Source organism: Frigoribacterium sp. SL97 (genome assembly GCF_026625765.1).
Lineage (GTDB): Bacteria > Actinomycetota > Actinomycetes > Actinomycetales > Microbacteriaceae > Frigoribacterium.
Window position 1 is genome coordinate 395385 of the sequence record NZ_CP113062.1, and the last position, 112333, is coordinate 507717.

The window sequence follows — 112333 nt, forward strand, 5'->3', positions numbered from 1 at the left end:
CGTGCTTGATCTGGGGGACGACCTTCTTGTTCGCGATCTTGACGGCGTCGTCGCGGTAGCCGCCGATGACCTTGCCGGCGTGGTCGATCACGCCGCGCTGCTCACCCCACACCGCCACAGCGTGCTTCTTGAACTTCTTGAGTTCTTTCTTCTGCTTGCGTGACAGGGCCATGAACGTTCCTCCAACGAGTAGGCAGTGGAGCCAGAGTTGCTGGCCCGTCCCAGTGTGGCACGGAGGTTCCTGACAGGTCACGGAACGGTGCCTGGGGAGTCGCTGGTGCGTCGAGGTGGCTGTGGAAGAATGACGACATGTCAACGCACACCGCTGTCGCCACCCTCACCACCAACCACGGCACCATCAAGGTGAACCTCTTCGGCGACCACGCCCCGAAGACCGTCGCCAACTTCGTCGGTCTCGCCACCGGCACCAAAGAGTGGACCCACCCGGCCACCGGCAAGGTCAGCACCGACAAGCTCTACGACGGCGTCGTCTTCCACCGCATCATCAAGGACTTCATGCTGCAGGGCGGCGACCCGCTCGGCCAGGGCGTCGGCGGGCCCGGCTACCAGTTCGACGACGAGATCCACCCCGAGCTGAACTTCAACGCCCCCTTCATCTTCGCGATGGCCAACGCCGGCTCGCGCGGCGGCAAGGGCACCAACGGTTCGCAGTTCTTCATCACGACGGTTCCGACCCCGTGGCTGCAGGGCAAGCACACCATCTTCGGCGAGGTCGCCGACGACGAGTCCAAGAAGGTCGTCGACGCGATCGAGGCCGTCAAGACCGACGCGCGCGACAAGCCCCTCGAGGACGTGGTGCTCGAGAGCGTCACCATCGACGAGGTCTAGGTGACCGATCCGCACGACCGCTCGAACTTCTGCTATCGGCACCCCGACCGGCAGAGCTTCGTCCTCTGCCAGAGGTGCGGTCGCACCATCTGTGGCGAGTGCCAGACGCCCGCCGCGGTGGGGGTCCACTGCCCGGAGTGCGTGAAGGAGGCGCGGGGCAACGCACCGCGCCTCCAACCGCAGGTGGTCGGTCGGGTCCGTAGCGCGTCTCGGCGAGGCGCCCCCGTCGTCACCTACGGCATCATCGGCGTGACCGTAGCGGTGTTCCTCTTGCAGCTCGTGACCGGTACGGGCAACGGCGTGGTCACGCGGGCCCTGGCGTTCTACCCGCCGCTCGAGATCGTGCAGCCCTGGCGCGCCGTCACGACGATGTTCGTGCACGGGAGCATCCTGCACATCCTCTTCAACATGTACTCGCTGTACATCTTCGGGGCAGAACTCGAACGTCAGTTGGGGCGAGGTCGGTTCGCCGCCCTCTACTTCCTCTCGGGGATCGGCGGTTCGGCCGCTGTCGCCCTCCTGGCACCCGGAAGCTTCGTGGTCGGTGCCTCCGGGGCCATCTTCGGCCTCATGGCGGCGTTCTTCGTCATCGCCCGCAGCCTCGGTGGTCGCAGCATCCAACTCCTGGTGCTGGTCGGCATCAACCTCGCGATCGGGTTCATCGTGCCCGGCATCGCGTGGCAGGCCCACCTCGGGGGCATCGTCGTGGGCGGGGCGATCGCGTTCCTGTTCTCGAAGACCCGTCACCGCTCGAAGCACGCCGTGCAGATCGCCGTGCTCGTCGCGATCGGCGTGGTCGTCGTCGCGGTGCTCCTGGCCAGATCGGCCCAGCTGGTCGGGCTGTTCTAGACCACCCGGACGGTGAACGACGAGAGGCGGCTCCCCATCGGGGAGCCGCCTCTTCTCGTCGGCCGACGCGATCTCACCCGCCCGAGTTATCCACAGGAAAGTTATCCACAGGGTTTCCCACAATGGGGATAGTTACAGGCGTGTAAGTTCGAAGGTGCGTTCTAGCGCCACCGGGTGGTCATCAAGAACCCGATGAACATGATCCCGAAGCCGACCAAGATGTTCCACGAGCCGAGCGAAGCCACCGGGAGGGTGCTCTGGCTGACGTAGAACACCACGATCCAGGCGAGACCGACGAGCATGAAGCCGAACATGACCGGCTTGAACCACACGGGGTTCGGCGCGTCCTCTGCGGTGCGGGCGGGCTTCGTGCTGCGGTTCGTGTCTTTGGCCATGGCGCACAGTGTACCGTGAGGCCCTTTTCGGTCCTGGGAGGGTCGCCACGTCCGTCCCCGGGTACGCCCGCGTTCTCCACATGCTCTCCACACGTTGTCCACCGGTGGTCCCCACAGTCTCCGCGGGAGCGGAGCCCGCCTAGAATCGAGTCATGACGGACCACGGGGGCGAGGCCCAGCTCTCGAGACGCATGAAGCGTCGCCGTCGATCCCGCGCCTCCTTCGTCAGCGTCCTCGGAGAACTGCTCATCACGGCCGGCGTCCTGGTGCTGCTCTTCATCGGGTGGCAGCAATGGTTCAACGACCTCGTCGTCGCCGACGCCCACAAGGGCGAGGCGGCACGGCTGAGCGAGCAGTTCGATCAGGCGGCGACTGCGGCCCCCGAGCCGTCGTCCGACGGCTCGTACGGTGAGCCGCCCGTGGGGGCGGCGCCCGGCGAGGCCGAGGAGTTCGCCAACTTCTACGTCCCACGGTTCGGAGCCGACTACGCGGTCCCGATCGCCGGGGGGACGAGCACCGTGCGAACCCTCAACAAGATCGGCATCGGCCACTACGACGAGACGCAGATGCCCGGCCAGGTCGGCAACTTCGGGATCGCCGCCCACCGGACCACCTACGGGGCGCCGTTCAACGAGATCGCCGACCTGCAAGAGGGCGACAAGATGTACGTCCAGACACAGGACGGCTGGTTCACGTACTCGTTCCGCAACCTGCAGTACGTCCAGGCCACGCAGGTCTCGGTGCTGCAGCAGGTGCCCGACGCTCCCGACGTGTCGGCGACCTCGGGCGACCGCCTGATCACCCTGACCAGCTGCAATCCGATGTTCACCGCCCAAGAACGCATCGTCGCCTACGGTGTGTTCGACTCGTGGCAGCCACTGTCGGCCGGCGCACCCGCCGAGCTCGCCGCTGCCGGAATCGGAGGCTGACCGTGTACGCCGCCCTCTGGCGCATCCTGCCCGGACCCTGGTGGGTCAGGCTCGTGCTCGTGCTCGTCCTGATCGCGGCCGTGCTGTTCGCCCTCGTCGAGTGGGTCTTCCCCTACGTCAACGAACTCCTGCCCACCCCCGACGTCACCGTGGAGCAACCATGACGCGCATCCTCGTCCTCGACAATTACGACAGCTTCGTCTACACGCTGAACGGGTACCTCCAACAGTTGGGCGCCGAGACGGACGTCGTCCGCAACGACGCGTTCGACGCGGCCGACACCGCCGACCGCATCGCCGAGTACGACGCCGTGCTGCTGTCGCCCGGCCCGGGGACCCCCGCTGCCGCCGGCGTCTCCATCGACGTCGTGCACGCCGCCCTGGCGGCCGACAAGCCGCTGCTGGGCGTCTGCCTCGGGCACCAGGCCATCGCCGAGGCGCTGGGGGCCACCGTGACGCACGCCGACGAACTGATGCACGGCAAGACGTCGAAGGTCGAACACGACGACAGCGCGTTCTACGACGGTGTCCCGCAGCCGTTCACCGCGACGCGGTACCACTCGCTCGCCGTGGTGGACGAGACGGTGCCCGAGACGCTCGAGGTGACCTCGCGCACCACGGGCGGCGTCATCATGGGCCTGCAGCACCGTTCCGCGCCGGTCTACGGCGTGCAGTTCCACCCCGAGTCGGTGCTGACCCAGGGCGGTTACCAGATGATCGGCAACTGGTTGTCGGTCGCCGGCTTGCCGGGGGCAGCCGTGACGGCGCGGGGGCTCGACCCGCTCGTCGACCTGGGCTGAACGTCCGAGCCCGTCGTCCGGACGTCGAAGTCCGAGCGTCGTGCTCTCGGCGTCTCGCTCCGAGCGTCTAACTGGCTTCGTCGGACCTCGGCGTCGCTCCGTGGCTTCTGCGAGGGCTCAGCCGGTGCAGATGCGCAGGGTGACCGCCGAGCCCTGAGCCACGTCGCCGGGCGGGACGCTCATGCCCGACACCGTCTCACCGGTGCAGCCGGGGTCGGCCTGCGGGGTGACCGCCAGACCGAGCTGGTCGCGCAGGGTCGTGATGGCTTCTTCTGAGGGCTGGCGGGTGACGTCGGGAAGCTGCACGAGACCGTTGGACACCACGATGTCGACACCAGAGCCGAGGGCGACCTGCGCAGCCGCTGCCGGATCGGACGAGAGGACGGACCCCTCGGGAACGGTGGGCGAGTAGTCGGAGCTCTGCTGGCCCCGTTCGAGACCAGCATCGGTGATGGCCTGCCAAGCGGCGTCGACGGTCTGACCGGTGACCGACGGCATGGCGACGAGTTGGGGCCCCGACGAGACGGTCACCGTGACGGCGAACTCTTTCGGGACGGACGTGCCGGGCTCCGGATCGGTCGACACGATGTCGCCGGCGTCGATCGTCGGGCTGGTGGCGTCGGCACGGACGACCGTCAGGCCCAGGTCGTCGAGGCGGGCGGATCCGGTCTCGAAGCTGACCCCGACGAGGTCGGGGATGCGGGACGACTGGGCGTTGTCGACGGTGGGAGGCGTCAGGTTGACCACCCAGAAGACGACGGCGACGATGACGACGGCCACGAGCACGATGCCCGCCCAGATCCAGGCGACGGGCGGCCGGGTCTGCGTTCGTTGGGGCCGTCCGGTGTCGTCCGACTGCAGCTCTTTCAGCGCGGCCTCGCTGCCCGCATTCGCGTGCGGGTTGACGCCGAAGAGCGTGGAGCCGGCGTCGACCGCGTGCGGCCGGCGGGCCGGAGCACGACCGGCGCCCGCGGCTTCGAGGTCGTCGCGGAACTCGGCGGCGCTCTGGAAGCGGTCGAAGCGGTCTTTGGTGAGCGCGTGCAGGACGACGGCGTCGAGCGCCGGACTGACCTGTCGCTCGAGCGTGCTCGGGGGGACGGGAGGCTCGCTGACGTGACGGTAGGCGACCGCGACGGCGCTGTCGCCGGTGAAGGGCGGCTTGCCCGTGAGCAACTCGAAGAGCATGACGCCGGTCGAGTAGAGGTCGGTGCGGGCGTCGACGGTCTCGCCGCGCGCCTGCTCGGGGCTGAAGTACTGCGCGGTGCCGAGGATGGCCGTCGTCTGCGCGACGGTGGCCGCCGAGTCGCTGATGGCGCGGGCGATGCCGAAGTCCATCACCTTGACCTGGCCCGAGTTGGTCAACATGACGTTGCCGGGCTTGATGTCGCGGTGGACCACGCCCGCCCGGTGCGAGTACTCGAGGGCCGTCAGCACGCCCGAGGTGACCCGCACGGCCTCGTCTGGGTCGAGTGGGCCTTCGGCGACGATGTCCTTGAGCAGACGCCCCTCGACGTACTCCATGACGATGAACGGGACGACCACGTCGAGCCCACGGCGGTCACGGACGACCTCTTCGCCGGCGTCGAAGACCCGGACGATGGTCGGGTGGGCCATGCGGGCGGCGGCCTGGGCCTCTTGGCGGAACCTCGACCGGAAGGCTGGATCGGTCGCGAGGCTGGGCTTCATCAGCTTGACGGCGATCTTGCGGCCGAGTCGGGCGTCGGTGCCGACGTGGACGTCGGCCATGCCACCGCGGCCGATCAGGTCACCGATCTGGTACCGGTTGGCGAGGAGATGGATGCTCTCTCTCACACCTTCAGCCACGCCTGTTGCTCCCAACGACCCACCCCTGTCTGGCGACACGGTCGGAGCCAGTGTACCGGGGCGGTAGCCCCCGGACTGGGTACGGACCTAGGCCGAAGGGATGATTGTCAGGGCTTCGTGACCCCGGTCGTCTGCACGACCGGGGTCACGATCGGACCTACTGAGGGTCGGTGCCCTCCGAGGGGCTCGGGGCCGGTGACGTGGCCGGGGCCGTCACCGTGATGGTGACTCCCGGCGACGGCTCGGACGCGATCTGACCGCAGTTGGCCACGTAGCTGACCGTGAGGTTGCCGGCGGCCGAGGCGGTCACCGTGAGGGACGTCGCGTTGGCACCGAGGCCCCCGGCCGACTGACCCGAGGTGTCGGTCCCGCCGGTGATCGTGTACGAGTAGCCCGTCAGCGAGTAACCGGTCGGGCACCCCGTGTAGGCGGGCCAGTTGATGGTGGCGGTGTCGCCGGCCTCGATCTGGCCCGGGGTGGCGGTGGGCGTCGAGGGCTGGGCAGGGGTCGGGGCCGCGCGGTAGATGTAGATCGTCACCGACGAGCCCTTCTCGAGGGCACCCGTCGGGTCGATGCTGGCGACGGTGCCGACCTGGTCGGGGCTCGGAGCGCTCGACCCGGCGTCGGCCGAGTCGACCTGCAGGCCGAGTTCTTCGAGGGAGGCGCGGGCAGCGGCCTCGGTCAGCCCCACGTAGTCGCCCGAGGACACCGTCACGGACGTCGGGGTCGGGGTGGGCGTCGGAGTCGTCCGGGTCGGCGTCGGCGTGCTGCTCGAGGTCGTCGGCGCGGGCGCAGGATCGTCGGTGTTGCCGACCGCGAAGACGATGCCGACGACGAGGGCGATGACGGCCAGGACGGCGAGGACGATCAGCGGCCAGAACCACGGACTGCGCTTCTTCTCGTCGGGTTCGTCGTCGCCGTCGCGCAGGGCGTCGGGATCGGCCGAACCGGCCACGTAGCCCGCGGCAGCACCGCCGGCGGCGCTCTGGGCACGGGTGGCCATCGGATCGAACAGTTGCGTCGTGGCGTCCTGGGCGTTGAAGGCCTGGGTCGCCGTGTCGGCGGGCGTGGCGGCGACGGCGCCGATCGCCGGGACGGCGACGGTCGCGGCGGCCACGTCGCCGCGTCGGAGGGCCCGGGCGGCCTGGGCGAGGGCCGAGGCCGTCGCCGGCCGTTCGCCCGGCTTCTTGGCGATGCAGGACAGGACGAGACGACGAACGGGTTCGGAGACCGTCGACGGGAGGTCGGGCGGCTGTTCGTTGATCTGTGCCATCGCGATGGCGACCTGGGACTCGCCCGTGAACGGTCGACGACCGGCCAGGGCCTCGTAGGCGACGATGCCGAGCGAGTAGATGTCGGTGCTGGGGGACGCCGGGTGGCCGCTCGCCTGCTCGGGCGAGAGGTACTGCACGGTGCCCATGACCTGGCCCGTGGCCGTCAGCGGAACCTGGTCGGCGATGCGTGCGATGCCGAAGTCGGTGATCTTCACCCGGCCGTCCGGGGTGACGAGCAGGTTGCCGGGCTTGATGTCGCGGTGCACGAGACCTGCGGCGTGGGCGGCCTGGAGGGCCGAGGCGGTTTGCGCGACGATGTCGAGGACCTTGTCGGTCGGCAGGACGCGGTCGCGCTCGAGGACCGTCGACATGGCCTCGCCGGGGACGAGCTCCATCACCAGGTAGGCGCTGCCCTCTTCTTCGCCGTAGTCGAAGACGTTCGCGATGCCCTCGTGGTTGACCAGGGCCGCGTGTCGGGCCTCGGCACGGAAGCGCTCGAGGAATCCGGGATCGCCCAGGTACTCGTCCTTGAGGATCTTGATGGCGACCGTGCGGCCGATGACGAGGTCGGTGGCTTCCCAGACCTCGCCCATGCCGCCGATGGCGACTCGGGTCGACAGCTGGTAACGCCCACCGAAGGTGACTCCGCCGGATGGTCTCATTTGTTCAGCACCGCCTCTAGTACTTTCTTCGCGATCGGTGACGCGACACTGTTGCCGAATGCGGACTGGCCCTGTCCGCCGCCGTTCTCGACGACGACCGCGACCGCGACCTCGGGGTCAGCAGCAGGCGCGAACCCGGTGAACCAGAGGGTGTACGGCTCGCCGGGGCCGTTCTCGGCCGTTCCTGTCTTGCCGGCGACGTCGACGACGTCAATTCTTGCATTGCTCGCCGCACCGTTCGCGACGTCCTGCACCATCATGTCGGTCATCGTGGCCGCAGTCTGGGAGCTGATGGGCTTGCCGTACTCCGAGGGCGAGAAATCCTCGACCGGGCTCAGGTCGGGGTTCAGGACGCTCTCGATCAAGGTCGGGTTCATCTCGGTGCCGCCGTTGGCGATGGCGGACGAGACCATGGCCATCTGCAGGGGCGTCACGCGGTCGGAGCCCTGCCCGAAGGACTGCAGCATGAGGGTGGCGTCGTTGATGGCCTGGCCCTTGGAGTCCTCGATGGGGAACTGGCTCGGCGTGACGGCCTGGGGGACGCCGATGGAGTCGTCGCCGAAGCCGAACTTCTCGGCCTGCTCTTGCAGGGCCTTCGCACCGAGGGCCTGGCCGAGCTGCGCCATGGGGATGTTGCACGACAGGCGGAGGGCGGTTGCGATGGTGGCCGTCTCGCCGCCGCCGCAGCTACCGCCCTCGGCGTTGTTGATGTTCGTGCTGGTGCCCGGCAGCGTCAGGGTCGACGGGTTGGGGAAGGCGCTGTCGGGCGTGTAGTCGCCGCTCTCGAGCGCAGCCGCCGTCGTGATCAGCTTGAAGGTCGACCCCGGTGCGTACAGGTCGCCCTGGATCGCCCGGTTCTGCAGCGGAGCCGAGGGGTCGGCGATCAGCGAGTCGTAGGCGTCGGTGACGGTCTGACGGTCGTGGCTGGCGAGCGGGTTGGGGTCATAGCTGGGCTTCGAGACCATCGCGAGGATCTTGCCGGTCTTCGGGTCCATCGCGACGACCGAGCCCGAGTTCGAGCCGAGGGCGTCGTAGGCCGCCTGCTGGACGGTGGGGTCGAGGGTGAGGTTGACCGTGGCCCCCTCGGGGTCCTGACCCGTGAGCAGCGAGTTGACCTGGTCGAAGAACTGCGAGTTCGCGTTGCCCGTGAGGTACCGGTTCATGGCGTCCTCGATGCCTCGGGATCCCTGACCCAGCGTGTAGTAGCCGGCGACGGGTGCGTAGAGGTCGGGCTGCGAGTAGGTGCGCTGGAACTCGTACTGGTCGTCGACGGGGGTCGACTGCGCGATCGCCTGGCCGCCGACCAGGATGGGACCGCGCTGCGCCGAGTAGCTGGCGAGCAGGGCCCGCGAGTTGCGGGCGTCGGCGTTCAGCGCGTCGGCCTGGAACGCCGTGATGTAGGTCGTCGAGAGGAAGAGCGCGACGAACATGGCGAGCACCACGTAGCTCACGCGTCGGAGTTCTTTGTTCATCAGCCGATCACCAGCCTCGGTTGGTTGCGCACGGAGTCGGACAGTCGCAGCAGCAGGGCCACGATGATCCAGTTGGCCACGAGCGACGAGCCGCCCGCGGCGAGGAAGGGAGCGGTGAGGCCCGTGAGCGGGATCACCCTCGTCACGCCACCCATGACCACGAAGACCTGCAGGGCCACGACGAAGGCGACGCCGACCCCGAGCATGCGACCGAAGTCGTCCTGACCCACGAAGCCGATGCGGAACCCGCGGGAGACGAGCAGGAGGTAGAGCGCCAAGATGGCGAAGAGCCCGGTGAGGCCGAGTTCTTCGCCGAGCGACGCGAAGATGTAGTCGCTCTCGGCGAGCGGGGTGGTCTGCGGACGGCCCTGACCCAGCCCCGTGCCGATCAGTCCGCCGTTCGCCAGGCCGAACAGGCCTTGGACGAGCTGGAACGACCCGCCGACGGCGTCGTACTCGGACTGGGCGAAGGGGTTGAGCCAGGCGGCGAAACGGCCCTGCACGTACCCCAGGAAGGTGCTGGCGATCAGGGCCCCTCCGAGGAACAGGCCGACGCCGAGCACGATCCAGCTCGCGCGCCCCGTGCCCACGTAGATCATGACGAGGAACAACCCGAAGTAGAGCAACGAGGTGCCGAGGTCGCGCTGGAAGATCAGGACGCCCATGGCGACGAGCCAGACGATGAGGATCGGCCCGAGGTCGCGCGGCCGGGGGAACCGCATGCCCAGGATCTTCGGCCCCATGAGCGAGAGGTTGTCGCGGGCGGTGACGAGGTAGCCGGCGAAGAAGATGGCCAGCGTGATCTTGGCGATCTCGCCCGGCTGGAACGAGAACGGTCCGATGTCGATCCAGACGCGGGCGTTCAACCCCTCGCGGCCGATGCCCGGCAGGAGGGGCAGCAGCAGCAGCACGATCGACACGAACATCGCGATGTAGCGGTACCGCGACAGCACCCGGTAGTTGCGGATCACGAGCAGCACGGCGAGGGCGATCACCATCGCGAGGACGGTCCAGACCATCTGCTTGATGCCCAGCGCGCCCCAGCCCTCACGCCCCTCGGCCAGGTCGAGGCGGTAGATCATCGCGATGCCGATGCCGTTCAGGGTGACGGCGATCGGCATGACGAACGGGTCGGCCTCGCGGGCGACGACCCGCAGGACGACGTGGAAGATCAGGGCCAGGCCCAGCACCATCGAGCCGGCCATCAGCACGGTCGGGTCGACCTCGCCGGTCGCACCGAGCTGGACCAGCACCATCGCTCCGGCGGCGACGCCGCAGGCGATCAGCAGCATGAGCAGTTCGAGGTTGCGGAGGCGCGCGGGTTCGCGCAGGCGCAGCGAGATCGCCTGCGTCATGTTCGTGGGACGCGAGGCCTTCGCGGACGGCTTGCGCGCGCCTCCTACGCGACCGATGACCTCGGTCGCGTCACCACCGGGTGCGTCAGGGGTTGCTGGCATCGGCCAACCTCTCGACGATGGCCCTGGCGTCCGCGAGGGAACCGGCGTTGATGGTGTCCTCCACGGTGGTCTGCGTGTAGTTCGGCAGGTCGTCGACCTGAACGTCGGTGGTCTCGTAGACGCTCGAGAGGCCGATGGGCCCGAGGCTCTGTTGCACGCCCTTGTAGATGACGACCGTGCCCCGCTCTTCGCCCACGTAGTAGTGGTCTTGCGTCCACTGGTAGGTCAGGACGAGCCCGGCGACGAGCGCGGCGATCGCCACGACGAGGGCGGTCAGCCAGGTGATGCGGCGACGGCGACGGCGACGTTTGTCTTCGGCGATGAGCTCGGCGAGGTACTCGTCGCTCTCGGGCTCGAAGTGGCTGTCTTCCGGCGTCGTGGCGACCTTGAGCGGGTGCAGCAGGATCGTCGGCAGGCGGAGCTGCTTGCGCCCGGCGTCGCTGTCGAAGCTGAGGGGTGCGGCGGCCGACCCGACCGTGACGGGTTCGTCGAGTGCCGAGTCGCCCGACTCGTCGACGTCGACGATGACGACGGTCACGTTGTCGGGGGCGCCGTGGTCGAGGGTCTCCTTCACGAGGCGCCGAGCCGTCTGCTCGGCGTCGAGGCCCATGGCCATGGCCTTCTTGATGCGCTCCTCGGCGAGGTAGCTGCTGAGGCCGTCCGAGCAGATCAGCCAGCGGTCGCCGGGCTGCGTGCCGAGGGTCGCCGTGTCGATCTCGGGTGCCGCGTCGACGTCGCCGAGCACGCGCATCAGCACGCTGCGTCGCGGGTGCACCGCCGCTTCTTCTGGCGTGATGCGACCGCTGTCGACCAGGCGCTGCACGAAGGTGTGGTCGGCGGTGATCTGGCTGAGCTCGCCCTGGCGGAACAGGTAGATGCGCGAGTCGCCTATGTGGGCGATCGCCATGCTGTCACCGACGCGCAGCATGGCGCTGACGGTGGTGCCCATGCCGGTGAGCTCTTGGTGTTCGAAGACGGTCTCGGCCAGCAACTGGTTCGCGGCGATCAACGACGACTGCAGCGCGAACTCGGCGTCACCCGGCGAGGTGTAGACGCGGTCGGTCTCGCGGATCCGTCGGATCGCGATGGCCGAGGCGACGTCGCCGCCCGCGTGCCCGCCCATGCCGTCGGCGACGACGAAGAGCTGCGTGCCGGCGTAGCCGCTGTCTTGGTTGTTGGACCGGATCTTGCCCACGTTGGACAGAGCGGCACTCTTGGCGTGCGTCGTCATGAGGGCCTACCGCCGGAGCTCGAAGCTCGTCTGCCCGATCGTCACGGTCGCGCCCGTGGGCACGGGGGTGGGGACCGACACGCGCTCACCGGCGAGGAACGTGCCGTTGGTGGAGTCGAGGTCTTGCACGACCCAGCGGCCGTTCCAGAGCATGAGGCGCGCGTGGTGGGTCGAGGTGTAGTCGTCGCGGATCACGAGGTTGCTCTCTTGGGACCGCCCGATGGTGAGCGGCCCGTCGCCGAGGGGCATCTCGAGGCCGGCCTTGGCGCCCTTGGTGATGACCAGGCGCGTGGCGCGCCCGTCACCCTGAGGCGTCGGTGCCGGCGCGGCGGGCGCGGGACGCGGGGCGGGGGCAGGAGGCGCGGTGGCGGTCGAGCTCGCCTTGCCGGGTGAGGGGTCGGCGGGCATCTTGCGCGCCCGCTGCCCGAAGAGGTCGCTCCGCAGCGCGAACACGATCACGAAGACGAACAGCCACAGGACGGCCAGGAAGCCGAAGTGGAGCACCAGCAGGGTGAGGGCTGAGGTCATCGTCGGCCACCCGTGGAGTCGGGCCCGTCGAAGGGGTCGGGCGTCGATGACTGGGGGAGCACGCGGAACACGATACGCGTACGACCGATCTGGATCACCGAATCGGGCTGCAGCGGCGCCTTGGTGAGGGGGTTGCCGTTGAGCTTCGAGCCGTTCGTCGAGCCGAGGTCGCGGACCTGGGCACGTGACCCGTCCCACAAGATCTCGACGTGCTGACGGGAGGTACCGGTGTCTTGAACGGTGATGTCGGCGTCGCTGCCGCGGCCGATGATCGTGCGGGCACCGCTGAGCTCACGGCGCTTGCCGTCGATCTCGACGAACGGCTTCCACTGCACCTCGCCGCGCAGGTTGCGCGAGTCGACCGACATGATGCCGACGCTCAGCGAGTCGTCCTCGCGGAGGCGGATGCCGAGGGGCCCGGCGAACTGGTACCCCTGGGCGGTGGCGTGCCGCTGGGTGAGCTGCGTGAGCTCGTCGATCAGGGCCGGACCGATGCCGGACATCTTCTCGTAGTCGATGGGGGCGAGGCGCACCTGGAGCTCGTTGGGCACGAGGATGCGGTCACGCGAGACCACCGCGGCCTTGGTGTCGAGCTCACGGCGCAGCGCGTTCGTGATCTCGAGTGGTTGCACGCCCGAACGGAACGTCTTGGCGAAGGCGCCGTTGACGGCGCGCTCCAGCCCGCGTTCGAAGTTGTCGAGCAGTCCCATGGGTCTCCAGGTTCGGGGTCTCTGGTCGCCCGATCTTAGCCCGAACGAGTGAAAGGGACTCACCGGTGCTCTTTCGGACGTCCCACGCATGCTAAAGTCTACGAGTTCGCGCGAGTGGCGGAATTGGCAGACGCGCTGGCTTCAGGTGCCAGTGCTCGAAAGGGCGTGGGGGTTCAAGTCCCCCCTCGCGCACGAACGTGAAGGCTCACCTCCGGGTGGGCCTTCTCTCTTTCCCGGCTCTCGTCCCACCCGTCGCCGTCGGCCCGTGCAGTGGTTGTCTGGTGCGATGAGCCAGCAGAGCGCGGTCGTGTTCGAGTTCGCCGAGGTGCTCTTCGACGAGTTCCCGAAGGCCCCGTGGGTGCCCCGCAACCAGCGCATCGTCGTCGACTCCGACCGCCGCGTCGTGGGTAGCCGCGACGGCATCGTCGTCAGCGTCACCGACCTGCCCCCGGTGTACGCGCATGCCGACATCGGGCCGAGGATCAGCAGCATGCAGTCCTTCGTCACCGTCGGTGACCAGGTCGCGTGGATCGTCCGGACCGTCGAGGGCACGCGGTTCACCTCGTCCGCCGACGACCTCGACGAGGAGGCGCGGCTCGAGATCGCGAGGGACGCCACCCTCCACGGGTTCCTCGACGACCTCGAGTGCATGGTCATCGCCGACCTGTCGGACATGCGATTCGGACAGGACCGCGAACTGACGCGCTGCCGTCTCGAGGTGACCCGCGCCTCCGGGGGGCCGGTCACCTGGGCGCTCGTCGTCGAGGGCACGGGGCACCGGATCGAGACGGACACGGTCGAGGCCGCGGAGTTCGTCGGCCGGCAGCTCAACGACATCGCGATCGACGGCGACCCGCTCGCCCTCGAAGCCGTGCTGCCGCTCTGAGGCGTCTCGGCCCGATCAGCCCGTGAGGCCGGTCACGGAGAGCCTCCGGCCGATCGCGAGGCGACGACGGCGGCGAGCCAGTTAGGGATCGCCTCGGCGGGCCGTGGGTACGACTCGAGATCGTCGAGGTAGGCCTGGTCGTCGATCCAGGTGTGAGGAGCGCGGTGGTCGAAGTCGAACGAGGTGCCGAGCTTGCCGGCGGCGGTGACCCGGAAGCGGGCGCTGAACCACGATCCGACGTCGGCTCGGTACATGAGCCGTCGGAGGTCGGAGGCGGCGGCGCCCGCCTCGTCCGTGTCGGGAGTGGACGACTCGTGGCCGGCTTCGTCGAAGAAACCCACGGATGCCACCCGGACGCCTCCGACCTCGGAGAAGTCGAACTCCGCCCGGACGGAGCCTCGAGGCATCATGCGGTGGACGGCGAGACCCACCCGACGGAGGGCATCACGTTCGGTCGGCACGCGGCCACCGCCGTCGTCGTGTTCGCTCATCGCTCGGCCCCGCCGCCACCGTCGGCTCGGCCGGCCAGGTCGTGGCGGGTCGGGGCGCCGGCGAGGATGGCGGCGAGCCAGTCGGGGGTGTTCTCGGGGGTGCGGGGGAACTCGTCGAAGTCGGCTCGGTAGGCCTCGGCGGCGAAGTGGCCCAGCTCGGGTTCGTTGTCGTAGTCGTACGACGCGCTCATCTTGCCGGTCGCCGTGACCGTGAACACCGCGGTGAACCAGGTACCCGAACCGGGTCGGTACATCGCCTTCCGGAGGTCGCGTGCCGCCCGGAAGGTCGTCTCGTCGGCGCAGCGCGTGGTCCTCGCTCCCGTCGATGCGGGGCAGGACCGTCTCACCGGCCATGACGCCCCCAGCGATGCTGGTCTTCATGACGATCCGGTCGAAGCCGGTCGGGAGCAGGCCGTACAGCTGCCGGCCGATGTCTCGGAGGATCGTGCGCTCGGCCTCGATGCCGGTCGTCGGTGGGCCGTCGGACATGCGTGTATCCCTTCGGTCATCGATCACTTGCGGTCGTGGCGGGTCGGGGCGCCGGCGAGGATGGCAGCCAGCCAATGCGGGGTGTTCTCGGGGGTGCGGGGAAATCGAGCCAGATCGGCCCTGTAGGCATCCGCGGAGAAGTGGCCCAACTCGGGTTCGTGGTCGTAGTCGTACGACGCGCTCATCTTGCCGGCCGCCGTGACCGTGAACACCGCGGTGAACCAGGTCCCCGCATCTCGACGGTGCATGGCGCCGCGGAGGACTTCGGCCGCCTCGAACGCATCGACAGGCCCGATGATCGATTCGAGCGAACCGTCGAGTCGATGGACACGGGTCCGGCCGGCGAGGACGCCGCCCGCCACGCTGACCTGCATCTCGACACGATCGTGTTCTGAGTTCAGAGTCGGATACAGCAGACGACCGATGGCGCGCAGTTGGACGCGTTCGGCTTCGAGTCCCGCCGGCTGCCCGTCACGTGAAGCAGAGCGGCTCTCCTCAGCGCCGGTCATCGTGTCCGAGGCGAACGAGGTCGTGGCGGGTCGGGGCGCCGGCGAGGATGGCGGCGAGCCAGTCGGGGGTGTTCTCGGGGGTGCGGGGGAACTCATCGAAGTCGGCTCGGTAGGCCTCGGCGGCGAAGTGGCCCAGTTCGGGTTCGTTGTCGTAGTCGAATCGCGTGCGGAGCTTCCCTTCCGCCGTGACCGTGAACCAGGCGGTGAACCATGTTCCGGCCCTCGGCCTGTACATGGCCTCTCTGAGTTCACGAGCACGGAGGGTGGAGTCCCTCGTGCCCATGATGGAGTCGTCCGTCCCGTCCGGGCGGTAGAGGCGCTTCTTTCCGGAGGAGACACCACCGACGATGCTGATCTCGGCCTCGATGCGATCGAAGCCCGCTGCGATCTCGCCATGAAGAGCCAGACCGACCCCTCTCAGCGCAGAGCGCCCTTGCTCGAGTCCGGGTGGGTTCTCATGTCGTGTCATGACTCGGGTTCTCCCTTCGGCTCATGTGTGCCACCCCTGCCGACGAGGTCGTGGCGGGTCGGGGCACCGGCGAGGATGGCGGCCAGCCAGTCGGGGGTGTTCTTCGGCGTGCGGGGGAACTCGTCGAAGTCGGCGCGGTACGCCTCGGCGGCGAAAGACCCGAGCTCGGGCTCGTGGTCGTAGTCGTACCTCGCACTGAGCTTCCCCCCGGCGGTGACGGTGAACACGCCCGTGAACCACGTCCCGGCTTCGGGTTCGTTCATGACCCTCCGGAGATCGCGGGCCGCCTGGAAGACGCCACGACCGGACGAGAGAGAGGTCGAGCTGCCGTTTGCGGCATGCAGCTCGATCGTGCCGGCTGTCACTCCGCCGACCACGCTGATCCGGGCGATCACTCGATCGTGGTCGCGCGGGATGACGGCATGGAGCGCTTTGCCGAGGATGCGGAGTGCGTCCCTCTCGGCAGGCATGCCGTGGGGCTCCGAGTCGTGAGCGGACGGCACGGGCCCGAGTACTCCTGAGTCCGCCAGTTCTCTCGAGGTCGTGAGGCATGCCTCGAGGTAGGCATCGGGCGATGTGCCGCCTCCGACGAGGATCAGGGTCCCGCCCGTCGTCGACTGCGCGGTCGCGACCGACAGCCCCACCTCACGTGCAAGTGGATGCGAGCATGCGGCGTCTGTGCCGCTGGCGTGAGTCACGGCAGTGGGCCCGCGACGGAGGAGATCAGGAGGACGTGCTCGCGCATGTCGACGACCTCGAGGGACGCAGCAGATCGTCGGCCTCCGAGGGCGAGCAGCGGGCTGAAACCGAAGCATTCGTCGGAGCGGGGCACACCCCGAGACGCTCCCGCGCCTCCGGGAAGGGGCTCCAGTCGAAGTAGTCGGGGTCGGCCAGGAACGACTCGTAGCCGAGGATGACGAGGAGCGTCGAGAGCCTGTTGGCGATGATCCGGCTCGTGCCCCGTCGAAATTCGAGGAGGTGCGCTCGGCCGTCGAGCCAGACGACCAGGTCTCCGAGGGCGGACGACATCAGGGGCGTGGCCGCCGCGAATCGAGGTGCGACCTCGGCGAGGACGTCCTGCCACGCGGTGGGGTCGACGATGCGCAGGTACCCGTCAGCCGTCGCGCCCAGCCCGTGGTCACGCCACAGGGCCACGACGTCGTCGGGAAGACGCTCGACAGCGGCGTCGAGGCTGGCGGAGGACAGTGGAGGCCCTGGCATCAACGGCTGCGTCACGTGACTCCAGCCCTGTTGCGCGAGTCCATGTCTCGACTCTCAGACGGGACCCTCGTCACGGCCGACGAGGTCGTGCCGGGTGGGCGCACCCGCGAGGATCGCGGCGAGCCACTCGGGCGTGTTCTCGGCAGTCCGGGGAAAATCCTCGAAGTCGGCACGATATTCCTCGGCACCGAAGTGACCTAGTTCGGGTTCGTTGTCGTAGTCGTACTGTGCGCTGAGTTTTCCGGCGGCCGTCACGGTGAAGACGGCGGTGAACCACGTGCCTGCCCCTGGCTTGTACATCAGGCGCCTCAGTCGACGAGCCGCTTCGAACGTGCGTCGCGCGGGAGCAGCCGACTCCTGGGAGCCGTCGGCTGCGAAGAGCAACGTCTCGCCGGCCATCACACCCCGAGCCATGCTTGTCTGCATGCGGATGCGGTCGGAACCCGAAGGAATCAGTGCAAGGAGCTGCGAACCCAGTTCTCTCAGTGCATCACGTTCTGCTTCGAGACCCGACTTCACCTTGTCGTCACCGGACATTGTCGTAGAACTCCTGTCGTAGCGGTTGACCGTGAGCCTGGATCTTGACTTGGACACCGGTCGGGACTGTGTTCGTGCCCTCGTACTCCGGAAGCACTTTGAGGTCGGCGGCGCCTCCGTCGGACGCGGTCAGGGCTTGCCGGAGTTCGCGTTCGAGGTTACCGAAGGAGTGGCCCCGGCCGCGATTGACCTCTCGGAGCATCGGCACGATGTTGATCTTCTCGCCGCCGCCGCCGAACATGTTGGCCAGGAGGTGGCCTCCCTCGTACCCGACACCGCCCTCCTTGCCGATGCGCTTCTGCACCGACTCGGACCGGTCGGCATCGCCGAGTTGGAGGTCGTCGAACTCGGCGAGCACCGTGCGGCTGGCGTGGTCCGTGACGTAGACGTGCTTGCCACCGACGACGTAGGTCGTGTCCGCGGCGGGCTGCATGAGGTCGTAGTTCAGGTTGCCCTTGCCGCCGTACTCGGTCTCGACGTGGACGATGCGACCTGTCGCGTCGGTCGAGAACACACCCCGGCCAGGCACCGTGTACGCCGTGTCCGGGGCGAGGACCTGACCGTGGGCGAACGGCTTCTCCTTCGTCGGCAGGTCGGAGCCCGAGACCGTCACGTGGTGCTCGACGGCCGGTGTGGCGTGCGGCGTCGGTTCGGTCGGGGTGGGCGTCCGGTCAGGGCCCGACAGGTCGAGCTCCCCGATGTCCGTGTCATGGCCGCCACCGGCTGACCGGTCAGGGGTTGCACCCGCGCCGTCGACGGGACCGTCGGCCCGACCGGGCTCGTCCGTCCCAGGGCCGTCCGCGCGACCTGCGTCGCTCGTCCCAGGGCCGTCGGCCCGACCTGCATCGCTCGATCCGGCACCGTCGGCCCGACCGGCATCGGACGCCCCGCCGCCGTCGCCACGTTCGAGCAGCGTCGTGCCGCCTGATCCGGGGTCGGCGGCGCGGGCGGCACCGGCGGCCGGGTCGGAGCCGGTGCCACCACCCGCGTGAGCGGACGCGTCGGCGTGCGTGGCGGACGCGGCTCGCGCCTCCTCGGCTGTTCGACCGAGGTCGCCGTAGTCGGCGAAGTCCTCGAGCTTCGACAGCGAGCCGAAGTCGACGGTCTCGCCCGCCTTCAGGGCGCCGGTGAGACCGGAGAACTCGACGTCGGTCATGCGCTCGAGGGCGGCCATCGTGTCGGTCAGACCGTCGAGGTCGTCGAGTTTCGACAGGCCGCCGGCGTGCTCGCCGAACTCCGCGACGAGGTCCTCGACCCGTGACAGGCCCTTCGGCAGGTGCGACGCGTCCTCCGCCACCTCGGCCAGCCGGCCGGTGAGGGTCGCCGCCCGGGCCGCGCCCGACCCGACCTTGAGGCCCGCTCCGACCTGGCCCGCACCCGGGATGAAGAACGAGGCGACGTTCGCCACCGCGAAGGTGCCGGCGGCGACCGGGTCCTCTTCCCACTGCTCGGGCGTGCCGACGATTCCGCCGACCATGCCGTCCATCGTCTGCTTGTAGTTGTCGCGGAGGCCGCGCAGCGATTCCGGTACGGCCGAGTCGGGCAGGTTCGCGAGGGCGGGCGCCACCGGGAAGGCCACCGTGATGGCGAGGGCGCCGAGACCGGTCAGCATGCCGGTCCACGCCTCGCCGGCGAACGACCAGTCGTGCTTCCAGCCGTTCGCGGCGTCGAAGCCGACGAGCGACACGGTGCCCTCGACGAAGCTGGTGCCGAACTCGACGAGTCCGTCGCCGACCGACTCCTGGCACGACCGCTCGCCCTTGCCCTGGGCACCCCACGGGTTGTCCTCGGCGAGGTCGAGCTGCTCACCCGTCACGGCGGTCTGCGGAGCCACGCAGAGGTCGTCACGCAGGGCGTTGACGCCGTTCTCGAACTCGATCCGGGCCGCGTCGATCTTCGCGATCTCGGCGTTGTACTGCGACTGCAGCTCGTTGTTGCGCTCGACCGACGGTGTGTGCTCGTTCCACGGGATGGTCGTCTCGCCCTGGCCCTCGGGCACGATCGGCACCCCGCCGCCGCTCATCTGGCTGGCCTGGAAGAGCGGGTTGTCGGGGTCGTAGAAGTCGAGGGTCACGCCGCCGGCCACCGACGCGCGGAAGGCGTTCGCCTCGGTCACGAGCTCTTTGATGCGCGCGACCGGTGCCGTGACCGACTCGGCGAGCGTCTCGAGGAGGTCGGCCACCGTCGAGAGCTTGCCGGCGACGGCCTCGGCGTCGGTGCGCACCGGGTCCATCGAGGCGAACAACTGCGGCCCCTCGGGTGCGGTGTACGACGCGGACAGCCCCGACCAGTCGGTCATCACGGCCTCGGCGTTCGTCGTGACCGCGGTCGACGTGGTCTTGTAGCCCGCCGCCGCCGACGCGATCGACTCGGGCACGATGTCGAGACCGTAGAACTCGGACGGTGCGATCAGCGACCCCTTCGTGGCCATCAGCGACCCCCCTCGAAGAAGCTGAGGTCGCCCGACTCGGCGGCCTGCACGGCGGCGGACTGCGTCTGCGCGGCCATCTCCTCGTCGCCGTTCACGTAGGCCAGCGTCGCGTCACCCGCCCCGGTCGCGCAGGCGAGGATGCGCGCGTTGATGCCCTGCACACGGTTCGTCTCGGACGAGATCAGGTCGACGACGGCCACGGCCGACGACACCAGGATGTCGCCGCCCACGCCGGCGTTCAACTCGGTCTGGGCCGTCTCGACGCCGGCGAAGGTGCCCGCGAACGTCTCGGCCGAGCCCTGCACCTTGGTGAGGACGGCCACCACGCCGTCGGGTTCGATGCTCCATGCGGTCATCGGTCGTCTCCTGTCGTCACGAGGGTGCCCTGCACGTCGTCGGCCAGGCGCCGGGCCAGCGCCTGGGTGAGCGGCCCGTCGAAGGGGCCGTAGGCCTCGGTCCACCAGCGGTCGGTGGCCGGGCCGTCGGTGGTTCGGTCCGTGGGCCGGTCGGGGGACGCCGGGTCGGTGACCGGCAGTCCCAGGCCGCGCCGCGCCTCCCGGGCGTCCTCGAGCTGCGTGCTGCGAAGCACGGCCAAGACCAGGCCGTCCTCCGACGCGATCTGTATGCCGCCGCCCTGCCAGAGGCGCCCGGCACCGAGGCCGCCGTCGACGGCCGCGGCCGCGGTCACGACCTCGACGGCCGTCACGGGCTCGGCGGAGAGGATCACGAACTCACGGGGCACGGCGCACCGCCGGGGGGAGGAGGGCGTCGGCGACGACACCCGGGCCGATCGCGTCGAGGGCCGCCGCGAAGCGCTGCCACCGGGTCGCGTCGGCACCGAACGGCACGACGAGCGAGGGGGTGCGGGCGTTGCCGGTCGTGGTCCCGCCGTGTTCGGCGGCGAAGGAGGTCGCGTCGAGCCCCAGGCGCCGCACGGCCCGCGCGCCGACCACCGCGGCGAGGGGCTGTGGCGTCGTCGGCCGGTAGGGCGTGATGGTCGCGTCGGCCGCGCCCCGCAGGCTCCACGCCGTCGCCAGCAGCACCTGCTGCTTCTCGGACAGGCTGCGGAGAGCCGAGGAGGCGCGGGTCGCGTCGTCGACGCCTGTCGCCTCGGGCAGCGCGAACAGCAGCCGGGTCTCCTCGGTCAGGCCGGTCTCGCTGCGGGCGATGCGGATCGTGCCGGTCCAGACCGTGCCGTCGGGCGCGGAGCCGGCGACGTGCACCCGGGAGTCCCGCGGCATGCGGGCCCGGGCCAGGGCCGTGATGCGACCGCGGTCCCAGACGGTGGCGGGGGGTTCGGAGGTGCCCCACACGGTGGGCGCGACGCCCGCGACGGCGGTGACCAGCGCCTCCGTCGTCGTGCCGGTCAGGGCCTCGGCCCTCGCCGCGTGGTGCACGGCCACGGAGAACTGCAGCCACGGGCGCGTGGTCTCGACCGCCGGCTGGGGCAGGAGGGCGAACTCGTCGGCGGGCGCGGTCGCCCGCGCCGATCCGTCGACCGGGTCGCCGAGGGGATCGAGCAGGGCCTCGTCGTACGACGCCACCCGGGCACCGCCGATGGCGTGGCGCAGGTGGCCGTCGGCGTCCCGCACCAGCCAGGCCCCGGCGACGAGGCGCAGGGCCTGGTAGAGCGCCCAGCTGAGCCGGGCGTCGTCGTGGGTCACGACGACGACGCGGACGCCGGCGCGGGTCGCGTCGGTGAGCAGGGCCTGCCGCCCCGAGGTCAGGCCGACGACGGGGGCGGTGCTGATCGTCGCGATCCACCCCGGCCCGTTCGCGTCGGCGAGCGGGTGGGGCAGGGTCGTCGCCCGTGAGTCGCTCACGGGCCGTGCCTAGATGCCGTCGACGGCGGCCTTGGCCCGCTGCATGGCGGTCTGGGCCGACTCGTCGTTCGACGCGAGCGACTGGCGGAGCGTGTTGATGATCGTGCGCACCTCGGTGGCGACGCGGTTCCAGCGCTGCTCCTTGCCCGCGTACTCCTCGCTGGAGCCGTCGGCCTGGTAGTCCGCCATGGCGGTCTTGACGTCGGAGTCGCGCTGCGTGATGAGCGCCTCGAGGCGGCTGGCGACGGCGTTGAAGTTGTCCTGGGCGTTGCCGGAGGCTCCGAGGTCGAAGTCGCGGCGGTCGGTTGCGTTGGCCATGGTCGTTCCCCCTTATGCGCGCGATCCGCCGAAGCGGGCGCTCTCGAATCCGGCACCGGACTGGGCCGAGGTGGTCTCGTCGGCGATCTGCTGCTCACCCTCGACGAAGGCCCGGTTCTGGCCCGTGATGCCGGTCAGCACCGACGACAGGGCGGCGTTGAGCTCGACGGAGATGCCGTCGACCTCGCCCTTGAAGCGGTCGAAGGCGGCGCGGCCGGCTCCGTTGAAGCGGCCTTCGAGCGGCGCGGCCGCGTCGGCGAGCTGGCGGACGAGCGCGCCGAGGTCGTCGCCGGCCCCGCTCGTCTTCTGGCTCAGTTGCGTGAGGGTCTCGCTCCCCATGGCGAACTTCATCATGTCGTTCTCCCCTTGCTTCGATCTGATGGCGACCCGTCACGGGTCGACTCATGAGGAAATCACGATTCCGTCTCGATCGCCACCCGTCTGCGGGGTACATGTCGGGGGACCGAGGCGGGGGACGGGTGGGTGACGGCCCCGGAACGGGTGTCTCACCGGGGGACGTGGGGTCGGCTAGCCTGGGGCCGATCGTGCGCTCCGGGGACGCGGGCGGTCGCTCCTCGTCGGTCTCGACGACCTGGTCCGGCACCCCGCAGGCGAGAGGCGGAACCGTGGGCGCACTGGTCGGCGCGCGAAGCTGCGGACGCTGCGGACAACCGCTCGGTGCGGGCGCGACCTGGTGCTTCTGGTGCGGTGTGCGGATCGTCTCGGCGGCGACCGGCAGCGCCATCGGCACCTACTCGGGACTGCTCGCGGGCGTGCAGACGGCGACCCCGTCGCGGCGTCGCGGTGCGGTCGCCATCGACTGGGGCGTGCCCCTCGTCCTGTTCGGCGTCCTCGTCGTCGGTGTGGCCACGGGCGCCTCGTCCGCCACGGCCGGCGCGGCGCTCGTCCCCGTGCCCGTCGAGATCGCGGTGGTGGTGGTCGCCCTGGTCTTCGTGCTGCTCGACGTGGTGCTCTACGTGGGCGGAGGGCGCTCGGTAGGCCGGTTGGTCCTGTCCCTGCGCACGGTGGACGACCTGACCGGTCGCCCGCCGGCCGTGCTGAGGGTCGACCGCCGCGGGCGCTTCAGCATCCGTCGTCAGGCGGTGACGGTCGACCTGCGGCGTGGCCGGGACCCCATGACGTCGTCGCCCCCGCTCGTGCAGAGGCCCGCCCTCCCCGTTGCGGCCTCCGCCCCGCTGCCGCTCCACCCGACCGACCCGCTCGACGCCGCGGGACGACCCGACGAGAACACCTTCGGTCGGACGGGCCAGGGCCGACCCACGACCACCGCGCCGTCGATCGTCCTCGAGCTCGACAGCGGCGAACGCCTCGACCTCGAGTCGACCCTGCTGATCGGCCGCGCCCCGGTCAACCGCGAGGGCGAGGAGCACCCGGTCTTCGCCTGGGCGGACCTCGCCCGCAGCCTCACCAAGACCCACGCCCTCTTCGCGTGGGAGGGGGCCGTGCTGTGGGTGACCGACCTCGGGTCGACGAACGGGTCCTCGCTCGTCGCGCCCGACGGGACGCGGCAGCCGCTCGTGGCGGGCCTGCGCGGGCCGGCCGCACCGGGGTACGTCGTCGAGCTCGGCGAACGGACCCTCACCGTCCAACCGTCCGGGGTGGTGGACGCATGAGCGGGGACCGCGACGTCGTCCTGCTCGAGACCGTCAAGACGCACCGCGCCCGCCTGGTCTCGGCCCTCCTGTTCGGCGAACTCGACGAGCGTCGGCTCGTCAACGACAACGTCCGTCGGCTGATCGTCAGCCTGGTCATCGCGGCGGTCGCCTGCGCGGGCTGCGCCGGCACGTCCTTCGTGCTCTCGGTGCTGGCCGACCAGCGCGCGGCCCAGTCGCAGACCACCGGAGGGTCAGGAGGCGCGGTGCCGGTCACCGGCTCGCCGTCGCCTTCTCCCGCGTCGACCGACGTCCCCGACCCCACCCCCACGACGGAGCCCCGATGACCGACTACACCCGGCTGACCATCGTCGGCACGGCGCGCAAGGCCGAGATGGTCGTGCCCGCCGACGAGCCGATCGGTGGTCTGATCCCGCGCCTCATGGAGCTCCTCGACGAGCGTCCCGGTGCCGTGTCGCGCCCGCTGACCCTCGTCCGCTCGACGGGGGAGCAGCTCGACACCTCTCTGTCGGTCGCCGAACAGCGCATCGTCGACGGCGAACTGCTCCGGCTGCTGCGCGAGGACGCCGCGCCCCCGCCGCCCGAGGTCGCGGACGTCACCGACGTGCTCGCCGAGTCGCTCGCCAGCCGACCGGGCCTGTGGACGCGACGGTCGCGCACGGCGACGGCGGCCGTCGCGATCGGACTGCTCTCGCTGGCCCTCTCGACGGTGCTGGCCAGGGCGTCCGACGTCGAGCCCGTCGGCACGCTCGCGATCGTCTACGGGTTCGCCGTCGTGGTGGCCCTCGTGTCCGGCCGGTTCGGCGGCCGCTGGCTCGCCGTCGCCGCGACCTCGGTCGCCCTGGGGTGCGCGGCCCCCTGGCGGTCGTGCTCGGGGCCGTCCCGGCCCTCGAGCTGCCGCCGGTCGACGTGGCGCTCGCCGTGATCGTGCTCGCCTGGGTCGCGCTGGCGCTCGGAGCGGGCGCCGGTCTCGGCTCCCGGTCGGCGTGGTGGGGCGGCGTCCTCGGCGTCGTGCTCGGGGCCGTGCCGATCGTGCTGCGGTCCCTCGGCGTCCAGGACGCGGGGGCCGTGGGCGTCGGCGCCGTGCTCGCCGTCGTCGTCTGCGGCCTGCTGCCCTGGTTCGCCATGAGCGCCTCCGGCCTGACCGGTCTCGACGACCAGGTGGTCGACGGACGTCGGGGTCGTCGTGACGAGGTGCTGCTGACGGTCGGCGACGCCTACCGCACCCTGACCTGGTCGACCTTCGCGGTGGCGGGGCCCGTGGCCGTCACGGCCGTCTCGTCCGTCGGGTCGGCCGATCTCTGGCAGGTCGGTCTCGGGGTCGCCGTGGTGCTCGTCGTCGCGGCCCGCACCCGGGCCCTGCCGATCGCCGCCCAGGGCTGGGTGCTCTGGGCCGCCGCCCTGATCGGCCTGCTCGGCGGTCTGCTCGTGCAGCCGCTCGCTCCCGGGTGGCTCGTGGTCGTCCTGTTCGCGGCCGGGGTCGTGGTCGCGGTCGTGGCCGGCGGCGTCGACCCGGTCGCCCACCAACGCGCCTCGCTGCGCCGCGTGGGCAACGCCGTCGAGGCCCTCGGCGTCGTGGCCCTGCTCCCCGTCCTGCTCGGGGTGTTCGGCGTCTACGCCGACCTGCTCGGGGCCTTCTCGTGAGCGCCTTCGACGCGTTCGTCCGGTCGGCGCCGCTGGCCCTGCTCGGCAGCGTGAGCGCCCGGGTGCACGAGGTGACGACGGTCGACGAGATCGTCCGGCGGCCGCTGCCGGTGTCGCGCCGCATCGGCTTCGTGCAGGCACGGGGCGGAGCCGGGGCGAGCGCGACCGCCGGTTACGTCGCCGCCCTGCTCGCCCGTCGCCGTCCCGGGCTCGTCCTCGGTGTGGACGCGTCGCGCGGCCCCCGCGGCATGCTGTGGCAGGCCGGCGCGCCGGTCGGTTCGAGCGCGGCACCGAGCTCGCGGAGGCGCACGGCACACCGGTCGGTCGACGCCGTCGACGGTCTGCCCCGCACGCCCTCCGGCCTCTACGCCCTCTCGCTCGACCCCCGGGGCGAGTCCCGTGCCGTGGCCGCCGCGGCGGGCTGGTTCGACGAGGTCACCCCGATCAGCCGTTTCTTCGACCTCGTCGTGACCGACTGGGGAGTGCGCGACTGGCGTGCCGACCTCACCGACGTGGTGTCGGCCAGCCGGACGGTCTGCATCGTGGCCCGCGCCGATCGCCACGCCGCCGAGGAGGCCGCGGCCCTCGTGCCCGCGATCAAGGACCACCCCGACCGGCCCGACGTGGTCATCGCCCTGGTCGACGTCGGCGACGCCGGTCGCGCGGCCCCCGTCACGGTCGGCGACGACCCCACCGTGCCCGTCGTGCGCGTGCCCTACGACGCGGCCCGTTCCGGCGGTCGGCCGGTGTCGAGCGCCGCACTGGGCACGCGCACCCGCATCGCCTACGCCCGCCTCGCCGCCGCCCTGCTGCCCCTCGACGCCCCGTCGGTCCCGAGGGGCGCCCCGCCCGTCGGGGATCCCGGCCCGGCCCCGTCGGCGGCCGCTCCCGGCCCGTCGGAACGTCGCCCCTCGGAACGCCGCCAGGCCCGCGGGCGGGACGCCCGCCCGGCGATCGCCGACGACCAGGAGGCGCGACGATGACCGTCAAGCTCGTCCACCGGCCCACGCGCATCACGCGACCCGTCCAGCCCGCCGAGCACGAGGACATCACCCCACCACCCCAGCTGGCCGACGGCAAGGTCGGCGGCGTGCCCGTGCAGGCCCTGCTCCCCGTCGTGGGCGCCCTCTCGAGCGTCGTGATGATCGTCGTCTACCGCGGCAGTTCGAACCCGCTCTTCCTGCTGGTCGGCGCCGTGCTGCTCATCGTCGCCCTGGTCGGCGGCCTCGCGGTCACCCTCAGCCAGCGGGGCAACGCGGCGCGGCAGCGGCGCCTGCAGCGCGAGCGCTACCTCGACTTCCTCGAGCGGCTGCGCTCGCGGATGCGCACGAAGGCCCGGGCCGTCCGGGCGACGGCGGCCGTGCTCGACCCCGAACCCGCCGCCCTGCTCGAGCTGGTGCGCGACCCCGCGCGACTCTGGGAACGCCGCCGCCAGCACGACGACTTCCTCTCGGTGCGGATCGGCGAGGGCGACCTGACCTGGTTCCCGATGTCCGTCCCCGAGGACCCGAACCCCGTGCAGCCGTTCGACCCGATCATGGCCAGCGAGGCCGAGTCCGTGGTCGAGCACCTCTCGACCGTGCGGGGCATGCCCATCACGGTCGACCTCGACCGAGCCGGGTCGGTCGCCGTGCTGGGCGACCGCGAGTCCGCGCTGCGGGTCGCCCGCTCGATGATCCTGCAGCTCGCCGCCCTGCACTCGCCCGACGACGTGCACCTGGCCGCGGCGTTCCCCGAGAGCGCGGCCGACGACTGGCGCGGATTCGACCTCGTCCCGCACGCCGTGGACGACTCGCTCTACGACGGACCGGTGCCGGCGCGACGGGTCGCGACCAGCGCCTCCTCGTTGCTCTCGGTCATCGGCGGCGAACTGGGCGACCGGGCACAAGAGGCCGCCACGACGAAGCGCTCGATCGGCACCACGGCGCGCACCGAGGGATCGCGCCTCGTCGTCTTCGTCGACGACTGGGGGCACGTCGCCTCGAGCATCCCGGTGCCCGACGCCGACCTCTCGCTGACCGACCTCGGCGTCACGACCGTCCACCTGCTGAGCGACCGCCTGCACGAGCCGTCCGACGTCACCCTGCGCATCACCGTCGAGGGCGACGAGGCGGTCGTGACGGACGCCCGCGTCGAGGACGACGGCCAGGTCCGCGTGCAGACGGCGACGATCGACGCCACGACCCCGCAGCTGTTCGAGGCCGTCGCCCGCACGCTCACCCCCCTGCGGCTCAGCCTCAGCAGGCAGGACGAGGTCGACTCGGCCCAGGCCGTCGAGATCACCGACCTGCTGGGCATCGACGACGTGACGACGCTGACGCCGGCGACCGCGTGGACGCCGCGCTCGCCGCGGGACTTCCTGCGCGTGCCGATCGGCATCGACGACTTCGGGGCGCCGGTCCTGCTCGACCTCAAGGAGTCCGCGCAGCTCGGCATGGGCCCGCACGGCATCTGCATCGGCGCGACCGGTTCGGGCAAGAGCGAGCTGCTGCGCACGCTCGTGCTCGGCCTCGCCCTGTCGCACTCGCCCGACGACCTCAGCATGGTCCTCGTCGACTACAAAGGAGGCGCGGCGTTCGCTCCGTTCGCGGGGTTGCCCCACGTCGCCGGGCTGATCGACAACCTGGCCGACGACGCGCAGCTCACCGAACGCGCCCGCGTCAGCATCCAGGGCGAGGTCGTCCGGCGTCAGGAGCAGCTCCGCGACGCCGGGGGCGCGTCGTCCATCAGCCACTACCGCGAGATGCGCGTCGGTCGCCCGGAGCTGCCGCCGATGCCGCACCTGTTCGTCGTCATCGACGAGTTCGGCGAGCTGCTCACGGCGGAGCCCGAGTTCGTCGACCTGCTGCTCACCATCGGTCGGATCGGGCGGTCGATCGGCGTGCACCTGCTGCTCTCGAGCCAGCGCATCGAGGCGGGCAAGCTGCGGGGCCTCGACACCTACCTCTCGTACCGGATCGGCTTGCGGACCTTCTCCGAGGCCGAGAGCTCGATCGTGCTCGACCGGCCGGACGCGTTCCACCTCCCCGCGGTCCCGGGGTTCGGCTTCCTCAAGGTCGACACCTCGGTGTACCGGAGGTTCCGCGCGGGTTACGTGTCGGGCCCCCTGCCGACCGAGGCCGCCCGCTCGCTGGCGGGCGACGACGTGCGGCCGACCGCACTCCTGCTGCCGACCTTCAACGGCATCGCGGGCGGCGACGACGACGGCGGCGAGGACGAGCTCTCGCGGCCCGACGTCGGTCGCGCCGTCATCGACGAGGCCGTCGACCGCCTGATGGGCGGTGGCACCGACGTCGACCCCGTCTGGTTGCCGCCCCTGCCCGACCGGCTCGCGCTCTCGCGGGTGGTCGGAGCGGACCAGGCCGGCGGCCTGCGGGTGCCGATGGGACTGCTCGACGACCCGGCGCGGCAGCGACAGGACCCGTGGCTGCTCGACCTCGCCCGGGCCGGTGGGCACGTCGCCGTGATCGGGGCGCCGCAGACCGGACGCAGCACGTTCCTCCGCACCCTCGTCGCCTCGCTGGCCCTGACGCACACCCCGCAGGAGGTCGGCATCTACGGCATGGACCTCACGGGCGGGGGGCTCGGCCGGATCGAGGGCTTCCCGCACGTCGGTGGCGTGGCCACGCGGGCGAGCAAGGACCGCCTCCTGCGCCTGCTCGAAGAACTGGCGGCCATGCTGACGACCCGGGAGCGCGTGTTCCGCGACCACGGCATCGACTCGCTGGCCATGCTGCGTCGGTTGCACGCCGCGGGCGAGGTGCCCGAGCTGATCTCGGCCGACGTGGTGCTCGTCGTCGACGGCACCGGCCAGCTGCGCGGGGACTTCGTCGAGCTCGAGACGGCGTTCGGCGACCTGCTGCTGCGCGGCGGCAGCTACGGCCTGCACGTCGTGCTCGGGATGACGCGGTGGAACGAACTGCGGATGGCGCAGCAACCGCTGGTCGGCACCCGGGTCGAGTTGCACCTGAACGATCCGGCGGACTCGGTGATCGGTCGCAAGCTGGCCCAGACCATCCGGGCCGACCAGGCCGGTCGGGCCCTGACCGACGACAACCTGTTCGCGCAGGTGGCGCTGCCGGTGCTGGACGACACGGACGACGACGAGGTCGGCGACGCCCTCGAGGCCCTCGCCCGCCGGTCGGCGTCGAGCTGGAACGGCCCCGCGGCGGCACCGATCCGCCTCCTGCCCACCGAGCTCTCGCCGGACGAGCTGCCCGACGCGCTGGACGAGCCCGAGGCGATCCCGTTCGGCCTGCGGCAGGACACGATGCAGCCGGTCGCCCTCGATCCGGGTGCCGACCAGCACCTGCTCGTGTTCGGCGACTCGAAGGCCGGCAAGTCGACCCTGCTGCGCGGACTGGTGCGCGGCTTCGTCGACCGGGCGACCCCGGACGAGCTCGTCGTGGCCCTGATGGACCTCCGCGGCGACCTGGTCGCCGAGGTGCCCGACGACTACCTCGGCGGTCATGCCTCGACCAGCACGGACGCCCGCGCGCTCGCCGTCGCCGTGGCCGACGAGCTCGCCAAGCGCCAGGCCGGCGACCGCGACTCCGGTCCGCGCATCGTGGTGGTGATCGACGACTACGACATCGTCGCCTCGGGGGGCACCGAGCCCCTCAAGCCGCTGCTGCCCTTCCTGCCCTCGGCCCGCGACCTCCGGCTGCACGTGTTGATCAGCAGGCCGGTCGCCGGCTCGGCGCGGGCGCTCTACGACCCGGCGCTGCAGACGCTGCGCGACACGGGTGGGTCGTCGTTCATCATGTCGGGCGAACGCAGCGAGGGACCGATCGTGCCGCAGGTCTACGCCGAGCAGATGACCGCCGGTCGAGGCCGCCTGGTCCGTCGCGGCCAGGCGCCGCGCATCGTCCAGGTGGCCCGGTTCGAGGCCGACGGACGAGCCGACGTCGCCGGAGCGGGCTCGTGACCGGCCGGACGGTCGTCGTCGCGGGCGTCGCCGGGGGCGTCGGGACCACGACGGTCACGGCCCTGCTCTTCACCCAGCTCTCGGGGGAGTCGGTGCCCCGGCTGATCGACCACTCGGGCGGGGACCTCGGGACCCGGCTGACCGGGGGCGACGACGCGCCGCGGGTCGACCACGAGCTGACCCTGCACGACCTCGGCGCCCACGCCGACGGCGCACTCCTCGACCTGCTCGACGACACGAGCGTCTTCGGGGTCGTCGTGGCCCCGACGACCCCGGTCGGCTTCGCCGACGCCCAACGGGTCCTCGCCCGCATCCGCGAGCGGCACGGGGTCGGCGGCCTGCGCCGGGTGATGCTCGTGGTCGTCGGCGTCTTCGGCGAGCACCGGACCACGCGCTCGAGCGAGGCGCTGCAGAACGAGTTCGGCCGTCGCTCGCTCGTCGTCGTCCCGCGCGACCCCGCCCTCGCGGCGGGCGGGCGCGTTCCGCTCAACCGGCTGACGCGGGAGTCCCGACGGGCCCAGGGCGAACTCGTGTCGTACCTGCGCGAACGCCTGGCGAGCCACCGCGACGCGCGCTGAGGCGCCGAGCCGCGCCTCCGGAAGGGACGCGAGCCGCGCCTCCGGACGGGACGCGAGCCGCGCCTCCTCGTCCGAGGGGCGTCAGCGCAGGGGCTCGATGAGGTGAGGGCCGTTGTTGCGGACGTTGTTCGCATCGCGGCTCACCTCGTGCTGGACGAGGTCGTGGGCGACCTCGAACGAGTCCCGGTCGAGCAGCGAGAGCAGCTCGTCGGCGTCGAGGCCGTCGCCCAGCCAGTCGTCGTACGAGTCGGGGGTGAGGCAGGCCGGCATCCGGTCGTGCACCTCGCCCGGTGCCACGTGGGCGTCGCGCGTGATGATCGTCGTCGAGAGCACCCAACGGTCGGGGTCGTCCTCGTCCTTCGCGGGATCGGGCCACGCGGTGACGAGGCCGGCCATGGCGAGCCCGGCGTCGGGCTGGTGCACGTAGTGCGGCTGCTTGCCGGTCTCGGTCACGACCCACTCGTAGTACCCCTGTGCGGGCACGATGCACCGGCTGGTCGCGAATGCCCGACGGAACATGCCGCTGGTCGCCACGGTCTCGATGCGGGCGTTGATCGGCTGCGGACGCTTCTTCAGGTCGGGGTACCACGACGGCACGAAGCCCCACCGGGCACCGGGCAGCTGCCTCTCGCCGTGCCGCTCCCGGACGACCGGCACGACGGTCGTCGGCGCGACGTTGAAGTCGTCGGGCAGGGGCCCCAGGCCGTCGAGCAGGCTCGGCAGCAGATCGGACGTGGCCCGGGCAACGACGTAGCGACCGCACATGCCGACAGTCTGCTCTTCCGCGGAGGGGCGTGTCGGTGGTTCACTGTGGCCGTGGCGCCGCGTGGGACGGCGACACGGTGAGAGGGTGGTGACCATGTCCGACGAGCAGAACCCCGCGCGCGGCTTCGTCGTCGCGGGCGTCGTGGCGAACTCGGGCGAGGCCGTCGTGGCGACCGCGGCCGACCTGGCGGCACGTTTCGGCACCGGTCTGCTCTGCGTCTCGGTCGAGCCCGACCGGCTCGCCTTCGCCGAGGGCATCGACGGCACCGTCCTGTCGTACCCCCTCGACCCCGACGACTACACCGAGACGCTGTCCTTCGACGCCGACCTGGAGGCGCGGCTCCGGCCGGTCGCCTCGGCTCGCGGCGTCGAGCTGCGCACCTCGATCGTCGCCGGCGACCCCGCCCGGTGCCTGTCGCACCTGGCCGAGCAGCTCGACGCCCCGCTGATCGTCGTCGGCAGCCGCGAGGCCGGCCTGCGGGGCAGCGTCCGTGAGTTCTTCGCCGGCTCGGTCGCCCTGCACCTCAGCCACCGTCAGCACCGGCCGGTCGTCGTCGTGCCGCTCGCCCCCGTCCCCCGCAGCCAGACGCTGCCGTGGGAGGACGAACTGTGACGCGAGGCCGCCGGTGACGGGTGCCGCGCGCCCCCGTGCCCCGCACCTCCGTCCGTCCCTGATCGCCCTCGTCGCCCTGGGTGGCGCCCTCGGGACGGCCGCACGGGTCGGGATCACGCTCGTGGTGCCGTCGTGGGGGGCGTTCGACACGGCGATCTTCGCGATCAACGTGGTCGGGGCGTTCGTGCTCGGCGTCCTGCTCGAGCGGTTGCTGCGCTCCGGGCCCGACGAGGGCGGGCGTCGCCGGCTCCGACTGCTCCTGGGGACGGGCGTCCTCGGCGGGTTCACGACCTTCAGCTCGCTCGCGACCGAGACCGCGGCGCTCGCCGGGGCGGGTGGGGGCGACCTCCCCGTCGCCGTGCTCTACGGGCTGCTGAGCCTGGTGCTCGGGGTGCTCGCCGCCGCGGCCGGCATCCGGGTCGGCGCTCGTCTCGCGGGGCGCGCCTCGTGAGCCCGTTGCTCGTCGTCGCCGTCGCGGTGGCCGGCGGGGTCGGTGCCGCCACCCGGTTCGTCGTCGACGGGCTCGTCAAGGACCGCCTCGGCTCCGCCTACCCGTGGGGCACGACCGTCATCAACGTGTCGGGCTCGTTCGCGCTGGGGGTGCTGACCGGCCTCGCCCTGCAGGCGGTCGTCGCGCCCGAGTGGAAGGCCGTGCTCGGCACCGGGCTGCTCGGCGGGTACACGACGTTCAGCACCGCGAGCGTCGAGACGGTGCGACTGCTGGCGGCCGGGCGACGCGGGGCCGCGGTCGCGAACGGCCTCGGCATGCTCGTCGCGTGCGTGGGCGTCGCCTCCCTCGGGCTGTGGCTCGGCTCGCTCGCCTGACGGGCTCGTCGCCCGGGCCTCAGGCGCGCCGAGTGGGGAAATCTGGTCCTTCCGCGGCTGGTGAGGGACCCGTTCTGCCCACTCGACCCGCGCCTCCGGGGGAAGGGGGCCCGGTCAGGCGTGCGTCTCGCGCTCGTGCCCGGCGTGGTCGGCCGGCTCGAGCTGGAACGTCGCGTGCTCGACCGAGAAGTGGGCGGCGAGGCACCGGTCGAGGGCGTCCAGGGTCTCGTCGACCTTCATGTCGCAGAACACCTCGCGCTCGACGACGACGTGCGCCGAGAAGACGGTGGCCCCGCTGGTGATCTGCCAGGCGTGGACGTCGTGGGCCGAGACGACGCCCGGGGTGTCGCCGATGTGCGTGCGGACCGACTCGAGGTCGATGTCGCCCGGAGCCGAGCCGAACAGCACCCGGATCGCCTCGCGCAGCAGCGACCAGGCCCTCGGCACGATCATCGCCGCGATGATCAGCGACCCGACCGAATCGGCCTGCGTGAAGCCCGTGGTCAGCACGACGACGGCGGCCACGACGACGGCCGCCGAGCCGAGCAGGTCGCCGAGCACCTCGAGGTAGGCGCCGCGCATGTTGATCGAGTGCGTCGCCCCGCCCCGCAGCACGAGCAGTGCCGCGACGTTCGTCGCCCCGCCGACCAGGCCGACGACCAGCATCGGCAGCCCGAGCACCTCGTGCCCGTCGACCGCCACGAGACGGGAGACGGCGGCGACGGCGACCGAGAGCGACACGGCGAGCAGCACGAGGCCGTTGACGAAGGCGGCGAAGACCTCGGCCCGGCGGTAGCCGTAGGTCTGTCGGCCGCTCGCGGGTCGGGCGGCGACGATCGTGGCCACGAGGGCGATGACCAACCCGGCCAGGTCGGAGAGCATGTGCCCCGAGTCGGCCAACAGCGCCAGAGAGCCCGAGAGCCAGGCGCCGACCAGCTGGGCGACGAGACCGAGGGCGACGATCGCGATCGCGAGGCGGAGCCGTCGTCCGTCGGCGGCGACGTGTCCGTGTCCGTGGTCGTGGCCCATGGGCGCCTCTCGTCGGGATGGAGGGGTGGGGTGGGGATCGGGGCCCTGATCCGGCCCGGCGGGTCGGTCCGCCGGCGTTCCGGGCCGGCGTCGAATCTACCGGCGCCCGTCGGCGACGGCCACCGATCCGAGCAGTCGATAACGAGTCTCGATCCCTGCAACGACGCCGATCGGGGCCCACCGGGCGGACGAGGAGGCGCGGGTCGGCCCCGCCTGGGAGCCGCCCCCACCGCGCATGGTTCAGTGAGGCATGACCGACTCGACCGAGACCTCCTCCGCCTCCCTCGGGGAACCCGCCCGCGCCTCCTCGTCCCTCGTCGCCGTGACGGGTGCGACGGGCGCCGTGGGCGGCATCGTGGCCGCGCACCTGTCCGAGCGGGGCGTCCCGCTGCGGCTCGTCGTGCGCGACGCCACCCGGGCACCCCGACTCGACGGGGCCGAGGCCGAGGTCGCCGTCGCCACGTACGGCGACCGGGCGGCCTCCGTCGAGGCCCTGCGCGGGGTCGAGACGCTGTTCATGGTGTCGGCGGCCGAGGCCCCCGACCGCGTCGACCAGCACCGCGCCTTCGTCGACGCCGCCGTCGAGGCGGGCGTGCGGCACGTGGTCTACACGTCGTTCGCCGGTGCGTCGGCCGAGTCGGTGTTCACGCTCGGGCGGGACCACTTCGCGACCGAGCAGCACATCCGCGAGTCGGGGCTGGCCTTCACGTTCCTGCGGGACAACTTCTACCTGGACTTCATCCCGCTGTTCGCGGACGAGCAGGGCGTCATCCGCGGCCCGGCCGGTGACGGGCGCGTGGCGGCGGTGGCCCGGGCCGACGTCGCGGCGGTGGCGGCCGTCGTGCTGCTCGACCACGAGTCGCACGCCGGGGCGACCTACGACCTCACCGGGTCGGAGGCGTTCACCCTGACCGAGGCGGCTGCCCGCCTCACCGCGCTCGGCGGACGGTCGTTCACCTTCGTGGACGAGACGGTCGACGAAGCCTACGAGTCACGCCGCGTCTTCGAGCCGGAGCCCTTCCAGGCGGACGCCTGGGTCAGCACCTACACGTCCATGGCCTCGGGCGAGGTGGCGCAGGTGACGTCGTCCGTGCGCGACCTGACCGGACGCGACCCGTTGACGCTCGAGGTGCTCTTCGCCGGAGGCGTCCAGCACTGACCCGGCCCGGGAGGCCGCCCGGTCGTCGGCCCGGCTGGCGGCTCGGCCGGCTCAGGGCACGCGTCGCGACGACAGCACGCCGCTGACGCCGAGCACGACGACCGCCACGGCGACGCCGATCATCGGGATCTGCCAATTGCCGCTGACGTCGTGCAGTCCGCCGATCGCGAGCGGCCCGAGCGCGGCGATCGCGTAACCGCCGCCCTGCACCAGGGCCGACAGCCGTCGTGCCTCGACGTCGGTCGACGCCATGCGCACGATGACGATGAAGATGATCGTGATGCCGCCGCCCTGCGCGGCCCCACCGAAGATCGACCAGAGCAGCCAGTGCTCGGGAGCGAAGAGCAGGCCGAGCGGCATGGCCGACCAGAAGACGGCGATCAGCCCGATGACGACCGCCGGCCGCACGCGCAGGGCGAGGAACGGCACCCCGAGCGCACCCACGACCGCGAGGATCTGGAAGACCGACGAACTCGCCCCGGCCGCCTCGCGGGTGAGGCCGACCTCGTCGCGCAGCAGCGTGGGCATCCAGGCCGTGAGCCCGTAGTAGCCGAACGCCTGCCCCGAGAAGGCCAGCGTCAGGCCCCAGGTCGTCCACCGACGCAGCAGCGGGGTCGCGCTGCGTCGGCGCTCGCGCGCGTCGACCTCGGCCTCGCCGGGCTCGACGACGTCGATGCCGCCCGTGAAGACGTCGGCCGCCGAGGAGGCGCGGTGCCGGTCGTCGACGTCGGCCTGCGACCCCGGCACCACGGCCACGCTGCCGCCCCGCACCGCGACGCGGGGGCCGACGGCGATCGACCAGACGACGGCGGCCAGGACGGCGAGCAGCCCCCAGGTCACGAGGGCGAGGGGCCAGCCGACGACCGAGGCGATCGGGGCCGTCGCGAGCGAGGTGATCATCGACCCGACGTTGAGGGCCGAGGTGTAGATGCCGGTCACGAAGCCGGCCCGCTCGGGGCTGAAGTCACGACGGATGACGACGGGCAGCACGACGTTGCCGATCGTGATGGCGACGCCGATCACGATCGTGCCCACGTAGAGCCAGACCGTGCCGCCGGCCGTGCGCAGCAGCGTGCCGAGGAGCACGCCGGCGAGCCCCAGCGTGACGGCGCGCTCGGCGCCGATCCGGCCGATCAGGGCCGAGGCGAACGGGCTCGCCACGGCGAAGCAGAGCACGGGGATGCTGGTGAGCAGCCCGGCGACGACCGCCGTGAGGCCGAGGTCGGCGCTCATCTGGTCGAGCACGGGGGCCGGGGCCACGATCGGCCCGCGCATGTTGAGGGCGATCAGCACGATCGCGAGGGTGAGCAACCAGGCGGCGGGCGACCGCACCGCGGCCGCGGCCCGGGTCACGCGGCGCCGCGCAGCAGGGAGACGCCCAACAGGTCGGCCACCTCGTCGACGTCCGCCGCCACGGCGACCGCGCCGACGTACTCCTCGGGCTCGCCGTAGCCCCAGCCGACGAGGATGGTGGGCACGCCGTGCACGGCCGCGCCCTCGACGTCGTGGTGGCGGTCGCCGAGCAGGACGGGCCGCGAGAGGTCGGCCCCGCGGGCGCGCAGGCGCTTCAGGGCCTCCTCGACGACGTCGGCCTTGGTGTTGCGCACCTCGTCGTCGGACGCGCCGGTGATGACGTCGAGGTAGCGGTCGAGGCCGTGGGCCCGGAGGATGGCCGTGGCCGGGGTCTCGGGCTTCGAGGTCGCGGTCGAGGTGGGGATGCCGGCCGCGTGCACGGCCGCCATGAGGTCGGGCACCCCCGGGAACACCTCGCCCTCGAGGGCGCCGTGGGCCAGGTAGTGCGCGCGGTAGAGCCGCATGGCGTCGACGAGGCGCTCGCCGTCGAGGCCGAGGCGCACCTCGAAGCTCTGCGGCAGGGGCGGTCCGACCCAGGCCATGAGGTCGGCGGGCGAGGGCACCGGCAGGCCGAGTTCGCCGATCGTGTGGGCGAGGCTGGCGGTGATCGCGGGCGCCGAGTCGGCGATGGTGCCGTCGAGGTCGTAGAGGACGGCCGTGTAGGGGAGAGTCATCACCCCCAGCTTACGGATCGGGGGTCAGCAGGGGACCGCTCGGAGCGGCCAGGTCGCGACGGCCGACACGGCGTCCCGGATCGCCGTCGCGTTCGCACCCGCACTCGTCGTGCTCGTCTTCGCGGTCGCGGTCGCGGTCGGGCTCCGACGCGTCGCGTCGAACGGGCGGTGGCGGACGTCGCGGCTGCTCGCGAGGGACCGGAAGACGGGGGTCGCCTCGCGTTCGGCGGCCAGGGTGTCGAAGATCGGTGAGGTCACGGGTTGCTCCTGCGGTCGATGGGGGTCGTAGCAGAAATATAACCCTGAAATGTGAGTATCACAAGGGTTCGTCTCACTGCGCCCGCGTGGGCCCGCACCTGCGCGGCCCCGCACCCGCGTGGGCCCGCACCCGCGTGGCCCCGCACCCTCGTGGGCCGGCGTCAGAAGAGGCGGGAGTGCGAGTCGTCCAGCCCGCGCATGGCGTCGTAGTCGAGCAGGAGGGTGCGGATGCCCCGGTCGTGGGCCAGCGTGCGGGCCTGCGGTTTGATCTCTTGCGCGGCGAACACCCCGGTCACGGGGGCGAGGTGCGGGTCGCGGTTCATCAGCTCGAGGTACCTCGTGAGCTGCTCGACCCCGTCGATGTCGCCTCGCCGCTTCAGCTCGACGGCCACCGCGGCGCCCTTCGCGTCGCGGGCCAGGATGTCGACCGGCCCGATGGCGGTCATGTACTCGCGGCGGACGAGGGTGTGGCCCTCGCCGAGCAGCTCGATCTGTTCGGCCAGCAACTTCTGCAGGTCGGCCTCGACGCCGTCCTTGGTCAGCCCCGGGTCGACGCCCATCTCGTGGGACGAGTCGTGCAGCACCTCGTGGATCGACACCACCAGGAGGTCGGCCGTCTTGGCCTGGGTCACCTTCCACAGCTCGACGACGCCGGCCTCGCGTTGGTCGTCGTCGGGTTCGACCGTGCGGATCGTGCAGGGCGGGCTCATCCAGTTCAAGGGCTTGTAGCTGCCCCCGTCGGAGTGGACGAGCAGGCTGCCGTCGCTCTTGACCATCAGGAGGCGCGTGGCCAGGGGCAGGTGGGCGGACAGTCGACCGGCGTAGTCGACCGAGCAACGGGCAATGACGAGGCGCACCCGACGATCCTACGGGGCGGCGCGAACGCGGCAGGGGCCCCTCGTTGACAAGTATGCATATGTGAAATACATTCATGACAGATGGTCGGCAGGACGGCCACCGAGACGCCTCCAGGAGGAACGATGCCCCACCCGATGCCCGCCACGACCCGGCCGCTGCGGACGACGACCCACGACACGGCCGAGCTGCTGCTCGTCGACCTGGCGACGGCGCGCTACGCGCCCGGCGACTCCCTCGACGTCGACACCATCGTGCGCGAGCACCGGGTCACCCCCGGCGAGGTGCACCTCGCCCTCTTCGAGCTGAGGCGCATGAAGGTCGTGGTGCGCGCCCCGTTCAGCGGTGCCCACGTCGTCGTCTGGCACCGGCGGTTCAACGAGGTGCTGCTGCGCGACCTGGTCCGCATGGTCTCCGTGGCGTCGACGACGGCGACGTCGCTCGAGGACGTCCCCGAGCCCGCCGTGCGCCGACCGGCCTGCACGGCCCACGGGCTGGCCCTGCCCGCGGACGTCGCCCACTTCCTCGACCTCGTCCGGGCGATCGTGCAGGTGCTCTCGCCGGCGGCCCGTCAGCACGTGCGCGACGACCTGCTGCTGCCGCTCGAGATCCTCTGCAGCGCGAGGGCCGTCGCGGTGCACGACATGCGGCCCGCCCTCGGCGAGACCGTCCGCGGCGCGATCGTCGACCTGATGGAGGCCGCCGCGCACTACGGCGACTGGACACAGCTGCCCGGTCTCGCGTCCGACTACGTCACGGCCCTGGGCGTCGACGAACCGCCCGTGCGACCCGTCGACTGACGCCGCACCGACCGTCACCGCTCACCCGGAGGCCGTCCGGCCCCGTCGGCTAGGCTGCGGCAGCATGAGCCGGGCAGAGGGCGACGTCGCCGCGAGGCCGACCCTCGCGTCGGTGGCGCGGGTCGCCGGGGTGAGCGCGAGCACCGCCTCCTTGGCCTTCAGCGGGACCGGCCCCGTCTCGGACGAGACCCGCGCGCGGGTGCTCGCCGCCGCCGACGAACTCGGCTACGCCGGGCCCGACCCCCGCGCGAGGTCGCTGCGGCGTGGGCGTTCCGGCATCGTCGGCGCCGTCCTCGAGTCCACCCTCAGCACGGCCTTCCGCGACCCGATCAACGTGGCCATGCTCGACGGCATCGCCGACGTCACGGGGCCGGCCGACAACTCGCTGCTGCTGCTGACCGAGACCGCGGGCGAGCGGTCCCGCCTGCTGGACGCCCCGGTGGACGCCGTCGTGCTGTTCGGCTGCAGCACCCGCCTCGACCAGTCCGTGTCGATCATGCGTCGGCGCGGCATCCCGGTGGTCTCGATCGAGGCCCCGCCGACCGAGGGCGTGCTCGACATCGCCGAGGACAACGTGGGCTCGTCCCGCCTGTTGGCGCAGCACCTGCACGACTTCGGCCACCGACGGGTCGCCGTCGTCGCGCTCGAGCTCGGCCCGGGCCGGTCGAGCGGCGACGGGGACGACGAGCTCACCGACGCGCGCGTGGCCCGGGGCACCTCCTGGCCGACCCTCGAGCGGCTGCGCGGCACCCGCGAGGTCTTCCCGGGCGTGGGCGGCCTGGCCACCCGCGGCAGCTGGACGAGCGAGGGGCACCGCGCCGGCCTGCGCCTGCTCGACGTGCCCGAGGCCGAGCGGCCGACGGCGATCGTCGCCCAGAGCGACCTGCTCGCGTCGGGCGTCATCGCGGCGGCGGACGACCTGGGGCTGTCCGTGCCGGGCGACCTGAGCGTCGTCGGCTACGACGGCGTGCGCCTCGACGACCCGCGCGCCGCCGACCTCACGACGGTCGTCCAGCCCGCCGTCGAGAAGGGCCGCGCGGCCGGTCGCGCAGTGCTCGCGCTCCTCGCCGGCGACCCCGTCGAGGGCACGACGTTCACGAGCGTCTTCCGCCCCGGCTCGACCACGGGTCCGCCCGCGCGCTGACGCCCGACCCCGACGCCTCCTCGCCGACGCCGACCCACGACCCCGGGTTCAGCCGGCGCCGACGACCATCCAGCGGTCCGACCGCGCCCGGAGGCCCAGCGTCACGGCGCGGATGCCGATGTAGCCCAGGCCGAAGGCCAGCCACAGGGCGACCGTGCCCCGCGCGTCCGGCCCGACCCGCGCCTCCAGCGGGATCAGGATCGCGAGGTAGACGACCGTGTTGACCACGCCGGCGAGGGCGAGGTAGCGGGCGTCGCCGGCGCCGAGGAGCACGCCGTCGAGCACGAAGACGAAGCCGGCCAGCGGGATGCCCACGGCCATCGCCAGCACGACCCGGGGCAGCAGGTCGCGCACCCCGTCGTCGCCGCTGAAGACGGGTGCGAGCAGCGGCGAGACCGCGGCCAGCAGCACGCCGAGCAGCAGACCGCCGCCGACCCCGAACAGCATCAGCCGACGGGTGACGGCGCGCACCGCCTCGCGATCGCCCTGACCGAGCGCGTGGCCGACGAGGGCCTGGCCGGCGATGGCCAGCGCGTCGAGGGCGAACGCCAGCGTGCTGAACAGGGTGAGCGCGACCTGGATCGTCGCGAGCCCGGTCACCCCCGAGGAGGCGGCGGCCCAGACGGTCGCGATCATCGCGATCCGCAGGGACGCGTTGCGCACGAGCAGCCACGCGCCGGAGCGTGCCGTGCGACCGACGCCGGCCAGACCCGGACGCAGCGGAGCCCCGACGGCCCGCGCGGCACGGACGGCGATCACCACGTACACGGCGGCCATGCCCCACTGCGCGACGACGGTCCCCGCGGCCGAGCCGGCGATTCCCCAGCCGAAGCCGTAGAGGAAGAGCGCGTTCAGGCCCGCGTTCGCCGCGAAGCCGACCGTGGCGACGACCAGTGGCGTCCTGGTGTCCTGCAGGCCGCGCAGCAGTCCGGTCGCCGCGATCACGAGCAGCATGCCGGGCAGGCCGAGCATCGACACGGTCAGGTAGGTCGCCGCCGCGTCGACGACGGCCGGCTCGGTGCCGAACAGGCCGACGAGGGGGCGGGCGACGAGTGCCCCGACCCCGGCGAGCACCACCCCGACCAGCAGCGCGAACCAGAGCCCGTCGACGCCGGCGCGGATCGCTCCGGGCCGGTCACCCGCGCCGAGCCGTCGGGCCACGGTCGGCGTCGTGGCGTAGGCCAGGAAGATCAGCAGGCCGAGGGCGGTCTGCAGCACGACGCTCGCGATGCCGAGCCCGGCGAGGGGCACCGTGCCCAGGTGCCCGACCATCGCGGTGTCGGTAAGGAGGAAGAGCGGTTCCGCGATCAGCGCGCCGAGCGCCGGCGCCGCGAGGGCGACGATGCGTCGGTCCCAGGGCGAACGGAGGCGCGAGGTCGTCACCGGGGACGGCTCGCCGCGGCGGCGTCCCACCGTCAGTCGGTGCCCCGGGCCCGACCCACGGCCGACATGAGGTGGTAGACGACGATGGCCGCGACCGTGCCGAGGATGATGCCGCCGAAGCTCGCGCCCCCGAGGGCCAGGGTGAAGTCGGCGATGCCCATGATGAGCGCGACGCCGGCGGTCAGCTGGTTCTTCGGGCGGCTGAAGTCGACCCTGTTCTCGACCCAGATGCGGATGCCGATCACGCCGATGAGCCCGTAGAGCGCCGTCGTGACGCCGCCGAGCACCCCCGGCGGGATGGTGAAGATGACGGCGCCGATCTTGGGCGACAGCCCGAGCAGGATCGCCACGACGCCGGCGATCCAGTACGCGGCCGTCGAGAAGATGCGGGTGGCGCTCATCACGCCGATGTTCTCGCCGTAGGTGGTCGTCGCCGAGCCGCCGCCGAGGCCGGCGAGCACCGTGCTGAGGCCGTCGGCGAAGAGTGCCCGGCCGGTCAGCGGGTCGAGGTTGCGCTTCGTGAGCTGGCCGACACCCTTGACGTGGCCGACGTTCTCGGCGATCAGGGCGAGCACGACGGGCAGGAAGCCGAGGTAGATCGGCAGCTGCCCGAGGTCGAAGGCGGGGGCCGTGAAGGTCGGCAGGCCCACCCACGGCGCGGCCGCGACGGCGCTGTAGTCGACGGCGCCCGCGATCACGGCGGCGACGTAGCCGACGACGACGCCGACGAAGATCGACAGGCGGCCGAGCAGGCCCTTGAAGAGCACGGCGCTCAGCACGACCGCGGCGAGCGTGATCAGGGCGATGCCCGGCGAGAGCGCGAAGTTGTCGCGGGCGGCCGGGGCCAGGTTGAAGCCGATGAGGGCGACGATCGAGCCGCTGACCACCGGGGGCAGCAGGGCGTCGATCCAGCGGGTGCCCGCGAGGTTCACGACCAGGCCGATCACCGCGAGCAGGGCGCCGACGACGATGATGCCGCTGAGCGCGAGGGGGATGCCGCCCACGTCGGTGGCGGCCGCGATCGGGGCGAGGAAGGCGAACGACGAGCCCAGGTAGCTGGGCAGGCGGTTCTTCGTGATGACGAGGAAGAGCAGGGTGCCGATGCCGGAGAAGAACAGCGTCGTACTCGGCGGGAACCCGGTGATGATCGGCACGAGGAAGGTCGCGCCGAACATCGCGACGACGTGCTGGCCGCCGAGGCCGATGGTGCGCGGCCAGCTGAGCCGCTCCTCCGGGGCCACGATCTCGGTCGGGTCGACCGTCTTGCCGTCGCCGTGCAGTGCCCAGGGGAGTGCCATGTCGAGAACTGTACTGGGGGTGCCGTTTCCTCCGTGTTTCCTGGGACGGCCTCGTCAGCCCGGGCCGCAGCGGGTCCGGCCCGGCCCGTCGTCGGGGGCCTCACCTAGGCTGACGGGCATGACCAGCGACGCACTGAGCAGCGGAATCCAGACCGACGAACTCGACCCGGCGGTCCGCCCGCAGGACGACCTCTTCCGGCACGTCAACGGCGCGTGGATCGACCGCACCGAGATCCCCGACGACAAGGCGCGCTACGGCTCCTTCTACCTGCTCGCCGAAGAGGCCGAGAAGGCCGTCCGCGAGATCGTGGTCGAGTCCCAGTCCGCCGAGCCCGGCACCGAGGCCCGCAAGGTCGGCGACCTCTTCACCAGCTTCACCGACGAGGAGCGCATCGAGGCGCTCGGCGCCGCACCCCTCGAACCGCTCCTGGCCGAGGTCGAGACGGTCACCGACGTGACCTCGTTCACGCGCCTCCTGGGCTCGCTCGAGAAGCAGGGCATGCCGAGCTTCGTCCAGCTCTTCGTCGACAACGACCCGGGCGACCCCGAGCGGTACGTCGTCTTCGTCGAGCAGGGCGGCCTCGGCCTGCCCGACGAGTCCTACTACCGCGACGAGAAGTTCGAGTCGGTGCGGACCGCCTACCGGGCGTTCGTCGAGCAGATGCTCGGGCTCGCCGGCCTCGACGACGCCTCGGCCCGCGCCGACCGCGTGGTCGGGCTCGAGACCGCCCTCGCCACGCACCACTGGAGCAACGTCGCCACCCGCGACAGCGACAAGACCTACAACCTGCTGCCCTGGGCCGAGTTCGACGCGCTCGCCGAGGGTGTCGACCTCACGGCCTGGCGGGACGCCGTGGGCGGCCCGGCCGGCGTCTTCGACGAGCTCGTCGTGCGCGAGCCGTCGTTCGTGACCGGACTGGCCTCGCTGCTGACCGACGACCGCCTCGACGCCTGGAGCGACTGGCTGCGCTGGCAGATCGTCCGCTCCATGGCCGCCTACCTGTCGACGCCCTTCGTCGAGGCGAACTTCGGCTTCTACGGTCGTACCCTCACCGGCACCCCCGTGCAGCGCGCCCGCTGGAAGCGCGGTGTCTCGCTGGTCGAGGGCGCCCTCGGCGAGGCCGTCGGGCGCATCTACGTCGAGCGGCACTTCGCGCCCGAGGCCAAGACCGCGATGGACGTCCTCGTCGGGCACCTGGTCGAGGCCTACCGACAGAGCATCACGGGCCTTGAGTGGATGACCGACGAAACCCGAGCCCGGGCCCTCGACAAGCTCGAGAAGTTCACGCCCAAGATCGGTTTCCCCGAGAAATGGCGCGACTACTCGGCCCTGTCGATCGACCCCGCCGACCTGGTCGGCAACGTGCGGGCCACCGCCGCCTTCGGCTTCGACCGCGAGCTGGGCAAGATCGGCCAGCCGCTCGACCGCGACGAGTGGTTCATGACGCCGCAGACCATCAACGCGTACTACAACCCGGGCATGAACGAGATCGTGTTCCCCGCGGCGATCCTGCAGTTCCCGTTCTTCGACGAGACGCGCGACGCCGCGGCCAACTACGGAGCCATCGGCGCCGTCATCGGCCACGAGATCGGCCACGGCTTCGACGACCAGGGCTCGAAGTACGACGGCGACGGCAAGCTGACCGACTGGTGGACCCCCGCCGACCGCGAGGCGTTCGAGGAGCTGACCTCGTCGCTCATCGCGCAGTACGACGCCCTCGCCCCGAAGCAGGTGCCCGACCACCACGTCAACGGCGCCCTCACCATCGGCGAGAACATCGGCGACCTCGGCGGGCTCTCGATCGCCTGGAAGGCCTACCTCATCTCGCTCGACGGCAGCGAGCCGCCCGTGATCGACGGCCTGACCGGCGCCGAGCGGTTCTTCCTGAGCTGGGCCCAGGCCTGGCAGATCAAGCTGCGCGACGAAGAGGCGATCCGTCTCGTCTCGATCGACCCGCACTCGCCGAACGAGTTCCGGTGCAACCAGATCGTGCGCAACATCGACGAGTTCTACGAGACGTTCGGCGTCACCGAGAGCGACGCGCTGTGGCTGCCGGCCGAGGAGCGCGTCACCATTTGGTAGGTCAGGTGCCCGGCCGTCGGGCTCGACGGGAGAACGGCGACGGCGCCGACCACGAGGCGCGCCACGGTGGCGGGCGCGCGCTCGAGTCGTTCTCGGCGTCCTTCGCCGCCCTGGGCGACCTGGCGCTCGCGGGTGGGCAGGTCTCGGCCTCGGTCAGGGACCTCGACTCGCGGGCCGACCTGCTGAGCGTCGACGAGCACGTGGCGCTGCCGGTGGGGCAGCTCGGTGCCGTCCTGCTCCTGGTCGAGGTGTCGGCCCGCATCGAGGACGGCACGCTCCGCCCCCTCGACGAACTCGACCGGCCGGGCGACCCCGGCGACCAGGGGCCCGGTGGCCTCTGGCCCTACCTCCGCCGGACGAGCCTCCCGGTGACCGACGCGGCGACGCTCGTCGGGGCCTTCCGCGACGGGGCGGCGATCGACGCGCTCATCTCTCGGGTGGGCCTGGCCGCCGTGCGGGCACGAGGCGAATCGCTCGGTCTCACGAAGACCGCCCTCCTCGACGTCACCCGGTCGTCGCGCGGCCCCGACGACGCGCCCGCGCTCGCCGTGGGCACGGCTCACGAACTCGGCGGCCTCATGGTGTCCCTCGCCCGCGGCGAGGTCGTCGACCGGGCCGTGTCGAACCGGGTGCTCGGCTGGCTGTCGCTGGGCGCCGACACGTCGCTGGTCGCGGCACCGTTCGGTCTCGATCCGCTCGGGCACCGGCGGCTCGACCACGACCTGCAGATCGTCCACACGACCGGTGGCGACCCGGGGGTGCGCTCCGAGCTCGGGGTGCTCCGCGGGCCGCGCCGAAGCGTCGCGTACTGCGTGATCGTCACGTTCGACGACCTGACGCTCGCCCACCGCCTCCGGGCGCTCGAGGCCCTGCGGGCCGTGGGCACCGACGCCCTCGAGTACGTGCACTGAGCCGGGTGCCGCACCGAGCCGCGGCCCGGCCGTGCCCCCGCGCCGACTCAGTCGACCAGGTCGAGCCCCCGGAGGCGCTCGAGCGTCGCGACACCGGCCGGCGGGCACCGGCCCGCGTCGGCCGAGGTGACCCAGTGGACCGCGCCGACCTCGGCGGCGGGCGCGGGCTCGGGGCTCGTCGCCGAGAGCTCGGCCGCGAAGACCGTCATGGCGACCTGCCGACCCTCGGGCTCGCCGTGCGCCTGCGTCACGACGGTGAAGAGCTCGGCCACGGTCGTCGGGTCGAGTTCGACGCCGACCTCTTCGCGCGACTCCCGGACCAGCGCCTCGGCCGCGGTCTCGCCGGCCTCGAGCTTGCCGCCGGGCAGGTACAGCACGTCACGGCCGCGGGCGGTGACCATCAGCATCCGACGGTCACGGACGAGGGCGAGCGCGCTGACGACGATGGTGTCCATCAGGCCATCCTCGGGCACGACGACGTCGGCCCGGTGCACCGGCGTCCGGGGGCGATCAGCCCGCCGAGGCCTGACGCTCGTCGTCGACCGCGCGCAACGGCGACGACGAGGAGGCGCGGCGCCCGTCGGTCACGCCGAAGAGCGCCTCGAGACCGTCGCGGAACTCGTCGCCCCGGCCCTCTCGGGCCAGCTCGCGCGCCCGGACGGAGGGGGTGTGCAGCAGCACGCCGGCGAGGTGTCGCAGGGCCGATTCGGTGCGATCGGACGAGTCCCCGCGCGACCGCGCGCGCTCGATCTCGGCGTCGAGCAGGTCGAAGACGTGCTTGCGCAGCGCGACGACGGACGGCGTGAGCGACTGTTCGGCGGCGACGGCCTGGAACTCCGCGGCCGCGGACGAGACGAGGGCTCGAGCGTCGTCGGCCGCGCTGAGCTGGGGCAGCGGCGCGTGCAGGCTGATGGTCTCGAGGTCGAGCAGCTCGACGCCCTCGACGCCGGCGACGAGCGGGTCGACGTTGCGGGGCAGCCCGAGGTCGATCACGAGGCGGCGGCCGCCGGGGAGGACGACGTCGCGGGTGACGACCGGCTCGGTGGTCGAGGTGCAGGTGATCAGCACGTCGCTCCAGGCGACGGCGGTGGCGAGGTCGTCGTACGGCGTCGCGGCGTGCTTGAGGCCGAACCACTCGGCGCGGCCCGAACCCGAGTAGACGGCGAGCTGGTCGGCGCCACGGTCGCGAAGTGCCGCGACGGTGGTGGCCGCGTACTGGCCGGTGCCCACGATGAGGACGCGCGCCTCGGACCAGTCGGTCACCCGTGAGGACGCCAGCTCGAGCGCGAGGCGCACGAGTGACCGGCCCGCGCCTCCGACGTTGGTCTGGTTCTTGATGCCCCGGGAGGTCTGCGACGCCTTCTGGAAGAGGCGCTCGAGGTCGCGCGAGGTGGTGCCGTCGTGGCGGGCGCGCTCGAGCGAACGGCGCACCTGGCCCGAGATCTCGTCCTCCCCGACGACGACGGACTCGAGGCCCGAGCTGACGGCGAACAGGTGCTCGACGACCTCGTCGCCCGTGATGACCCGGACGCTGTCGCGCAGGTCGTCGGGCTCGACGCCGCTGGCGGTGCTCATGGTCTCGATCGTGGCCTCGACGGCCAGGGCGCTGCCGGCGGTGAGGGGCTCGTCGACGTCGAGGTAGGCCTCGAACCGGTTGCAGGTCGCGAGCACGACCGCGCCGCTGACGAAGTCGCTGCCGTCGACCAGGGTGCCCGCCGCCGAGGGTGCGCCGATGCTCAGCCTCTCGAGGAGGTCGAAGCTGGCGTTCTGGTGGGACGCCGTGAGGCAGATGAGCACTGAGTGATCCTAACTCTGATCGGCGTTTTCGGCTGGGCGTTGACTCGACGTCGAGTGGCCGGGAATGCCACACGACGGTTGCAGCTTGCAACAACGGAGCCCGGGGCCGCATTCCGGCCGCCGGCCCGCACCGCATCGAACCAAGGAGACACCATGACCTCGACCACCAGCATCCAGTGGCAGCTCGTCGCCCGCCCGCACGGCGAGCCCACCCCCGACGACGTCGCCCGCGTCGAGGTGACCCTGCCCGAGCTCGGCGACGGCGAGGTCCGCGTGCAGAACGAGTTCCTGTCGGTCGACCCCTACATGCGCGGTCGCATGAACGACGTGAAGTCGTACGTCCCGCCTTTCGCCCTCGGCGAGACCATGACCGGCGGGGCCGTCGGCCGCGTCGTCGAGTCGCGTTCGGACGACCTGCCGGTCGGCACCGTCGTGCTGCACGAGCAGGGCTGGCGCGACGTGGCCCAGGGAGGCGCGGCCACGTTCCGTGCCGTGCAGCCCGTCGACGGCGTGCCCCTGTCGGCGTACCTGGGCGTGCTCGGCCTCACCGGCCTGACGGCGTACGTCGGCCTCACCGAGATCGCCGGCATCCGCGAGGGCGACGTCGTCTTCGTGTCGGGTGCCGCCGGGGCCGTCGGCACCATGGTCGGCCAGATCGCCCGCCTCAAGGGAGCCTCGCGCGTGATCGGCAGCGCCGGTTCGGCCGAGAAGGTCGAGCTGCTGACCTCGAAGTACGGCTTCGACGCCGCGTTCAACTACAAGGACGGCGACGTCTCCGAGCTGCTCGCCGAGGCCGCGCCCGACGGCATCGACCTCTACTTCGACAACGTCGGCGGCGACCACCTGTCGGCCGCCCTCGCCTCGTTCCGCACCGGCGGTCGTGCCGCACTCTGCGGCTCGATCGCGAACTACAACTCCACCGGCGCCCCGGTCGGCATCACGGGCATGACCAACATGGTCACCCGCGGTCTGACGATGAAGGGCTTCACGTTGGGCGACTACCGCCACCTCGCACCCGCGTTCCAGGCCGAGATGGGCCCCTGGCTCTCCGCCGGCGACGTCGTGTACGACGAGACCGTCGTCGAGGGCGTCGACAACGCGTTCGACGCCTTCACCGGGCTCATGCGCGGCGACAACGTCGGGAAGATGGTCGTCGCGGTCTCCTGACCCGCGCCTCCTCGTCCGCTCGCGCGTTCGAGGCGATCCGACCGGGACGGTCCCGCCGTGGCGGGGCCGGCCGCGGGTCGCCTCGACGCGACGTCCAGCGGGCGATGGGACAATCGACCACGTGACCCAGACCTCCGCCCTGCCCGAGCAGCACCCGCTGGCCGCCGGCCTCACGACGCGTTCACCGCTGGTCCGTGCCCTGCGCGGCGACCGGCCCGAGACGCTGCCGGTGTGGTTCATGCGCCAGGCGGGGCGCTCGCTTCCCGAGTACCGCGAGCTGCGCGTCGGCACCGCCATGCTCGACGCCTGCCTCACGCCCGACCTGGCGAGCGAGATCACGCTGCAGCCGGTCCGCCGTCACGGCGTCGACGCGGGCATCTTCTTCAGCGACATCGTCGTGCCGATCAAGCTGGCCGGCGTCTCGGTCGACATCGTCCCGGGTCGTGGTCCGGTGCTCGAGACGCCGATCCGCACGGCGGCCGACGTCGCGGCCCTGCGGCCGATCGACCCGGAGGCGCTGGCCCCGATCGCCGCGGGCGTCGCCCAGACCGTCGCGCAGCTGGGCAGCACGCCACTGATCGGGTTCGCCGGCGCCCCTTTCACCCTCGCCGCCTACCTCGTCGAGGGCGGGCCGTCGAAGGACCACATCCGCGCCCGTGCCCTCATGCACGGCGATCCCGAGACCTGGGACGCCCTGCTCACCTGGGCCGCGGACGTGACCGGCGCCTTCCTGCGGGCGCAGGTGCTCGCCGGGGCGAGCGCCGCCCAGTTGTTCGACTCGTGGGTCGGGTCGCTCTCGCTGGCCGACTACACCGCGCACGTCGCCCGCCATTCGGCCCGTGCCCTCTCGCACGTCGCCGACCTCGACGTGCCCCGCATCCACTTCGGAGTGGGCAGCGGCGAGGTGCTGGCCGCCATGCGCGACGTCGGCACCGACGCCGTCGGGGTCGACTGGCGCATCCCGCTCGACGAGGCCTCGCGTCGCCTCGGTGGCTCCACCCCGGTGCAGGGCAACATCGACCCCGCCATGCTCCAGGCGCCGTGGGCCGTGCTCGAGGCGCACGTCCGCGACGTGGTCGAGCGTGGTCGGGCGGCCCCGGCGCACGTGCTCAACCTCGGCCACGGCGTCAGCCCCGACACCGACCCCGACGTGCTCACCCGCATCGTCGAGCTCGCGCACACGCTGTGACCCCGCCCGTCGTCACCCCGAGCGGCGTCGTCGACGTCGCCGTGGTGGGCGGCGGCATGGGCGGCATCGTGCTCGCCCGTGACCTGGCCGCCGCCGGGTTGGGCGTCGTGCTGTTCGAGGCATCCGACCGACTGGGCGGCGAGGTCTCGCGACACGTGGTCGCCGGCATCGCACTCGACGCCGGGGCCGAGAGCTTCGCGACCCGGGGCGGCACGGTCGCCGGTTTCGCCACCGAACTCGGCCTCGGCGACGACATCGTCCTGCCCGATCCCCGCGGGGCCTGGCTGCACGAGGCCGACGGCGAGTCCTTTCCCATCCCGCGCACGGGGCTGCTCGGCATCCCCGGCGACCCGTCCGCCGCCGACGTGCGAGCCGTCGTCGGCGAGGCCGGCGTGACCCGCGCGCTCGCGGACGCCGGCCTGCCCGCCGAGATCGGGGCCGAAGAAATCACCCTGGGGGGTCTCGTCCGGGCGCGCATGGGTGACGAGGTCGTCGACCGGCTCGTCAGTCCCATCGTCTCGGGCGTCCACTCGCTCCACCCCGACCTGCTCGCCGTCGACCGCGTGGCCCCCGGGCTGCGCTCGGCCCTCCAGCGCGAGGGCAGCCTCGCCGCCGCCGTGCTCGGACTGCGCGCCCTGGCCCCGGCCGGCTCGGCGGTGGCGGGCATCCGCGGCGGCCTCGCCAGGCTGGTCGACCCGATCGTCGCCGACCTCGAGCGGCACGGCGTCGACGTCCGCCTCGGCACCCGCGTGCGTTCGATCGACGAGACCGGCGTCGAGACCACGGGCGGTGAGCACGTCCGGGCGAGACAGGTCGTGCTGGCCGTCGGGGACCACGACGCGGTGGTCCTGACGACCCGCGCCTCCTCGGTGCCGCCCGGAGCGATCACCCTCGCGACCCTCGTCGTCGACCGGCCGGAGCTCGACGCGGCACCCCGGGGCACGGGCGTCCTCGTCGCCCCCGGCTCGACCGGACTCCGGGCCAAGGCCCTCACCCACGCGACCGTCAAGTGGAGCTGGCTGGCCGAGCTCGCCGGGGGACGCCACGTGCTCCGGCTCAGCTTCGACTCGCCCGTCGTCGACCGCGACACACCCGACGCCGAGGTGCGCGACGCGGCGCTCGCCGACGCCTCGACCCTGCTCGGCGTCGACCTCGCCGCGCGCCACCTGGTCGGCTTCGGCCGGGCCACCTGGGACGCCCCGCGCCGGGCCGAGGCGGCGGTCGTCACCGAGCCCGTGGTCGAGGTCGTCCAGGCAGGAGGCGCGGTGGCGGGACGGGGGCTGGCCGCGATCATCGCCCACTCGCGTCGTCAGGCCGCCACCCTCGTGGCGGCGCTGTCGGCGCCCCCGTCCCGCGACTGAGGCCCCGGGGTCGGACCGCTTCGGTCCGGCGCGGGCGTCCGGCACCCGCCTCGGGCTACATTGGAGGGACGTGTGCGGCACATGCCGTCGCGCGTACGACCACGAATGGAGTCCCCCGTGCGAGGCAAACTGATCTTCGTCGCCGGAGCCGCTGTCGGATTCGTGCTGGGCGCCCGCGCCGGCCACGACCGGTACGAGCAGATCACCGAGAGGGCGTCCAAGGTCTGGAACAGCCGGGCCGTGCAGCGCCAGGTCGCCAAGGGCCAGGACTTCGCCGGTGCCAAGACGGCCGACGGCGTGGACGCCGTCGTCACCGGCATCACCCGGGGCATCTCCAAGGCCTTCGGCGGCGGCCGAAAGAAATGACCGACTCGACGCGCAGCGACAAGGTGCGGCACAAGACCAGGCCGCGGTCGCTCTTCGCCCTGGTGCAGGACGTCCCGACGCTGGTCACCGACCTGGTCAAGGGCGAGTTGGCCCTGCTCAAGTACGAGGTCATCGGCACGCTCAAGGCCTTCGGCATCGGTGCCGGCTTCCTGGTCGGGGCCCTGGTCTTCGTCTTCGCGATGCTCGGCGTCCTCCTGACCGGCATCGTCCTGCTGCTCGCCATCTGGCTTCCCGGCTGGGCGTCGGCCCTCATCGTCGCCGGCGTGCTGTTGCTCGTCGCCGCCCTGCTCGCGTTCCTCGGGTACAAGGCGATCAAGAAGGGGCTCCCGGCGGTCCCCGAGAAGACCATCGCGAGCCTCAAGGCCGACCTCAAGGCCGTCAAGGGCGTGGGGTCGATCCCCGGCGCCCGCCTCGACGAGCGCTGACGCGCCTCCTCGACACCCCCACCCTTCCCGTTCCCGACAGGAGCACCGTGAGCGACAGCAGCGACATCCAGGCCCACATCGACCGCACGCGCGCCGAGCTCGCCGCGACCCTCAACGAACTCGAGGACAAGCTGAACGTGCCCAAGCAGTTGGGCATCGCCGGGCACCGCGCCAAGGCCTCGTTCGACCGCGACAAGACCCCGTGGCTCGCCGCCGCCGGGGCGGGTGCGCTGGCCGTCGCGGGCGTCGTCGTCGCGGTCGTCAAGCGCCGCTGACCGCTCGCCCGGCTCGCCGGTCGGCTCGACCGCCGGCGGGCATCGGGTGCCGTTCGCTCGACCGGGAGCAACCTGGTTGGGCTCCCAGCGTGCCGAGAGGGAGAATGGCTGCATGAGTTCCAGCGCCGACGCGGCAGCGCCCGTACTGCCGACGTCCGATTCATCCGCAGCACCCGTCCAGACCGAGTCCGACGACGCCGCGGCGAGCACGCCGCCACCCGTCGAACGCCTCGGCTACACGCTCTGGGCCGTGCTGCGACGCGACCCGCAGAACCCCTACGCCCCCGAGCTCGACGACGTCCCGCAGCTCGACGCGGTCGTCGACGCCCTGGCGGGTCTCGGCGTGACCGTCCGTGGCTTCTACGACGTCAGCGCCCTGCGGGCCGACGCCGACATCATGATCTGGCTGCACGGCGAGGTGCCCGAGGCCGTCCAGTCGGCCTACCGGCAGCTGTTGCGCACCGACGTGCTGGGCGGCCTGCTGCCCACCTGGAACGCCATGGGCATGCACCGCGAGGCCGAGTTCTCGCGCAACCACAGCCCGGCCTTCATGCGGGGCAAGGCACCCGAGACCTGGTTGACGGTGTACCCGTTCGTGCGCAGCTACGAGTGGTACCTGCTGCCCGAGGCCGAGCGCCGTCAGATGCTCGCCGAGCACGGCAAGCAGGGCTCCGAGCACCGCGCGGTGCTGACGAACACCGTCGCCAGCTTCTCGCTCGGCGACTACGAGTGGATCCTCGCCCTCGAGGCTCCCGAGCTCGTCCAACTGGTCGACCTCATGCGCGACCTGCGCTACACCGAGGCCCGCCGCCACGTCCGCGAAGAGATCCCGTTCTTCACGGGCCGACGCATCCCCACCACCGACATCATCGAGGTCTTGTCGTGACCGACACCAGCAACATCACCAACGGGCAGCTCGTCCGCAACGCCACCCCCGCCGCGGCCTCCGGCCCCGAGCACGTCTCCGAGCCGACCGACTACGACGCCATCCTGCTGGCCGGCTTCGGCGGGCCCGAGGGGCAGGACGACGTCATCCCGTTCCTGCGCAACGTCACGCGCGGTCGGGGCATCCCCGAAGAGCGGCTCGAAGAGGTCGCGACGCACTACCGCCACTTCGGCGGCGTCAGCCCGATCAACGAGCACAACCGCGAGCTCAAGGCCGCCCTCGAGGCCGAGCTCGAGCGTCGCGGCATCGACCTGCCGGTCATCTGGGGCAACCGCAACTGGCAGCCCTACATGGCCGACGCCGTGCGCGAGGCCGACGAGCGCGGGTTCCGCAAGCTCATCGCGGTCGCGACCAGCGCCTACTCGTCCTACAGCTCGTGCCGCCAGTACCGCGAGGACTTCGCCATGGCGCTCGACGCCACCGGCCTCGAGGGCACCATGCAGATCGACAAGGTCCGCCAGTTCTTCGACCACCCCGGTTTCGTCCAGCCGTTCATCGACGGCGTGCGCGACGCGCTCGTCGCGGCTCGCGCCGAGAACGAGGGGCTCGACCTCGCGACCGAGGTCCAGGTGCTCTTCGCCACGCACTCGATCCCGTCGACCGACGCGGCCAAGAGCGGCCCCGAGGCGCGCGGCTTCGACGCCGACGGTGCCTACGCCGCCCAGCACAAGGCCGTCGCCGAGGTCGTCATGGCCGCGGCCGAGGCCGCCCTCGACCTCGACCTGCCCGAAGGGGGTGGCACCACCGTCCCCTGGCAGCTCGTCTACCAGTCGCGCAGCGGCCCGCCCTCGATGCCGTGGCTCGAGCCCGACATCAACGACGCCATCGACGACCTGGCCGGCGGTCCGACCCGCGCCGTCGTCATCGTGCCGCTCGGGTTCGTGAGCGACCACATGGAGGTCATGTGGGACCTCGACAACGAGGCGATGGAGACCAGCGAGAAGAACGGTTTCTGGGCGACGCGCACCCCGACGCCGGGCATCGACCCGAACTACGTCACCGGGCTCGTCGACCTCGTGCTCGAGCCGTCGTGACGGCGTCCCCGCCGAGGACCGCCCCCATGTGACCGACCTCGGGCCCTGGTACGACGTCTGCCGTCCCGGCTGCTGCGAGAACGTGCGACTGGGCTTCAAGCCCGCCCTGTCCGGCCTGGTCCCCTGACCCCGTGGCGACCATCCGCATCGGAACTCGGGGCAGCGCGCTGGCCGTCGCCCAGTCGACCACCGTCGCCGACCGCATGGCGGCCGCGACCGGCCACGACGTCGAACTCGTCCGCATCAAGACCGAGGGGGACCGCTCGCAGGGCACCGGCGAGTCGCTGGCGTCGCTCGGGGGCACCGGCGTGTTCGCCAGCGCCCTGCGCGAGGCGCTCCTCGCGGACGAGTGCGACGCGCTCGTGCACTCGCTCAAAGACCTGCCCACCGCCACGCACCCCGGTCTCGTCATCGGGGCGACGCCCGGTCGGGCGGATGCCCGCGACGCCCTCTGCGCCCGCGACGGGCTGACCCTCGAAGGACTGCCCCAGGGTGCCCGCGTCGGCACGGGATCGCCGCGTCGTGCCGCCCAGCTGCTCTCGCGACGTCCCGACCTCGAGGTCGTCGACATCCGCGGCAACGTCGACACGCGGCTCGGTCGCGTCGGCGTCGACCTCGACGCCGTCCTGCTCAGCGCGGCGGGTCTCGGCCGCCTGGGACGCCTCGACGCGGCGACCGAACTGCTGGGGCTCGGCTTCTGGCCCAGTGCGCCCGGCCAGGGCTCGCTCGCCGTCGAGGTCCGCGAAGGCGACCCCGACGAGGCGCTCGCCCGCGGTCTGGCCGCCATCGAGGACGAAGAGACGCGCCTCGTGGTGACGGCCGAGCGAGCCGTGCTGGCCGGGCTCGAGGCCGGTTGCGCGGCACCCGTCGGTGCCAGTGCCGTCGTCGACGCCGGGTTGCTGCTGCTCAGCGCGACCGTCTACAGCCCCGACGGCAGCCGACGCCTCAGCTCGTCGCACGCCGTCTCCCTCGACGACGGTCCGCTCGTCGCGCGCCTCGCCGACGTCCACGAGGTCGCCGGCCGTGTCGTCGACGAGCTGCTCGACTCCGGTGCGGCCGAGTTCGCCCCGTTGGGCGGCGGACCGGCCGGCGGTGACCCCCTGGGCAGCGCCACGTGACCGCCGACAAGCCGCTCAAGGGCGTGCGCGTCCTGGTGCCGCGCGGTGGCAAGTGGGGCGACGGGGTCGCGGCCTCGCTCCGGTCGCGCGGTGCCGCCCCGGTGATCGCCCCCCTCATCAACTTCGCCCCGGCCGAGACGCCCGAGCTGCTCGCCGCGGCCCTGGCCCGCCTCGAGTCCGGCGTCTACGAGTGGCTCGTCGTCACGAGTGCCACCACGGTCGACGTCCTGGTCGGCAACGGCATCCGGCCCCCTGCCTCGACCCGGGTCGCCGCGGTCGGCGAGACCACCGCCGCCGCCCTGAGCCTGGCGGGCATCCGCGTCGACTTCGTCCCCGAGGGCGACAACTCGGCCCGCGGACTCGTGAAGGAGTGGCCGGCCGACGAGGTCACCGGTCGCGTGCTCGTCCCGCAGTCCGACCTCGCCGAGCCGACACTCGTCGCCGGACTGTCGGCCCGCGGGTTCGACGCCGAGTTCGTCTCGGCGTACCGCACGGTGGGCGTTCCCGTCTCGGCCGAGGTGCGCGACGGCGTCGCCGACGGCTCGATCGGCGTCCTCCTCGTGACCTCGGGCAGCGTCGCCCGCCAGATCGCCGCCCAGCTGGCGCCCCTGCCCCCGCAGACCCTCGTCGCGTGCATCGGCCCGCGCACCGCCTTCGACGCCCGTGCCGCGGGGCTGCCCGTGCACCTGATCGCCGAGACCCGATCGGCGGCCGCCCTCGTCGAGGCCGTGGTGGACCACGCCCTCGACGGCCCGTCCGCCGGAACGCCCCCCACCGAGAAGGACTGATGTCCGAATTCCCCCGAGTGCGGCCCCGCCGCCTCCGCGCCACCCCCGCCCTGCGTCGTCTGACCGCCGAGACGCGCCTGCACCCCGCCGACCTCGTCCTGCCGATGTTCGTCCGCGAGGGCATCGACGAGCCCACCCCGATCTCGTCCATGCCGGGCGTCGTCCACCACAGCCTGTCGAGCCTGCCCCGGGCCGTCGAGCAGGCCGCCGAGGCCGGTGTGGGCGGCGTCATGCTCTTCGGGGTGCCCCTCGAGAAGGACGCCGTCGGGTCGGGCGCGACCGACCCCGAGGGCATCCTCAACGTGGCCACCCGCGTGGCCGTCGACGCCGCCCAGGGCGCGCTGGTCGTGCAGACCGACCTCTGCCTCGACGAGTTCACCGACCACGGCCACTGCGGCGTCCTCGCCGCCGACGGCTCGGTCGACAACGACGCCACCCTGGTCCGCTACGACGAGATGGCGGTCGTCCAGGCCGAGGCCGGGTCCCAGCTGATCGGCATGAGCGGCATGATGGACGGTCAGATCGGCTCGGCCCGCGACGCCCTCGACGCGGCCGGCTTCGGCGGCACGGCACTGCTCGCCTACGCCGCCAAGTACGCGTCGGCCTTCTACGGCCCCTTCCGCGAGGCCGTCCAGTCGACGCTGGTCGGAGACCGCCGCACGTACCAGATGGACGCCGCCAACGGGCGCGAGGGCCTGCGCGAGGTCGACCTCGACATCGCCGAGGGTGCCGACGTCGTCATGGTCAAGCCGGCGATGAGCTACCTCGACGTCCTCGCCGAGACGGCCGCGACGAGCACCGTCCCGGTGTGGGCGTACCAGATCAGCGGTGAGTACGCGATGATCCACGCGGCCGCCGCGAACGGCTGGATCGACCTCGACGCGGCCTCGTACGAGAGCGTCCTGTCGATCAAGCGGGCGGGTGCGGACGCGATCCTGACGTACTGGGCCACCGAACTGGCCACGCGCCTCCAGAAGGAGCGGTTCTGATGACCGAGCAGAGCAACGACACCTACTTCACCCGGGCCAAGCGGTCCATCCCGGGCGGCGTCAACTCGCCCGTCCGTGCGTACGGCTCCGTCGGCGGGACGCCACGGTTCCTCGTGGGTGCCAAGGGCGCCTACGTCACCGACGCCGAGGGACGCGACTACGTCGACCTCGTCGCCTCATGGGGTCCGGCGATCCTCGGGCACACCCACCCCGAGGTGCTCGAGGCCGTCCAGCAGGCGGCCGCGCGCGGCCTGTCGTTCGGAGCCTCGACGCCCGCCGAGACCGAACTCGCCGAGCTGGTCCGCGAACGCGTCGCCGTCGGCGACCAGCGGCCGATCGGCAAGCTGCGCATGGTGTCCACCGGCACCGAGGCGACCATGACGGCCATCCGCCTCGCCCGCGGCTACACCGGTCGCGACCTGCTTGTGAAGTTCGCCGGGCACTACCACGGGCACTCCGACTCGCTGTTGGCCGAGGCCGGCTCGGGCGTCGCGACCCTGTCGATGCCCGGCTCGGCCGGCATCACGGCCGAGACCGCCGCCCAGACGCTCGTCCTTCCCTACAACGACCTCGACGCCGTGCGTGCGGCCTTCGACGAGCACGGCCCGCGCATCGCCGCCGTCATCGTCGAGGCCGCCGCCGCCAACATGGGCGTGCTCGCGCCGCAGCGGGGCTTCAACCGCAGCCTGTCCGAGATCACGCGGCGCCACGGCTCGCTGCTGATCGTCGACGAGGTGCTCACCGGCTTCCGCGTGGGACGCGCGGGCTGGTGGGGTCTCGAGGCCGCTCGGGTCGTCCCGGACGGCGCCGGGTGGGAGCCCGACCTCATCACGTTCGGCAAGGTCATCGGCGGGGGCATGCCGCTCGCCGCCCTGGGCGGTCGCGCCGAGGTCATGGACTTCCTCGCCCCGCTGGGGCCGGTCTACCAGGCGGGCACGCTCAGCGGCAACCCGGTGGCCGTCGCCGCCGGCATCGCCACGCTCAGGCTCGCCACGCCCGAGGTCTACGCCCGGCTCGACACCGTCGCCGACCAGTTGTCGGCCGGCGTCTCCGCCGCCCTGTCCGCCGAGGGCGTCGAGCACAGCGTCCAGCGCGCCGGGTCGCTCTTCTCGTTCGCCTTCACGCCGACGGCACCGAACGACTACGACGACGTCCGCGCCCAGCAGTCCTGGCGCTACCCGCCGTTCTTCCACGCCATGCTCGACGCCGGGGTCAACCTGCCCCCGTCGGTGTTCGAGGCGTGGTTCGTCACGGCGGCCCACGACGACGACGTGCTGTCGCGCATCCTCGACGCCGTGCCCGCCGCGGCCAAGGCCGCCGCGGCCGCGCAGGCGCCGCACTAGTCCGCTCGAGCGCGCGCCGCGCCTCCGTTCCGGCTCGCCGGGGGCTCGGCCGACTCTGCGCGCCGGGCTCGCCTGCCCGTCACTCGGGGCCATGCCTGCTCCGCCGCATCCCGCCACGAGGTAAACAACCCGCCACATCATTTCTTGGCGGGTTGTTTACATCGTGGCGGGGTGGCGGGGTGGCGGGCACTCCGGCAGCGGCTGCGCGTGGCGCCGTGATGCACCGGCCGGAGGTCAGCGGCGGCGGGCGCGGGCCGACCAGCGGCCGCCGGCCCGATCGACCACGAGCGGGTGGTCGAACGCGCCCGACACGAGCTCGGACGTCAGCACGTCGTCGGCCCGTCCGGTGGCGAAGACCCGGCCGTCGCGCAGGAGCAGGGCGTGCGACGTGCTGCTCGGCAGGTCCTCGAGGTGGTGGGTCACCGTCACGGAGGACATCGCGCGGTGGGTCGTGCGCAGCTCGTCGACGGTGTCGAGCAGGTGTTCCCGCGCCGCGACGTCGAGTCCCGTCGCCGGTTCGTCGAGCAGCAGCAGGGCCGGCTGCGACACCAGGGCGCGGGCGATCAGCGCCCGACCGCGTTCGCCCTGGGACAGCACGCTCCACCGTGCCGAGAGGCGGGACGAGAGACCGACGCTCGCGACGAGGTCGACGACCCGCGCCTCCTGCTCGTCGGTGGGCACCCAGCGGGGCACCGGGTCGCTGCTGCCCGTGAAGCCGGTCAGCACGACCTCGCGGACCGTGTTGTCGCCGACCATGCGGTGGCGGGGATCGACGTGGCCGATGTGGCGACGCAGCTCGCTCAGTTCGACCCGCCCGAGGCGGCGGCCGAGGACGTCGACCGTGCCGGCGGTCGGGTGGCCGAGCGCACCGCACATCGTCAGCAGCGTCGTCTTGCCGGCTCCGTTGGGGCCGATCAGCGCCCAGTGCTGACCGGAGTCGACGCGCAACGACACGTCGTGCAGCAGATCACGACCGCCCCGGGCCACCCGCGCAGCGACGACGTCGAGCACGGGCGGCACCGGGGCGGCCACGGAGGGGGCGACGGTCACGCGCGGTAGATGCCCGCCTCGCGCACCTGGTCGAACAGGCCCTGCAGGCGTGCGGGCTGCTCGCGCACGACGGCGGCGGCCGCCGCGGCGTCGTCCGCCTTCACGGCGTCGCGGAACGCCACGGTGAAGGCGTGCGCCTGCGGGAAGTCGAAGATGCCGTTGGCCGACGGACGACGCAGGAGCAGCAGGAGGCGCGGGCCGGTGTTCGACCACAGTCGCGTCAGCGACTCGCTGTCGGCCGCGGCCAGCAGGATCTCGTTGGCCCGCACGAGGCCCGCGATGTCTTCTTCCTTCTTCGCCTTGAAGGCCTTGGCCCGGGTGTCGAGGAGGCCGACGACCTCGGCACGCTGAGCCTTGTCGAGCTTGGGCACGGCCCGCTCGACGAAGAGGGACCAGACGGCGTAACCGACGTCGACGGTGTCGACGAACTCGCCGTAGGACGGGTCGACGATGCGCGTGTAGCGGTTGGCCTCGATGTCGACCAGTGCCTGGTCGGCGAGCTTGGCGATCGCCTCGCGGACGGGAGTGCGAGAGACGCCCAGCCAGGCCACGAGCTGGTCGTCGTTCAGGCGCTCACCGAACTCGAGGGTGCCGTCGATGATCGCGGCGAACATCTTGTCGTAGACGACGTCGCGCAACAGGCGGCGCGGGGCGGGCGTCTGGTCGTCGTTCTGGGGGATCGGCATCGGGGGCCTCCGTCGTGTCTGCGGTCAGGTGCCGACGGTCGACGGCGCTCGGCACCGCGGTCGGTCGGTTCGTCGACCCGGCCCTGAACCGGTCGCCGACATGTCGAGCATAAACCCGAGCGCTGAGTACGTATGGGTGATCCGGAGTTCTAGATGCGTGATCCGCCGACGCGCACGACCGTCCGCCCCCGGGTCCGGCCCGCCAGGATCGCCTCGCCGGCGCCCACCACGTCGGCCAGGGCGACCTCGCCGGTCATCGAGTCGAGGAGGTCGAGGTCGAGGTCTCGTGCCAGTCGGTCCCAGGCGCGCTGGCGCAGGTCGAGCGGTGCCTCCACCGAGTTCACGCCGGCCAGGGTCACGCCCCGCAGGATGAACGGCAGCACCGTCGTCGGCAGGTCGGCGCCCTGGGCGAGCCCGCAGGCCGTGACGGTGCCACCCCAGCGGGTCTGGGCCAGGACGGTGGCGAGGGTGTGGCTCCCGACCGAGTCGACGCCGCCGGCCCAGCGGGCCCGCTGCATCGGCTTCCCCGCCCCGGACAGTTCGTCGCGGTCGACCAGGGCCGAGGCCCCGAGCGAGCGGAGGTAGTCGCCCTGCTCGGCGAGGCGACCCGAGGAGGCGCTGACCGAGTACCCGAGGCGGCTCAACACCGCGATCGCCACCGATCCGACGCCTCCGGCCGCACCGGTCACCACGACGTCGCCGTCGTCGGTGCCGACGTCGCGTTCGAGCCGGAGGACGCTCAGCATCGCCGTGAAACCCGCCGTGCCGATGGCGGCGGCGCGCCGCCCGTCGATGCCCGGGGGGACCAGGACGGCGCTGCCCGGGTCGACCACGACGCGTTCGGCGAAGCCGCCCGCCTTCGTCTCGCCGTGGCCCGCACCGTTGACCAGCACCTCGTCGCCCGGTGCGAAACGTGACGACCCCGAGGACGCCACGACGCCGACCAGGTCGATGCCGGGCACGAGAGGATCGACCCGGGCGACCCCGGGGTCACCGCGCAGGGCGAGACCGTCCTTGTAGTTGACGCCGGACCAGGTGACGTCGACGACGACGTCACCCGGCCCGGCGACCGGCTCGTCGAGCTCCCGGTGCTCGGCGGCCCTGCCCTTCTCGACCACGATCGCACGCATGCGACCGAGGTTACGCGGGTGCGGTCAGACGCGATCGACGGGGCCGGACGCTCCCGCCTTGCCCCCGAGGAACCCGCCCAGCGCACTGACGAGGTCGAGCCCCGTCGTGGCCTTCACGACGTCCTGCAGCTGCGTCATGTTGTTGGCGACCGACTTGGTCAGCTCGTTGGCACCGTCGGTCGACACCACCGTCAGGGCGTCGATGTTGCCCATCGGCGCCGCCATCTCGCGGGCGATCTCGGGCAGGCGCGAGATGACCTGCGAGGCGAGTGCCGCCTGGCCGAACTTGCCCTGCGCCTCGGCCAGCGCGTCCACGGCCTCGGCCTCGGCGAGACCCTTGGCCTTGATCGCCGCGGCCTCGGCGCGACCGGCGGCCTCGACGGCCGCGGCCTCGTTCTCGGCCGCGTTGCGGGCGGCGTCGGCGAGCTGGGTGCGGCGGAACGCCTCGGCCTCGACGGCGGCGTTGGCGGCGTCGCGCTCGGCCTCGGCGTTCTGCACGGACGCGTAGGCCGCGGCCTCGGCGGGCTGGCGCACCTCGATGTTGAGTCGCTCCTGGTTGACCTTGGCCTGCTCGGCCACGGCGATGCTCTCTTGTTCGGCGACCAGCTTGTCTTGCATGGCCCGGGCGAGCTCACCGGCGGCGGCGGCCTCGGCCTGGGCGCGGTCGGTCTCGGCCTTGATCTGGGCCTGGCGGACGTCGAGCTGCAGCTGACGCTCGGCCGTCTGCTGCGTGTTGCCGATGCGGGCCAGGGCGGCGATGCGCTCGGCCTCGGCCTCGGCCACGTCGGCGTTCTGCTTGGCGACGGCCGCCTCGGCACGACCGCGGTCGGCGAGGTAGGTGCTGCCCGGCGTCTCGATCTCGCGGATGTTCATGGTCTCGATCTGGAGGCCGAGCTCGGCGAGCTCGCCCTTGGTCTCGTTCACGGCGTCGGCCGCGAGGCGCGAGAAGTTCTTGACCAGGTCGTCGACCGGCTGACCGCCGATGAGACCGCGGATCGACCCCTCGAGCGACTGCTGCACGATGACCGGGAGCTGCTGCTGCTGCAGCAGGTAGCGCTGGGCGGCACGGCGCACCCCGTCTTCGGTGCCGGTCACCTTGAAGTTGACCGTGGCCTTCACGGCGGTGCGGATGTAGTTGGCGTCGATCGCCTGCACCTCGACCGGGGTCTGGTACTGCTCGAGCGACAGCTTGAAGCCCTCTTGGAAGATCGGCCAGACGAAGGTGCGGCCACCGATGATGACCTTCTGCGGGCTGGAGATGCCGCCGCCCTCGGACCGTTCGGCGCCACGGCCGACCACGATCAGGGCCTCGTTCGGCGGGACGCGACGGACGCGGCTGGCGACGAACGACAGCAGGGCGAGCACGATGACGACGGCGACGACGATGGCGACGACGCTGACGTTCGAGGAGATGAAGTCCACGGGGCTTCCTTTCAGTTGGTCTGGGGATCACGTGACGCGGAGGTCTCGCCGGCGTCGAGCGCCTCGACCTGTACGCGTGGGCCGTTCTCGGCCACGACGCGGACGCGGACGCCGCGCTCGATGCGCGCGTCGCTGGTCGCGAGCCGCCGCTCGAGCTCGCGGACGTCGTCGAGCCGGACCTCGCCGCCGGCCGGGCCGGTGGCCTCGGTCGTGACGCCGACGAACCCGACGGGCGACCAGTGCCCCCGCTCTCGCGGCGCGTCACGCGGCGGACGACGAGCTGGATCAGCACGAGGGCGACGAGGGCCATGCCGACGGCGACGGCGTAGGTCCACCCCGGGGCGAGGTCGGTCTGCGACGTGACGACCCCGGCGAGCCCGAAGATGGCCAGGGCCGCGCCCAGGGCGACGCCCGAGACGAGCCCGTCGCCGACGTCGACGACGTCGAGCAGGTCGCCCACGACGATGCTGACGAGCAGGAGCAGGAGTCCGATCGCCCCCACCACGATGAACGTGATCATGCGTCGAGCCTGTCAGACTCCGGCCTGGTGCACATCGCCTGTGCGACGGACCCCGGGCCACCGCTCACCGGCCACCGCCCACCGGGGGCCGCCCCTCAGCCGAAGAGGATCGCGGCCTCGTCGTAGCGGTGCTGCGGGACGACCTTGAGGCTGTCGAGGGCCTCCTCGAACGAGACGTGGACGATCTCGGTGCCCCGCAGGGCGACCATGCGCCCCCAGCGACCCTCGACCACCGCGTCGCTCGCCGCCATGCCGAGCCGCGTGGCGAGCACGCGGTCGTAGGACGTGGGCGTACCGCCGCGTTGGATGTGCCCCAACGTCGTGGCGCGGGTCTCGATGCCCGTGCGCTCCTCGATGACGGGGGCGAGTCGCTCGCCGATCCCGCCGAGGCGCGGGCGGCCGAAGGCGTCCAGGCCGCGCTCGGAGTGCACGTCGCTCTCGTGGTCGGGCACGAAGCCCTCGGCGACGACCACCAGCGGTGCCCGACCCCGGTCGTAGGCCGACTGCACCCACTCGACGATCTGGTCCATGCTGGTCGCCTGCTCGGGGATGAGGATCGCGTGGGCACCGGCGGCCATGCCCGAGTGCAGGGCGATCCAGCCCACGTGCCGGCCCATGACCTCGGCGACCATGCAGCGGCTGTGCGAGTCGCCGGTGGTGCGCAGGCGGTCCATGGCGTCGGTGGCGATCTGGACCGCGGTGTCGAAGCCGAAGGTGTAGTCGGTCGCCCCGAGGTCGTTGTCGACGGTCTTGGGCACGCCGACGATCTTGAGCCCCGCGTCCGTCAGGCGCTTGGCCGCGGCCAGGGTGCCCTCGCCGCCGATCGCGATCATGGCGTCGATGCCGAAGCGCTCCATGTTCTCGGCGATGCGGTCGACACCGCCGTCGCCCTCGAACGGGTTCGTGCGGCTCGTCCCGAGGATCGTGCCGCCCTGTTTCGCGATGCCCTGGATCTCTTTGCGGGTGAGGGGCATCACGTCGCCGTCGACGACGCCTCGCCAGCCGTCGCGGAAGCCGACGAACTCTTGTCCGTGGATCTGCGTGCCCTTGAGCACGGCACCGCGGATGACCGCGTTGAGACCGGGGCAGTCGCCACCGCTGGTGAGGATTCCGATTCGCATCGAGGGGCTCCATCGCATCGAAGGGCCCGATCGACGGGCCGAGGTCGAGACCCATCATGGACCACGAGGAGGCGCGGCACCTGTCCACGGGCCCGGTCACCGCCCTGCCGGTCGCGCAGGCGGCCGTACTACCCTCGCCTGCATGAGCAACGAGCAGCCGGGGCGTCCGCCGTCGCCGTGGGCCCGGTTCGCCCGGCCCGCGCCGACCGAGCCCGACCGGGGCGAGTTCCCGTTCGGTCCGCCTCGCCCGGTGCACCCCGAGGCGGGCGTGGCCGATCGCGGTTGGCCGCTCGACCCCTCCGGCGCACCGTCGATGCCCGCCACGCGACAGCAGCAGCCGTTCTTCCCCCAGCCCGCGGCGTCGCAGCCCCCCTCGTCGCAGCCCGTCGGCCAGCAGGCCGCCGGCCAGCAGCCCGTCGCCCAGCAGGCCGCCGCGCCGACGTGGGACTCCGACGGTCGTCAGGTCTGGGCGCCGCCGCCCGGTCCCGTGCCCGAGACCGGCTCCGCGCCCGACGCCCGACCCGAGAACGCAGGCCTCGGCTCGTACTTCTTCCCCGCCGACGACGACTGGTCGTCCGCGCCGCCCCGCACCGACGACGAGGGCCGCGGTCTCGCGATCGCGTCGATCGTCTTCGGCGTCTTCTTCGCGCCCCTCGGCCTGGTGTTCGGCATCGTGGCGGCGCGACGCGCCCGAGCCGCCGGCCGCCCGGCCACCCTCGCGTTGACCGGCATGGTCGTCGCCTCGATCGTCATCGTCCTGAGCCTCGTGTACGCCATCGCGGCACTCGACTACTACTCGCAACTCGCGACGACCTGTGCCCAGCTCGGGCCCGGCGACTACGTGAACGGCGACGGTCGGACCGTCACCTGCGGGTGACCGGGGCGGGCACGGACCATCACAGGACGCGAGCCGCCGGGGGCGCGGGCCGTCGAGGACGACCCGCGCCGCGCCTCCTCGGCTAGAGCGAGACGGTGCCGGTGTCGGCGACGTTCTTCGGGTGTCCGCCGGTCACGGCGGCCTTGGCGTACTTGAACAGGGTGACGGCCTTGGGCTCGTTGCTGACCCAGTACTCGGCCGTGTCGACGTCGACCTCGAGCAGTGCGACGGTCGGGTCCTCGCGGCCCTTGTCGAACCAGGCCTCGGCCCCGGTCGTCCACAGTTCGTCGATCAGCCCGGAGTCCTTGACGATCGAGGCCTTGCCCGCGAGCGACAGGTAGCCCTTGCCGGTCTCGACGGCGACGTTCACCTGCGGGTGCGCCTTGACGTCGTCGACCTTGGGGGAGGGGTCGCGCGTGAAGAAGTACACCTTGCCGTCGAAGTCGCGATCGACGATCGCGAGGGGCCGACTCACGAGGTGGCCGTGGCTGCTCTGCGTGGTGAGGATGCCGATGCGGCCCGCGTCGAGGACCTCGCCGATCTTCTTGATGTCGTTGGTCTCAGTCATGCCGGGGACCCTACGCCGGAGCCTCGACCGAGGTCACAGCACCGGAGGTCCGCCGCCGGTCAGGGACGAGGAGGCGCGGTGCCGGTCGCAGGTCACGTCGCCTCGTGCACCGCACCCGTCGCAGGCGACCAGTTGCCGTCGGCACTGCACCTCGACGCAGTTCTGCATGCGGCTGGTCGCGGTGCCGCAGACCTCGCAGCGACCGATCACGGCCGCGTGGTCGCTGAACTCGACCGAGCCGCGACCGTCGAAGACGTAGAGCGAACCGTCCCACAGGCCGTCGTCGCCGAAGCGCTCGCCGTACCGCACGACACCCCCGTCGAGTTGGTAGACCCGCGAGAACCCACGCGACGTCATGAGGGACGACAGCACCTCGCAGCGCACGCCACCCGTGCAGTAGGTGACGACGGGCTCGTCCTTGAGGTGGTCGTAGCGCCCACTGTCGAGTTCGGCCACGAAGTCGCGGGTCGTGGCCACGTCGGGCACCACGGCGCCTCGGAACCGACCGATGCGTGACTCGTACTCGTTGCGACCGTCGAAGAAGGTGACCTGCTCACGGTCGACGAGTTCGTGGAGTTCGTCGGGGGACAGCCGCTCACCGGTGCCCACCACGCCGGACCCGTCGACCTGCAGTTCGTCGGGAGCGCCGAACGTCACGATCTCGTCGCGCACCTTGACCGACAGGCGGGGGAAGTCGTCGCCGGTGCCCTCGCTCCACTTGACGTCGAGCTCGGCCAGGGCCGGGTGCTGCCGGGTCTTCTTGAGCCAGCGCTTGACGTCGGGCAGGTCGCCTCCGAGCGTGCCGTTGAGGCCCTGGTGGGACACGAGGACGCGTCCGCGCAGGTGCAGGGACTCGGCGAGGTCGCGCTGCCACAGACGCATCGCCTCGGGATCGCCGAGCGGTGTGAAGGCATAGAACAACACGATCTTCGGGGTCGCCACCAGGAGATCCTAGGGGCAGGCCGGTCGGGGAGCGCCGTACGCCTGAGGCATGCATGCCTTATGCTGGTACCCGGAATTCCAGACACCGACGAAAGGCGCCGATGCCCGTCCCGACCCCCGCCCGTCCGGTCATCCCTCGGCGCCTCCAGAAGGACGCCGTCTTCGAGTACCTCGTCGCGGCGATCCTCGACGGCACGCTGCGACCGGGCGAGCGCCTGCGAGACGCCGACTGCGAGACGTGGCTCGGTGTCTCGCGGACGCCGATCCGGATCGCCATCGCGAAGCTCGAGCAGGTGCGACTGGCCGAGACCTCGGCGCGGAGGGCGACGAGCGTCGTGGTCCCTCGCCGCGAGGTCGCCGTCGACCTCCTGGCGGTCGGGTGCGCCCTGCTCGCGGCCGTCGTGGCGTCGGCGGGTCACGACGAACGAACCGGGCTCGATCGACGCCTCTCGGGCCTCGTCGACGACTGCCGCGCCCGTTCCTCCTCGGCCGACGGTTCCGTCGAGGAGGTCGACGCGGTCGGCGACTCCTGGGCGGCGGTGTGGTCGGCCGTCGACGACCACGTGTTCGGCCGCCTCGCCGTCCGACACGCGCGACGTCTGACGCTGCCCCTGCGCCATCACCTCCGAGAGCTGACCGCCGACGATCTCGACGTCGTCGCCGACGTGTTCGTCGAGGTTCGTCGGTCACTGGGCGGCGGGCTGGTCGACGCCGCGGCCGAGGCGTGCGAACGGGTCACCTCGAGGCTCGACCTTCCCGACGTCGCCCGGGACGGGGCGTCCGATCCGCTCGGGGCGTCCGCCGTCGTCGAGGACCGTCGCGTCCTCCCCCGGGGTGACGACGTCGCGAGGGCCGGCGCCCGCGCGACCCTCGTCCGACCACGCCTCAGCGACGACGTCTACCGGATGATCCTCGTCGCGATCCTGGACGGCACCCTGACGCCCGGCGAGAGGCTCGCCGACGACGAACTCACCACCTGGCTGGGCGTCTCGCGGACTCCCGTCCGTTCCGCTCTCGAGCGGCTCGACGAGAGGGGCCTCGTCGACATGGCTCCGAACCGCTACACGCGGGTCGCTCGCCCCGAGGTCGCCGACGTCGTCGCCGCCCGCGACCTGTACGCACGACTCGTGTCGTGGTCGGCCGGTCGACACCCGACGGGCGGCAGCGCCGACCGGGCCGAGATCGCGGCGGTGACGAGCCGATTGCTCCCCCTCGCGACGAGGTCCGAAGGGGCCCCGGCGACCCTGACGACCCTGACCTGCCTGGGCACCGCGGTCAGACGACTCGCCTCGGTCGAACGATCACCGGCGCTGTCCCGCGAACTCGACATCCTCGAGCCCCGTCTGGCCCATGGGTTGATCTCGTGTGGATTCGGACTGCCACCGAGCTCGTGGCGGACGTTCTCGGATGCCGTGCGGGTGTCGCCCGGTGCGACGGGTGGCGGCTGGGGCCCGGCAGTGGCCGCTCTGATCCGTTCGCTCAGCCCGCAGGGGGGCTGAGCGCCTCGAGGTCGTCGTCGGCGAACGCCCGACGGAGGTCGTCGAGCATCGAGTCGTCGACGACGACGATCGATTGCCCGTCGGGTGACGTGCCGGTGCCCGAGACGGGCATCGTGAAGGACGTCACGTCGGACGGTCGGAGCTGTCTCAACGAGAGGCCGAGGCCGATCATGTCGCTCGTGGTCCACGAGCTGTCCACCCCGATGTGACCGGCAGTGGTCTCGACGAACGCCGAGACGCGCGCCGGATCGGTCAGGGTGCGCGTGCTGACCAGGCGGTCGGTGATGCCGGCCACCAGGGCTCGTTGATTGCGCATGCGCTGGAAGTCGCCGTCGGCGAAGGCGTAGCGCTCGCGCACGTACTCGAGAGCGCTCGGACCGTCGAGGGTGACGGCTCCCTCGGCGAAGACGCGATCTCCTCGACGGAACTCGACGTCGTTCTGCACGGTCACGGCACCCAACGTCGCGACGATCGATTCGACGCCACCGAAGTCGACGACGGCGGCGTGGTCGATGCGTGCGCCCGTCATCGCCTCGATCGTCCGGGTCTGGAGCGGGACACCGCCCCAGGCCAGGGCGGCGTTGACCTTGGCCTGGCCGTGGCCCGGCACCTCGACCCAGGTGTCGCGAGGGATCGACACGAGCTCGACGGAGTGACGGTCCGCGGCGATGTGGGCGACCATGATCGTGTCCGCCCGTCGCGGCCCGGAGCCCCCGAGATCGCGGTCGTCGACGGGCTCGCGGCTGTCCGACCCGAGGAGCATCAGGTTGACGGAGCCGTCGGTGGCGGGGGCGGGACGGCCCGCGTAGTCGGTCAGGGTGCCGACGTCGTCGAGGGCGTCCTCGGCCGACCGGATCGTGGTGAGACCGAAGATCGCCAGTGCCCCGACCCCCGTGATCACGACGCCGACCAGCACGAGCAGGCTCGTCATGGCGAGACGGTGGCGTCGGAAGAACGAGCGGCGTCGTCTGCGGGCACGGTGGTCGGTCATGGTGGCTCCGCTTCGGGGGTCTGGTCGGCGGTCGGGTCCGGGGAACGCGTGCCGCGTCTCGCTCAGTACGCGCCGGAGGGCCGGACGACGGCGCCGATCGTCTGCACGAGCAGCCGCGCATCGGTCGTCGGCGTCCAGCCGTGGACGTAGCCGAGGTCGAGGTCGAGCCCGGCGTCCAGTCGAGGTCGGAGCGGCCCCCCACCTGCCACGGGCCGGTCAGTCCCGGCAGCACCGTCAGGCGCTGGCGGGCGCGGCTGCAGTACTGGGCGACCTCTCGCGGCAGGGCCGGGCGCGGCCCGACCAGGCTCATCTCGCCCCGCAGCACGTTCACCAGCTGCGGCAGCTCGTCGAGCGAGTGCCTGCGGAGCACGCGGCCGACCCGGGTCACACGCGGATCGACGCGGAGCTTGAAGAGCGGCCCGTCGGCGTCGTTCGCCTCGGGCATGATCGCGACGGCCCGATCGGAGTCGGCCATCGACCGGAACTTCAGCATCTCGAAGGTCCGGCCGTCGAGCCCACAGCGTTCTTGGCGGTAGAGGACCGGGCCGCGGCTGTCGAGTCGCACCGCCAGGGCGACGAGGGCGAGCGCGGGAGCGAGGGTGGTCAGAGCGGCGACGGCCCCGACCACGTCGATCGCCCGCTTGGCCCGACGGGCGACGGCCCGCCGGACCGGGGGAGCGGCCGGGGCGACGTCGGGACCGTGGGCATCGCCCTGGTGGTGGCGGTTCGGTCGGCCGGGCGCGGAGGAGGTGAGGCGTGCACCTGGGGGTGCGGACAGGGGTCTCGTGGTGATCGTCATCGGGTCTGCTCGGTGTCTCTCGTCTCGTGCACGGGCGGCGGATGGCCGACGCATAAAATATCACACAGACATGAGCAATGACGCAAGAGGGTTGTCGGCGGGAGCGTCTACCATCGCGACATGGATCAGCTCGAGCGCACGGGGGCCGCTCCCGACGCGGACGACCGACGGCTCGGGACGGTCTACTGGTCGGCACGCCCGGTGGACGTCCGGGCCACCCTGCGGCCCCTGGGTCGCGGCTCGGGCGATCCCTCGTTCCGGGTCGACGGCGACCGGACGTGGCTCGCCCTGCGCACCCCGGCGGGCGAGGCGACGCTCTGCGTGTCGGCGAGCCGCGCCTCCTCGTCCGTCCGCGCCGACGCGTGGGGGCCGGGAGCCGCCTGGGCGATCGAGCACGTGCCCGAGCTGCTGGGCCGCGGCGACGACTGGTCGGGGCTCGACGTCACGACGAACGCGTTCCTGGCCGACGCCCGCCGGCGGCAACCGGGGCTCCGGCTGACCCGCACCAACCTCGTGCTGCAGGCCGTCGTCCCGGCGATCCTCGAGCAGAAGGTCACGAGCGTCGAGGCCTGGCGTGCGTGGCGGCAGCTCGTGCGTCGACACGGCACGCCGGCACCGGGTCCGGCACCCGAGGGGCTCGTCGTCCCGCCGGACGCCCAGGGCTGGCGCCGCATCCCCAGCTGGGAGTGGCACCGGGCCGGCGTCGGGCCGCAGCGGTCGGCGACCGTCATGAGGGTCTGTGCGGTGGCGCCCGCACTCGAGCGCACGCTCGCCGTCGGTCGGGGTGGCGACGAGGTCGCAACGCGCCTCCGGTCGATCCCCGGCGTGGGCGTCTGGACCGCCGCCGAGACGACGCAGCGTGCGCACGGCGACCCCGACAGCCCCAGCGTGGGCGACTACCACCTGCCCGCCGTGGTCGGATGGGCGCTCATCGGCCGTCCCGTGGACGACGACGGCATGCTCGAGCTGCTCGAGCCGTGGCGCGGCCACCGTGAACGCGTCATGCGGTTGATCACGGGCAGCGGCTTCTCGAAGCCGAGGTTCGGCCCGCGCATGACCATCCAGGACCACCGCTTCCACTGACGCGGCAGGCGGCCGAGAGGGCCGAGACGGCCGCGGTGGCCGCGCGTCCGCGTCGGGACGCAGAGGAGGCGCGGGTCAGGCCTGGGCGTCGGGCGACGCGTCCGTGCCGATCGCCTCGAGCACGCGACCCGAGAACGCCCGGACGACCTCGGCGTCCGTCTCGAGCACGTCAGTGAAGTACCTCTTGATGGCGGCCGTGTGCCCCCGGGTCGCCGCGAGCATGGCCCGGCGGCCGTCGGGCGTCAGCTCGACCCAGGTGCCCCGCGCATCGGAGGCGCACTCGGTGCGGCGCACCAGCCCTCGGCGCTCCATGCGGGTGACCTGGTGGCTGACCCGGCTCTTCTCCCAGCCGATCTGCTCGGCGATGTCCCGCACGCGCGAGCGTCGGTCGCTGCTCCGGCCCAGGCCGACGAGGATCTCGTACTCGGGGGCGGACACACCCGAATCGCTCTGCAGACGGAGCTCGAGGGCCCGGTCGAGGCGCCGTCTCATGGCGTAGAAGGAGTCCCAGACGACCCACTCCTCGTCGGTGAGTTCGTCGGCCATTCGCCCAGTGTAGGGACGGTGGCGCGGCATATCCTCGACCCATGTCCGATGTGCACGCCGACGAAGTCACGCAGCAGACCGTCGAGACAGCCCGCCGCTGGTGGGACGCCGCGCGTGCCGTCCCGGTGCAGGGTCCGGCCGCCCGTCTGACCGAGGTGCTGCGCGACCCCCGCGGCCTCGACTTCGCCCGCGACTTCGCCGACCGCGTCGTCCGCCCCGGGGACGACCGGGCGGGCGCATCGGCCCTCGAGTCGCTCAGCCGACGCACGCCGGCCCTGCTGCCCTGGCACCTCCGGGCGGCCATCTCGTTCGGTGGGGGCTTCGGCCCGATCGCACCCAAGCCGATCATGCCGGTCGCGCGGCGGACGCTGCGCCACATGGTCGGGCACCTGCTCGTCGACGCGCCACCCGAGAAGCTCGCGCAGGCCCTCACGGGTCTGCGCGGCGACGGCGTCCGGCTCGACGTCACCGCCTGGGGTCCCACGGTGTCGGGGCCGACCCAGGCCGAGCGCCGGGTCGCCGCGGTCCGGGCCCTGATCGAGCGGCCCGACGTCGAGCGCGTCACGACGACCGTCCGCGAGCTCGTCGGCCCGACCTCGCCCTGGGCCTTCGACGAGACGAGCGACCTCGCCGAGTCGAGGCTCCGGCCCCTGGTCGAGCTGGCGGCGTCGACGGGCACGCTCCTCACCCTCGGCGTCGACCGGCACGCCGACGTCGACCTCACGATCGACGTCTTCACGCGACTGCTCGACCGACCCGGGCTCGAGGCGGTGACGGCGGGCATCGTCGTCCAGTCGTACGTCCCCGAGGCGCTCGACTCGCTGCGGTTGCTCACCGACTGGGCCCGTGACCGCGTCGACCGGGGCGGCGCGCCGATCTCGGTCCGGCTGGTGAAGGGCGGGTCGCGACTCGACGAGATCGTCGACGCCCGCCTGCACGACTGGCCCGTCGTCACCTTCGAGGCCAAGCACGAGACCGACGCGAGCCACCTCCGGCTGGTCGAGTTCGCGCTGAGGCCCGAGAACGCCGCGGTCGCCCGGGTCGGCCTCGCCGGGCACGACGTCTTCGACCTGGCCCATGCCGTCACGGTCGCCCGTCGCCACGGCACCGACCACCTGCTCGACGTCGAGATGTGGCTGGGGGCCGCACCCGGGCTCGCCGAGGTCGTCCGCTCCGAGCACGGGTCGCTCGTCCTCCTGGTGCCGGTGACCGTCTCCGGCGAGTTCGACTCCGCCGTGCGACACCTGGTGGGCCGGCTCGACGCGCTCGCCGACCCCGAGGGATTCCTCTCGAGCGCCCTCGACGTCGACCACGAGGCGGCGTTCACGCGAGAGGCTCGCCGGCACGACCGCGCCGTGGCGGCCGTCGGCGATCTGCCCTCCGTGCCCCGGCGCCGTCGAGACCGGTCGGGCCCGCTCGACGAGGGCCCCGACCACGTCGTCGACTTCGTGGCCGAGGCCGACACCGATCCCTCGCTCGACGGCAACCGGAGGTGGGCCCGAGGCGTGCTCGGGCGCGCCCGTCGGTCGGTCGCCGGCATCGAGACCGCCGACGCGGCCCCCTCCCTCGGGCCCACCTCTTCGGAAGGCGGTGCCCTCGACGACGACTCCCTCGTGGCGATGGTGACCCGCGCCTCCTCGGCCGGCGAGGCCTGGGGCGGCCAAGACCCCGAGACCCGCGCCGAGCTGCTCGACCTGGCGGGCCGCGAGCTCGCCCTGCGGCGTTCGCGCCTGGTCGAGGTGTCCGTCAGCGAGTCCGGTTCGACCCTGTCCGAGGCCGACCACGAGGTCGGTGCGGCCGTCGACTCGGCCCACCGTCTGGCCGTCCTGACCCGAGGGCTCGCGGCGGTCGCCTCGGCCGAGCACCGGCCCCCGCGGCTGACGGTCGTCGTGCCCGACCTCGTCACGCCCGTCGCCGGAACGGTCGAAGGGGTGCTCGCGGCGTTCGGCGCCGGCAGCGCGGTCGTCGTCTTGTTGCCCCGGAGCCGGCGGCGGGCGGTCGCCGTCGTCGCGGAGGCGCTCTGGGCGGTCGGCGTCCCGGACTCGCTCCTGGCCCTCGTCGTCGCGGACGACCCCGACCACGAACGCGCCCTGCTGACGCACCCGCTGGTCGACCGGGTGGTCGCGCACGGGGCGGTCGAGACGGCCGTCGGCCTCCGCGACGTGCGCCCCGACCTCGACCTCGCCGTGCGGACCCGGGGGTCACCTCGCTCGTCGTCACCCCGTCGGCCGACCTCGAGCTCGCCGCCGCCGACGTCGTCGCCAGCGTCGTCGACCACGCCGGCCGTGGTCACGGAGCACTCGACCTGGTGCTGGCCGTCGGGTCCGTCGGTCACGGTGAGGCCTTCCGTCGCCTGCTGCGCGAGGCCTTCGAGGCGGTCGTCGTGGGTCCGGCCGACGACGTCGCCACCGTGATGGGCCCGCTCGCCTCCACCCCGACCGGGTCCGAGCTCGACGTCCTGACCGTGCTCGGCCCCGGCGAGTCGTGGCTGCTCGAGCCGCGTCCCCTCGACGAGACCGGGGCCCTCTGCTCGCCGGGCGTGCGCGACGGCGTGGACGCCCGCGGCGCCTTCGCCTCCCGCTCGCACGAGGTCCCCGTCGTCGGCCTCGTCCCGGTCGAGACCCTGGCCGAGGCGATCGCGGTGCAGAACGCCGAGAACGGCGGTGACGTGGCGGGTCTGCACTCCCTCGACGTCGACGAGATCGACGAGTGGCTGCACACCGTGCGGGCCGGAGACCTCGTCGTCGGTGGTCCGACGACGGGCGCCCGGGTCCGGCGCAGGCCCCCGGCGGGTGGGGTCGACGGGCGATCGGTCGGGGTCTCAAGCCCGGCGGCCCGAACGCCCTGATCGGCCAGGGGGCCTGGCGCCACCGTCCCCACGAGCCGCGCCCCTCCCTGCGCCTGCACGACGTCTCCGAGGGGGTCACCCGTCTCGTCGACGCGGCCCGACCCACCCTGTCGTTCGAGCAGTTCGACTCGCTGCGGACGGCCGTCGAGAGCGACCAGCGCGCCTGGCAGTCCGAGTTCGGCCTGGCCCGTGACGTCACCGGCCTCGTCGTCCAGCGCAACGTGCTCCGCTACCGTCCGCACCCCGTCACGCTGCGACTTTCCGCGGGGGCCGATCCGACGGCTCTCGTCCGGCTCGTCGCCGCCGGGGCACGGGCGGGGTCGACCCTGACCATCAGTTCGGCCGTGCCGCTGCCGGCGGGTCTCGTGCACCTGTGGCGCGCCTCCTCGTCGCCGGTGCGGGTGCGAGACGTCGTCGTCGAGAGCGACGAGGCGTTCGTCGCGCGGGCGGCCGCGGGGGCGCTGCAGGGCCCCACGGCCGAGGTGGCCGGCCCGGACGTGCTCGACCTGCTGGCCGAGGCCGCCGGGGGCGAGCGGGCCTCCACCGAGGAGGCGCGGGTCGACGACTCGAGACCGGCTCCGTCACCCGAGGCGGTCGCGGCCTACCGCGGCCTGCGCATCCGGACGATCGGCGGAGATCCTGCCGCGCTGGCCCGGGCCCTGCGGGGAAGCCCCGACGTCACGATCTCGTCGGGCGAGGTGACCGAGGAGGGGCGGATCGAACTGCTGACGTTCCTGCGAGAGCAGTCGGTCTCGCTGACGGCACACCGGTACGGACGCCTCGACCCCACGCTGGCCGACCTGCGACTCTGACCGGCCTGCGGGTCGGACCGATCTGCGGGTCGGGCCGACCTGCGGCATCGAGCTGCGAGTCGGGACGGCCCGCGACACAAACCGACCTGCGAGCCGCCCGACCTGAGCCTCCGACCGCAGGGCCGTGCCTCAGGCCGAGCGGCGGCTGATGAGCTTCGAGAGCACGATCGCGCTGCGGGTGTGGTCGACGTTCGGGGCGTTGCGCACGCGTTCGAGGGCCTCCTCGAGCGACGGGATGTCGCGGCTGCGCATGTGGACGATGGCGTCGGCGCTGCCGGTCACCGTGCCGGCGTCGACGACCTCGGGCACCGTTCCGAGGATGCGCTGCAGTTCTTGGGGCGAGACGGTGCCACGGCAGAACAGCTCGACGTAGGCCTCGGTGCCGAGCCCGTCGACGGCGGGGTCGACCTGGACGGTGAACCCCTTGATGACCCCGTCGGCGACGAGGCGGTCGACGCGGCGCTTCACCGCCGAGGCGCTGAGGCCGACCGAGGCGCCGATGTCGCCGTACCCTGCGCGGGCGTTCTGGCGCAGGAGGTCGATGATGCCGTAGTCGAGATTGTCCACAACGACATCATACGCCGGAATGCTGCACCAGAGCTGACAAATACGCAAGAAAAGTGCGTGAGAGCTCGGCCTCGTGCGCGCCCACGATGTGACACTGATCCGGTGAGCCTGACGATCGAACCCACCGACCTGCCCGATGCGACCGCCGTGGGGGCCTCGTCCCGCGTGGCCAGCCACCGCACCATCTTGATGTGTCGGCCCGAGCACTTCACCGTCAGCTACAAGATCAACCCGTGGATGGACCCCACCACGCCGACCGACACCTCGCTGGCGCTGGCCCAGTGGCAGACCCTCTACGACACCTACGTCGGCCTGGGGTTCGACGTCGAGCTTATCGACCCCGAACCGGGTCTGCCGGACATGGTCTACGCGGCCAACGGCGGCTTCGTCCTCGACGGCGTCGCCTACGGCGCGCGCTTCACCTACCCCGAGCGCCAGGCCGAGGGCCCGGCCTACATGCGGTGGTTCGCCTCGGCGGGCTTCGAGGTCGCCGAGCCCTCCGAGACCAACGAGGGCGAAGGGGACTTCCTGCTGGTCGGCGACGTCATCCTGGCCGGCACGGGCTTCCGCAGCGACTCGAGCTCGCACGACGAGATCGGTCGCGTCTTCGGGCGCGAGGTCGTCAGCCTCACCCTGGTGAACCCGAGCTTCTACCACCTCGACACCGCCATCGCCGTGCTCGACCCCGAGCCGGTGGACGGCCGCCACACCATCGCGTACCTCGAGAGCGCGTTCGACGACGCGTCGCTCGCGATCCTGCGGCAGCGCTTCCCCGACGCGATCCTCGTCAGCGAGGAGGACGCCGCCATCCTCGGCCTGAACTCGTACTCGGACGGCCACAACGTCGTGATCGCCGCCCGGGCGACCGGCTTCGAGCGTCAGCTGCGCGAGCGCGGCTACAACCCGATCGGCGTCGACCTCTCCGAGCTGCTGCTCGGCGGCGGCGGCGTCAAGTGCTGCACCCTCGAGCTGCGTCGCTGAGGGTCGAGCCTGACCACCAGGCCTGACCGTCGAGCCTGACCACCAGGCCTGGCCGTCAGGCCGGCGGTCGCGCGAAGAGGTAGACGACGCTCCGACCGGTGCGGTGCTCCTGTCGGATCTCGTACCCCTGGTCGCGGAGCTGCCGCAGGTCGGCCTCGCTGAGGACGTCGACGGAGAGCCGCGCGATCCAGAGGCGGTCGACCGACGACAGCCGGTCGGCCAGTTCGACGGCGTCGTCCTCGTCGTCGAGACGCAGGGTGACGTCCGAGTACGAGCCCGAGGGCAGGCCCGAGCGGACGTAGGCCACGTCGTCGAGCTCGGCGAATCGATCCGGGTAGGCGTACATCGCCTGGCGGGGTCGCGTCGACACGGTGCCGGTCGCGTCGAGCAGGAACGCGTCGCCCGGGCGCGCCTGGCTCTCGATGTAGCTCGAGAGCTGCGAGAGGTCGCTGCCGCCGCCCTTGCCGGTCGGCAGTCGCTGCAGCACGTACGTCGGCACCGAGGCCGCCACCAGCAGGGCGACGAGGGCGATGCTGATCCAGCGCCGTCGGAAGCCGGTGACGGCCACGGCCAGCAGCAGGCACATGCCGGGTGCCGAGAAGGTCACCAGCCTCGACGTGTACACGGGCGACAGCACGAGCCCCAATGCGAGCAGCAGTCCAGCGGGCAGCGCGACCCAGAGCGCGCCGAGCAAGACCACGCTGCCGGGCGTCCGCGAGCGGTCGCGGAGACGGGTGCCGAGCAGGATGAGCAGGACCGCCGAGACCACGGCGAAGGCCAGGCCCGTGACGAACCACGGTTCGACCAGGACCGTCCACCAGGTGACGTCGGCCCCCGTCGACGGATCGGCCACCCCCAGGAGGCGCGAGCGCTCGGCGAGGACCGTCCCGATGACCGGCGAGGTCACGAACAACGCCGCCCCGGTCGAGACGGACCAGCCGAGGAGGCGGTGGCGGGCTCCGCGACGCCGGCGCTGTGCCGGCGCCAGCAGCAGGAACACGCCGTGCACCACGATGATCAGGCCGAGGGGGACGAAGGTCGCGATCGACCCGGCGAGGACCGCGCCGTACCCGATCCACCAGCGTCGGCGGTGACGCCGGGAGGCCACGAGCAGCAGCACGGTCACCCAGACGGCCAGGGCGACCGACAGGGCGTAGGGCCGGGCCTCGGCGGCCTCGAGCGTGAAGCGGGGCAGCACCGCGAAGACCGCGGCGGCCAGCAGCGCGGTGCGACGGGTCGTCAGCATCCGCGTCAGGACGAGCACCCCGGCCGCCCCGGCCCCGACGAAGACGGCCGACGGGAACCTCGTGGCCACCTCGGCCTCGCCGAAGGCGCCGACCCAGAAGTGCATGAAGAGGTAGTAGACCGTGTGCACCGCGTCGCGCTGGTGCACGAACGCCAGCAACTCGCCGAGGGGGAGGCGCGCCACCTGCAGCGTCGTCGCCTCGTCGCTCCAGTACGAGGGCACCCAGCTGAACGCGGCCCCGAGCAGCAGTGCCGCGAGTCCGGCGACGAGCGGGTCGAGCCAGCGGCTGCGGAGGGAGACGACCGCGGGGTCGTGGCCGATGCTCACGAGACGGTCCCACCAACGGCCATGCCGCGGTGCCCACCACCGGCCATGCCGTTAAACGAGTCAGGCCCCGCCTGAGCGGGGCCTTCTGTGGCTGGACACGGCATCGATCCGTGGACCTTTCGATTTTCAGTCGAACGCTCTACCAACTGAGCTACCCAGCCGTGAGGGCCCGAAGCCCCCAGGCGATGAACTCGCCTTGGCGACCCTGACCGGACTTGAACCGGCGACCTCCGCCGTGACAGGGCGGCGCGCTAACCAACTGCGCTACAGGGCCAAACTTGCTGCTGTGACACAGCGTACTCGATGTTCTGTTGTGATTGGTGCAGGTGCTGCCTCGGTGCTGTCTTGCAGTGGTGCTGGTGACCCCAACGGGATTCGAACCCGTGCTGCCGCCGTGAAAGGGCGGTGTCCTAGGCCACTAAACGATGGGGCCGTGTCCGAGGACGTCATAGCAACCGATCACAGAGCATACGGATGATCGCGGGGAAAAGCAAAACGAGGGTGACGGCGGGTGCTGCGCGCGCCTCCTCGTCCCCTGTCGTGGTCGGGCGACACGCTCGCCACTCCGTCTCGGCTGCCCCGCGTTCACCGACTCGACGGCTAGTTTCAAGTCGTTCTTGAGAGTTCGGGGTCGACCGCCGGTCGACCGCCCGGCGGCGTCGCGTCCGCGGCGCTGTACGGGACCGGGCGTCGGCGATACCGTGTCCTGCACGGCGACCCCGGCGCGACCGGCCGGGCTCGATGCCGTCACGACGAATCGGAACCACTCGATGACCTCCACCCGCCGCACCGGGCGCCCGCGCCTCGTGAGCCTCACCTCGGGCCCGCTCGCTCCGTCGTCGCGCCTGGCCCGCATCGTCGTGACCGTGGCGGCCGCGTCCCTGCTGCTCACCGCCGGCGTCGTCGGACTGCCCGCGTCGTCGGCCACGGCCGCGTCCTACCCGTCGTGGGAGGACGTCCAGAAGGCTCGCGGCGACGAGACCGCGAAGCAGGCCGAGATCACCAACCTCGAGGGCATCCTCACCCAGATGCAGGCCGACCTCGACGCCGCCAACACCGAGGCCGAGAAGCGCGGTGACGAGCTGCAGAAGGCCCAGTCCGCCTACGACGACGCCCAGTACAAGACCGCCCAGCTGCAGTCGCAGGCCGACTCCGCCGACCAGGTGGCCGCGGCCAGCGAGGAGCGGGCGGGTCAACTCGCCGCGCAGCTCGGTCGCTCCGGTGGCACCAACGGCGTCAGCGGCACCCTGATCGCCGACCCGGGTGAGGCCGGGCAGCTGCTCTACAAGCTCGGTGCGATGAGCAAGCTCACCGAGCAGGCCGACGGCATCTACGCGCAGGCCACGCAGGACCGCAACACCGCACAGGGGCTCAGCGACCAGGCCGCCGTGGCCGAGGCCGCCCTCGCCGTGCTGGCCGACGAGGCACAGCAGGCCCTCGCCGACGCGAACGACGCCGCCCAGGCCGCGAGCGACGCCCTCGCCGCACAGCAGGAGAACCAGGCGCGGCTCCAGGCCCAGCTCGAGACCCTGAAGACCAACGTCGACCACACCGAGGCCGAGTACCAGAAGGGCGTCGAGGAGTCACGTGCCGCCGCGGCCGCCGCGGCGGCGGCGACCAACGGCACGGCCCTCGGGGTCGTCTCGCCCCAGGGCTGGACGCGCCCCGCCGGCGGCAACATCTCGAGCGGCTTCGGCATGCGCGTCAACCCCGTGACGCACGCGTACATCCTTCACGCCGGCACCGACCTCGCCGCAGGCTGCAACACGCCCATCTACGCCGCCACCGCGGGCGTCGTCAGCTACGCCGGCTGGTACGGCGGCTACGGCAACTTCGTGCTGATCGACCACGGCAACGGCGTCACGACCGGGTACGGCCACCAGCCGAACGGCGGCATCATGGTCAGCGTCGGGCAGGCGGTCGGCACCGGCCAGCAGATCGGGCACGTCGGCTCGACCGGCAACTCGACCGGCTGCCACCTGCACTTCGAGACCCGCGTCGGCGGCGTCGCGCAGAACCCCCAGCCGTTCATGGCGGACCGCGGCATCCGCCTCTAGGCGCCGTCCCCGCACCCCGGTACGACGAAGGGCCCGACACCACGTGGTGTCGGGCCCTTCGTCGTACCGGGGTGCGGAGAGGTCAGTGCCCCTCGTCGGCCAGCTTCGTGATGCCGGCCTCGACGATGGCCTCGGCCTCGGCGGCGTCGCCCCAGCCCTCGGTCTTGACCCACTTGCCGGGCTCGAGGTCTTTGTAGTGCTCGAAGAAGTGCTCGATCTCCTTGCGGAGGTACTCGGGCACGTCGGTGACGTCCTGGATGTGCTCCCAGCGCGGGTCCTTCGCGGGGACGGCGATGACCTTGGCGTCGCTGCCGCCGTCGTCGGTCATGTTGAAGACGCCGACAGGGCGCACCTTGACCCCGACGCCCGGGAAGAGCGGGTAGTCGAGCAGCACGAGCACGTCGACGGGGTCGCCGTCGAGGCCGAGCGTGTTCTCGAAGAAGCCGTAGTCGGTCGGGTAGACGAACCCGGTGAACAGGACGCGGTCGAGGTAGACGCGACCGGTCTCGTGGTCGACCTCGTACTTGTTGCGGCTGCCTTTGGGGATCTCGATCACGGCGTCGTACGCGGCCATGGGTGTGCTCCTTGCGATGCGTCGTTGGGGGGTCCGACCCGACGGGTCGGCGGTGTCGCTAACGTTACAAGATGCCCGACAGACCCCGCCTGACCCCCGCGACGGCCGACGTCCGACGAGCCGTGCGCGCCTCCTTGTCCGGTCACGACGAGGGCGACCTCGTGCTCGTGGCCCTCAGCGGCGGGCCCGACTCCCTCGCGCTCGCCGCGGGGCTCGCGTTCGAGGCGCCGCGTGCGGGATTGCGCGCCGGGGCGGTCGTCGTCGACCACGACCTGCAGGGCGACTCGCGCACCGTCGCGGCGCGCGCGGCCGAGCAGGCTCGCGGCCTCGGACTCGACCCCGTCGTCGTCGTCCGGGTCTCGGTGGGCACCGAGGGCGGTCCCGAGGCGGCGGCCCGCACGGCCCGCTACGACGCGCTGTCGTCCGTCGCCGCCGAGCAGGGTGCCCGCACCGTGCTGCTCGGCCACACCCGCGACGACCAGGCCGAGACGGTGCTGCTCGGCCTCACCCGGGGCAGCGGTGCGACGAGCCTGAGCGGCATGGAGGCGCGCTCGGGCCTGTACGCCCGCCCCCTGTTGGTCGTCGGTCGCTCGACCACGGCGGCGGCCTGCACCGACGCCGGCCTCGAGGCCTGGGCCGATCCGCACAACGACGACCCGACCTTCACGCGGGTGCGACTGCGGCGGACCGTCCTGCCGATGCTCGAGCGCGAGCTGGGCCCGGGCATCACCGAGGCGCTCGCGCGGACGGCGGACGCGCTGCGCGAGGACTCGTCCGCCCTCGACCACTTCGCCGACGAACTGGCCGAGGAGCTGGCCGACCACGCCGAGGCGGGCATCTCGCTCAACGTCCGGGGGCTCGCCGCGAACCCGGCGGCCCTGCGTCAGCGACTGATCCGGCTCGCGGTGCAGAGCGAGTTCGGCGTCTCGCTGAGCCGCGTCCAGACCCTCGAGGTCGCCCGGCTGGTGACCGACTGGCACGGGCAGGGGGCGGTGTCGCTGCCGGGCATTACAGTGGAACGCACCGGAGGCGCGCTGCACTTCTCGGCGACCGGCGCCTCCTGAGATCCCCCTCGGCACCCCACGACCCCAGGAGCACGACACCACCATTGGAACTCAGCGACATCGAGGCCGACCTGACCAGCGTGCTCTACACCGAAGAGCAGATCCACGCCAAGATCGCCGAGGTCGCCCGGCAGGTCGAGGCCGACTACGCCGGCCGCGAGCCGCTGCTGGTGGGCGTCCTCAAGGGCGCGGTCATGGTCATGGCCGACTTCTCGCGCGAGCTCAAGCTGGCCTCGGCGATGGACTGGATGGCCGTCTCGTCGTACGGCTCCGGCACCAAGTCGTCGGGCGTCGTGCGCATCCTCAAAGACCTCGACAGCGACCTGCACGGCCGCGACGTCATCATCGTCGAGGACATCATCGACTCGGGCCTCACGCTGTCGTGGCTGCTCGAGAACCTGCAGAAGCGCGGCGCGGCGTCGGTCGAGATCTTCGCGCTCTTCCGCAAGCCGGCCGCCGCCAAGGTCGCCGTCGACGTCAAGTACGTCGGCTTCGAGATCCCGAACGACTTCGTCATCGGCTACGGCCTCGACTACGACGAGAAGTACCGCAACCTCCGCGGTGTCGGGGTGCTCGCCCCGCACGTCTACAGCTAGCGGTCCGCTCCCGGGCGGGGCCGATCAAGCCCTCGGCGAACACCCATCCAGGGCATAGCAGCCCCGATGTACCCTTTTGCTCACGTTCTTCCTGCAGAAAGGTGTCGGGCGTCGCCCGTACTGACATGGACTTCAAGAAACTCTTCCGCGGTCCGATCATCTACATCGTGATCGCGGTCATCGGCATCGGCATCGGGTGGAGCCTCATCAGCGGGGCGGGCACGACGCAGATCTCGACCCAGAAGGGCCTCGAGGCGATCCAGGCCGACAAGGTCAAGTCGGCGACGATCTTCAGCAACGAGCAGCGCGTCGACCTCGTCCTGAAGGACGGCGACAAGGCCGAGCAGTTCTACTACGCGACGCCGCGTGGCTCCGAGGTCGTCGACGCCGTCACCGACGCGAACCTCGAGAACTTCGACGACACCGTCACGCAGACCAGCTGGTTCATGTCGCTGCTCAGCATCCTGCTGCCGTTCTTGATCATCGGCGTCATCTTCTGGTTCTTGCTCTCGTCCATGCAGGGCGGCGGCAGCAAGGTCATGCAGTTCGGCAAGTCCAAGGCCAAGCTCGCCTCGAAAGAGACCCCGCAGGTCATGTTCACCGACGTCGCCGGGGCCGACGAGGCCATCGAAGAGCTCGAAGAGATCAAGGAGTTCCTGAAGGAGCCCGCCAAGTTCCAGGCCGTCGGCGCCCGCATCCCGAAGGGCGTGCTGCTCTACGGCCCTCCCGGCACCGGCAAGACCCTGCTCGCCCGCGCCGTCGCCGGCGAGGCCGGCGTCCCCTTCTTCTCGATCTCGGGGTCCGACTTCGTCGAGATGTTCGTCGGCGTCGGCGCCAGCCGCGTCCGCGACCTCTTCGAGCAGGCCAAGCAGAACAGCCCGGCGATCATCTTCGTCGACGAGATCGACGCCGTCGGTCGTCACCGCGGCGCCGGCATCGGCGGCGGCAACGACGAGCGCGAGCAGACCCTCAACCAGCTGCTGGTCGAGATGGACGGCTTCGACGTCAAGACCAACGTCATCCTGATCGCGGCGACCAACCGCCCCGACGTGCTCGACCCGGCCCTGCTGCGCCCCGGCCGCTTCGACCGCCAGATCGGCGTCGACGCTCCGGGTCTCGACGGCCGCAGGCAGATCCTCGAGGTGCACGGCAAGGGCAAGCCCCTCGCCGCCTCGGTCAACCTCGAGGTGCTGGCCCGCAAGACCCCCGGGTTCACGGGTGCCGACCTGGCCAACGTCCTCAACGAGGCCGCCCTGCTCACCGCCCGTTCCAACGCGCAGCTGATCGACAACCGTGCCCTCGACGAGGCGGTCGACCGCGTCATGGCCGGCCCGCAGCGCCGCAGCCGCATCATGAACGACCACGAGAAGCTCATCACCGCGTACCACGAGGGTGGCCACGCCCTCGCCGCCGCGGCCATGCGCCACACCGACCCCGTGACCAAGATCACGATCCTGCCCCGCGGTCGGGCCCTGGGCTACACGATGGTCCTGCCCCTCGAGGACAAGTACTCGGTCACCCGCAACGAGCTGCTCGACCAGCTCACGTACGCCATGGGCGGCCGTGTCGCCGAAGAGCTGGTCTTCCACGACCCGACCACCGGTGCCTCGAACGACATCGAGAAGGCCACGGCGACCGCCCGCAAGATGGTCACCGAGTACGGCATGAGCAACAAGGTGGGCTCGGTCAAGCTCGGCCAGGCCTCCGGCGAGATGATGATGGGCCGCGACGGAAGCTCGCGCGACTACTCGGAGAACATCGCCGAGACGGTCGACGCCGAGGTCCGCGTGCTGCTTGAGCAGGCGCACGACGAGGCGTGGGAGGTCATCAACGACAACCGCGACGTGCTCGACTTCCTCGCCCGCGAGTTGCTCGAGAAAGAGACCCTCGACCACGACGAGCTCGCGGAGATCTTCAAGGACGTCCGCAAGCTGCCCGAGCGCCCGCAGTGGCTCTCGAGCGACAAGCGTCCGGTGTCCGACCGCCCGGCGATCCCGATGCCGACGAAGTCGCCCGTCGACGCCGAAGCCGTCGACGGGGGCGTCGACTCCGAGCCGACGACCAAGCCGGCCCGCACGCGCCCACCCCGCACGACGCCCGGCATCGCCACGGCCTGACGCACGATCGGCCCGACCGGCTGCGCCCAGGCGCAGCCGGTCGATAGCCTGAGGGCTCGTCCCGAGCACCGAACGGAGGTACCGCTTCGTGACCGACCCGTCTCGCGGCACCCCCGCCACGTCCGGTGACGACGGACGTCCGCCCGCTGCGGCTCACGAGGGCGGCGCCGTGCCGTCGAAGCGACCTCGCGGTCGGGAGCGCTACCCGGCCGACGTCGTCGTGGACGCGCCCCCGGCCTCCGCCCGGGCAGCCGCCGACGAGCTCGCCGTGGGCCCGATCACGCAAGGACGTCTCGTCCTGGCGCAGAACGAGACCGCGGCCGTCCGTCCCCCGGCCCAGCTGCCGCCCGTCACGCACACGCCGGCGACCACGTCCGCGACGAGCCTCCCCGCCGAGGCGCCGGTCCCCGCGGTCCGCTCCGGACGTCGGCTGGTGGCCGGCGGTCGGTTCGAGGGGCCGCTGCACGAGCGGTCGTTCGACGACGCCGACGCCGTGCTCGAGGCCCGGCCACGACCCGATCGGCAGCGCGCCGGCTCGCACGCGGCACCGGCGGTGCGTGACCGGGTCGCGACCGGCCCGGGGTCGCACGCCGCGCCTCCTGCACCGGTTCTCCGCCGGTCGCGCGACCGATCCGGTGCTCGCCGGCCCGGCCCGCAGGTGATGGGCGTGCTCAACGTGACGCCCGACTCGTTCAGCGACGGCGGTCGTCACCTCGACCTGGACGCCGCCCTGGCCCATGCCCGCGCCCTCGTCGCGCAGGGGGCCGACATCGTCGACGTCGGCGGCGAATCGACCCGGCCCGGTGCCTCTCGGGTCGAGCCCGCGGACGAGCTGCGCCGGGTGCTGCCGGTCGTGCGAGAACTCGCGGCCGAGGGGGTGCGCGTCAGCATCGACACGATGAACGCGTCGACCGCCGCCGCCGCGCTCGAGGCCGGTGCCGAGATCGTCAACGACGTGTCGGGGGGCCTCGCCGACGTCGACATGGCCCGGGTCGCCGCCGAGAGCGGCCGCACCTTCGTGGTCATGCACTGGCGAGGTCGACTCGACGGCTCGGGCCAGGCGCCCGCCGCCGCGTCACGCGACTACGACGGTGACGTCGTCGGCACCGTCGCCGACGAGCTCGCCGCGCGGGTCGACGACCTCGTGGCCCGCGGCGTCGACCCGTCCGCGATCGTGCTCGACCCCGGGCTGGGGTTCTCCAAGGACGCCACCCAGAACTGGCAGCTGCTCGCCCACCTCGACGTGGTCGGCCGGCTCGGCCTGCCCGTGCTCGTCGCCGCGTCGCGCAAGCGGTTCCTGGCCGACCTCCTGCCCGAGGGGGCGCCGCCCACCGACCGCGACCCCGCGACCGCCGTGATCAGCGTGCTGGCGGCCCAGGCCGACGTCTGGGGCGTGCGCGTCCACGACGTCGCCGGCACCCGCGTCGCCCTCGACGTGCTGCAGGCCTGGACCGAGGCCGCGGTGGCTCCCCGCCGACCGGCGAGGCACGCGTGACCGGCGTCGAGAGCGGGCCCGACGGCCTGCCCGCGCGCGAGCCCGAGTCGGTCCCCGAGCACGAGACGGTCGGCGGGCCCGTGCCGGTCCTCCGCGCGACCGGCCTCGACGTGCTGCGCCTCAGCGGGGTCCGGGCGACCGGCCACCACGGCGTCTTCGACCACGAGCGCCGCGACGGGCAGGAGTTCGTCGTCGACGTCGTCGTGCACCTCGACACCTCCCCGGCGGCGTCCGGGGACGACCTCGGCGAGACCGTGCACTACGGCGTCCTGGCCGAAGAACTCGTGGCCGCCGTCGAGCGCGACCCGGTCGACCTGATCGAGACCCTCGCCGAGCGCCTCGCCGGCGTCGTGCTCGCGCACCGTGCGGCGGTATCCACCGAGGTGACCGTGCACAAGCCGGGCGCCCCGATCACCGTGCCCTTCGGCGACGTGTCGATCACCATCAGCCGGGAGCGCGCGTGAGCGGCCCGAGCACGTTCGGCCCGAGGACGGGTGGCTCGAGCGCGGGTGCGCCGGGCACGGGCGCGCCGAGCACGGCCGCGACGAGCAGGGCCGCGACGAGCAGGGCCGCGACGAGCAGGGCCGCGACGAGTGCGGCCGCGACGAGCACGGCCGCGCCGCGCGTCCGGCGTGCGGTGATCGCCCTCGGCTCGAACCTCGGCGACCGCGACACCCTGCTGCGCGAGGCCGTCCGGGCCGTCGACGCGACCCCCGGCATCACGGTCGTCGCGGCCTCCGCGCCCGTGTCGTCGACCGCCGTCACGCTCGACGGCCTCGATCCGGGCAAGCCGACCTACCTCAACGCCGTGCTGCTCGCCGACGTCACGCTCGACGACGACGCCCTGCTCGACGCGCTGCAGGCGATCGAGGCCACGCACGGGCGCACCCGCGAGGTGCGCTGGGGCGACCGGACCCTCGACCTCGACGTCGTCGCCCTCGACGACGAGCGCATCGACACCGAGCGCCTGCAGGTGCCGCACCCCCGCGCCGCCGAGCGCGCGTTCGTGCTCGAGCCCTGGCTCGAGCTGGACCCGGAGGCGCGGCTCGCCGGAGCCGGGCGGGTCGCCGACCTGGCGTCCCGGCTCACCGAGCGCACCCGTCCCGTGCCGGGAGCGACCTCGCTGCTCGACCCCGCGCCCGAGCCTCCGTTGCTCGACCCCGCGTCCGACCACGGGTCCGCGCACGACCCGACCACCGACCCCAGCCCAGGAGCCCCGTGAAGCACACCCGCCCCTCCACCCTGGTCGGCCTGATCATCGTGGCCGTGGCCGCCGGCTTCGTCCTCGACTCGGTGTTGGTCGCCATGCGTCAGCCCTCGATCGTGCTGCCCTTCGCGCTGGGCCTCGTGCTGCTCGGCATCGGCGGCGTCGTCGTCTCGATGGCCGTGCCCGTGCACCGGGTCGCGACCGGGTCGAGCAAGGAACGCGTCGACCCCTACTACGCGACCCGCGTGCTGCTGCTGGCCAAGGCGAGCAGCCTGGCCGGTGCCCTGTTCGGCGGCTTCGCCGGGGGAGTCCTGCTGTTCGTCCTGTCCCGTGGCGTGGGGGTCGCTGTAGGCTCGCTCGTGCCCGCGATCGTCGCCGTCGTCGGCGGTGCGGGGCTGATGGTGGCCGGCATCGTCGCCGAGCGCATGTGCACCGTCCCGCCCGCCGACGACGAGCACGGCCAGGGCTCGGGCACACAGGCGGTCTGACCGCCTACGGTCCCACCACCACCACCGCCGACCGACCGCTGCCGACCGGAAGAGACGCCGACATGGACCGACTCGACATCCCCGACGCCGAGTGGAACCGCGTCTCGCCCAAGTACGTCTGGCCCGAGCTGATCGGCTACCTCGTCACCGGCCTGATCGTGGCCGGTGCCACCGTCCCGCTCTGGCTGATCGGCCAGTGGTGGACCTACGCGATCACCGCCGTCGTGGTGGTCGTCACCGTCGTGGTCGCCGCCCTGACCCCCCGTCGCGTCCGGGCGATCGGCTACCAGCTGCGCGAGGACGACCTGCTGCTGCGCAAGGGCATCCTGTACCTGCGCGTCGTGGCCGTGCCCTACGGGCGCATGCAGCTCATCGACATCAACCGGGGCCCGGTCGTCCGGGCGCTCGGCCTCAGCGACCTGAAGTTCGTCACCGCGGCCGCGGCGTCGGCCGTGACGATCCCGGGCGTCCCCGCCGACGAGGCCGAGCGGCTGCGCGACCGCCTCGTCGAGCTGGCCGAATCGCGTCGGGCCGGCCTGTGAGCGACCCCCGCACCGGGGCGGACGGCGGCGGGGGCCGACCCGCGCCTCCGGACGTCGCCGCGCTCACCGACGGCGAGTGGCACCGCCTGCACCCGGCCACCCCGCTGCTCAAGGGCGGCATCGCCCTGGCCGCGGTGCTCGTCATCCTGTTCAACAACGCGCGCGAGTACGTGGTCGAACTGTTCGTGCCCGGCGGTCGGCGGGGTGACGAGGGCGACCCGTTCGGGTACGTCGTCGACAAGGGCTGGCTGGGCCTGCTGCTGCTCGCCGTGGTCGTGGTGATCGCCCTGTTCGTGGGCGGGTTCTGGTTGTCGTGGCGCATGCACACCTTCCGGGTGGGCGAGGACGTCGTCGAGGTCCGCAGCGGCATCGTGTTCCGCACGAACCGGCGGGCGCGGCTCGACCGCATCCAGGGCATCAACATCCAGCGTCCCCTGCTGGCCCGCGTCTTCGGCGCCGCCAAGCTCGAGGTCACCCAGGCCGGGCAGGACGCCAACGTCACCCTCGCCTACCTGCGGTCGGCGTCGGCGGACGACCTGCGCCGCGAGATCCTGCGGCGCGCGGGCGGGGCGCAGCAGACGCACGCCCCGGCCCCGAGCGCGCCCGGTGCACCGGTCGATGCGCGAGGCGCGAGCACGGGCGATGCGACCGACCCGGCCGCCGTCGCCGGGACCTCGACCCCCGGTCGGACCGGCGCCCCCGCCCCGCACCGGCAGGGCTTCGGCGGTCTGGTCGAGCAGCGCGCCCACGAGTTCCTCGCACCCGAGCTCGACCCCGACGAGGCACCGCCCCGGTCGGTCGTGGCCCTCTCGCCCGGTCGCCTCATCGGTTCGACCGTCCTGAGCGGTTACACGCTGTTCCTCCTGGCGGCCGTCGTGGCGATCGTGATCAGCGTGGTCACGACGGGCGAATGGTTCCTGCTCTTCGTGCTGCTGCCGGCCGTGCTCGGCTCGGGCGGGTTCTACGTCAACCGCATCACGAAGTCGCTGCGCTACACGATCGCCGGCACGCGCGACGGGGTCCGCATCGGCTACGGCCTCTTCTCGACCTCGAACGAGACGCTGCCGCCCGGCCGCATCCACTCGATCAAGGTCAGCCAACCGCTGCTCTGGCGCCCGTTCGGCTGGTGGGACGTCAAGATCAACCGCGCCTCGCGTTCGAGCACGAAGGGTGCCGCCGGGCAGGAGAACACGACGATCCTGCCGGTCGGCGACGAGGACGACGTCCGCCGCGTCCTCGAACTCGTCCTGCCCGAGCTGGTCGGCGTGGCCGCGGTCGGCGTCGCCGCCGAGGAGGCGCGGGCCGGGTCGCCCGCACCGGCCGACGCCCCCGAGGCGGTCGCCTCCGCGGCGGTCCCGGTGGCCGACGGCTCCGCGACCGGCGAGGCCGCGCCTCCTGCCGTCCGCGACGCCGTCGAGGCGACGACCGAGCACACCCTGTCGCTCGTCGAGGGCGGGCTGAGGTCGAGCGGTACGGACGGCGGTTTCACCGTGTCTCCGCGCCGGGCCGCCGTGCTGCGGTGGTTCTCGTGGCGGCGCAACGGGTTCCGCTCGGCGCCGGGTGCGCTGTTGCTGCGCAAGGGCGCGATCTGGCGCCAGCTCGTCATCGTGCCGCTGCCCCGGGTGCAGAGCGTCGGCCTGGTGCAGGGTCCGTTGCGCCGCCGGCTCCGCCTCGCGACCGTGCACCTGCACACGGTCCAGGGGCCGATCGTCGCCGAGATCGGCGCGCTCGACCAGGACGACGCCCTCGGCTTCTTCACGACCGCCGGTCGCGAGGCCGTCGCCGCCGCCCACGCCGACCGCACCCACCGCTGGAGCGAGGAGACCCCGTGACCGACCCGTCGACCGGCGGCCCCTCCCTCGGCGGCTCGTCCCTCGGTGGCCCACGCGACGCACCGCGCGACCCCCGGCCGACCGCGCGCGGCTCCGACCGGCGCAGCGGCCGTCTCGGCGTCGGCATCGTCGGCGCCGGCCGGGTCGGACCCGTGCTCGGTGCCGCGCTCGCCGCCGCCGGTCACGCGATCGTCGGCATCTCGGCCGTGTCCGAGCGCAGCCGCGACCGGGCCGAGGCGATCCTGCCGGGCGTGCCCGTGCTGACCGTGCCCGAGATCGTCGAGCGCAGCGAGCTCGTCCTGCTCGCCGTCCCCGACGACCAGCTGGCCGACCTCGTACAGGGCCTGGCCGCGACCGGCACCTGGCAGCCCGGCCAGCTCGTCGTGCACACCTCGCCCCGGCACGGGCTCGAGGTGCTGCGGCCCGCCCTCTCGTCGGGGGCGATCCCGCTGGCGATCCACCCGGCCCTCGCCTTCACGGGCACGACCATCGACCTCGTCCGGCTGCGCGACGCCTGGTGCGCCGTCACCGCGCCGACCCCCGTCCAGCCGATCGGCCAGGCGCTCGTCGTCGAGATGGGAGCCGAGCCCGTCATCGTGGCCGAGGCCGACCGGGCGCGCTACGCCGAGGCCATCGCGACGGCCACGGAGTTCTCGGCCGCGATCGTCGCGCAGTCGGTCGGACTGCTGACCGAGCTGGGCCTGCCCGAGCCGGGCCGGCTGCTCGCGCCGCTGATGCGGTCGGCCATGGACGCCGCCCTCGGCGAGGCCGGGGGCGCGGCCGGCCCCGGTACCATCGACATGGCCTCGTTCGACGACGGCCCCACCGCGTTCGGTGACCCGCGCGCCTGACCAGGCCCGCGCCTCCCGCCCCCTCCACCACCCCAGGAGCACCTGACACATGACCGCCGCGCCCGACCCGACCACCACCCCCGACGACGAGGCGGCCACCGCCGCGCGCGAGGCGTCGGAGCAGAAGCAGGTGCGGCTCGACAAGCGCGCCCGCCTGCTCGAGGCCGGCGTCGAGGCGTACCCGGTCGGCGTGCCGATCACCGACACGATCGGTGCGGTCCGCGCCCGGTACGCCGAGCTCGAGACCGACAGCCGCTCGGGTGACGTCGTCGGGCTGGCCGGTCGCGTCGTGCACGCCCGCAACACGGGCAAGCTCTGCTTCGCCGCGCTCCAGGCGGGCGACGGCAGCCGCATCCAGGCCATGGTCTCGCTCGCCGAGGTCGGCGAGCAGCGCCTCGCCGACTGGAAAGAGCTCGTCGACCTGGGCGACCACGTCTTCGTGAAGGGCGAGGTCATCTCGTCCCGTCGCGGCGAGCTGTCGATCATGGTCGGCGAGTGGTCGATCGCGGCCAAGGCGATCCTGCCGCTGCCGAACCTGCACTCCGAGCTCAGCGAGGAGACGCGCGTGCGTCAGCGCTACCTCGACCTGATCGTGCGCGACCAGGCCCGCGCCACCGTCCGCGCCCGGGCCGCCGCGGTCTCGTCGCTGCGCCGCACCTTCGACTCGTACGAGTACCTCGAGGTCGAGACGCCCATGCTGCAGACCATGCACGGCGGCGCCGCGGCCCGACCGTTCCAGACGCACAGCAACGCCTTCGACACCGAGCTGTACCTGCGCATCGCGCCCGAGCTGTTCCTCAAGAGGGCCGTCGTCGGCGGCATCGACCGCGTCTTCGAGATCAACCGCAACTTCCGCAACGAGGGCGCCGACTCGACGCACTCGCCCGAGTTCGCGATGGTCGAGGCGTACCAGGCCTACGGCGACTACGACCAGATGGCCCGCCTCACGCAAGAGCTCGTGCAGAACGCCGCCATGGCCGTCTCCGGCTCGCACCTCGTCACCCTCGCCGACGGCACCGAGTACGACCTCGGCGGCGAGTGGGCCCGCGTGCCGATGTACGAGTCGCTCAGCGAGGCCGCCGGAGTCGAGATCACGCCGTCGACCACCGTCGCCGACCTGCAGGCGCTCGCCGCCACCGTCGACCTGGTCGTGCCGCACGAGACCCACGGCAAGCTCGTCGAAGAGCTCTGGGAGCACTTCGTCAAGCCGTCGCTCGACCGCCCGACCTTCGTGGTCGACTTCCCGGTCGACACGAGCCCGCTCGTCCGCCAGCACCGCTCGAAGCCCGGCGTCGTCGAGAAGTGGGACCTCTACGTCCGCGGCTTCGAGCTCGCCACCGCGTACTCCGAGCTGGTCGACCCCGTGATCCAGCGCGAGCGCTTCGTCGAGCAGGCCGCCCTCTCGGCCCGCGGCGACGCCGAGGCCATGCGCCTCGACGACGACTTCCTCACCGCGCTCGAGCACGGCATGCCGCCGAGCGGCGGCATGGGCATGGGCATCGACCGCCTCCTGATGGCGATCACGGGCCTCGGCATCCGCGAGACGATCCTCTTCCCGCTGGTCAAGTAGGGCCCGCGCCCGCGCCCGCGCACGCGTTCGCGCGGGGGCGCGGACGCTCGCGCGTCGGGTGCAGGAGGCGCGGTGCCGGTCGGGCACCGCGCCTCCGTCGTCTCGGCGTCGAGAGGTGCACGTGGTTTTCCCCGGGAGGGCGACGTACCCTGGTCGGGTGCCTGAGTCCCTTGCCGGAGCCATCGTCTTCTCCGTGACGCCCACCATCCTCGTGGGCCTCATCTTCTGGTTCATCGTCCGGGCACTGCTGCGCTCCGACCGCACCGAGCGGGCCGCCTACGCCAAGGTCGAGGCCGAAGAGCGCGCCCGGGCCGAGGCGCAAGAGCGCGCCGAGTCGCGTGAGCTGTCCGGCCGCGCCGGCGCGACCGGTACCTCGGGCCTGTCCGACCGGTCGGACCTGTCCGACCGATCGGGCCGCCGCACGGTCTAGTCCGGCCTCTCCCGCCACCGGGTGGGTCGCCGAGGGGTGCGCCGGTGACGGGCGCGCCGGTGACGCGGGCGTCCTCAGGTCACGGCACCGCGCCTCCTGGGCTCGCGGTGCCGTTCGTCGTACCGCGACAGATCGGCCGCCGAGTTTCCGGTGAGCGACCTGGGAATGTGTACCCCCGGCGTGATAGCGACCGCCTATACCCGTTCCGGGCTGCTGTCAAACGTCGTTCGCCTTCGTACCCCGTCGGCGTCGAAACTCTGGACGTGCGCTCGGAGTAGTCCCGTCAGGGCCTGCACCAGCTTTTTTCCGCACGCCCCCGCACGCCAGACTCGAAGTACGCCGACGAGCTTCACGAACTAATCGACGCGACACCAGGTCAGTACTCGAGCAGGGAGAGAACGATGACGACCACTTCCGTCACCACGCGCAACACCACCACAGCCACCGACGACACCGAGGTCGAGGTCCTGTCGCAGGTCCGAGGGGCCTCCACCGACCAGGTCGGCGACTACCTCCGCCACATCGGCCGCATGCCGCTGCTCGACGCAGCGGAAGAGACCGAGATCGCCCGCCGCATCGAGGTCGGCCTGTTCGCCGGCGAGAAGCTCAAAGAGCTGCAGGCGGCCGACGCGGTCAAGAAGAACCGCACCAAGGCCCACGCCGAGATGCTCCGCGACCTCCGCTGGCTGCAGCACGACGGCGAGCGTGCGAAGGACCGCATGATCACCGCGAACCTCCGCCTCGTCGTCAGCATCGCCAAGCGCTACACGCAGCGCGGCCTGCCCTTCATGGACGTCATCCAGGAGGGCAACCTCGGCCTCGTCCGTGCCGTCGAGAAGTTCGACTACACGCAGGGCTACAAGTTCTCGACCTACGCCACGTGGTGGATCCGTCAGGCCATCGCCCGCGGCCTCGCCGACAAGGCGCGCGCCATCCGCATCCCGGTGCACACGGTCGAGCGCATCAACCGCATCTCGCGGGCCGAGCGTGACCTGACCGTCGACCTGGGCCGTGCGCCCACCGTCGACGAGGTGGCCGAAGAGGTCGCCATGGACGTCGCCGACCTCATCGAGCTGAAGTCCCGTTCGCACGAGCCGGTGTCGATCCACACCGTCGTCGGCGATGCCGAAGACAGCGAACTGGGCGACTTCATCGAGGACGAAGAGACCCCGTCGCCCACGCAGGCCACCGAGAGCTCGCTGCTCAACCGCGACATGCACGCCCTCGTGGCGACGCTGCCCGAAGACGAGGCGCGCGTCATCCGCATGCGCTTCGGCCTCGACGACGACCAGCCGATGACCCTCGACGAGATCTCGAAGCGCGTCCACTCGTCGCGCCAGGCCGTCTCGCGCGTCGAGAGCCGTGCCCGTCTCCGCATGTTCGCGAAGGCCGTCAGCCAGGACCTCCAGCTCTACCTGCAGTAGGTCGTTTGCGGTCACGCCGCACGCTGCACCACGCGAGGGCCGTCGCCCGGGTCACCCCGGGCGGCGGCCCTTCGTCGTGTCCGGGGGTCGCGTCGTGTCTCGTGCCGTGCCGTGGCGCCCCGCACCGAGCCTCCTCGGAGCCGCGAGTGGGCAGAACATGCTCTTCGGGGTTCGCCGAGCAGCATCTTCTGCCCACTCGTCGCCGATAGGTCTCGTCAGCCGGAGGCCTCTTCCGCCGAGTGGGCAGAAGGTGCTCTTCGGGGGTCGTTGAGGAGCATCTTCTGCCCACTCGGGCGGGGGGTCGTCTGGTCCCCAGAACCGATGTACTCACGACTGTCCCCAGGCGACGACATCAGGAGGCGCGGGCCGCGTCCCGGCGGTCAGTCTCGACGGGTGCCGCGCATCGTCGTCCCCCTTCCGCTTGCCGATCGCCCCTTCGCCGTCGACGAGGCCCGCCGTGCCGGTCTCGGCATCGGGCGACTCCGAGGGCCGGATCTCGCGGCTCCGCACCGCGGTGTGCGGTACGTCGTCGACGGGCACCCCGATCCCGACGACGTCCCGCGCGACCTCGCGGTCAGGGCCCGCGACGTGCTGCCCGTCATGCTCGACGACTGGCGGTTCTCCCGCGTGACGGCTCTGGGCCTGTGGGGTCTCCCCGTGCCGTGGTGGGTCCGCGACGGCAGAGAACCACTCCACGTCACCGCGATCGAGGGGCGCGGCCCGCGACGGCCTGGTGTCGCCACGCATCGGGCAGGGGCGGCCGCCTCTCGGGCCGACCCGACGGACCGTCGTGCAGGACTCGGTCCGTCCGACCGGCCCCCGATGTCGCGGGTCGACGGTCTGCCGGTCGACGAGCCGGTGACGGCGTGGGTGGAGTGCGGGTCGCTGCTGTCGCTCACCGACCTCGTCCGGGCCGGAGATACGTTGGCCGGCTGCTGGTCCCCCCACGTGGCGGCTCGGGGACGACCGGTCGCGCAACTCGAGCGTGCGCTCCACGACGCCCGGGGTCGGCGTGGCGTCGCCCGTGTCCGAGAGGCCTTCGAAATGGTCCGCCCCGGGGTCGAGTCGCCGAAGGAGACCGAGCTCCGCCTGCTCCTGAACCGGGCGGGGCTCCCGGAGCCCGAGATCAACGTGCGCACGTTCGACGACCGTGGGCGCTACCTCGGCAAGCCCGACCTCCGGTACGCGTGGTGCGGGGTGGCCGTCGAGTACGAGGGTGACGAGCACCGCCGCGACCCCAGGCGATTCCGACAGGACATCCTGCGCCGCGAGAGGTTCGCCGACGCCGGTTGGCGCACCGTCCGGTGCACGGACGACGATCTCCGCGGCCGCCGGGCCGACGAACTCGTCGCCCGCGTGCGTCGCCTGCTGTCGTGACTCGGCCGAGTGGGCAGAAGATGCGCTTCGTTTCCGTCCGAAGAGCATCTTCTGCCCACTCGACCGGCAGGGGATCGAGAGAAACGACCGTCGACAGGGGAGGCGCGGGGCGGTACCGTGAGCGGACCAGGGCCACGAGGTGGCCGGGCCACGAGACACTCCACGAGAGGGGTGATGAGCATGACTGCCGTCAACGCATGCCACGCGTACCCCACTCACCCCGAGACCCTCCGCCCGTAGCGACAGCCGCGCGAGGCTCGTCGCGCCCGCCGGGCCGGTCTCACGCCTCCCCTGGAGCACCGCTTGACCTTCTCCGACGATTTCGTCGTCCCCACCTTCTCCACCGTCGACCCCGACTCCGACGCCGACCAGCGCTGGTCCACCTGGCCGGCCGCCACCCCCACCGAACGCGGACCCCGGCCCTGGCCCGCCTGGGTCGTGACCTCCGCGGCCGCGATCGACACCGAGCTCGGCGTCGTCAAGACCGGCAAGGAGGCCGACGTCCACCTGATCGACCGAGCCGTGCCGACGGACGTCGTGCTGGGCGCCGGTGACGGAGCCCGCGCCTCCTTGCTGGCCGCGAAGCGGTACCGCGGGCCCGAGCAGAGCGACTTCCACCGTTCGTCGGAGTACCGGGAGGGCCGACGGGTCCGCAACACCCGCGACGGCCGCGCGATGGCTCGCGGCTCGGCGCACGGCCGCCGCGTGCAGGCCGGGCTCTGGGCCGCGGCCGAGTTCGACGCGCTCTGCCGCATGCACTCCCTCGGCGTCGCCGTGCCGTACCCGGTGCAGATCAGCGGCACCGAGATCCTGATGGAGTTCATCGGGCACGGGGTCGAAGCCGCCCCACGCCTCGCCCAGGTCAAGGACGACGGCGCCACCCTCTGGCCGTTGTTCGAGCAGGTGCACGAGATCGTGATCGGCTTCGCCCGGGCCGGCTTCGCGCACGGGGACCTCTCGCCGTACAACCTGCTCGTGCACGACGGGCGCGTGGTCGCCATCGACGTGCCCCAGCTGGTCGACGTCGCGAGCAACCCGACCGGCGTCGAGCTGCTCGAACGCGACTGCCGCAACGTCTGCGCCTGGTTCGCCCGGCGCGGGTTCGTCCGCGACCCCGAGCAGGTCTTCGCCGAGGCGCTGGGCGAGGTGTACTAGGCCGGGGCCGGGCCGGGGCCGGGGCCGGGCCGGGCTGGGCGGCCGAGCCGGGGCCGGGCCGCACGACGGCGGCAGGCGAGCGTGTTCGTGGGACTCGGGCGTCCGCGACCTCCCGCCGTGGCCGAACCCGCCCGGGTCCGCGGCAGTTGCCCCGGCCGCACGACGGCGGCAGAGCGCAGGAGGCGCGGCGCGCGATCACCGCGCACCGCGCCTCCTGAAGGCGACCGCGCCCGAGGCTGATGCCCTGGGCAGCGGCCGCGTCAGTGCAGGGGGCTGATGCCGGTGACGGCGGTGTCGTCGTCGTGGGCGACGCCGGCGAGGCCGCCGGCGCGTTCGGCTCGCTCGCGGAAGCGGGCCCGGACGTCGGTGGGGACGAGCTCGAGCAGCTGGTCCTCACGCAACGGCAGGTCGAGCAGGCTGAGCTTCAGGCGGCCCTTGCGACCGTGTCGGTCGACGTCCAGCCGGATGACCTGGCCGGCGTCGCGCCGCAGCACGAGCCTGATGACGCAGCCCTCGCTGACGTCGGCGACCACGCGACCGTCGACCTCGAGCGCGGCCGAGTGCGTGCCGTCGCCGATCTCGAAGCGCAATTTCTCTCGCGGGCCGAGGACGACCGAGCGGTCGATGCCCGACATCGGTGCCACCGGGGTGACCACGACGGCCGCGATCGCGGGGGACAGGATCGGCCCGCCCGCGGCGTAGTTGTAGGCGGTCGACCCGGCGGGGGTCGCCGCGACGATCGCGTCGGCCTTGTAGTAGCCGTAGGGCGTCTCGTCGAGGACGAGGTCGGCCGAGACGACGCCCTCACCCGGACGGCGGGCCACCGAGACGTCGTTGAAGGCCAGGTAGGTGTTCTCGAAGCCGGATGCCGAGTGCGTGACCTCGAGGGCGTGGTGCGCCTCGAGCGAGAACTGCTTCTGGCCGACGCGGTCGAGCGCCTCGGGCAGTTCGTGCGGCTCGACCTCGACCAGGAAGCCCACGTTGCCGTAGTTGACGCCCAGTACGGGCACGGGACGCTCGGCGACGAGCCGCATGGCGCCGAGCATCGTGCCGTCGCCGCCGAGGGCCACCACGACGGTGACGCGCTCGCGGAAGGTGCGCTCGTCGACCAGCTCGACGCCGTCGCCGACCCGTGCCGCGTCGGAGGTCATGGCGACGAGGTGCGCCTGTGAGCGGGTCGTCCAGCCGCGGATGATCTCGACGCTGTCGAGCACCGACTTCGTGGGGTGCGGAACGAGGCCGACCGTGAACTTGCCCATGGACGCGAGGCTAGCCGCCACCCCTGTCAGCGCGCCCCGTCAGCCCGCCTGCGCACTGCTCTATGCCCCCAGCGAACAGGGGCAGATTAAGCCGCGGGGCCTGGTTACTCTCTCTGTAAACCGGTGCCGAACCCTGCGGGCGCCAGATGCACATTCGGTGGCGACAACCACCCCGCCACCTAGGGAGCAAAGAAGATGTTCGAGAGATTCACCGACCGTGCCCGTCGCGTCGTCGTCCTCGCCCAAGAAGAGGCGAAGATGCTGAACCACAACTACATCGGCACCGAGCACATCCTGCTCGGTCTGATCCACGAGGGCGAAGGCGTCGCCGCCAAGGCCCTCGAGTCGCTGGGCATCTCGCTCGACGCCGTGCGCGAGCAGGTGCAAGACATCATCGGCCAGGGCCAGCAGCAGCCGACCGGCCACATCCCCTTCACGCCTCGTGCGAAGAAGGTCCTCGAGCTGAGCCTGCGCGAGGCGCTGCAGCTCGGCCACAACTACATCGGCACCGAGCACATCCTGCTCGGCCTCATCCGCGAGGGTGAAGGAGTCGCCGCCCAGGTGCTCGTGAAGCTCGGCGCCGACCTCAACCGGGTCCGCCAGCAGGTCATCCAGCTCCTCTCCGGCTACCAGGGGAAAGAGGCGGTGGCCGTGGGCGGCGAACAGACCCAGGGCGCGCAGGGCGGCAGCCAGGTGCTCGACCAGTTCGGTCGCAACCTTACGCAGGCCGCGCGCGACAACAAGCTCGACCCGGTCATCGGGCGCGAGAAAGAGATGGAGCGGGTCATGCAGATCCTCTCCCGTCGCTCCAAGAACAACCCCGTCCTGATCGGTGAGCCCGGCGTCGGCAAGACCGCCGTCGTCGAGGGCCTGGCCCAGGCGATCGTCAAGGGCGAGGTCCCCGAGACGCTGAAGGACAAGCAGCTCTACTCGCTCGACCTCGGCTCGCTCATCGCCGGCAGCCGTTACCGCGGTGACTTCGAGGAGCGCCTGAAGAAGGTCACCAAAGAGATCCGCACGCGCGGCGACATCATCGTCTTCATCGACGAGATCCACACCCTCGTGGGTGCGGGTGCCGCCGAGGGTGCCATCGACGCCGCGTCGATCCTCAAGCCGCTGCTCGCCCGTGGCGAGCTGCAGACGATCGGTGCGACCACGCTCGACGAGTACCGCAAGCACTTCGAGAAGGACGCCGCCCTCGAGCGCCGCTTCCAGCCCGTGCAGGTCAACGAGCCCTCGCTGCCCCACGCGATCAACATCCTCAAGGGGCTGCGCGACAAGTACGAGGCCTTCCACAAGGTGTCCATCACCGACGGCGCCATCGTCGCGGCGGCGAACCTCGCCGACCGTTACGTCAGCGACCGGTTCCTGCCCGACAAGGCCATCGACCTGATCGACGAGGCCGGCGCCCGCCTGCGTCTGTCGATCCTGTCCGCACCGCCCGAGCTGCGCGAGTTCGACGAGCGCATCGCCGGCGTCCGCGGCCAGAAAGAGGGCGCGATCGAGGACCAGGACTTCGAGAAGGCCGCCTCGTTGCGCGACGAAGAGAAGAAGCTGCTCGGTGAGCGCCTCCGCCTCGAGAAGACGTGGCGTTCGGGCGAGGCCGGAGCCGGCGGAACCGTCGACGAGGGCATCATCGCCGAGGTCCTGGCCCAGGCCACGGGCATCCCGGTCTTCAAGCTCACCGAAGAAGAGACCTCGCGTCTCGTCTTCATGGAGAAGGCCCTGCACCAGCGCGTCATCGGACAAGAGCAGGCCATCGCGGCCCTCTCGAAGACCATCCGCCGCACGCGTGCCGGCCTGAAGGACCCGAAGCGTCCCTCCGGGTCGTTCATCTTCGCCGGGCCCACCGGTGTCGGCAAGACCGAGCTGGCCAAGGCGCTCGCCGAGTTCCTGTTCGACGACGAGGGCGCGCTGATCTCGCTCGACATGTCCGAGTACGGCGAGAAGCACACCGTCTCGCGACTGTTCGGTGCCCCTCCCGGGTTCGTCGGCTTCGAAGAAGGCGGGCAGCTGACCGAGAAGGTCCGTCGCAAGCCGTTCTCCGTGGTGCTGTTCGACGAGATCGAGAAGGCCCACCCCGACATCTTCAACTCGCTGTTGCAGGTGCTCGAAGAGGGTCGTCTCACCGACGGTCAGGGTCGTGTCGTCGACTTCAAGAACACGGTCATCATCATGACGACCAACCTCGGCACGAAGGACATCACCGGCGGCCCCGTCGGCTTCCAGATCGAGGGCGACACGGCGACCTCCTACGAGCGCATGCGTTCGAAGGTCACCGAAGAGCTCAAGAAGCACTTCAAGCCGGAGTTCCTGAACCGCGTCGACGAGACGATCGTGTTCCCGCAGCTCAACCAAGAAGAGCTGCTGCAGATCGTCGACCTGTTCATCAAGCGCCTGTCCGACCGTCTGCTCGACCGCGACATGACGGCCGTCCTCTCGCAGTCCGCGAAAGAGCGGCTCATCGAGATCGGGTTCGACCCGTCGCTCGGTGCCCGGCCGCTGCGTCGTGCGATCCAGCACGAGGTCGAGGACCGTCTGTCCGAGCGCATCCTGCAGGGTGAGCTCAACGCGGGCGACCACGTCCAGGTCGACTTCGTCGACGGAGAGTTCACCTTCGCCACCTCGCGTCAGCCGGGTCGCGAAGAGGTCCTCGTGGGCGACGCCCCCGAGCTCGAGAGCTAGGCGCGACACCAGCACGACGGCAACACCTGCGCGACAGCACTACCGAAGGAGGCGCGGGTCGCCTTCGACGCCCAGGGCGGTCTCCCACTGTGGAGGCCGCCCTTCGGCGTACCCGGGGCCGGGTCGCGAACGCGTCGCTAGGCTGGGCGGCGGCCCGCGCCTCCTCGGGTCGTGGTCTTCGAGGGAGTCCCATGTCAGATGCGGCAGACGCGCCCACCGGTGCCGACGGACTCGTCGGTGCCGACGCGCTCGGGGGTGCCGACGCGCTCGTCGGTGCCGACCGGCACGGCATCACGGTGCGGAACGCGGTCGTGAGTGACGTGCCGCACATCCAGCGGCTGTGCGAGCCGTTCGTGCAGAAGCGCATCCTGCTGGGCAAGGACCTTGTGACGCTGTACGGCGACGTCCAGGAGTTCCAGATCGCGGTCGGGCCCGACGGGGTGCCGATCGGCTGCGGCGCGCTGCACGTCATGTGGGACGACCTGGCCGAAGTGCGCACGCTCGCCCTCGACGCCGCATGGATTCGCAAGGGGGTCGGCCACCGCCTCCTCGAGTCGCTCGAAGGGGCGGCCCGCCGGCTCGAGATCGGCCGACTGTTCTGCCTGACGTTCGAGGTCGACTTCTTCGAGAAGCACGGCTACTTCAACGTCGGCGACGAGGGGCTCGTGCCGCCGGACGTCTACGGCGAGCTCGTGCGCTCGACCGACGAGGGCGTGGCGGAGTTCCTCGACCTGGCGCGGGTGAAGCCGAACACGCTCGGCAACTCACGGATGCTCAAGGCGCTGCCCGCGCTGTAGTCGTCGTAGCCCGAGCCCACGATCACCGTGGCCGGTCGAGTGGTCCCGAATCGTCCCTCGACGCGCTGGGAAGGACGATTCGGGACCACTCGACCCGCGCCTCCTGGGCTCGCGGGCTTCTCGCTAGCCGAGGGCCTTGAGGAGGTCTTCCGGGTTGGCGGCCATGGTGTGCGGGCCGGCGATGTCGAAGAAGACCTGCTCGATGACGTCGAGGTGGGCCTCGAGGAAGGCGCGCAACGAGAGCGCGTCGTAGAGCATGACCTGGCGGTTCGGGTCGTCGGGGACCATCGCGGCGTAGGTGTCGTCCGACGAGAAGAGCAGCAGGATGCGCTTGTCGGTGTTCTCGCGGCCGAAGACGCGGACCTGGTCGCCTTCGTCGGGGAGGGCTCCGTCGTCGGGGCCGCCGGTGGAGGGTGCGGCGTCGGCGGTGGCGCTCGTGGCGCTCGCGTCGCTCGGCAGGACGAGCTTCGGGACGACGACCACGTCGTGCCGCAGGGCGAAGGCGACGGCGGCGGCGTCCTGGGCGGCGAGGGCCAGCTCGAGCGACTCGGAGCGGAAGGTGCCGTTGCGGTCGTCCGGGTCGACGGGCTCGCGGGGGTCGACGGGCTCGGAGGAGGGGGTGGCTGCGTTCACGGGTGGGTCACTGTCAGTTCAGGATCATCTGGGCGGTGTCGGCGGAGGTGATGTCGCCGACCGAGACGGCGAGGCGGTAGGTCGCGCCGCCGGCGGTGACGGGTTCGCGCGAGGTCGACTCGCAGGTGTCGGCGGAGGAGCGCGTGCGGTCCCAGGCGATGGGGGGAGTGCTGAGGGTCTGGCCGGCGGTGAGCGTGACGACCTGGTTGGTGCCGTTGACCTGGCAGTCCTTCGACGACCAGTACTGCTCTTCGCCGCTCGAGATGACGAGGGTCTGCTGGGCCGAGCCGAGGTCGATCGAGCAGTCGGAGCGGCCCGAGTTGGTGATCGACATCGAGATCTGCGGCAGCTCGGTGGCGGCGTAGCTCGTCTTGTCGGTGACGGGCTTGAGTTCGATGCTGCGGGTCGAGCAGGCCGGGGCGTCGGAGGCGCCCTCGGTCGAGGTGTCGGCCGGGTCGGCGGTGGCGTCGGCCGCGGGGGCGGTCTCGGTGGGGGCCGGTTCGCTGGGGGCGGTGTCGGCCGGGGGCGCGGAGGTCGTCGCGGCGGCACCGGGTTCTGCCGAGCCGGACCCGGGGCGGACGACGATCAACACGATGATGACCACGACCGCGATCAGACCGAGCGCGAGCACCGCGCGACGACGCCAGTAGACCGAGGGCGGTTGCGGCCCGACCGGGTTCTTGAACGTCGACATGGGCACAGGTTAAGGGCCGGTCAGGGGGTTGGCCGGGACCACCACGGCGTGTGGGCTGAGAATCCGCGTGGAGCGGGGTGCAGGTGCCTGGTGAGGCCGCCGACCCGGGTGTACCCGGGTGCTGGGGATGTTGGGTGCGGGCGGGTCATGTCGGGTGGGGGCGGGTGCTCGGGAGGTCGGGAGGTGGGGGCCGAGTGGGCAGGAGATGCTGCTCGTGTGCGGGGGAGGAGCATCTTTTGCCCACTCGGGCCCTGGTCTCGTGCGGGTCGGGCCGGCGGGTGCGGCTCTGGTTCCGGAGGCGCGGGTCGAGTGGTCGGAGATCGTCCGTCGGGTGCGTCGGAAGGACGGTTCGGGACCACTCGACGGGTCGGTGCTCGTATGCGGGGGTGCAGGCGTCGCGGCCGTCGAGTGGGCAGAAGGTGCTCGTCGGGTTGGTGGGAGCAGCACCTTCTGCCCACTCGCACCCGGCGTCGGACGTGCGGGACCGTACGTCCGCCGGCCGGGCCCAGCCCGGCCCGGGGCCCGGGTCAGGAATCACGGGACGCGTCAGCACACCCGAGTCGGCCTCGGGTCACGAGGCGCGGGTCGGGCCGAGAGACGCGGGTGTCTCGGGTAAGGAGGCGCGGGTCGGGCCGGCTCAGAAGGCCCGGTCGAGTTCGCGGTCGCGTTCGGAGCCCGCGGCGCTGAACGCTCGGCGAAGCGCTTCGCGCAGGTTGCCCGACTCGGCGTCGACGAGCTGGGTGAAGCCGAGGCGTCGGGCCTCGGAGGCGCGTTGTTTGGGCGAGGAAACGGGGCGGATCTCGCCGGCGAGGCTGATCTCGCCGACGGCGGCCATGGTCTGGGGGAAGGGTTTCTCGCGGCTGGCACTGGCGAGGGCGAGGGCGATGGCGAGGTCGGCGCCGGGTTCGGTGATCTTGATGCCGCCGACGGTGCTGACGTAGACGTCGGCGTCGCCGAGGCGGATGCCGGCGCGGCGTTCGAGCACGGCGAGCAGCATGGCGACGCGGGAGGAGTCGACGCCGTTGACGACGCGGCGGGGTTGAGGTGTCGAGCTGGCGACGATGAGTGCCTGGACCTCGACGGGCAGGGCGCGGCGGCCTTCCATGGCGACGGTGATGCAGGTGCCGCTGACGGGGGTGCCGTTGCGCGACATGAAGAGGCCGCTGGGGTCGGCGACCTCGGCGATGCCGTCGCCGGTCATCTCGAAGCAACCGACCTCGTCGGTGGGGCCGAAGCGGTTCTTGTGGGCGCGGATGAAGCGGAGCGCGGTCTGCCGGTCACCTTCGAACTGGCAGACGACGTCGACGAGGTGTTCGAGCAGGCGGGGGCCGGCGATGGTGCCGTCCTTGGTGACGTGGCCGACGAGCAGGACGGGAAGGTTGCGGTCTTTGCTGACGCGGATGAGGGTCGAGGCGACCTCGCGCACCTGGGAGGTGCCGCCGGCGATGCCATCGATGGTCGAGGACGAGACGGTCTGCACCGAGTCGACGATGACGAGCTGGGGGTCGACCTGGTCGATCTGGCCGAGGATGACCGAGAGGTCGACCTCGGCGGCGAGGAAGAGGTTGTCGTGCATGGCGCCGGTGCGTTGGGCGCGGAGGCGGACCTGCGAGGCGCTCTCTTCGGCGGTGACGTAGAGGACGCGGGCGCCGGTGGCGGCGGCGCGGGAGGCGACCTCGAGCAGCAGGGTCGACTTGCCGACGCCGGGTTCGCCGCTGAGCAGGATGGCGGCGCCGGGGACGATGCCTCCGCCGAGGACGCGGTCGAACTCCGCGATGCCGCTGGGCCAGTAGGCGACGCTGTTGGCTTCGACCTGGGTGATGGGTCGTGCGACGCGGTCGCCTTCGACGCGGACCGAGGCGGTGCCGCGGGCGCTGACGAGGGCCGAGGTGACGTCGACGACGGTGCCCCACTTCTGGCACTCGCCGCAGCGCCCCGCCCACTTGAGCGACGTCCACCCGCACTCGGTGCAGCGGAACGGGGGAGTGGTGGTGCGAGCCATGCCGTCAGCCTAGGAGGCGCCCCCGACATCGGCGGAGGCGTCCGTCGGGGACGTGGTGGCGCCTCCTGCAGGGTCCGTCGTCGGGGTGTCGCTGCTGGTGCTGGCAGTCGGGGCGGCGGCAGCCGCGGCCGTGTGGGCCGCGACGGCTTCGGCCTCGCGGGCCTCGTGGGCGGTGGCGGCCTCGTCGGCGGCGATGCGAGCGAGGCGGGCGGCGATGGCGGGTTCGAAGGCCGAGGCCCAGACGCGGTAGCCGCGGTCGTTGGGGTGGAAGAGGTCGCCGGCCGAGTTGCGGTAGGTGCGGAAGAAGCCCTGCGCGCGGGTGGTCTCGTAGAGCGGGGCGACGGTGAGGCCGAACTCGCCGGCGAGGCGGTGGACGATGGCGTTGGCCTCGACGAGCTTCTTCTCGCGGTCGGGAATCCACATGGCGGGCAGGTCGCCGACGATGGCGTGCGAGGGCAGGGCGCCGTAGATGACGCGGAGGTTCTTCTCGAACGACTCGGGGTTGAACTGGATGATGTCGTTGGCGCCGATGGCGACGGTCACGACGTCGGGTTCGTACTTCTCGAACTTGGGCAGCTGGTCCTTTCGGCAGAGCCAGGTGGTCGAGCCGCTGACGCTGAGGTTGACGACGCGCAGCGAGGTGTGGCTCTGGCGGCGGATCGAGGCCGAGATGCGGCCGACGTAGCTGCGGGCCGGGCTCGAGGCGCCGATGCCCTGGGCGGCGGAGTCGCCCATCGCGACGTAGAGCAGCTTGCCCTTGCGGTCGAAGCGGTCGCGCCACCAGGCCGAATGGACGGGCAGCAGCGCGTTCAGGTCGGCGGCGGCCGCGTTGCGTCGCTGCATGAAGCGGGTGACGCCGGCGCCGGCGGCGGCCGTGGTGGCGAGGGTGACGCCGACGCCCGAGACGAAGGCGAGGACGGTGTGGCGTGAGGGCATGGGCCGAGGTTACGCCGGGCTCCGATGCCCGTGCCGGGCGTCTGTGCACCCTGTGCACAACCCCGAGGAGGCGCGCGCCTGTGGGCGACGAATCGTCCGGTTTCGTCCCTGCCGCCGGATGTACTAAACTCGTCCTCGGTACCGTGTCCGAGCGGCCGAAGGATCATGTCTCGAAAACATGTGTGGGGGTTAACTCCACCGTGGGTTCAAATCCCACCGGTACCGCCAGAGAAAGAGCCTCGAGAACCCCGTAATTGCAGGGGTTCCGGGGCTCCTTTCTTCGCTTACGGGGAGCAGCGGTAACGCGGCGGTAACGGGAATGCGGTGAGCTCCAGTGAGCAACCAGCACTTCCGCATCGCGAGGGGTGTCCAGCTGTCCCAGCCTGCCGTCAAGACGGAACGTCACGCGCTCGTCGTCCACCTTGACCTCAGGGCAAATCGAGCAGCTCTATCGCAGCCGACCCCGTCGACGACGACGACCCGGCGGCCTCGCGGTCGCCCTCAGCGCACGTGCACTCGAGACGTTGCGCGACGTCATCGTGCCGGGCCTCGACCTCGTGCCGATCGCCTTCTAGATGAGCCACCAGCGAAGCGCAAATGCAAAGAGAGAATCGACGATTCTAACTTGATTGTTCTGCTCCTGGTACTCGACGACGGGATCAGCGCCAGACTGCTCCGCAAGGTCTTCTAGCTGAGTCTCGTCCATGTCATCGAGAACGTCAGTAGCCGCCGACTTTGACATAAGACTGAGCTTCTTCACCGTCTCAACCTTGCGTGGACAGGGCAGCGTAACCCCGAGTAGCGGTGTGCCCTTCGGGACTTCGACAATTTTCTCCGGAGCACATCTACGTCAACGTCCACGTTGGGTAGAAGTTCTCGCAGTGCAAGCATGATCAGCCGATACCCATCCGCAGGCCCATATTTGTGGGTGGGGTATTCGTCGCGGGCTTTTCCCTTGGGTCCCTTCGTCAGCTTCTTGACCCAACGAACCTCGGAAAGAACCGGAGCGAGGCTGGTCTTGTCGAACTCGTCCCAATCGGTGGGGGACACGAGCTCACTCAGCTCGTCGGCGGCGAAGTAGTAATTGTTGTTGACCACAAGAGCGGCGCTAAGACGCTGCATCGTTTGAGGGCTGCCGTAGGCATTCTCCGCCAGCCGCTCCGCCAACCCCGCAGGCGCCTGCGTCCTGAGCTTGATCCAACCGTCTTTCACAATTTGAGCCAGCTGGCCCAGTTGGCCTGCGTCGCTCCACAGACCGAAGTTGTTGGCTTTGAAAGAGCCGCCCATGTTCGGTACGAGAGTCGGAATGAGCTCGGCCCGATGCCCAGACGCAATGAGAATCACCCGTCCGCCCTTGTCGACGAACGGCGTGATGTTTCGAACGATTTTCCGCTGTTCATCCCGATGGAGCATGTGAAGGTCGTCGATGATCAAGACACGCTTGGTTTTCAGAAGAGCCCTGGTCACAAAAATATTGCTCGGATCTGTGGACGTACCACCGCGACTGTTCTTCTTCGACCTATTCCAACCCCACTTGCCCACAAATCGGCCAACCGACGAAACCCCGGCGCTAAGACCTATCTCGCGGGACTCGGACGTCTCATCGCCTTCAGAACGGGTGGTGTGCGTGCCGAGAGCCGTATTCGCGGCCTGCCAAAAACCTTCCGCGGTCTCGGTGTTGGGTGCCTCCACGTAAAGCGCCTTCGGAAGCACCTTCTGAACGAGAACCGACTTCCCGGACTTACTCGGGCCGTACACCAAGAGAACACCGGAGCCGGAGGCCGCGTGTCTCGCGACGTCACCCTCAACGGACTTCTGCTGTTGGTAGGTGTACTTGGGATATCCCCGGACCGGGAACACGTCATCGACTGCCAGAGCTTCGGTGGTCACGGGATCACACGAGCGAGGTGCCCATGAGATGAGGTGACCTGAAACCATGATCGTCACAAGTCGGTTGGCTACCCGGTGGGGGGAGCCTAGGTAGGTGGAGCGGGCCGGCCGAGCAACATTTTTAACATGCCTCGCGCGTGCTTGGCCTGCTCTTTGGGGCCGAAGACGCCCACGAAGATCAGCACGAGGATGGTGGCACACCAGAGCGCCGCCAGGACTTAGGCCAAAACCAGCAAGTCTGGGACGACGACCTGAGCCGCCGCGACGATCCCGGCGGGGAGACCCCACGCGGTAAGAGCACCGAAATTCCGCACCGCTTCCCCAAGCAGGTGTTCGACTTCCCATGCGTCTACACCAAATAAGGTAACGAGATTGCGTACTAGATATGCGATGTCCTAAAGCTCTGTAGCCCCGCGAGCGACACGATTCATGGGGGATCCGTGAAACTGTACGGACAGCAAACCCATCGCTCTGTTCGATTTCGCAGCCCGAATTAGGGCCGTAAAGCTTGTATCCGGGGATCTAACTAGCCCATGACGGGCGGGCCCTTGCGGGCGGCTGACCAACCAGTCGCCATGTCGACATCATGGTCGCTCGATGCCGTTGTATCGCGTCTTAGCAAAGACTGATGCCTCACTCAGCAAATGCAATTGGCGGCTCTTCGCTTGACTCTTTCTCGAGGGGGCCTGCTCGAGCCTTGGCGTTCTCCCCCTTGGGGCAGACGGTCCTTTTATAGGGCCCCGAGGTATGCTCGGCTGCTCAGATCTGAGAGGTCAGGGGCGCCATGTCGTGCGTGCGGACATGCCATCGATCGCACGGAAGCGACTCAACATCGTTCTTGCTGACGTGGACGCGCATATCGCACATGCCCGTTCATTCGCGGGCGGAACCCGTGGAGCTCCCGCCGCAGTAGCGGGTGTGAAATGACCAGGACGTCCTTTTGCCGCCTGGTCGCCTGGTCACCGTAAGCTCGCACGCGTGACGACGTACGAACCGGCAGAGCTTGCTCGCGAACTCGGATACCTCGACGAAGACCGGCCCGGGCAAGTAGTCCGGGATTACCTCCGCAAGAAGTACCCCCATCACCCGAAGTATCAGCGCTGGGTGCTGGATGAGGACGAAGCGGCTGACGTGCGCGCGAGCGTTCCGCGTGGAAGGTAAGTCTCGGCGCCTGGTAGCCGATCCCTTACCCAGGTCGATTCCGGACTTACCTATCGAGACGATCTGGGTCTTGTAACGGCGGGGGAGTGTCCACTGCTCACGAGCGATCGGTGACCGATGGGCTGCCGGTCGCCCTGGTGGGTACCGGCATGAGCAGGCTAGTTAGGCGCCGAATTTGGACCCTTGTCTGGACAGGCTTTCGGCGGTGTCCAGGAACGCGATCCGAGCGGCTCGTTCGTCGGCAAAGAATGCGACGTCAATTGGTGAGGCAATGGCGGTTACTTCATAAACATTGGCGAAGCACGGACGAAACTGAGGAGCGAGGCCACGTCGCCCTGAGGAAGTCGTGTATCGAGGACCCGCCACTGGTTAGCGGCAATTTCCTGGAAGTGCGGGTCCGTCTCAGAGGCGGGTGCGTCTAGTGGAGCGGTGGTGTTCACTGTGGTCGTCATCGATCGGCCGTCCTCTTTGCGGTAGCTAGGCCGCCGGGATGGTGTGCCCCCTTCTGAGGCACATGTCGACGCTAGGGCGGCCTTCCTTTTCGAGAACGGGATTGCCAAACCCACGATCGTCCTCTGCATCGACAGGGCTCGCTCGCCAGTGGTCGTAGCCGTTGTTCTACTTAGCTGTCAGCGTGAGGCCGCACCGGGCAATTGACCTACACGGCCCCGTGGCGGTCGGCGTACACAACGTCACATATATGCGGTAGCGACAGTGGGTGCTCTCGAGGACGTCGACAGATTGAATGCTTTGGAGTACAAGACCAAAGCTTTACAGGTCGGTGATTTTGAGAGGGTCCAGAACTCGTCCCGCCGCACGAGGTGTCCATGCCATGCCTCTGGAGAGGGAACCTCCGGGAGCATCTTCAGGTCGACGAAAGCACCGCTCCGAACTGCAGACGAGGCGGTCCCGCGACGAGTCGGCCCGTCAGCGGTGCAATGCGGAGCGAGGGTTGCGGCCGTTATGTGCCCGATGCCCCCGCTAGGCTGCTTTCACCCGCGACTCATGTCCCAGACGCTCTGCCGCGGGGGTGGGCGGTGCGGCCCGCCGAGCGATGGGAGGCGCAGGTGCGGGCAGATTCGCGGCTGTGGCGTGCCCTCGGAGAGCCGGCGCAGGCCCAGGAGGCAGAGGCGCTGGAGAAACTTCGTGACCTCCTGCCGGACGACGGCATCGCTCGCGCGTGGACCAACCTGACTTTCACGGATCCCGAGGGAAGGCTGAACGAGGTCGATGCGCTCGTCCTGACGAAGACCGGCCTGATCGTGGTTGAGCTTAAGGGTTGGCATGGCGAGATCAGCGGGAACCAGTCGACCTGGCACCACGCAGGGCGCACCGAGAACAATCCGAGACTCCTCGCGAACGCGAAGGCAAAGCGGCTCGCCAGTGTGTTGAAGGACTTCGCTCGGGCGGCGAATGTGCCGCAAGGCACCGTCCCCTACGTTAGCGAGGCGGTCGTCATGCACGGGCGCGACTCAAAGCTGCGCCTGGATCAGTTCGGAGCCGAGTCGGTGTGGGCGCTCGATGGTTTCAATGTGCAGGGACTCGCACCCGACCGCAACGCCACGGGCCTCCTCACCCAGCGCCGTAACACCGCGATTGATAAGCCCCGAGCGAACCTGATCGACAAGCTCATGGACGCCCTCGGCCTCATGCCCCGCCCAAAGCAGCGCATGATCGGCCAATTCTCCCTCGACGTCGGCGAGCCCCTTGGCGAAGGTCCTGGGTGGCAAGATTTCCTCGTCACGCACCCGCAAGCGAAGGTAAAGCGGCGCATCCGTCTTTTCCCCTACTCGAAGGGCGCGAGCCGAGACATTCAGCATGCGGTCGATGTCCGCGCGCGTCGCGAGTTCCAGCTCACGTTCGGGATGACGCACCCAGGCATCATCGGCCCCCTCGACCTACTGACTCCCGAGGAGGGTCCAGCACTTGTCTTCGCCTACGATCCCGACGAGATGAGCCTCGGCGCGTACCTGGAAGCGAACGCAGAGATTCTTACCTACGAGGACCGCGAACGATTCGTCCAGGACCTCGCCGAGCTCGTCCGATTCGCCCACAGTCAGCGGCTTACTCACCGTGCACTGTCACCAGTGAGCGTGCGTGTGAAGGTCACGCCGGATGCAGCCCCGAGTCTCCGCATCCGGGACTGGGATCTCGCCCGCCGGCCAGGCGGCGTGACGACCACATCGACAGAAATCTCCCGCGGTGTCACTGACGTCATAGGGCACGTCGAGCAGGAAGCCCTCCTCTACCTCGCGCCGGAGACCCTTCGCGGGCAGACGCCGGCGTCCTCGCAGACGCTCGACGTCTACGGCGTCGGCGCTCTCGGCGCGCTCATTCTCACCGGTAGGTCGCCAGCAGCAAATCTTCTTGCCCTCCAGGAGCTTGTCGCCAGCGATGCGAAGGGCATCGACCCGCGCGCTGTGTTGCCAGAGCTCGCTGATGAATACGCGCGGGTCGTCATCGACGCAACCGCGTTCGAGGAGGGGCAGCGCACGCTCGGCGTCGCCGAGTTCGTTGATGAGTTTGCGCGTGCGCGCGCCGTCGTGAGGGCTGAGGTGTGGCCCAAGCCAGAGCGTA

Annotated in this window: 113 protein-coding genes, 5 tRNA genes and 4 pseudogenes (2 of these 122 only partly in view); 63 read left to right on the forward strand and 59 right to left on the reverse strand. The window is 71.6% G+C overall.

Going from position 1 to position 112333, the window contains the following annotated elements; all coding sequences use genetic code 11:
• Window positions 1–172: the 5' end (the start) of a hypothetical protein gene (locus OVA02_RS01915; RefSeq protein WP_267659112.1), read on the reverse strand. It extends 365 nt beyond the left edge of the window; only the first 172 of its 537 coding nucleotides appear in the window; it begins with the start codon at window positions 170–172; its stop codon lies beyond the left edge, outside the window.
• A gap of 137 nt (window positions 173–309) precedes the next feature.
• Here OVA02_RS01915 and OVA02_RS01920 point away from each other — a divergent pair, with 137 nt between their 5' ends.
• The gene (locus OVA02_RS01920; RefSeq protein ID WP_267659113.1) at window positions 310–849 is read left to right on the forward strand and encodes a peptidylprolyl isomerase; all 540 of its coding nucleotides are present in this window, start codon (window positions 310–312) and stop codon (window positions 847–849) included.
• Window positions 850–1698: a rhomboid family intramembrane serine protease gene (locus OVA02_RS01925; RefSeq protein WP_056044212.1), complete on the forward strand. Its 849-nt coding sequence runs from the start codon at window positions 850–852 to the stop codon at window positions 1696–1698. It begins immediately after the preceding gene.
• Between the two features lie 161 nt (window positions 1699–1859).
• Here the strand turns inward: OVA02_RS01925 and OVA02_RS01930 are convergent, their stop codons facing one another.
• Window positions 1860–2093 (reverse strand): cell division protein CrgA, encoded by a 234-nt coding sequence (locus OVA02_RS01930; protein WP_043595289.1) that lies wholly within the window; start codon window positions 2091–2093, stop codon window positions 1860–1862.
• Window positions 2094–2245: 152 nt separating this feature from the next.
• Between OVA02_RS01930 and OVA02_RS01935 the strand changes: the two genes are divergently transcribed.
• Genes OVA02_RS01935 through OVA02_RS01945 form a run of 3 tightly spaced genes read left to right on the forward strand, consistent with a single transcriptional unit; the run spans window position 2246 to window position 3821 of the window.
• Window positions 2246–3022 carry a class E sortase gene (locus OVA02_RS01935; RefSeq protein WP_192125065.1) on the forward strand — a complete coding sequence of 259 codons (777 nt, stop codon included), beginning with the start codon at window positions 2246–2248 and terminating at the stop codon, window positions 3020–3022.
• A 2-nt stretch (window positions 3023–3024) separates the two neighbouring features.
• Window positions 3025–3186, forward strand: coding sequence for a hypothetical protein (locus OVA02_RS01940; RefSeq protein ID WP_173154031.1), 162 nt, complete (start codon window positions 3025–3027; stop codon window positions 3184–3186).
• Window positions 3183–3821, forward strand: a complete 639-nt coding sequence (locus OVA02_RS01945; RefSeq protein ID WP_123571112.1) for an anthranilate synthase component II — start codon at window positions 3183–3185, stop codon at window positions 3819–3821. The genes OVA02_RS01940 and OVA02_RS01945 overlap by 4 nt, the downstream gene beginning before the upstream one ends.
• Before the next feature lie 117 nt (window positions 3822–3938).
• On the opposite strand, the gene pknB is transcribed toward OVA02_RS01945, so the two are convergent.
• The 7 genes from pknB to OVA02_RS01980 all read right to left on the reverse strand — a co-directional run bounded on the left by pknB (window position 3939) and on the right by OVA02_RS01980 (window position 12979).
• Window positions 3939–5645 carry a Stk1 family PASTA domain-containing Ser/Thr kinase gene (gene pknB / locus OVA02_RS01950; protein ID WP_123571113.1) on the reverse strand — a complete coding sequence of 569 codons (1707 nt, stop codon included), beginning with the start codon at window positions 5643–5645 and terminating at the stop codon, window positions 3939–3941.
• A gap of 157 nt (window positions 5646–5802) precedes the next feature.
• Window positions 5803–7581, reverse strand: a complete 1779-nt coding sequence (locus tag OVA02_RS01955) for a protein kinase domain-containing protein (RefSeq protein ID WP_056044207.1) — start codon at window positions 7579–7581, stop codon at window positions 5803–5805.
• Window positions 7578–9053, reverse strand: a complete 1476-nt coding sequence (locus OVA02_RS01960) for a peptidoglycan D,D-transpeptidase FtsI family protein (protein ID WP_267659114.1) — start codon at window positions 9051–9053, stop codon at window positions 7578–7580. The genes OVA02_RS01955 and OVA02_RS01960 overlap by 4 nt, the downstream gene beginning before the upstream one ends.
• Complete coding sequence (locus OVA02_RS01965; RefSeq protein ID WP_056044204.1) at window positions 9053–10408, reverse strand: FtsW/RodA/SpoVE family cell cycle protein; 1356 nt, start codon at window positions 10406–10408, stop codon at window positions 9053–9055. The genes OVA02_RS01960 and OVA02_RS01965 overlap by 1 nt, the downstream gene beginning before the upstream one ends.
• A gap of 85 nt (window positions 10409–10493) precedes the next feature.
• Complete coding sequence (locus OVA02_RS01970; protein ID WP_267659115.1) at window positions 10494–11741, reverse strand: PP2C family protein-serine/threonine phosphatase; 1248 nt, start codon at window positions 11739–11741, stop codon at window positions 10494–10496.
• A 6-nt stretch (window positions 11742–11747) separates the two neighbouring features.
• Complete coding sequence (locus tag OVA02_RS01975; protein ID WP_267659116.1) at window positions 11748–12269, reverse strand: FHA domain-containing protein FhaB/FipA; 522 nt, start codon at window positions 12267–12269, stop codon at window positions 11748–11750.
• Window positions 12266–12979 carry an FhaA domain-containing protein gene (locus OVA02_RS01980; protein ID WP_043595272.1) on the reverse strand — a complete coding sequence of 238 codons (714 nt, stop codon included), beginning with the start codon at window positions 12977–12979 and terminating at the stop codon, window positions 12266–12268. The genes OVA02_RS01975 and OVA02_RS01980 overlap by 4 nt, the downstream gene beginning before the upstream one ends.
• Before the next feature lie 108 nt (window positions 12980–13087).
• On the opposite strand from OVA02_RS01980, the gene OVA02_RS01985 reads away from it, so the two are divergent.
• Both OVA02_RS01985 and OVA02_RS01990 read left to right on the forward strand, forming a co-directional pair.
• A tRNA-Leu gene (locus OVA02_RS01985) sits at window positions 13088–13171 on the forward strand.
• Between the two features lie 94 nt (window positions 13172–13265).
• Complete coding sequence (locus OVA02_RS01990; RefSeq protein ID WP_267659117.1) at window positions 13266–13865, forward strand: hypothetical protein; 600 nt, start codon at window positions 13266–13268, stop codon at window positions 13863–13865.
• A gap of 32 nt (window positions 13866–13897) precedes the next feature.
• Here the strand turns inward: OVA02_RS01990 and OVA02_RS01995 are convergent, their stop codons facing one another.
• From OVA02_RS01995 to OVA02_RS02055, 14 genes and pseudogenes are all read right to left on the reverse strand, one after another.
• A complete protein-coding gene (locus tag OVA02_RS01995) occupies window positions 13898–14356 on the reverse strand; it encodes a hypothetical protein (protein ID WP_267659118.1) in 459 nt (152 codons plus the stop codon).
• Window positions 14353–14610, reverse strand: coding sequence for a hypothetical protein (locus tag OVA02_RS02000; protein WP_267659119.1), 258 nt, complete (start codon window positions 14608–14610; stop codon window positions 14353–14355). Before OVA02_RS02000 ends, OVA02_RS01995 begins: the two co-directional genes overlap by 4 nt.
• Window positions 14611–14868: 258 nt before the next feature.
• The gene (locus tag OVA02_RS02005; protein ID WP_267659120.1) at window positions 14869–15354 is read right to left on the reverse strand and encodes a hypothetical protein; all 486 of its coding nucleotides are present in this window, start codon (window positions 15352–15354) and stop codon (window positions 14869–14871) included.
• Window positions 15341–15823 (reverse strand): hypothetical protein, encoded by a 483-nt coding sequence (locus OVA02_RS02010; protein WP_267659121.1) that lies wholly within the window; start codon window positions 15821–15823, stop codon window positions 15341–15343. The genes OVA02_RS02005 and OVA02_RS02010 overlap by 14 nt, the downstream gene beginning before the upstream one ends.
• On the reverse strand, window positions 15820–16293 hold the full coding sequence (locus OVA02_RS02015; RefSeq protein WP_267659122.1) for a hypothetical protein: 474 nt from the start codon (window positions 16291–16293) through the stop codon (window positions 15820–15822). The genes OVA02_RS02010 and OVA02_RS02015 overlap by 4 nt, the downstream gene beginning before the upstream one ends.
• A 224-nt stretch (window positions 16294–16517) precedes the next feature.
• Window positions 16518–16907, reverse strand: a complete 390-nt coding sequence (locus OVA02_RS02020; RefSeq protein WP_420709650.1) for a T6SS immunity protein Tdi1 domain-containing protein — start codon at window positions 16905–16907, stop codon at window positions 16518–16520.
• Window positions 16823–17044, reverse strand: a pseudogene (locus OVA02_RS18110) (GAD-like domain-containing protein); the annotation flags it as partial. The gene OVA02_RS02020 and the pseudogene OVA02_RS18110, both read right to left, overlap by 85 nt.
• A gap of 54 nt (window positions 17045–17098) precedes the next feature.
• Window positions 17099–17458 carry a hypothetical protein gene (locus OVA02_RS02025; RefSeq protein WP_192118395.1) on the reverse strand — a complete coding sequence of 120 codons (360 nt, stop codon included), beginning with the start codon at window positions 17456–17458 and terminating at the stop codon, window positions 17099–17101.
• A 112-nt stretch (window positions 17459–17570) separates the two neighbouring features.
• Window positions 17571–20012: a DNA/RNA non-specific endonuclease gene (locus OVA02_RS02030; protein ID WP_267659124.1), complete on the reverse strand. Its 2442-nt coding sequence runs from the start codon at window positions 20010–20012 to the stop codon at window positions 17571–17573.
• A complete protein-coding gene (locus OVA02_RS02035) occupies window positions 20012–20368 on the reverse strand; it encodes a DUF6507 family protein (RefSeq protein WP_056044185.1) in 357 nt (118 codons plus the stop codon). Before OVA02_RS02035 ends, OVA02_RS02030 begins: the two co-directional genes overlap by 1 nt.
• Entirely contained in the window at window positions 20365–20739 is a 375-nt protein-coding gene (locus OVA02_RS02040) for a hypothetical protein (protein WP_157485206.1), read from the reverse strand. The genes OVA02_RS02035 and OVA02_RS02040 overlap by 4 nt, the downstream gene beginning before the upstream one ends.
• Before the next feature lie 4 nt (window positions 20740–20743).
• Entirely contained in the window at window positions 20744–21835 is a 1092-nt protein-coding gene (locus OVA02_RS02045; RefSeq protein WP_192125077.1) for a DUF6177 family protein, read from the reverse strand.
• 9 nt (window positions 21836–21844) lie between these two features.
• Window positions 21845–22153, reverse strand: a complete 309-nt coding sequence (locus OVA02_RS02050) for a pore-forming ESAT-6 family protein (RefSeq protein ID WP_043595262.1) — start codon at window positions 22151–22153, stop codon at window positions 21845–21847.
• Window positions 22154–22165: 12 nt separating this feature from the next.
• Window positions 22166–22507 (reverse strand): WXG100 family type VII secretion target, encoded by a 342-nt coding sequence (locus OVA02_RS02055; RefSeq protein WP_307785006.1) that lies wholly within the window; start codon window positions 22505–22507, stop codon window positions 22166–22168.
• A gap of 356 nt (window positions 22508–22863) precedes the next feature.
• Here OVA02_RS02055 and OVA02_RS02060 point away from each other — a divergent pair, with 356 nt between their 5' ends.
• From OVA02_RS02060 to OVA02_RS02090, 7 genes are read left to right on the forward strand one after another with little or no spacing between them, the layout of a single operon-like run.
• Window positions 22864–23787, forward strand: a complete 924-nt coding sequence (locus OVA02_RS02060; RefSeq protein ID WP_267659125.1) for an FHA domain-containing protein — start codon at window positions 22864–22866, stop codon at window positions 23785–23787.
• Window positions 23784–24113: a hypothetical protein gene (locus OVA02_RS02065; RefSeq protein WP_267659126.1), complete on the forward strand. Its 330-nt coding sequence runs from the start codon at window positions 23784–23786 to the stop codon at window positions 24111–24113. The genes OVA02_RS02060 and OVA02_RS02065 overlap by 4 nt, the downstream gene beginning before the upstream one ends.
• On the forward strand, window positions 24110–24712 hold the full coding sequence (locus tag OVA02_RS02070; RefSeq protein WP_267659127.1) for an EsaB/YukD family protein: 603 nt from the start codon (window positions 24110–24112) through the stop codon (window positions 24710–24712). The genes OVA02_RS02065 and OVA02_RS02070 overlap by 4 nt, the downstream gene beginning before the upstream one ends.
• Window positions 24634–25431, forward strand: a complete 798-nt coding sequence (locus OVA02_RS02075; protein ID WP_267659128.1) for a hypothetical protein — start codon at window positions 24634–24636, stop codon at window positions 25429–25431. Before OVA02_RS02070 ends, OVA02_RS02075 begins: the two co-directional genes overlap by 79 nt.
• A complete protein-coding gene (locus OVA02_RS02080) occupies window positions 25428–26414 on the forward strand; it encodes a hypothetical protein (RefSeq protein WP_267659129.1) in 987 nt (328 codons plus the stop codon). The genes OVA02_RS02075 and OVA02_RS02080 overlap by 4 nt, the downstream gene beginning before the upstream one ends.
• Entirely contained in the window at window positions 26411–30358 is a 3948-nt protein-coding gene (eccCa, locus tag OVA02_RS02085) for a type VII secretion protein EccCa (protein WP_267659130.1), read from the forward strand. The genes OVA02_RS02080 and eccCa overlap by 4 nt, the downstream gene beginning before the upstream one ends.
• Window positions 30355–30936: a hypothetical protein gene (locus OVA02_RS02090; protein ID WP_173153985.1), complete on the forward strand. Its 582-nt coding sequence runs from the start codon at window positions 30355–30357 to the stop codon at window positions 30934–30936. Before eccCa ends, OVA02_RS02090 begins: the two co-directional genes overlap by 4 nt.
• An 81-nt stretch (window positions 30937–31017) precedes the next feature.
• On the opposite strand, the gene OVA02_RS02095 is transcribed toward OVA02_RS02090, so the two are convergent.
• Window positions 31018–31701: an SOS response-associated peptidase gene (locus OVA02_RS02095; protein WP_267659131.1), complete on the reverse strand. Its 684-nt coding sequence runs from the start codon at window positions 31699–31701 to the stop codon at window positions 31018–31020.
• Window positions 31702–31795: 94 nt separating this feature from the next.
• Between OVA02_RS02095 and OVA02_RS02100 the strand changes: the two genes are divergently transcribed.
• From OVA02_RS02100 to crcB, 3 genes are read left to right on the forward strand one after another with little or no spacing between them, the layout of a single operon-like run.
• Window positions 31796–32314: a universal stress protein gene (locus OVA02_RS02100; protein WP_267659132.1), complete on the forward strand. Its 519-nt coding sequence runs from the start codon at window positions 31796–31798 to the stop codon at window positions 32312–32314.
• Between the two features lie 13 nt (window positions 32315–32327).
• Window positions 32328–32765, forward strand: a complete 438-nt coding sequence (locus OVA02_RS02105; protein ID WP_267659133.1) for a fluoride efflux transporter FluC — start codon at window positions 32328–32330, stop codon at window positions 32763–32765.
• Window positions 32762–33139 carry a fluoride efflux transporter CrcB gene (gene crcB / locus OVA02_RS02110; RefSeq protein WP_192125089.1) on the forward strand — a complete coding sequence of 126 codons (378 nt, stop codon included), beginning with the start codon at window positions 32762–32764 and terminating at the stop codon, window positions 33137–33139. Before OVA02_RS02105 ends, crcB begins: the two co-directional genes overlap by 4 nt.
• Before the next feature lie 114 nt (window positions 33140–33253).
• Here the strand turns inward: crcB and OVA02_RS02115 are convergent, their stop codons facing one another.
• Window positions 33254–34168 (reverse strand): cation diffusion facilitator family transporter, encoded by a 915-nt coding sequence (locus OVA02_RS02115; protein WP_056044161.1) that lies wholly within the window; start codon window positions 34166–34168, stop codon window positions 33254–33256.
• 250 nt (window positions 34169–34418) lie between these two features.
• On the opposite strand from OVA02_RS02115, the gene OVA02_RS02120 reads away from it, so the two are divergent.
• Entirely contained in the window at window positions 34419–35327 is a 909-nt protein-coding gene (locus OVA02_RS02120) for an SDR family oxidoreductase (RefSeq protein WP_267659134.1), read from the forward strand.
• Between the two features lie 51 nt (window positions 35328–35378).
• On the opposite strand, the gene OVA02_RS02125 is transcribed toward OVA02_RS02120, so the two are convergent.
• From OVA02_RS02125 to nucS, 4 genes are all read right to left on the reverse strand, one after another.
• A complete protein-coding gene (locus OVA02_RS02125; RefSeq protein WP_267659135.1) occupies window positions 35379–36680 on the reverse strand; it encodes a CynX/NimT family MFS transporter in 1302 nt (433 codons plus the stop codon).
• A complete protein-coding gene (locus OVA02_RS02130; RefSeq protein ID WP_056044155.1) occupies window positions 36677–37354 on the reverse strand; it encodes an HAD hydrolase-like protein in 678 nt (225 codons plus the stop codon). Before OVA02_RS02130 ends, OVA02_RS02125 begins: the two co-directional genes overlap by 4 nt.
• Window positions 37355–37378: 24 nt before the next feature.
• Complete coding sequence (locus OVA02_RS02135; RefSeq protein WP_173153976.1) at window positions 37379–37612, reverse strand: hypothetical protein; 234 nt, start codon at window positions 37610–37612, stop codon at window positions 37379–37381.
• A 161-nt stretch (window positions 37613–37773) separates the two neighbouring features.
• The gene (nucS, locus tag OVA02_RS02140) at window positions 37774–38469 is read right to left on the reverse strand and encodes an endonuclease NucS (RefSeq protein WP_056044151.1); all 696 of its coding nucleotides are present in this window, start codon (window positions 38467–38469) and stop codon (window positions 37774–37776) included.
• A gap of 135 nt (window positions 38470–38604) precedes the next feature.
• Between nucS and OVA02_RS02145 the strand changes: the two genes are divergently transcribed.
• Both OVA02_RS02145 and OVA02_RS02150 read left to right on the forward strand, forming a co-directional pair.
• Window positions 38605–39267, forward strand: coding sequence for a hypothetical protein (locus OVA02_RS02145; protein WP_159828314.1), 663 nt, complete (start codon window positions 38605–38607; stop codon window positions 39265–39267).
• A gap of 64 nt (window positions 39268–39331) precedes the next feature.
• Entirely contained in the window at window positions 39332–40411 is a 1080-nt protein-coding gene (locus OVA02_RS02150; RefSeq protein WP_267659136.1) for a LacI family DNA-binding transcriptional regulator, read from the forward strand.
• Window positions 40412–40459: 48 nt separating this feature from the next.
• Here OVA02_RS02150 and OVA02_RS02155 read toward each other — a convergent pair whose 3' ends face one another.
• Window positions 40460–41794 (reverse strand): MATE family efflux transporter, encoded by a 1335-nt coding sequence (locus tag OVA02_RS02155; RefSeq protein WP_267659137.1) that lies wholly within the window; start codon window positions 41792–41794, stop codon window positions 40460–40462.
• A gap of 32 nt (window positions 41795–41826) precedes the next feature.
• Window positions 41827–43092 (reverse strand): uracil-xanthine permease family protein, encoded by a 1266-nt coding sequence (locus OVA02_RS02160; protein WP_200413058.1) that lies wholly within the window; start codon window positions 43090–43092, stop codon window positions 41827–41829.
• Window positions 43093–43210: 118 nt separating this feature from the next.
• Here OVA02_RS02160 and OVA02_RS02165 point away from each other — a divergent pair, with 118 nt between their 5' ends.
• Window positions 43211–45175: a M13 family metallopeptidase gene (locus OVA02_RS02165; RefSeq protein ID WP_056044144.1), complete on the forward strand. Its 1965-nt coding sequence runs from the start codon at window positions 43211–43213 to the stop codon at window positions 45173–45175.
• Window positions 45176–45180: 5 nt separating this feature from the next.
• On the forward strand, window positions 45181–46086 hold the full coding sequence (locus tag OVA02_RS02170; RefSeq protein WP_267659138.1) for a serine hydrolase: 906 nt from the start codon (window positions 45181–45183) through the stop codon (window positions 46084–46086).
• Window positions 46087–46133: 47 nt separating this feature from the next.
• On the opposite strand, the gene OVA02_RS02175 is transcribed toward OVA02_RS02170, so the two are convergent.
• Window positions 46134–46541, reverse strand: coding sequence for an NUDIX hydrolase (locus OVA02_RS02175; RefSeq protein WP_056044139.1), 408 nt, complete (start codon window positions 46539–46541; stop codon window positions 46134–46136).
• A 55-nt stretch (window positions 46542–46596) separates the two neighbouring features.
• Entirely contained in the window at window positions 46597–47883 is a 1287-nt protein-coding gene (locus OVA02_RS02180) for a glutamyl-tRNA reductase (protein ID WP_056044137.1), read from the reverse strand.
• Window positions 47884–48036: 153 nt separating this feature from the next.
• On the opposite strand from OVA02_RS02180, the gene OVA02_RS02185 reads away from it, so the two are divergent.
• The 12 genes and pseudogenes from OVA02_RS02185 to hemL all read left to right on the forward strand — a co-directional run bounded on the left by OVA02_RS02185 (window position 48037) and on the right by hemL (window position 58905).
• Complete coding sequence (locus OVA02_RS02185; RefSeq protein ID WP_056044134.1) at window positions 48037–49050, forward strand: NADP-dependent oxidoreductase; 1014 nt, start codon at window positions 48037–48039, stop codon at window positions 49048–49050.
• Between the two features lie 121 nt (window positions 49051–49171).
• Window positions 49172–50239 (forward strand): uroporphyrinogen decarboxylase, encoded by a 1068-nt coding sequence (gene hemE / locus OVA02_RS02190; protein WP_056044132.1) that lies wholly within the window; start codon window positions 49172–49174, stop codon window positions 50237–50239.
• Window positions 50236–51600 carry a protoporphyrinogen/coproporphyrinogen oxidase gene (locus tag OVA02_RS02195; protein ID WP_267659139.1) on the forward strand — a complete coding sequence of 455 codons (1365 nt, stop codon included), beginning with the start codon at window positions 50236–50238 and terminating at the stop codon, window positions 51598–51600. The genes hemE and OVA02_RS02195 overlap by 4 nt, the downstream gene beginning before the upstream one ends.
• A 117-nt stretch (window positions 51601–51717) precedes the next feature.
• Window positions 51718–51966, forward strand: coding sequence for a hypothetical protein (locus tag OVA02_RS02200; RefSeq protein WP_043595360.1), 249 nt, complete (start codon window positions 51718–51720; stop codon window positions 51964–51966).
• Window positions 51963–52412, forward strand: a complete 450-nt coding sequence (locus tag OVA02_RS02205; RefSeq protein ID WP_054147459.1) for a phage holin family protein — start codon at window positions 51963–51965, stop codon at window positions 52410–52412. Before OVA02_RS02200 ends, OVA02_RS02205 begins: the two co-directional genes overlap by 4 nt.
• A 47-nt stretch (window positions 52413–52459) precedes the next feature.
• A complete protein-coding gene (locus OVA02_RS02210; RefSeq protein WP_043595223.1) occupies window positions 52460–52687 on the forward strand; it encodes a DUF3618 domain-containing protein in 228 nt (75 codons plus the stop codon).
• A gap of 112 nt (window positions 52688–52799) precedes the next feature.
• Window positions 52800–53573: a hydrogen peroxide-dependent heme synthase gene (gene hemQ, locus OVA02_RS02215; RefSeq protein WP_082460100.1), complete on the forward strand. Its 774-nt coding sequence runs from the start codon at window positions 52800–52802 to the stop codon at window positions 53571–53573.
• Window positions 53570–54794 (forward strand): annotated as a pseudogene (locus tag OVA02_RS02220) (ferrochelatase). Before hemQ ends, OVA02_RS02220 begins: the two are co-directional and overlap by 4 nt.
• 4 nt (window positions 54795–54798) lie before the next feature.
• Window positions 54799–55785 carry a hydroxymethylbilane synthase gene (hemC, locus tag OVA02_RS02225; RefSeq protein WP_200413267.1) on the forward strand — a complete coding sequence of 329 codons (987 nt, stop codon included), beginning with the start codon at window positions 54799–54801 and terminating at the stop codon, window positions 55783–55785.
• Window positions 55782–56573, forward strand: a complete 792-nt coding sequence (locus OVA02_RS02230) for a uroporphyrinogen-III synthase (protein ID WP_043595220.1) — start codon at window positions 55782–55784, stop codon at window positions 56571–56573. The genes hemC and OVA02_RS02230 overlap by 4 nt, the downstream gene beginning before the upstream one ends.
• Complete coding sequence (gene hemB / locus OVA02_RS02235) at window positions 56573–57562, forward strand: porphobilinogen synthase (RefSeq protein WP_056044126.1); 990 nt, start codon at window positions 56573–56575, stop codon at window positions 57560–57562. Before OVA02_RS02230 ends, hemB begins: the two co-directional genes overlap by 1 nt.
• Window positions 57562–58905 (forward strand): glutamate-1-semialdehyde 2,1-aminomutase, encoded by a 1344-nt coding sequence (gene hemL / locus OVA02_RS02240; RefSeq protein WP_267659140.1) that lies wholly within the window; start codon window positions 57562–57564, stop codon window positions 58903–58905. The genes hemB and hemL overlap by 1 nt, the downstream gene beginning before the upstream one ends.
• A gap of 234 nt (window positions 58906–59139) precedes the next feature.
• Here the strand turns inward: hemL and OVA02_RS02245 are convergent, their stop codons facing one another.
• The 6 genes from OVA02_RS02245 to OVA02_RS02270 all read right to left on the reverse strand — a co-directional run bounded on the left by OVA02_RS02245 (window position 59140) and on the right by OVA02_RS02270 (window position 64834).
• Window positions 59140–59955, reverse strand: a complete 816-nt coding sequence (locus tag OVA02_RS02245; RefSeq protein ID WP_267659141.1) for an ABC transporter ATP-binding protein — start codon at window positions 59953–59955, stop codon at window positions 59140–59142.
• Window positions 59952–60641 (reverse strand): GntR family transcriptional regulator, encoded by a 690-nt coding sequence (locus OVA02_RS02250; RefSeq protein WP_123571143.1) that lies wholly within the window; start codon window positions 60639–60641, stop codon window positions 59952–59954. Before OVA02_RS02250 ends, OVA02_RS02245 begins: the two co-directional genes overlap by 4 nt.
• 149 nt (window positions 60642–60790) lie before the next feature.
• Window positions 60791–61771, reverse strand: coding sequence for an MDR family oxidoreductase (locus tag OVA02_RS02255; RefSeq protein WP_267659142.1), 981 nt, complete (start codon window positions 61769–61771; stop codon window positions 60791–60793).
• 24 nt (window positions 61772–61795) lie between these two features.
• The gene (locus tag OVA02_RS02260; protein ID WP_056044120.1) at window positions 61796–63193 is read right to left on the reverse strand and encodes an SPFH domain-containing protein; all 1398 of its coding nucleotides are present in this window, start codon (window positions 63191–63193) and stop codon (window positions 61796–61798) included.
• Window positions 63194–63204: 11 nt separating this feature from the next.
• Entirely contained in the window at window positions 63205–63528 is a 324-nt protein-coding gene (locus OVA02_RS02265) for an NfeD family protein (protein ID WP_267659143.1), read from the reverse strand.
• A gap of 280 nt (window positions 63529–63808) precedes the next feature.
• On the reverse strand, window positions 63809–64834 hold the full coding sequence (locus tag OVA02_RS02270; protein WP_056044114.1) for a 6-phosphofructokinase: 1026 nt from the start codon (window positions 64832–64834) through the stop codon (window positions 63809–63811).
• Window positions 64835–64976: 142 nt separating this feature from the next.
• On the opposite strand from OVA02_RS02270, the gene OVA02_RS02275 reads away from it, so the two are divergent.
• A complete protein-coding gene (locus OVA02_RS02275) occupies window positions 64977–65711 on the forward strand; it encodes a DUF4190 domain-containing protein (protein WP_123571146.1) in 735 nt (244 codons plus the stop codon).
• Window positions 65712–65793: 82 nt separating this feature from the next.
• Here OVA02_RS02275 and OVA02_RS02280 read toward each other — a convergent pair whose 3' ends face one another.
• Window positions 65794–66279, reverse strand: a complete 486-nt coding sequence (locus OVA02_RS02280) for a pyridoxamine 5'-phosphate oxidase family protein (RefSeq protein ID WP_056044110.1) — start codon at window positions 66277–66279, stop codon at window positions 65794–65796.
• Window positions 66280–66312: 33 nt separating this feature from the next.
• Window positions 66313–67221: a rhodanese-related sulfurtransferase gene (locus OVA02_RS02285; protein ID WP_267659144.1), complete on the reverse strand. Its 909-nt coding sequence runs from the start codon at window positions 67219–67221 to the stop codon at window positions 66313–66315.
• Between the two features lie 101 nt (window positions 67222–67322).
• On the opposite strand from OVA02_RS02285, the gene OVA02_RS18115 reads away from it, so the two are divergent.
• Window positions 67323–68720, forward strand: a complete 1398-nt coding sequence (locus OVA02_RS18115) for a GntR family transcriptional regulator (protein ID WP_420709623.1) — start codon at window positions 67323–67325, stop codon at window positions 68718–68720.
• On the opposite strand, the gene OVA02_RS02300 is transcribed toward OVA02_RS18115, so the two are convergent.
• The 3 genes and pseudogenes from OVA02_RS02300 to OVA02_RS18120 form a co-directional block, all read right to left on the reverse strand.
• On the reverse strand, window positions 68701–69711 hold the full coding sequence (locus tag OVA02_RS02300) for an LCP family protein (protein WP_267659145.1): 1011 nt from the start codon (window positions 69709–69711) through the stop codon (window positions 68701–68703). The genes OVA02_RS18115 and OVA02_RS02300 overlap by 20 nt on opposite strands.
• A 62-nt stretch (window positions 69712–69773) precedes the next feature.
• Entirely contained in the window at window positions 69774–69920 is a 147-nt protein-coding gene (locus tag OVA02_RS02305) for a hypothetical protein (RefSeq protein WP_267659146.1), read from the reverse strand.
• Window positions 69921–69946: 26 nt separating this feature from the next.
• Window positions 69947–70564, reverse strand: a pseudogene (locus OVA02_RS18120) (sugar transferase); the annotation flags it as partial.
• A 66-nt stretch (window positions 70565–70630) separates the two neighbouring features.
• Here OVA02_RS18120 and OVA02_RS02310 point away from each other — a divergent pair.
• Window positions 70631–71593, forward strand: coding sequence for a DNA-3-methyladenine glycosylase family protein (locus tag OVA02_RS02310; RefSeq protein ID WP_267659147.1), 963 nt, complete (start codon window positions 70631–70633; stop codon window positions 71591–71593).
• A gap of 75 nt (window positions 71594–71668) precedes the next feature.
• Here OVA02_RS02310 and OVA02_RS02315 read toward each other — a convergent pair whose 3' ends face one another.
• Entirely contained in the window at window positions 71669–72139 is a 471-nt protein-coding gene (locus tag OVA02_RS02315) for a MarR family winged helix-turn-helix transcriptional regulator (RefSeq protein WP_056044096.1), read from the reverse strand.
• Between the two features lie 377 nt (window positions 72140–72516).
• Here OVA02_RS02315 and OVA02_RS02320 point away from each other — a divergent pair.
• Together OVA02_RS02320 and OVA02_RS02325 are read left to right on the forward strand one after the other, a co-directional pair.
• Window positions 72517–74274 (forward strand): annotated as a pseudogene (locus OVA02_RS02320) (proline dehydrogenase family protein); the annotation flags it as partial.
• Window positions 74160–74987, forward strand: a complete 828-nt coding sequence (locus tag OVA02_RS02325; RefSeq protein WP_267659670.1) for an aldehyde dehydrogenase family protein — start codon at window positions 74160–74162, stop codon at window positions 74985–74987. The pseudogene OVA02_RS02320 and the gene OVA02_RS02325, both read left to right, overlap by 115 nt.
• 941 nt (window positions 74988–75928) lie before the next feature.
• On the opposite strand, the gene OVA02_RS02330 is transcribed toward OVA02_RS02325, so the two are convergent.
• On the reverse strand, window positions 75929–76366 hold the full coding sequence (locus tag OVA02_RS02330) for an Lrp/AsnC family transcriptional regulator (RefSeq protein WP_043593232.1): 438 nt from the start codon (window positions 76364–76366) through the stop codon (window positions 75929–75931).
• Window positions 76367–76468: 102 nt separating this feature from the next.
• Between OVA02_RS02330 and ddaH the strand changes: the two genes are divergently transcribed.
• On the forward strand, window positions 76469–77347 hold the full coding sequence (gene ddaH / locus OVA02_RS02335) for a dimethylargininase (RefSeq protein WP_402752532.1): 879 nt from the start codon (window positions 76469–76471) through the stop codon (window positions 77345–77347).
• Between the two features lie 55 nt (window positions 77348–77402).
• Here ddaH and OVA02_RS02340 read toward each other — a convergent pair whose 3' ends face one another.
• The 4 genes from OVA02_RS02340 to OVA02_RS02355 form a co-directional block, all read right to left on the reverse strand.
• The gene (locus OVA02_RS02340) at window positions 77403–78920 is read right to left on the reverse strand and encodes a glycosyltransferase family 39 protein (protein ID WP_056044092.1); all 1518 of its coding nucleotides are present in this window, start codon (window positions 78918–78920) and stop codon (window positions 77403–77405) included.
• Window positions 78921–79008: 88 nt separating this feature from the next.
• Window positions 79009–79081, reverse strand: a tRNA-Phe gene (locus OVA02_RS02345).
• A gap of 36 nt (window positions 79082–79117) precedes the next feature.
• Window positions 79118–79194: transfer RNA gene (locus tag OVA02_RS02350), tRNA-Asp, on the reverse strand.
• Window positions 79195–79277: 83 nt separating this feature from the next.
• Window positions 79278–79353: transfer RNA gene (locus OVA02_RS02355), tRNA-Glu, on the reverse strand.
• A 337-nt stretch (window positions 79354–79690) separates the two neighbouring features.
• Here OVA02_RS02355 and OVA02_RS02360 point away from each other — a divergent pair.
• A complete protein-coding gene (locus OVA02_RS02360) occupies window positions 79691–80977 on the forward strand; it encodes a M23 family metallopeptidase (RefSeq protein WP_056044090.1) in 1287 nt (428 codons plus the stop codon).
• Window positions 80978–81059: 82 nt separating this feature from the next.
• Here the strand turns inward: OVA02_RS02360 and ppa are convergent, their stop codons facing one another.
• Entirely contained in the window at window positions 81060–81551 is a 492-nt protein-coding gene (ppa, locus tag OVA02_RS02365) for an inorganic diphosphatase (protein WP_043593233.1), read from the reverse strand.
• A gap of 71 nt (window positions 81552–81622) precedes the next feature.
• Here ppa and tilS point away from each other — a divergent pair, with 71 nt between their 5' ends.
• From tilS to folB, 5 genes are all read left to right on the forward strand, one after another.
• Window positions 81623–82615 (forward strand): tRNA lysidine(34) synthetase TilS, encoded by a 993-nt coding sequence (gene tilS / locus OVA02_RS02370; protein ID WP_267659148.1) that lies wholly within the window; start codon window positions 81623–81625, stop codon window positions 82613–82615.
• Between the two features lie 44 nt (window positions 82616–82659).
• Window positions 82660–83211, forward strand: coding sequence for a hypoxanthine phosphoribosyltransferase (gene hpt, locus OVA02_RS02375; RefSeq protein WP_056044086.1), 552 nt, complete (start codon window positions 82660–82662; stop codon window positions 83209–83211).
• A gap of 125 nt (window positions 83212–83336) precedes the next feature.
• Window positions 83337–85328: an ATP-dependent zinc metalloprotease FtsH gene (gene ftsH, locus OVA02_RS02380; protein ID WP_056044084.1), complete on the forward strand. Its 1992-nt coding sequence runs from the start codon at window positions 83337–83339 to the stop codon at window positions 85326–85328.
• Between the two features lie 661 nt (window positions 85329–85989).
• The gene (gene folP, locus OVA02_RS02385) at window positions 85990–86823 is read left to right on the forward strand and encodes a dihydropteroate synthase (protein WP_056044577.1); all 834 of its coding nucleotides are present in this window, start codon (window positions 85990–85992) and stop codon (window positions 86821–86823) included.
• Window positions 86820–87287: a dihydroneopterin aldolase gene (gene folB, locus OVA02_RS02390; protein ID WP_235452321.1), complete on the forward strand. Its 468-nt coding sequence runs from the start codon at window positions 86820–86822 to the stop codon at window positions 87285–87287. Before folP ends, folB begins: the two co-directional genes overlap by 4 nt.
• On the opposite strand, the gene OVA02_RS02395 is transcribed toward folB, so the two are convergent.
• Window positions 87268–87435: a hypothetical protein gene (locus OVA02_RS02395; RefSeq protein ID WP_267659149.1), complete on the reverse strand. Its 168-nt coding sequence runs from the start codon at window positions 87433–87435 to the stop codon at window positions 87268–87270. The genes folB and OVA02_RS02395 overlap by 20 nt on opposite strands.
• A 25-nt stretch (window positions 87436–87460) precedes the next feature.
• Between OVA02_RS02395 and folK the strand changes: the two genes are divergently transcribed.
• The 10 genes from folK (at window position 87461) to OVA02_RS02445 (ending at window position 97699) form a co-directional block, all read left to right on the forward strand.
• A complete protein-coding gene (gene folK, locus OVA02_RS02400; RefSeq protein WP_267659150.1) occupies window positions 87461–88045 on the forward strand; it encodes a 2-amino-4-hydroxy-6-hydroxymethyldihydropteridine diphosphokinase in 585 nt (194 codons plus the stop codon).
• The gene (locus OVA02_RS02405) at window positions 88042–88518 is read left to right on the forward strand and encodes a DUF3180 domain-containing protein (RefSeq protein ID WP_267659151.1); all 477 of its coding nucleotides are present in this window, start codon (window positions 88042–88044) and stop codon (window positions 88516–88518) included. Before folK ends, OVA02_RS02405 begins: the two co-directional genes overlap by 4 nt.
• A 62-nt stretch (window positions 88519–88580) precedes the next feature.
• Entirely contained in the window at window positions 88581–89060 is a 480-nt protein-coding gene (locus OVA02_RS02410; protein ID WP_056044081.1) for a PH domain-containing protein, read from the forward strand.
• Window positions 89057–90892, forward strand: coding sequence for a PH domain-containing protein (locus OVA02_RS02415; RefSeq protein ID WP_267659152.1), 1836 nt, complete (start codon window positions 89057–89059; stop codon window positions 90890–90892). Before OVA02_RS02410 ends, OVA02_RS02415 begins: the two co-directional genes overlap by 4 nt.
• On the forward strand, window positions 90889–91743 hold the full coding sequence (locus OVA02_RS02420) for a Rossmann-like and DUF2520 domain-containing protein (RefSeq protein WP_267659153.1): 855 nt from the start codon (window positions 90889–90891) through the stop codon (window positions 91741–91743). Before OVA02_RS02415 ends, OVA02_RS02420 begins: the two co-directional genes overlap by 4 nt.
• Window positions 91744–91792: 49 nt before the next feature.
• Window positions 91793–93313 carry a lysine--tRNA ligase gene (lysS, locus tag OVA02_RS02425; protein ID WP_056044078.1) on the forward strand — a complete coding sequence of 507 codons (1521 nt, stop codon included), beginning with the start codon at window positions 91793–91795 and terminating at the stop codon, window positions 93311–93313.
• Between the two features lie 157 nt (window positions 93314–93470).
• The gene (locus tag OVA02_RS02430) at window positions 93471–93743 is read left to right on the forward strand and encodes a hypothetical protein (RefSeq protein WP_267659725.1); all 273 of its coding nucleotides are present in this window, start codon (window positions 93471–93473) and stop codon (window positions 93741–93743) included.
• Between the two features lie 401 nt (window positions 93744–94144).
• On the forward strand, window positions 94145–95167 hold the full coding sequence (locus OVA02_RS02435) for a sigma-70 family RNA polymerase sigma factor (RefSeq protein ID WP_056044073.1): 1023 nt from the start codon (window positions 94145–94147) through the stop codon (window positions 95165–95167).
• Window positions 95168–95560: 393 nt separating this feature from the next.
• Window positions 95561–96544 carry a hypothetical protein gene (locus OVA02_RS02440; protein WP_267659154.1) on the forward strand — a complete coding sequence of 328 codons (984 nt, stop codon included), beginning with the start codon at window positions 95561–95563 and terminating at the stop codon, window positions 96542–96544.
• Between the two features lie 303 nt (window positions 96545–96847).
• Window positions 96848–97699 carry a serine protein kinase RIO gene (locus OVA02_RS02445; protein WP_267659155.1) on the forward strand — a complete coding sequence of 284 codons (852 nt, stop codon included), beginning with the start codon at window positions 96848–96850 and terminating at the stop codon, window positions 97697–97699.
• Between the two features lie 260 nt (window positions 97700–97959).
• Here the strand turns inward: OVA02_RS02445 and OVA02_RS02450 are convergent, their stop codons facing one another.
• Window positions 97960–98958, reverse strand: coding sequence for an NAD(+)/NADH kinase (locus OVA02_RS02450; protein ID WP_267659156.1), 999 nt, complete (start codon window positions 98956–98958; stop codon window positions 97960–97962).
• Window positions 98959–99153: 195 nt separating this feature from the next.
• Between OVA02_RS02450 and OVA02_RS02455 the strand changes: the two genes are divergently transcribed.
• Window positions 99154–101643 carry an ATP-dependent Clp protease ATP-binding subunit gene (locus OVA02_RS02455; protein WP_267659157.1) on the forward strand — a complete coding sequence of 830 codons (2490 nt, stop codon included), beginning with the start codon at window positions 99154–99156 and terminating at the stop codon, window positions 101641–101643.
• 191 nt (window positions 101644–101834) lie between these two features.
• The gene (locus OVA02_RS02460; RefSeq protein WP_267659158.1) at window positions 101835–102440 is read left to right on the forward strand and encodes an amino-acid N-acetyltransferase; all 606 of its coding nucleotides are present in this window, start codon (window positions 101835–101837) and stop codon (window positions 102438–102440) included.
• A 123-nt stretch (window positions 102441–102563) separates the two neighbouring features.
• Here the strand turns inward: OVA02_RS02460 and OVA02_RS02465 are convergent, their stop codons facing one another.
• From OVA02_RS02465 to OVA02_RS02480, 4 genes are all read right to left on the reverse strand, one after another.
• Window positions 102564–103073: a dehydrogenase gene (locus tag OVA02_RS02465; RefSeq protein ID WP_267659159.1), complete on the reverse strand. Its 510-nt coding sequence runs from the start codon at window positions 103071–103073 to the stop codon at window positions 102564–102566.
• Between the two features lie 13 nt (window positions 103074–103086).
• On the reverse strand, window positions 103087–103767 hold the full coding sequence (locus tag OVA02_RS02470) for a hypothetical protein (RefSeq protein WP_192125149.1): 681 nt from the start codon (window positions 103765–103767) through the stop codon (window positions 103087–103089).
• 637 nt (window positions 103768–104404) lie between these two features.
• Window positions 104405–105769, reverse strand: a complete 1365-nt coding sequence (radA, locus tag OVA02_RS02475; protein WP_055975569.1) for a DNA repair protein RadA — start codon at window positions 105767–105769, stop codon at window positions 104405–104407.
• A 9-nt stretch (window positions 105770–105778) separates the two neighbouring features.
• Window positions 105779–106705 (reverse strand): SGNH/GDSL hydrolase family protein, encoded by a 927-nt coding sequence (locus tag OVA02_RS02480; RefSeq protein ID WP_267659160.1) that lies wholly within the window; start codon window positions 106703–106705, stop codon window positions 105779–105781.
• Window positions 106706–106842: 137 nt separating this feature from the next.
• On the opposite strand from OVA02_RS02480, the gene OVA02_RS02485 reads away from it, so the two are divergent.
• Window positions 106843–106933 (forward strand) — tRNA-Ser (locus OVA02_RS02485).
• 194 nt (window positions 106934–107127) lie between these two features.
• Window positions 107128–107280 (forward strand): hypothetical protein, encoded by a 153-nt coding sequence (locus OVA02_RS02490; protein WP_267659161.1) that lies wholly within the window; start codon window positions 107128–107130, stop codon window positions 107278–107280.
• Here OVA02_RS02490 and OVA02_RS02495 read toward each other — a convergent pair.
• Together OVA02_RS02495 and OVA02_RS02500 are read right to left on the reverse strand one after the other, a co-directional pair.
• On the reverse strand, window positions 107277–107465 hold the full coding sequence (locus OVA02_RS02495) for a hypothetical protein (protein ID WP_267659162.1): 189 nt from the start codon (window positions 107463–107465) through the stop codon (window positions 107277–107279). The genes OVA02_RS02490 and OVA02_RS02495 overlap by 4 nt on opposite strands.
• A complete protein-coding gene (locus tag OVA02_RS02500) occupies window positions 107462–108595 on the reverse strand; it encodes an AAA family ATPase (RefSeq protein ID WP_267659163.1) in 1134 nt (377 codons plus the stop codon). Before OVA02_RS02500 ends, OVA02_RS02495 begins: the two co-directional genes overlap by 4 nt.
• A 137-nt stretch (window positions 108596–108732) precedes the next feature.
• On the opposite strand from OVA02_RS02500, the gene OVA02_RS02505 reads away from it, so the two are divergent.
• The 3 genes from OVA02_RS02505 to OVA02_RS02515 all read left to right on the forward strand — a co-directional run.
• Entirely contained in the window at window positions 108733–108957 is a 225-nt protein-coding gene (locus tag OVA02_RS02505; protein WP_267659164.1) for a hypothetical protein, read from the forward strand.
• 616 nt (window positions 108958–109573) lie between these two features.
• Window positions 109574–109756 (forward strand): hypothetical protein, encoded by a 183-nt coding sequence (locus tag OVA02_RS02510; protein ID WP_267659165.1) that lies wholly within the window; start codon window positions 109574–109576, stop codon window positions 109754–109756.
• A gap of 1037 nt (window positions 109757–110793) precedes the next feature.
• A protein-coding gene (locus OVA02_RS02515; protein WP_267659166.1) for a protein kinase domain-containing protein crosses the window boundary here: on the forward strand, window positions 110794–112333 show its 5' end (the start). The gene runs 2546 nt beyond the window's last position; only the first 1540 of its 4086 coding nucleotides appear in the window; it begins with the start codon at window positions 110794–110796; its stop codon lies beyond the right edge, outside the window.

Bases quoted from the DNA above. Each gene is read 5' to 3' on its own strand.
- OVA02_RS01920 (WP_267659113.1), top strand. From the start codon at position 310: ATGTCAACGCACACCGCTGTCGCCACCCTCACCACCAACCACGGCACC.
- OVA02_RS01930 (WP_043595289.1), bottom strand. From the start codon at position 2,093: ATGGCCAAAGACACGAACCGCAGCACGAAGCCCGCCCGCACCGCAGAG.
- OVA02_RS01935 (WP_192125065.1), top strand. From the start codon at position 2,246: ATGACGGACCACGGGGGCGAGGCCCAGCTCTCGAGACGCATGAAGCGT.
- OVA02_RS01945 (WP_123571112.1), top strand. From the start codon at position 3,183: ATGACGCGCATCCTCGTCCTCGACAATTACGACAGCTTCGTCTACACG.
- OVA02_RS01955 (WP_056044207.1), bottom strand. From the start codon at position 7,581: ATGAGACCATCCGGCGGAGTCACCTTCGGTGGGCGTTACCAGCTGTCG.
- OVA02_RS01960 (WP_267659114.1), bottom strand. From the start codon at position 9,053: ATGAACAAAGAACTCCGACGCGTGAGCTACGTGGTGCTCGCCATGTTC.
- OVA02_RS01965 (WP_056044204.1), bottom strand. From the start codon at position 10,408: ATGACGCAGGCGATCTCGCTGCGCCTGCGCGAACCCGCGCGCCTCCGC.
- OVA02_RS01970 (WP_267659115.1), bottom strand. From the start codon at position 11,741: ATGACGACGCACGCCAAGAGTGCCGCTCTGTCCAACGTGGGCAAGATC.
- OVA02_RS01975 (WP_267659116.1), bottom strand. From the start codon at position 12,269: ATGACCTCAGCCCTCACCCTGCTGGTGCTCCACTTCGGCTTCCTGGCC.
- OVA02_RS01980 (WP_043595272.1), bottom strand. From the start codon at position 12,979: ATGGGACTGCTCGACAACTTCGAACGCGGGCTGGAGCGCGCCGTCAAC.
- OVA02_RS01990 (WP_267659117.1), top strand. From the start codon at position 13,266: ATGAGCCAGCAGAGCGCGGTCGTGTTCGAGTTCGCCGAGGTGCTCTTC.
- OVA02_RS01995 (WP_267659118.1), bottom strand. From the start codon at position 14,356: ATGAGCGAACACGACGACGGCGGTGGCCGCGTGCCGACCGAACGTGAT.
- OVA02_RS02000 (WP_267659119.1), bottom strand. From the start codon at position 14,610: ATGTACCGACCCGGTTCGGGTACCTGGTTCACCGCGGTGTTCACGGTC.
- OVA02_RS02005 (WP_267659120.1), bottom strand. From the start codon at position 15,354: ATGACCGGCGCTGAGGAGAGCCGCTCTGCTTCACGTGACGGGCAGCCG.
- OVA02_RS02010 (WP_267659121.1), bottom strand. From the start codon at position 15,823: ATGACACGACATGAGAACCCACCCGGACTCGAGCAAGGGCGCTCTGCG.
- OVA02_RS02015 (WP_267659122.1), bottom strand. From the start codon at position 16,293: ATGCCTGCCGAGAGGGACGCACTCCGCATCCTCGGCAAAGCGCTCCAT.
- OVA02_RS02025 (WP_192118395.1), bottom strand. From the start codon at position 17,458: ATGGCTCGGGGTGTGATGGCCGGCGAGACGTTGCTCTTCGCAGCCGAC.
- OVA02_RS02030 (WP_267659124.1), bottom strand. From the start codon at position 20,012: ATGGCCACGAAGGGGTCGCTGATCGCACCGTCCGAGTTCTACGGTCTC.
- OVA02_RS02035 (WP_056044185.1), bottom strand. From the start codon at position 20,368: ATGACCGCATGGAGCATCGAACCCGACGGCGTGGTGGCCGTCCTCACC.
- OVA02_RS02050 (WP_043595262.1), bottom strand. From the start codon at position 22,153: ATGGCCAACGCAACCGACCGCCGCGACTTCGACCTCGGAGCCTCCGGC.
- OVA02_RS02055 (WP_307785006.1), bottom strand. From the start codon at position 22,507: ATGATGAAGTTCGCCATGGGGAGCGAGACCCTCACGCAACTGAGCCAG.
- OVA02_RS02065 (WP_267659126.1), top strand. From the start codon at position 23,784: ATGAGCGGGGACCGCGACGTCGTCCTGCTCGAGACCGTCAAGACGCAC.
- OVA02_RS02070 (WP_267659127.1), top strand. From the start codon at position 24,110: ATGACCGACTACACCCGGCTGACCATCGTCGGCACGGCGCGCAAGGCC.
- eccCa (WP_267659130.1), top strand. From the start codon at position 26,411: ATGACCGTCAAGCTCGTCCACCGGCCCACGCGCATCACGCGACCCGTC.
- OVA02_RS02095 (WP_267659131.1), bottom strand. From the start codon at position 31,701: ATGTGCGGTCGCTACGTCGTTGCCCGGGCCACGTCCGATCTGCTGCCG.
- OVA02_RS02100 (WP_267659132.1), top strand. From the start codon at position 31,796: ATGTCCGACGAGCAGAACCCCGCGCGCGGCTTCGTCGTCGCGGGCGTC.
- OVA02_RS02115 (WP_056044161.1), bottom strand. From the start codon at position 34,168: ATGGGCCACGACCACGGACACGGACACGTCGCCGCCGACGGACGACGG.
- OVA02_RS02120 (WP_267659134.1), top strand. From the start codon at position 34,419: ATGACCGACTCGACCGAGACCTCCTCCGCCTCCCTCGGGGAACCCGCC.
- OVA02_RS02130 (WP_056044155.1), bottom strand. From the start codon at position 37,354: ATGACTCTCCCCTACACGGCCGTCCTCTACGACCTCGACGGCACCATC.
- OVA02_RS02145 (WP_159828314.1), top strand. From the start codon at position 38,605: ATGCCCGCCACGACCCGGCCGCTGCGGACGACGACCCACGACACGGCC.
- OVA02_RS02150 (WP_267659136.1), top strand. From the start codon at position 39,332: ATGAGCCGGGCAGAGGGCGACGTCGCCGCGAGGCCGACCCTCGCGTCG.
- OVA02_RS02160 (WP_200413058.1), bottom strand. From the start codon at position 43,092: ATGGCACTCCCCTGGGCACTGCACGGCGACGGCAAGACGGTCGACCCG.
- OVA02_RS02165 (WP_056044144.1), top strand. From the start codon at position 43,211: ATGACCAGCGACGCACTGAGCAGCGGAATCCAGACCGACGAACTCGAC.
- OVA02_RS02175 (WP_056044139.1), bottom strand. From the start codon at position 46,541: ATGGACACCATCGTCGTCAGCGCGCTCGCCCTCGTCCGTGACCGTCGG.
- OVA02_RS02185 (WP_056044134.1), top strand. From the start codon at position 48,037: ATGACCTCGACCACCAGCATCCAGTGGCAGCTCGTCGCCCGCCCGCAC.
- OVA02_RS02205 (WP_054147459.1), top strand. From the start codon at position 51,963: ATGACCGACTCGACGCGCAGCGACAAGGTGCGGCACAAGACCAGGCCG.
- hemQ (WP_082460100.1), top strand. From the start codon at position 52,800: ATGAGTTCCAGCGCCGACGCGGCAGCGCCCGTACTGCCGACGTCCGAT.
- hemB (WP_056044126.1), top strand. From the start codon at position 56,573: ATGTCCGAATTCCCCCGAGTGCGGCCCCGCCGCCTCCGCGCCACCCCC.
- hemL (WP_267659140.1), top strand. From the start codon at position 57,562: ATGACCGAGCAGAGCAACGACACCTACTTCACCCGGGCCAAGCGGTCC.
- OVA02_RS02250 (WP_123571143.1), bottom strand. From the start codon at position 60,641: ATGCCGATCCCCCAGAACGACGACCAGACGCCCGCCCCGCGCCGCCTG.
- OVA02_RS02255 (WP_267659142.1), bottom strand. From the start codon at position 61,771: ATGCGTGCGATCGTGGTCGAGAAGGGCAGGGCCGCCGAGCACCGGGAG.
- OVA02_RS02270 (WP_056044114.1), bottom strand. From the start codon at position 64,834: ATGCGAATCGGAATCCTCACCAGCGGTGGCGACTGCCCCGGTCTCAAC.
- OVA02_RS02275 (WP_123571146.1), top strand. From the start codon at position 64,977: ATGAGCAACGAGCAGCCGGGGCGTCCGCCGTCGCCGTGGGCCCGGTTC.
- OVA02_RS02280 (WP_056044110.1), bottom strand. From the start codon at position 66,279: ATGACTGAGACCAACGACATCAAGAAGATCGGCGAGGTCCTCGACGCG.
- OVA02_RS18115 (WP_420709623.1), top strand. From the start codon at position 67,323: ATGCCCGTCCCGACCCCCGCCCGTCCGGTCATCCCTCGGCGCCTCCAG.
- OVA02_RS02300 (WP_267659145.1), bottom strand. From the start codon at position 69,711: ATGACCGACCACCGTGCCCGCAGACGACGCCGCTCGTTCTTCCGACGC.
- OVA02_RS02310 (WP_267659147.1), top strand. From the start codon at position 70,631: ATGGATCAGCTCGAGCGCACGGGGGCCGCTCCCGACGCGGACGACCGA.
- OVA02_RS02315 (WP_056044096.1), bottom strand. From the start codon at position 72,139: ATGGCCGACGAACTCACCGACGAGGAGTGGGTCGTCTGGGACTCCTTC.
- OVA02_RS02360 (WP_056044090.1), top strand. From the start codon at position 79,691: ATGACCTCCACCCGCCGCACCGGGCGCCCGCGCCTCGTGAGCCTCACC.
- ppa (WP_043593233.1), bottom strand. From the start codon at position 81,551: ATGGCCGCGTACGACGCCGTGATCGAGATCCCCAAAGGCAGCCGCAAC.
- tilS (WP_267659148.1), top strand. From the start codon at position 81,623: ATGCCCGACAGACCCCGCCTGACCCCCGCGACGGCCGACGTCCGACGA.
- ftsH (WP_056044084.1), top strand. From the start codon at position 83,337: ATGGACTTCAAGAAACTCTTCCGCGGTCCGATCATCTACATCGTGATC.
- folP (WP_056044577.1), top strand. From the start codon at position 85,990: ATGGGCGTGCTCAACGTGACGCCCGACTCGTTCAGCGACGGCGGTCGT.
- OVA02_RS02410 (WP_056044081.1), top strand. From the start codon at position 88,581: ATGGACCGACTCGACATCCCCGACGCCGAGTGGAACCGCGTCTCGCCC.
- lysS (WP_056044078.1), top strand. From the start codon at position 91,793: ATGACCGCCGCGCCCGACCCGACCACCACCCCCGACGACGAGGCGGCC.
- OVA02_RS02435 (WP_056044073.1), top strand. From the start codon at position 94,145: ATGACGACCACTTCCGTCACCACGCGCAACACCACCACAGCCACCGAC.
- OVA02_RS02450 (WP_267659156.1), bottom strand. From the start codon at position 98,958: ATGGGCAAGTTCACGGTCGGCCTCGTTCCGCACCCCACGAAGTCGGTG.
- OVA02_RS02455 (WP_267659157.1), top strand. From the start codon at position 99,154: ATGTTCGAGAGATTCACCGACCGTGCCCGTCGCGTCGTCGTCCTCGCC.
- OVA02_RS02460 (WP_267659158.1), top strand. From the start codon at position 101,835: ATGTCAGATGCGGCAGACGCGCCCACCGGTGCCGACGGACTCGTCGGT.
- OVA02_RS02470 (WP_192125149.1), bottom strand. From the start codon at position 103,767: ATGTCGACGTTCAAGAACCCGGTCGGGCCGCAACCGCCCTCGGTCTAC.
- radA (WP_055975569.1), bottom strand. From the start codon at position 105,769: ATGGCTCGCACCACCACTCCCCCGTTCCGCTGCACCGAGTGCGGGTGG.
- OVA02_RS02480 (WP_267659160.1), bottom strand. From the start codon at position 106,705: ATGCCCTCACGCCACACCGTCCTCGCCTTCGTCTCGGGCGTCGGCGTC.